108 protein-coding genes and 2 tRNA genes (1 of these 110 running past the window's edge) are annotated in these 115,343 nt (G+C 31.0%); 62 read left to right on the top strand and 48 right to left on the bottom strand.

Annotated elements, in window-relative coordinates:
- Positions 1 to 208 precede the first annotated feature (208 nt).
- The 6 genes from thrS to DIS18_RS00030 all read left to right on the top strand — a co-directional run bounded on the left by thrS (position 209) and on the right by DIS18_RS00030 (position 5,411).
- Complete coding sequence (thrS, locus tag DIS18_RS00005; protein WP_109351004.1) at positions 209 to 2,143, top strand: threonine--tRNA ligase; 1,935 nt, start codon at positions 209 to 211, stop codon at positions 2,141 to 2,143.
- 39 nt (positions 2,144 to 2,182) lie between these two features.
- Entirely contained in the window at positions 2,183 to 2,728 is a 546-nt protein-coding gene (gene infC, locus DIS18_RS00010) for a translation initiation factor IF-3 (RefSeq protein ID WP_219930756.1), read from the top strand.
- 47 nt (positions 2,729 to 2,775) lie between these two features.
- The gene (gene rpmI, locus DIS18_RS00015) at positions 2,776 to 2,973 is read left to right on the top strand and encodes a 50S ribosomal protein L35 (protein ID WP_045468309.1); all 198 of its coding nucleotides are present in this window, start codon (positions 2,776 to 2,778) and stop codon (positions 2,971 to 2,973) included.
- Positions 2,974 to 3,071: 98 nt separating this feature from the next.
- Positions 3,072 to 3,416, top strand: coding sequence for a 50S ribosomal protein L20 (rplT, locus tag DIS18_RS00020; protein WP_109351006.1), 345 nt, complete (start codon positions 3,072 to 3,074; stop codon positions 3,414 to 3,416).
- Positions 3,417 to 3,670: 254 nt separating this feature from the next.
- Positions 3,671 to 4,795, top strand: a complete 1,125-nt coding sequence (locus tag DIS18_RS00025) for a hypothetical protein (RefSeq protein WP_109351007.1) — start codon at positions 3,671 to 3,673, stop codon at positions 4,793 to 4,795.
- A 166-nt stretch (positions 4,796 to 4,961) separates the two neighbouring features.
- Complete coding sequence (locus DIS18_RS00030; protein ID WP_109351008.1) at positions 4,962 to 5,411, top strand: hypothetical protein; 450 nt, start codon at positions 4,962 to 4,964, stop codon at positions 5,409 to 5,411.
- 2 nt (positions 5,412 to 5,413) lie between these two features.
- On the opposite strand, the gene DIS18_RS00035 is transcribed toward DIS18_RS00030, so the two are convergent.
- The 7 genes from DIS18_RS00035 to tgt all read right to left on the bottom strand — a co-directional run bounded on the left by DIS18_RS00035 (position 5,414) and on the right by tgt (position 12,942).
- Entirely contained in the window at positions 5,414 to 5,692 is a 279-nt protein-coding gene (locus DIS18_RS00035) for an EF-hand domain-containing protein (protein ID WP_109351009.1), read from the bottom strand.
- Between the two features lie 2 nt (positions 5,693 to 5,694).
- A complete protein-coding gene (locus DIS18_RS00040) occupies positions 5,695 to 6,951 on the bottom strand; it encodes an asparagine synthetase B (RefSeq protein WP_181363960.1) in 1,257 nt (418 codons plus the stop codon).
- A gap of 70 nt (positions 6,952 to 7,021) precedes the next feature.
- Positions 7,022 to 8,563 carry a replicative DNA helicase gene (dnaB, locus tag DIS18_RS00045; protein WP_109351010.1) on the bottom strand — a complete coding sequence of 514 codons (1,542 nt, stop codon included), beginning with the start codon at positions 8,561 to 8,563 and terminating at the stop codon, positions 7,022 to 7,024.
- Between the two features lie 256 nt (positions 8,564 to 8,819).
- Positions 8,820 to 9,773: an acetyl-CoA carboxylase carboxyltransferase subunit alpha gene (locus DIS18_RS00050; RefSeq protein ID WP_109351011.1), complete on the bottom strand. Its 954-nt coding sequence runs from the start codon at positions 9,771 to 9,773 to the stop codon at positions 8,820 to 8,822.
- Between the two features lie 70 nt (positions 9,774 to 9,843).
- The gene (locus DIS18_RS00055) at positions 9,844 to 10,740 is read right to left on the bottom strand and encodes a DMT family transporter (RefSeq protein WP_109351012.1); all 897 of its coding nucleotides are present in this window, start codon (positions 10,738 to 10,740) and stop codon (positions 9,844 to 9,846) included.
- Positions 10,727 to 11,803, bottom strand: a complete 1,077-nt coding sequence (locus tag DIS18_RS00060) for an LptF/LptG family permease (protein ID WP_109351013.1) — start codon at positions 11,801 to 11,803, stop codon at positions 10,727 to 10,729. Before DIS18_RS00060 ends, DIS18_RS00055 begins: the two co-directional genes overlap by 14 nt.
- 8 nt (positions 11,804 to 11,811) lie before the next feature.
- A complete protein-coding gene (gene tgt, locus DIS18_RS00065; protein WP_109351014.1) occupies positions 11,812 to 12,942 on the bottom strand; it encodes a tRNA guanosine(34) transglycosylase Tgt in 1,131 nt (376 codons plus the stop codon).
- A gap of 200 nt (positions 12,943 to 13,142) precedes the next feature.
- Between tgt and DIS18_RS00070 the strand changes: the two genes are divergently transcribed.
- Positions 13,143 to 13,703 carry an outer membrane beta-barrel protein gene (locus DIS18_RS00070; RefSeq protein WP_245925632.1) on the top strand — a complete coding sequence of 187 codons (561 nt, stop codon included), beginning with the start codon at positions 13,143 to 13,145 and terminating at the stop codon, positions 13,701 to 13,703.
- Positions 13,704 to 13,767: 64 nt separating this feature from the next.
- Here the strand turns inward: DIS18_RS00070 and DIS18_RS00075 are convergent, their stop codons facing one another.
- Positions 13,768 to 14,751: an FKBP-type peptidyl-prolyl cis-trans isomerase gene (locus DIS18_RS00075; protein WP_109351016.1), complete on the bottom strand. Its 984-nt coding sequence runs from the start codon at positions 14,749 to 14,751 to the stop codon at positions 13,768 to 13,770.
- A gap of 83 nt (positions 14,752 to 14,834) precedes the next feature.
- On the opposite strand from DIS18_RS00075, the gene DIS18_RS00080 reads away from it, so the two are divergent.
- Positions 14,835 to 15,206, top strand: coding sequence for an RNA-binding S4 domain-containing protein (locus tag DIS18_RS00080; RefSeq protein WP_109351017.1), 372 nt, complete (start codon positions 14,835 to 14,837; stop codon positions 15,204 to 15,206).
- Between the two features lie 31 nt (positions 15,207 to 15,237).
- Positions 15,238 to 15,738, top strand: coding sequence for a phosphoribosyltransferase domain-containing protein (locus DIS18_RS00085; RefSeq protein ID WP_109351018.1), 501 nt, complete (start codon positions 15,238 to 15,240; stop codon positions 15,736 to 15,738).
- Here the strand turns inward: DIS18_RS00085 and DIS18_RS00090 are convergent.
- Positions 15,730 to 16,251 (bottom strand): shikimate kinase, encoded by a 522-nt coding sequence (locus DIS18_RS00090; protein ID WP_109351019.1) that lies wholly within the window; start codon positions 16,249 to 16,251, stop codon positions 15,730 to 15,732. The two genes, DIS18_RS00085 and DIS18_RS00090, sit on opposite strands and share 9 nt — an antisense overlap.
- Before the next feature lie 141 nt (positions 16,252 to 16,392).
- Between DIS18_RS00090 and DIS18_RS00095 the strand changes: the two genes are divergently transcribed.
- From DIS18_RS00095 to DIS18_RS00125, 7 genes are all read left to right on the top strand, one after another.
- Positions 16,393 to 16,465: transfer RNA gene (locus DIS18_RS00095), tRNA-Lys, on the top strand.
- Between the two features lie 58 nt (positions 16,466 to 16,523).
- Positions 16,524 to 16,609 (top strand) — tRNA-Leu (locus DIS18_RS00100).
- 96 nt (positions 16,610 to 16,705) lie between these two features.
- The gene (locus DIS18_RS00105) at positions 16,706 to 17,605 is read left to right on the top strand and encodes a MerR family transcriptional regulator (protein ID WP_109351020.1); all 900 of its coding nucleotides are present in this window, start codon (positions 16,706 to 16,708) and stop codon (positions 17,603 to 17,605) included.
- Positions 17,606 to 17,649: 44 nt separating this feature from the next.
- Positions 17,650 to 19,134 carry a phytoene desaturase family protein gene (locus tag DIS18_RS00110; protein ID WP_109351021.1) on the top strand — a complete coding sequence of 495 codons (1,485 nt, stop codon included), beginning with the start codon at positions 17,650 to 17,652 and terminating at the stop codon, positions 19,132 to 19,134.
- On the top strand, positions 19,118 to 19,957 hold the full coding sequence (locus DIS18_RS00115) for a phytoene/squalene synthase family protein (protein ID WP_109351022.1): 840 nt from the start codon (positions 19,118 to 19,120) through the stop codon (positions 19,955 to 19,957). Before DIS18_RS00110 ends, DIS18_RS00115 begins: the two co-directional genes overlap by 17 nt.
- Before the next feature lie 10 nt (positions 19,958 to 19,967).
- A complete protein-coding gene (locus DIS18_RS00120; protein ID WP_109351023.1) occupies positions 19,968 to 20,420 on the top strand; it encodes a sterol desaturase family protein in 453 nt (150 codons plus the stop codon).
- Positions 20,420 to 21,112, top strand: a complete 693-nt coding sequence (locus DIS18_RS00125) for a lycopene cyclase domain-containing protein (protein ID WP_109351024.1) — start codon at positions 20,420 to 20,422, stop codon at positions 21,110 to 21,112. The genes DIS18_RS00120 and DIS18_RS00125 overlap by 1 nt, the downstream gene beginning before the upstream one ends.
- On the opposite strand, the gene DIS18_RS00130 is transcribed toward DIS18_RS00125, so the two are convergent.
- The 7 genes from DIS18_RS00130 to DIS18_RS00160 all read right to left on the bottom strand — a co-directional run bounded on the left by DIS18_RS00130 (position 21,105) and on the right by DIS18_RS00160 (position 25,468).
- Positions 21,105 to 21,665, bottom strand: coding sequence for a TlpA family protein disulfide reductase (locus DIS18_RS00130; RefSeq protein ID WP_109351025.1), 561 nt, complete (start codon positions 21,663 to 21,665; stop codon positions 21,105 to 21,107). The two genes, DIS18_RS00125 and DIS18_RS00130, sit on opposite strands and share 8 nt — an antisense overlap.
- Positions 21,666 to 21,735: 70 nt before the next feature.
- The gene (locus tag DIS18_RS00135) at positions 21,736 to 22,620 is read right to left on the bottom strand and encodes an anti-sigma factor (protein WP_109351026.1); all 885 of its coding nucleotides are present in this window, start codon (positions 22,618 to 22,620) and stop codon (positions 21,736 to 21,738) included.
- Between the two features lie 75 nt (positions 22,621 to 22,695).
- Entirely contained in the window at positions 22,696 to 23,367 is a 672-nt protein-coding gene (locus tag DIS18_RS00140; protein WP_109351027.1) for a Crp/Fnr family transcriptional regulator, read from the bottom strand.
- Between the two features lie 114 nt (positions 23,368 to 23,481).
- On the bottom strand, positions 23,482 to 23,910 hold the full coding sequence (locus tag DIS18_RS00145) for a DUF5606 family protein (protein ID WP_109351028.1): 429 nt from the start codon (positions 23,908 to 23,910) through the stop codon (positions 23,482 to 23,484).
- 54 nt (positions 23,911 to 23,964) lie between these two features.
- Positions 23,965 to 24,555, bottom strand: a complete 591-nt coding sequence (def, locus tag DIS18_RS00150; protein ID WP_109351029.1) for a peptide deformylase — start codon at positions 24,553 to 24,555, stop codon at positions 23,965 to 23,967.
- A gap of 86 nt (positions 24,556 to 24,641) precedes the next feature.
- A complete protein-coding gene (gene ruvX, locus DIS18_RS00155) occupies positions 24,642 to 25,052 on the bottom strand; it encodes a Holliday junction resolvase RuvX (protein WP_109351030.1) in 411 nt (136 codons plus the stop codon).
- A gap of 104 nt (positions 25,053 to 25,156) precedes the next feature.
- Positions 25,157 to 25,468 carry a hypothetical protein gene (locus DIS18_RS00160; RefSeq protein ID WP_109351031.1) on the bottom strand — a complete coding sequence of 104 codons (312 nt, stop codon included), beginning with the start codon at positions 25,466 to 25,468 and terminating at the stop codon, positions 25,157 to 25,159.
- A gap of 328 nt (positions 25,469 to 25,796) precedes the next feature.
- Here DIS18_RS00160 and DIS18_RS00165 point away from each other — a divergent pair, with 328 nt between their 5' ends.
- The 5 genes from DIS18_RS00165 to DIS18_RS00185 all read left to right on the top strand — a co-directional run bounded on the left by DIS18_RS00165 (position 25,797) and on the right by DIS18_RS00185 (position 30,496).
- Positions 25,797 to 26,612: a 2,3,4,5-tetrahydropyridine-2,6-dicarboxylate N-succinyltransferase gene (locus DIS18_RS00165; RefSeq protein ID WP_109351032.1), complete on the top strand. Its 816-nt coding sequence runs from the start codon at positions 25,797 to 25,799 to the stop codon at positions 26,610 to 26,612.
- A gap of 180 nt (positions 26,613 to 26,792) precedes the next feature.
- A complete protein-coding gene (locus DIS18_RS00170; protein WP_245925548.1) occupies positions 26,793 to 27,662 on the top strand; it encodes an ATP-grasp fold amidoligase family protein in 870 nt (289 codons plus the stop codon).
- Positions 27,663 to 27,706: 44 nt separating this feature from the next.
- Positions 27,707 to 28,654: a Stealth CR1 domain-containing protein gene (locus tag DIS18_RS00175; protein ID WP_109351033.1), complete on the top strand. Its 948-nt coding sequence runs from the start codon at positions 27,707 to 27,709 to the stop codon at positions 28,652 to 28,654.
- 10 nt (positions 28,655 to 28,664) lie between these two features.
- Positions 28,665 to 29,741, top strand: a complete 1,077-nt coding sequence (locus DIS18_RS00180; protein ID WP_109351034.1) for a CDP-glycerol glycerophosphotransferase — start codon at positions 28,665 to 28,667, stop codon at positions 29,739 to 29,741.
- Entirely contained in the window at positions 29,741 to 30,496 is a 756-nt protein-coding gene (locus tag DIS18_RS00185; RefSeq protein ID WP_109351035.1) for a glycosyltransferase family 2 protein, read from the top strand. Before DIS18_RS00180 ends, DIS18_RS00185 begins: the two co-directional genes overlap by 1 nt.
- Here DIS18_RS00185 and DIS18_RS00190 read toward each other — a convergent pair whose 3' ends face one another.
- Complete coding sequence (locus DIS18_RS00190) at positions 30,497 to 31,252, bottom strand: lipopolysaccharide kinase InaA family protein (RefSeq protein ID WP_109351036.1); 756 nt, start codon at positions 31,250 to 31,252, stop codon at positions 30,497 to 30,499.
- Between the two features lie 72 nt (positions 31,253 to 31,324).
- Here DIS18_RS00190 and DIS18_RS00195 point away from each other — a divergent pair, with 72 nt between their 5' ends.
- The 5 genes from DIS18_RS00195 to DIS18_RS00215 are packed head-to-tail and all read left to right on the top strand — an operon-like array spanning position 31,325 to position 35,355.
- A complete protein-coding gene (locus DIS18_RS00195) occupies positions 31,325 to 31,894 on the top strand; it encodes an L-threonylcarbamoyladenylate synthase (protein WP_181363961.1) in 570 nt (189 codons plus the stop codon).
- A gap of 16 nt (positions 31,895 to 31,910) precedes the next feature.
- Positions 31,911 to 33,335, top strand: a complete 1,425-nt coding sequence (locus tag DIS18_RS00200) for a CCA tRNA nucleotidyltransferase (RefSeq protein WP_109351037.1) — start codon at positions 31,911 to 31,913, stop codon at positions 33,333 to 33,335.
- The gene (locus tag DIS18_RS00205; protein ID WP_109351038.1) at positions 33,332 to 33,784 is read left to right on the top strand and encodes a GNAT family N-acetyltransferase; all 453 of its coding nucleotides are present in this window, start codon (positions 33,332 to 33,334) and stop codon (positions 33,782 to 33,784) included. Before DIS18_RS00200 ends, DIS18_RS00205 begins: the two co-directional genes overlap by 4 nt.
- Before the next feature lie 2 nt (positions 33,785 to 33,786).
- Positions 33,787 to 34,803: a COX15/CtaA family protein gene (locus DIS18_RS00210; protein ID WP_109351039.1), complete on the top strand. Its 1,017-nt coding sequence runs from the start codon at positions 33,787 to 33,789 to the stop codon at positions 34,801 to 34,803.
- 39 nt (positions 34,804 to 34,842) lie between these two features.
- Positions 34,843 to 35,355: an IS1096 element passenger TnpR family protein gene (locus DIS18_RS00215; RefSeq protein ID WP_109351040.1), complete on the top strand. Its 513-nt coding sequence runs from the start codon at positions 34,843 to 34,845 to the stop codon at positions 35,353 to 35,355.
- Here the strand turns inward: DIS18_RS00215 and DIS18_RS00220 are convergent.
- Positions 35,352 to 36,413: a hypothetical protein gene (locus DIS18_RS00220; protein WP_109351041.1), complete on the bottom strand. Its 1,062-nt coding sequence runs from the start codon at positions 36,411 to 36,413 to the stop codon at positions 35,352 to 35,354. The genes DIS18_RS00215 and DIS18_RS00220 overlap by 4 nt on opposite strands.
- A 133-nt stretch (positions 36,414 to 36,546) precedes the next feature.
- Here DIS18_RS00220 and gap point away from each other — a divergent pair, with 133 nt between their 5' ends.
- The 8 genes from gap (at position 36,547) to uvrB (ending at position 57,053) form a co-directional block, all read left to right on the top strand.
- Entirely contained in the window at positions 36,547 to 37,536 is a 990-nt protein-coding gene (gene gap, locus DIS18_RS00225) for a type I glyceraldehyde-3-phosphate dehydrogenase (RefSeq protein WP_109351042.1), read from the top strand.
- A 169-nt stretch (positions 37,537 to 37,705) separates the two neighbouring features.
- Positions 37,706 to 38,608, top strand: coding sequence for an ABC transporter ATP-binding protein (locus DIS18_RS00230; protein ID WP_109351043.1), 903 nt, complete (start codon positions 37,706 to 37,708; stop codon positions 38,606 to 38,608).
- A 5-nt stretch (positions 38,609 to 38,613) separates the two neighbouring features.
- Complete coding sequence (locus DIS18_RS00235; protein ID WP_109351044.1) at positions 38,614 to 39,438, top strand: ABC transporter permease; 825 nt, start codon at positions 38,614 to 38,616, stop codon at positions 39,436 to 39,438.
- A 28-nt stretch (positions 39,439 to 39,466) separates the two neighbouring features.
- Complete coding sequence (locus tag DIS18_RS00240) at positions 39,467 to 42,217, top strand: T9SS type B sorting domain-containing protein (protein WP_109351045.1); 2,751 nt, start codon at positions 39,467 to 39,469, stop codon at positions 42,215 to 42,217.
- A gap of 4 nt (positions 42,218 to 42,221) precedes the next feature.
- Positions 42,222 to 44,675 carry a T9SS type B sorting domain-containing protein gene (locus DIS18_RS00245; protein ID WP_109351046.1) on the top strand — a complete coding sequence of 818 codons (2,454 nt, stop codon included), beginning with the start codon at positions 42,222 to 42,224 and terminating at the stop codon, positions 44,673 to 44,675.
- Between the two features lie 149 nt (positions 44,676 to 44,824).
- Positions 44,825 to 49,732, top strand: coding sequence for a T9SS type B sorting domain-containing protein (locus tag DIS18_RS00250; protein WP_245925549.1), 4,908 nt, complete (start codon positions 44,825 to 44,827; stop codon positions 49,730 to 49,732).
- A gap of 139 nt (positions 49,733 to 49,871) precedes the next feature.
- A complete protein-coding gene (locus DIS18_RS00255; RefSeq protein ID WP_109351047.1) occupies positions 49,872 to 55,022 on the top strand; it encodes a T9SS type B sorting domain-containing protein in 5,151 nt (1,716 codons plus the stop codon).
- Positions 55,023 to 55,049: 27 nt separating this feature from the next.
- On the top strand, positions 55,050 to 57,053 hold the full coding sequence (gene uvrB / locus DIS18_RS00260; RefSeq protein WP_109351048.1) for an excinuclease ABC subunit UvrB: 2,004 nt from the start codon (positions 55,050 to 55,052) through the stop codon (positions 57,051 to 57,053).
- Between the two features lie 86 nt (positions 57,054 to 57,139).
- Here the strand turns inward: uvrB and DIS18_RS00265 are convergent, their stop codons facing one another.
- Positions 57,140 to 57,553, bottom strand: a complete 414-nt coding sequence (locus DIS18_RS00265) for a hypothetical protein (protein ID WP_109351049.1) — start codon at positions 57,551 to 57,553, stop codon at positions 57,140 to 57,142.
- 378 nt (positions 57,554 to 57,931) lie between these two features.
- Here DIS18_RS00265 and DIS18_RS00270 point away from each other — a divergent pair, with 378 nt between their 5' ends.
- Positions 57,932 to 58,195 (top strand): DUF1456 family protein, encoded by a 264-nt coding sequence (locus DIS18_RS00270; protein WP_109351050.1) that lies wholly within the window; start codon positions 57,932 to 57,934, stop codon positions 58,193 to 58,195.
- A gap of 38 nt (positions 58,196 to 58,233) precedes the next feature.
- Here the strand turns inward: DIS18_RS00270 and sucC are convergent, their stop codons facing one another.
- Complete coding sequence (sucC, locus tag DIS18_RS00275) at positions 58,234 to 59,424, bottom strand: ADP-forming succinate--CoA ligase subunit beta (RefSeq protein ID WP_109351051.1); 1,191 nt, start codon at positions 59,422 to 59,424, stop codon at positions 58,234 to 58,236.
- 199 nt (positions 59,425 to 59,623) lie between these two features.
- Between sucC and lysA the strand changes: the two genes are divergently transcribed.
- Both lysA and DIS18_RS00285 read left to right on the top strand, forming a co-directional pair.
- Positions 59,624 to 60,859 carry a diaminopimelate decarboxylase gene (lysA, locus tag DIS18_RS00280; protein WP_109351052.1) on the top strand — a complete coding sequence of 412 codons (1,236 nt, stop codon included), beginning with the start codon at positions 59,624 to 59,626 and terminating at the stop codon, positions 60,857 to 60,859.
- Positions 60,860 to 60,988: 129 nt separating this feature from the next.
- Positions 60,989 to 61,924, top strand: a complete 936-nt coding sequence (locus DIS18_RS00285) for a sterol desaturase family protein (RefSeq protein ID WP_109351053.1) — start codon at positions 60,989 to 60,991, stop codon at positions 61,922 to 61,924.
- A gap of 82 nt (positions 61,925 to 62,006) precedes the next feature.
- Here the strand turns inward: DIS18_RS00285 and DIS18_RS00290 are convergent, their stop codons facing one another.
- Entirely contained in the window at positions 62,007 to 63,011 is a 1,005-nt protein-coding gene (locus DIS18_RS00290; RefSeq protein ID WP_109351054.1) for a T9SS type A sorting domain-containing protein, read from the bottom strand.
- Between the two features lie 225 nt (positions 63,012 to 63,236).
- Between DIS18_RS00290 and DIS18_RS00295 the strand changes: the two genes are divergently transcribed.
- Complete coding sequence (locus DIS18_RS00295) at positions 63,237 to 64,415, top strand: acetyltransferase domain-containing protein (RefSeq protein WP_109351055.1); 1,179 nt, start codon at positions 63,237 to 63,239, stop codon at positions 64,413 to 64,415.
- Positions 64,416 to 64,436: 21 nt separating this feature from the next.
- On the opposite strand, the gene DIS18_RS00300 is transcribed toward DIS18_RS00295, so the two are convergent.
- The 4 genes from DIS18_RS00300 to DIS18_RS00315 form a co-directional block, all read right to left on the bottom strand.
- Complete coding sequence (locus DIS18_RS00300; protein WP_109351056.1) at positions 64,437 to 64,991, bottom strand: hypothetical protein; 555 nt, start codon at positions 64,989 to 64,991, stop codon at positions 64,437 to 64,439.
- 1 nt (position 64,992) lies between these two features.
- Positions 64,993 to 65,313, bottom strand: a complete 321-nt coding sequence (locus DIS18_RS00305) for a hypothetical protein (protein WP_181363962.1) — start codon at positions 65,311 to 65,313, stop codon at positions 64,993 to 64,995.
- A 9-nt stretch (positions 65,314 to 65,322) separates the two neighbouring features.
- A complete protein-coding gene (locus DIS18_RS00310) occupies positions 65,323 to 66,726 on the bottom strand; it encodes a M20/M25/M40 family metallo-hydrolase (protein ID WP_109351057.1) in 1,404 nt (467 codons plus the stop codon).
- A gap of 209 nt (positions 66,727 to 66,935) precedes the next feature.
- Complete coding sequence (locus DIS18_RS00315; protein ID WP_109351058.1) at positions 66,936 to 67,787, bottom strand: PPK2 family polyphosphate kinase; 852 nt, start codon at positions 67,785 to 67,787, stop codon at positions 66,936 to 66,938.
- Between the two features lie 118 nt (positions 67,788 to 67,905).
- Here DIS18_RS00315 and DIS18_RS00320 point away from each other — a divergent pair, with 118 nt between their 5' ends.
- A complete protein-coding gene (locus tag DIS18_RS00320; protein ID WP_109351059.1) occupies positions 67,906 to 68,421 on the top strand; it encodes a flavodoxin family protein in 516 nt (171 codons plus the stop codon).
- A 20-nt stretch (positions 68,422 to 68,441) separates the two neighbouring features.
- On the opposite strand, the gene DIS18_RS00325 is transcribed toward DIS18_RS00320, so the two are convergent.
- The 7 genes from DIS18_RS00325 to DIS18_RS00355 all read right to left on the bottom strand — a co-directional run bounded on the left by DIS18_RS00325 (position 68,442) and on the right by DIS18_RS00355 (position 75,590).
- Positions 68,442 to 69,605 carry a sigma-54-dependent transcriptional regulator gene (locus DIS18_RS00325; protein WP_109351060.1) on the bottom strand — a complete coding sequence of 388 codons (1,164 nt, stop codon included), beginning with the start codon at positions 69,603 to 69,605 and terminating at the stop codon, positions 68,442 to 68,444.
- A gap of 2 nt (positions 69,606 to 69,607) precedes the next feature.
- On the bottom strand, positions 69,608 to 70,501 hold the full coding sequence (locus DIS18_RS00330; protein WP_109351061.1) for a DUF6268 family outer membrane beta-barrel protein: 894 nt from the start codon (positions 70,499 to 70,501) through the stop codon (positions 69,608 to 69,610).
- Between the two features lie 14 nt (positions 70,502 to 70,515).
- Positions 70,516 to 71,346 (bottom strand): mechanosensitive ion channel family protein, encoded by an 831-nt coding sequence (locus tag DIS18_RS00335; RefSeq protein WP_109351062.1) that lies wholly within the window; start codon positions 71,344 to 71,346, stop codon positions 70,516 to 70,518.
- Position 71,347: 1 nt separating this feature from the next.
- Positions 71,348 to 72,664, bottom strand: coding sequence for an ABC transporter permease (locus DIS18_RS00340; RefSeq protein WP_109351063.1), 1,317 nt, complete (start codon positions 72,662 to 72,664; stop codon positions 71,348 to 71,350).
- Positions 72,665 to 72,667: 3 nt separating this feature from the next.
- Positions 72,668 to 73,594 (bottom strand): ABC transporter ATP-binding protein, encoded by a 927-nt coding sequence (locus tag DIS18_RS00345; protein ID WP_109351064.1) that lies wholly within the window; start codon positions 73,592 to 73,594, stop codon positions 72,668 to 72,670.
- A gap of 316 nt (positions 73,595 to 73,910) precedes the next feature.
- On the bottom strand, positions 73,911 to 75,032 hold the full coding sequence (gene dnaJ / locus DIS18_RS00350) for a molecular chaperone DnaJ (RefSeq protein ID WP_109351065.1): 1,122 nt from the start codon (positions 75,030 to 75,032) through the stop codon (positions 73,911 to 73,913).
- A 9-nt stretch (positions 75,033 to 75,041) separates the two neighbouring features.
- On the bottom strand, positions 75,042 to 75,590 hold the full coding sequence (locus DIS18_RS00355; RefSeq protein WP_109351066.1) for a nucleotide exchange factor GrpE: 549 nt from the start codon (positions 75,588 to 75,590) through the stop codon (positions 75,042 to 75,044).
- Positions 75,591 to 75,761: 171 nt separating this feature from the next.
- Between DIS18_RS00355 and DIS18_RS00360 the strand changes: the two genes are divergently transcribed.
- The gene (locus DIS18_RS00360) at positions 75,762 to 76,415 is read left to right on the top strand and encodes a YceI family protein (RefSeq protein WP_109351067.1); all 654 of its coding nucleotides are present in this window, start codon (positions 75,762 to 75,764) and stop codon (positions 76,413 to 76,415) included.
- A gap of 167 nt (positions 76,416 to 76,582) precedes the next feature.
- Here the strand turns inward: DIS18_RS00360 and DIS18_RS00365 are convergent, their stop codons facing one another.
- From DIS18_RS00365 to DIS18_RS00375, 3 genes are all read right to left on the bottom strand, one after another.
- The gene (locus tag DIS18_RS00365) at positions 76,583 to 77,488 is read right to left on the bottom strand and encodes a TIGR01777 family oxidoreductase (protein WP_109351068.1); all 906 of its coding nucleotides are present in this window, start codon (positions 77,486 to 77,488) and stop codon (positions 76,583 to 76,585) included.
- Positions 77,489 to 77,725: 237 nt separating this feature from the next.
- Complete coding sequence (mnmC2, locus tag DIS18_RS00370; protein ID WP_109351069.1) at positions 77,726 to 78,415, bottom strand: tRNA (5-methylaminomethyl-2-thiouridine)(34)-methyltransferase MnmC2; 690 nt, start codon at positions 78,413 to 78,415, stop codon at positions 77,726 to 77,728.
- Positions 78,416 to 78,627: 212 nt separating this feature from the next.
- Positions 78,628 to 79,131: a DUF4920 domain-containing protein gene (locus DIS18_RS00375; protein WP_109351070.1), complete on the bottom strand. Its 504-nt coding sequence runs from the start codon at positions 79,129 to 79,131 to the stop codon at positions 78,628 to 78,630.
- Positions 79,132 to 79,225: 94 nt separating this feature from the next.
- Here DIS18_RS00375 and DIS18_RS00380 point away from each other — a divergent pair, with 94 nt between their 5' ends.
- Complete coding sequence (locus tag DIS18_RS00380; protein ID WP_181363963.1) at positions 79,226 to 80,293, top strand: branched-chain amino acid aminotransferase; 1,068 nt, start codon at positions 79,226 to 79,228, stop codon at positions 80,291 to 80,293.
- 34 nt (positions 80,294 to 80,327) lie between these two features.
- Here DIS18_RS00380 and DIS18_RS00385 read toward each other — a convergent pair whose 3' ends face one another.
- The gene (locus DIS18_RS00385; RefSeq protein WP_109351071.1) at positions 80,328 to 80,714 is read right to left on the bottom strand and encodes a pyrophosphohydrolase domain-containing protein; all 387 of its coding nucleotides are present in this window, start codon (positions 80,712 to 80,714) and stop codon (positions 80,328 to 80,330) included.
- Between the two features lie 460 nt (positions 80,715 to 81,174).
- On the opposite strand from DIS18_RS00385, the gene DIS18_RS00395 reads away from it, so the two are divergent.
- From DIS18_RS00395 to crcB, 12 genes are all read left to right on the top strand, one after another.
- Positions 81,175 to 81,525, top strand: coding sequence for a hypothetical protein (locus DIS18_RS00395; RefSeq protein ID WP_109351073.1), 351 nt, complete (start codon positions 81,175 to 81,177; stop codon positions 81,523 to 81,525).
- Between the two features lie 7 nt (positions 81,526 to 81,532).
- Positions 81,533 to 82,513 carry a trypsin-like serine protease gene (locus tag DIS18_RS00400; RefSeq protein WP_109351074.1) on the top strand — a complete coding sequence of 327 codons (981 nt, stop codon included), beginning with the start codon at positions 81,533 to 81,535 and terminating at the stop codon, positions 82,511 to 82,513.
- 16 nt (positions 82,514 to 82,529) lie between these two features.
- Entirely contained in the window at positions 82,530 to 82,925 is a 396-nt protein-coding gene (locus DIS18_RS00405) for a hypothetical protein (RefSeq protein ID WP_109351075.1), read from the top strand.
- Positions 82,926 to 84,692, top strand: a complete 1,767-nt coding sequence (locus DIS18_RS00410) for a tetratricopeptide repeat-containing sensor histidine kinase (RefSeq protein WP_109351076.1) — start codon at positions 82,926 to 82,928, stop codon at positions 84,690 to 84,692.
- Complete coding sequence (locus tag DIS18_RS00415; RefSeq protein ID WP_109351077.1) at positions 84,689 to 85,312, top strand: response regulator; 624 nt, start codon at positions 84,689 to 84,691, stop codon at positions 85,310 to 85,312. Before DIS18_RS00410 ends, DIS18_RS00415 begins: the two co-directional genes overlap by 4 nt.
- 80 nt (positions 85,313 to 85,392) lie before the next feature.
- Positions 85,393 to 86,106 carry a hypothetical protein gene (locus DIS18_RS00420; protein ID WP_109351078.1) on the top strand — a complete coding sequence of 238 codons (714 nt, stop codon included), beginning with the start codon at positions 85,393 to 85,395 and terminating at the stop codon, positions 86,104 to 86,106.
- Positions 86,107 to 86,220: 114 nt separating this feature from the next.
- The gene (locus DIS18_RS00425) at positions 86,221 to 87,786 is read left to right on the top strand and encodes a T9SS type A sorting domain-containing protein (protein ID WP_109351079.1); all 1,566 of its coding nucleotides are present in this window, start codon (positions 86,221 to 86,223) and stop codon (positions 87,784 to 87,786) included.
- Between the two features lie 128 nt (positions 87,787 to 87,914).
- Positions 87,915 to 91,073 (top strand): T9SS type A sorting domain-containing protein, encoded by a 3,159-nt coding sequence (locus DIS18_RS00430; protein ID WP_109351080.1) that lies wholly within the window; start codon positions 87,915 to 87,917, stop codon positions 91,071 to 91,073.
- A 127-nt stretch (positions 91,074 to 91,200) separates the two neighbouring features.
- The gene (locus DIS18_RS00435) at positions 91,201 to 92,526 is read left to right on the top strand and encodes a DUF5723 family protein (protein ID WP_109351081.1); all 1,326 of its coding nucleotides are present in this window, start codon (positions 91,201 to 91,203) and stop codon (positions 92,524 to 92,526) included.
- A gap of 92 nt (positions 92,527 to 92,618) precedes the next feature.
- Positions 92,619 to 92,999, top strand: coding sequence for a response regulator transcription factor (locus DIS18_RS00440; protein WP_109351082.1), 381 nt, complete (start codon positions 92,619 to 92,621; stop codon positions 92,997 to 92,999).
- Between the two features lie 503 nt (positions 93,000 to 93,502).
- Entirely contained in the window at positions 93,503 to 94,525 is a 1,023-nt protein-coding gene (locus DIS18_RS00445; protein WP_109351083.1) for an SRPBCC family protein, read from the top strand.
- A gap of 8 nt (positions 94,526 to 94,533) precedes the next feature.
- A complete protein-coding gene (gene crcB / locus DIS18_RS00450; RefSeq protein WP_109351084.1) occupies positions 94,534 to 94,899 on the top strand; it encodes a fluoride efflux transporter CrcB in 366 nt (121 codons plus the stop codon).
- 337 nt (positions 94,900 to 95,236) lie between these two features.
- Here crcB and DIS18_RS00455 read toward each other — a convergent pair whose 3' ends face one another.
- Both DIS18_RS00455 and DIS18_RS00460 read right to left on the bottom strand, forming a co-directional pair.
- Positions 95,237 to 95,818, bottom strand: coding sequence for a DUF1684 domain-containing protein (locus tag DIS18_RS00455; RefSeq protein ID WP_181364009.1), 582 nt, complete (start codon positions 95,816 to 95,818; stop codon positions 95,237 to 95,239).
- A 146-nt stretch (positions 95,819 to 95,964) separates the two neighbouring features.
- Positions 95,965 to 96,492: a DUF4252 domain-containing protein gene (locus DIS18_RS00460; RefSeq protein ID WP_109351085.1), complete on the bottom strand. Its 528-nt coding sequence runs from the start codon at positions 96,490 to 96,492 to the stop codon at positions 95,965 to 95,967.
- A gap of 269 nt (positions 96,493 to 96,761) precedes the next feature.
- On the opposite strand from DIS18_RS00460, the gene DIS18_RS00465 reads away from it, so the two are divergent.
- Genes DIS18_RS00465 through DIS18_RS00475 form a run of 3 tightly spaced genes read left to right on the top strand, consistent with a single transcriptional unit; the run spans position 96,762 to position 99,106 of the window.
- Positions 96,762 to 97,997: an MDR family MFS transporter gene (locus DIS18_RS00465; protein WP_109351086.1), complete on the top strand. Its 1,236-nt coding sequence runs from the start codon at positions 96,762 to 96,764 to the stop codon at positions 97,995 to 97,997.
- A gap of 2 nt (positions 97,998 to 97,999) precedes the next feature.
- Positions 98,000 to 98,377, top strand: a complete 378-nt coding sequence (locus DIS18_RS00470; protein ID WP_109351087.1) for a VOC family protein — start codon at positions 98,000 to 98,002, stop codon at positions 98,375 to 98,377.
- Positions 98,378 to 98,383: 6 nt separating this feature from the next.
- Complete coding sequence (locus tag DIS18_RS00475) at positions 98,384 to 99,106, top strand: DJ-1/PfpI family protein (protein ID WP_109351088.1); 723 nt, start codon at positions 98,384 to 98,386, stop codon at positions 99,104 to 99,106.
- Positions 99,107 to 99,109: 3 nt separating this feature from the next.
- On the opposite strand, the gene DIS18_RS00480 is transcribed toward DIS18_RS00475, so the two are convergent.
- A complete protein-coding gene (locus DIS18_RS00480) occupies positions 99,110 to 99,553 on the bottom strand; it encodes an Lrp/AsnC family transcriptional regulator (RefSeq protein ID WP_109351089.1) in 444 nt (147 codons plus the stop codon).
- A 123-nt stretch (positions 99,554 to 99,676) separates the two neighbouring features.
- On the opposite strand from DIS18_RS00480, the gene DIS18_RS00485 reads away from it, so the two are divergent.
- On the top strand, positions 99,677 to 100,072 hold the full coding sequence (locus tag DIS18_RS00485; RefSeq protein ID WP_109351090.1) for a hypothetical protein: 396 nt from the start codon (positions 99,677 to 99,679) through the stop codon (positions 100,070 to 100,072).
- 1 nt (position 100,073) lies between these two features.
- Here the strand turns inward: DIS18_RS00485 and DIS18_RS00490 are convergent, their stop codons facing one another.
- Complete coding sequence (locus DIS18_RS00490) at positions 100,074 to 100,502, bottom strand: hypothetical protein (protein ID WP_109351091.1); 429 nt, start codon at positions 100,500 to 100,502, stop codon at positions 100,074 to 100,076.
- Between the two features lie 139 nt (positions 100,503 to 100,641).
- Positions 100,642 to 104,079, bottom strand: a complete 3,438-nt coding sequence (locus DIS18_RS00495; protein WP_109351092.1) for a methylmalonyl-CoA mutase family protein — start codon at positions 104,077 to 104,079, stop codon at positions 100,642 to 100,644.
- A 143-nt stretch (positions 104,080 to 104,222) separates the two neighbouring features.
- Here DIS18_RS00495 and purU point away from each other — a divergent pair, with 143 nt between their 5' ends.
- Together purU and DIS18_RS00505 are read left to right on the top strand one after the other, a co-directional pair.
- Positions 104,223 to 105,077, top strand: coding sequence for a formyltetrahydrofolate deformylase (gene purU, locus DIS18_RS00500; RefSeq protein WP_109352539.1), 855 nt, complete (start codon positions 104,223 to 104,225; stop codon positions 105,075 to 105,077).
- Between the two features lie 137 nt (positions 105,078 to 105,214).
- Positions 105,215 to 106,312, top strand: a complete 1,098-nt coding sequence (locus DIS18_RS00505; protein WP_109351093.1) for an OmpA family protein — start codon at positions 105,215 to 105,217, stop codon at positions 106,310 to 106,312.
- Positions 106,313 to 106,393: 81 nt separating this feature from the next.
- On the opposite strand, the gene DIS18_RS00510 is transcribed toward DIS18_RS00505, so the two are convergent.
- Entirely contained in the window at positions 106,394 to 107,524 is a 1,131-nt protein-coding gene (locus DIS18_RS00510) for a TlpA family protein disulfide reductase (RefSeq protein WP_109351094.1), read from the bottom strand.
- 142 nt (positions 107,525 to 107,666) lie between these two features.
- On the opposite strand from DIS18_RS00510, the gene DIS18_RS00515 reads away from it, so the two are divergent.
- Positions 107,667 to 108,371, top strand: coding sequence for a DUF4197 domain-containing protein (locus DIS18_RS00515; RefSeq protein ID WP_109351095.1), 705 nt, complete (start codon positions 107,667 to 107,669; stop codon positions 108,369 to 108,371).
- 36 nt (positions 108,372 to 108,407) lie between these two features.
- Here the strand turns inward: DIS18_RS00515 and DIS18_RS00520 are convergent, their stop codons facing one another.
- Positions 108,408 to 108,914 carry a hypothetical protein gene (locus DIS18_RS00520; protein ID WP_109351096.1) on the bottom strand — a complete coding sequence of 169 codons (507 nt, stop codon included), beginning with the start codon at positions 108,912 to 108,914 and terminating at the stop codon, positions 108,408 to 108,410.
- A gap of 150 nt (positions 108,915 to 109,064) precedes the next feature.
- Here DIS18_RS00520 and DIS18_RS00525 point away from each other — a divergent pair, with 150 nt between their 5' ends.
- Positions 109,065 to 109,262 carry a Lacal_2735 family protein gene (locus DIS18_RS00525; protein WP_109351097.1) on the top strand — a complete coding sequence of 66 codons (198 nt, stop codon included), beginning with the start codon at positions 109,065 to 109,067 and terminating at the stop codon, positions 109,260 to 109,262.
- Between the two features lie 183 nt (positions 109,263 to 109,445).
- Here the strand turns inward: DIS18_RS00525 and DIS18_RS00530 are convergent, their stop codons facing one another.
- The 3 genes from DIS18_RS00530 to prfA are packed head-to-tail and all read right to left on the bottom strand — an operon-like array spanning position 109,446 to position 112,173.
- Positions 109,446 to 110,255 carry an ABC transporter substrate-binding protein gene (locus tag DIS18_RS00530; RefSeq protein ID WP_109351098.1) on the bottom strand — a complete coding sequence of 270 codons (810 nt, stop codon included), beginning with the start codon at positions 110,253 to 110,255 and terminating at the stop codon, positions 109,446 to 109,448.
- Positions 110,256 to 110,273: 18 nt separating this feature from the next.
- Positions 110,274 to 111,086 (bottom strand): orotidine-5'-phosphate decarboxylase, encoded by an 813-nt coding sequence (pyrF, locus tag DIS18_RS00535; protein WP_109351099.1) that lies wholly within the window; start codon positions 111,084 to 111,086, stop codon positions 110,274 to 110,276.
- Between the two features lie 10 nt (positions 111,087 to 111,096).
- A complete protein-coding gene (prfA, locus tag DIS18_RS00540; RefSeq protein WP_109351100.1) occupies positions 111,097 to 112,173 on the bottom strand; it encodes a peptide chain release factor 1 in 1,077 nt (358 codons plus the stop codon).
- Positions 112,174 to 112,575: 402 nt separating this feature from the next.
- Here prfA and DIS18_RS00550 point away from each other — a divergent pair, with 402 nt between their 5' ends.
- Positions 112,576 to 113,238, top strand: a complete 663-nt coding sequence (locus DIS18_RS00550) for an ATP-binding cassette domain-containing protein (RefSeq protein ID WP_109351102.1) — start codon at positions 112,576 to 112,578, stop codon at positions 113,236 to 113,238.
- On the opposite strand, the gene DIS18_RS00555 is transcribed toward DIS18_RS00550, so the two are convergent.
- On the bottom strand, positions 113,235 to 114,194 hold the full coding sequence (locus tag DIS18_RS00555) for a DUF3078 domain-containing protein (protein ID WP_109351103.1): 960 nt from the start codon (positions 114,192 to 114,194) through the stop codon (positions 113,235 to 113,237). The genes DIS18_RS00550 and DIS18_RS00555 overlap by 4 nt on opposite strands.
- 68 nt (positions 114,195 to 114,262) lie before the next feature.
- Positions 114,263 to 115,343, bottom strand: partial view of an AIR synthase related protein gene (locus tag DIS18_RS00560; protein ID WP_109351104.1) — the 3' portion only. 98 nt of this gene lie beyond the right edge of the window; 1,081 of the gene's 1,179 nt are visible here — the last part of the coding sequence; its start codon lies beyond the right edge, outside the window; its stop codon occupies positions 114,263 to 114,265.

The following is a 115,343-nucleotide window of genomic DNA, read 5'->3' on the forward strand; positions in this document are numbered from 1 at the left end:
ACTTTAGCGGATTTGCCCGCGTTAGGGATAGTAGTGGATAGCCCACAGCCTGATCCCGATAACTATCGGGAGAAGTGCGAGGACTTGGAACGGATAGCCAAACCGTAGCTTTTGCGAAGGGAACGCCCTGAAAATAAATTATACTTATATATATATTGTGTGGGTTTGTTTATACTATTATCTTTGCAGGCGAATTTCAATTTTATTTATGATACATATTACTTTACCTGATGGTAGTGTGAAGACGTTTGATGAGGGCGTTACACCGATGGATGTTGCGAAAAGCATTAGCGAGGGGTTTGCTAGAAATGTGATTTCGGCGAGTTTTAATGGTTCAACTGTGGAAACGGTAACACCATTAACCACGGACGGTTCGCTGGTTTTATTTACGTGGCGTGATGATGCTGGCAAGACTGCTTTTTGGCACTCTTCGGCTCACGTGCTGGCTCAGGCTATTGAGGAATTGTATGATGGTGCGAAGCTTACTATTGGGCCTGCGATTGAGAATGGGTTTTATTATGATGTAGATTTTGGTGACCATAGTGTTGCTGAAAAGGACTTTAAGGCTATTGAAACCAAGATGTTGGAGATTGCACGAGGGAAGCATGATTTTAATTTGAGAGCGGTTTCTAAGGCGGAAGCTCTATCCTTATATAAGGACAATGAATTTAAAACAGAATTGATTGAGAATTTAGAGGATGGCACGATTACGTTTTGTGACCACTCAACGTTTACGGATTTATGTCGTGGAGGCCACATCCCTAATACTGGGATTATTAAGGCTGTAAAAATACTTAGTGTTGCTGGTGCTTACTGGCGTGGTGATGAGAATAAACCACAGCTTACTCGTGTTTATGGAATTTCTTTCCCGAAACAAAAAGAGCTTACTGAATATTTACACATGCTTGAGGAGGCTAAAAAACGTGACCATAGAAAACTTGGTAAGGAGTTAGAGCTTTTTACGTTTTCGCAAAAGGTTGGACAGGGTTTACCTTTGTGGTTACCTAAAGGCGCTGCTTTACGTGAGCGCTTGGAGAATTTTTTGAAAGCTGCTCAAAAAAAAGCAGGTTATGAGATGGTGGTAACACCACATATAGGACACAAAGATTTATATGTAACATCTGGACATTATGCCAAGTATGGTGAGGATAGTTTTCAGCCTATTTTAACACCTAAGGACGATGAAGAGTTTTTATTGAAGCCCATGAATTGTCCACATCATTGTGAAATTTATAAATCATCGCAATGGAGCTATAAAGATTTACCAAAACGTTTTGCTGAATTTGGTACGGTTTATAGATATGAACAAAGTGGCGAATTACACGGTTTAACTCGTGTTAGAGGTTTTACGCAAGATGATGCCCATTTGTTTTGTACGCCAGATCAATTAGACAAAGAATTTAAAGATGTTATTGACTTAGTGTTATACGTTTTTGGTTCTTTAGGGTTTGAAAATTTTACAGCTCAAGTTTCTGTAAGAGATCCTGAAAATCCTGATAAATATATTGGTGATATAGAAAACTGGGAAAAAGCAGAGCAAGCTATTATAAATGCAGCTCAAGATAAGGGATTAGATTATGTTATTGAAACTGGCGAAGCTGCTTTTTACGGACCCAAGCTAGATTTCATGGTAAAAGATGCTTTAGGTAGACGCTGGCAACTAGGTACTATTCAGGTTGATTACACATTACCTGAGCGTTTTGATTTAACATATAAAGGTAGTGATAATGAGCTACACAGGCCTATTATGATACATCGCGCACCATTTGGTAGTATGGAGCGTTTTGTAGCATTATTGTTGGAACATACAGGAGGAAATTTCCCGCTTTGGTTGATGCCTGTTCAAACTATAATATTATCAATTAGTGAGAAATATGAAAAATACTCTGAAAAAGTTTTAAATTTGCTAGAAAATGACGAAATTCGCGCCCTTGTAGACCATAGAAATGAGACTATAGGGAAGAAAATTCGTGAAGCCGAAATGCAAAAACACCCCTATATGATTATTATTGGGGAGCAAGAAGAACAAGAAGGCAAGATTTCTGTAAGACAACATGGAGGTGCAGATTTAGGCATGATTTCTGTAGATGAATTTACTAAAATAATAAAAGAGGACATTAAGAAAACGTTAAAATCGTTTTAACATATAAAAATAATAAGTTTAATTTAAAACCATAACGCCATAGCAATTAGAAGAAGACAGCAACCTAGAAGGGTTTCACAAGAGGATAAACATAAGATTAACTCTAAAATTACAGCACAAAAACTACGTCTTGTAGGAGACAATGTAGAAATTGGTATTTACACCAAAGGTGATGCAATGCGAATTGCAAATGAACAAGAGTTAGATTTAGTAGAGATTTCTCCTAATGCTGACCCACCTGTTTGCAAGGTTATGGATTATAAAAAGTTTCTTTACGAGCAAAAGAAACGTGACAAAGCTTTAAAGTCTAAGGCTACTAAAGTTATAATAAAAGAGATTCGTTTTGGTCCGAATACTGACGACCATGATTACGAATTTAAAAAGAAACATGCTGAGAAGTTCTTAAAAGAAGGTGCAAAACTTAAAGCTTTTGTATTCTTCAAAGGACGTTCAATCATATTTAAAGAAAAAGGACATATATTATTATTACGTCTGGCTCAAGATTTAGAAGAGTTTGGTAAAGTTGAACAAATGCCTAGACTTGAAGGAAAAAGAATGACTATGTTTATTGCTCCAAAAAAGTAAAAACATTAAAGATAATTAAGCGAAATAATTAAAACTAGGAAAAGAAAATGCCTAAAATGAAAACAAAATCTAGTGCCAAAAAGCGTTTTAAGCTTACAGGTACTGGTAAAATTAAAAGAAAGCACGCTTTTAAGAGTCACATCTTAACAAAGAAGTCTAAAAAGCGTAAGCTTAAGTTAACTCATGATGGTTTAGTACATAAATCAGACGAGGATAACATTAAAACAATGTTACGTTTAAAGTAATATTATTTTAATCGGTTAAACAATTTATAAACCCTGGAGTTAGGCAAATAAAAAAGTGTCAATTAATTGACCGCCTACTACAAAAACACATTAAAATTATGCCAAGATCAGTAAATTCTGTAGCAAAAAGAGCCAGAAGAAAAAAAGTGCTTAAACAAGCAAAAGGTTACTTTGGAAGACGTAAAAACGTTTGGACAGTAGCAAAAAATGCGGTTGACAAAGCGATGCAATACTCGTATAGAGACCGTAGAAACAAAAAGAGAACATTCCGTGCATTATGGATCACGCGTATTAACGCTGGAGCCAGAGAACATGGATTATCTTATTCTCAATTTATGGGGAAATTAAAAGCTAATGACATTGAATTAAACCGTAAGGTTTTAGCAGATTTAGCTATGAATAACCCTGAGGCTTTTAAAGCTGTAGTTGATAAAGTAAAATAAGGCGCTTAGCCTATTGTAAAACATATTATTCGCTTAATAAAAATCCGATTCGAAAGAGTCGGATTTTTTTATTTTCAATTTTTAACTGGTTTATCGCCAAAAGATTAAATAGCAGATAATAAGAATGTTAAATTGATTTTATCGATTTATTATGCTATGTAACTTATTTTTTATGTGATAATTAAAATCATATCTACATTTACATAGATAGCATTATTCTCTCAAAATAAACCAATCTTTTAAAACAAGCTATTATGAAAAACAAATTTACTAATTACTTTGTTAGAATCTTTTTTATTACAGCATTACTATATGTAGTTAGCTGTGAGACTGAAACCTTAATTGAAGAAGAACAAGTTTCCGATTTAAATGCATCTATTTCTTTTGAAGCAAAAAAAGGAAAAAAATCAAATGGTGCTACTTTTGATTTATCTCAAGAGTGTGTTATTTCTAGTCAAACCGATTTGTATGCAGGACAAAACATCCTTGTTGGTAATGTTGCTGTTGAAGTTAATGATGGTAATTACATTATTACCTATAATATTACTGATAGTGGTTATTGTTTAACTACTACGCATTTATCAGTAGTTCAAGCACCAGAAGACTTCCCAATCAGTGGTGGAGGAAACCCGAAAAATGGTCATTTTGAATATAGTAATTCGCATGATTGTGTAGATTCATATTCATATGAAGTTCCAACATCTAAAGGTTCTTATATAGCTGCTCATGCAGTAGTTAATTGTGTTGCTGATTCAAATGAAGATGATATTTTATCAAATCTACCTGAAACAGTAAGTGTATGTGTTAATGATAAAGGAGTTGATGCAGAAGATAGTTATTTTAATATTACTATTGATCCTGAAAATAGTTTGACAGGAATGTATGACGCTTGGTGTATTGATGTAGATTTAAGTCTTAATGATGACCAATGCTTTGAAGCTGATGTTTATTCTTCTTTAAATGCAATGCCAGGGGGGCTTTTTGAAAACCCTGACACTTTTGACTCAATAAACTGGATAATGAACCAAGACTTTATAAGTCAAGGCTATAGTTTCGGTGATATTCAGTGGGCAATATGGGAGCTTATAGATGATGCAAATTGTAATGCATGTGTTTATCTAGGAGATGATTGGAGTGTAGCTAAAGGAACAGAAATTTACAACTTGGCAGTTGATAATGGAGATGGTTTTATTCCAGGATGTGACGAACTAGTTGCCATCGCCTTAGTTGATAAAAACAGGCAATTACAACCTATCTTTATTTCAGTACCAGTTACTTGTAATGAGCCAGGAGACTGTGAAGAAACTGCATGGGGTGATGGATGTGATTTTCCAGGAAACAATTGGGCAACTTATTTTAAAGTAAGTTCAGGACACTAACAAAATTATAAAAATTATTTACAAAAAAATCCGATTCGAAAGAGTCGGATTTTTTTGTTTTAATGTAAAATTTATTCTTAAATAAGCACATTTATTTAAAAAAATATTGAAATTTACGCAACCATTTAGATAATTTTTCATCTATTTATTACAAAACTACTTACTTATGAAAACTAAATTAGTAATACTATTTTTTAGCATATTTCTATTTACAAATTGTTTACCAGATGATAATAATGACATAACAAATCAAGAAACAACTGTTATTCAATGGCATTTAGTTAATGTTTCTGGAGGGATATCTGGGGATAACCATAGTTTTGAAATAGATGATGTTATTTGGATTTTTGATGAATTTAACAGTCGTTTAATTATACAAAATAATAATGATGATGATGTTTTAGAAGACGGTCTTAACTCAGGAAACTATGATTATTTTTTTATTAATGATAACGATGATAACTTATTTTTAGTTATTGATATTGATGAATATGGACTTATTACCTTCTCACAGGATGGAGAAATACTTACTATCGATCGCACTAATCAATCTACAGGGAATGTAGCTGATGAATATATTTATGAATTTGACAAACAGACAATTGTTATAAATTAAAACTATTTTGTTTTTTTAGATATTTCATTAACAGCAACTTTAAACTCTTTCCAGCTTATATAGCCATCGCCATCTTTATCATAACCCTCGATAAGCTTTGAGGTTACAATACCTCTAATAAAACCGTTTATTTCGGCTTCTTTCAAAAGGCGTGAAATTTCTTTTTTTGATAGCTTTCCATCTCCACTTTTATCAAAGAAATTAAATGCATCTTCAGGTGTATCAAAGTGTTTTGTAATAACTATTTGAATTTTTCTAAGGATTGATTTTTTTGATGCCATATTTAAGTTTTTTGTTTCTTTTTTCTTGCTGCTGGAAATAAAACGTTATTTAATATTAAACGATAACCTGGTGATGTTGGATGCAAATCTAATTCTGTTTTAGAATCTCCTACCCTATGTTGATAATCTTCGGGATCATGCCCTCCATAAAACGTAAAAAAACCTTTTCCTTTTATACCGTGAATATATTTAGCTTCTCCATTTATTTTTGTTTCACCCATAACTAATACATTAGATTTTATTTCATCTCTAGTAAAAGACGTAGTTTGCCCCATAAAACCTTTAACCAAAGCTGTATGGTTTTGACAAAGCATAGTAGGTATTGGATCCCATTTTGCTGAAAACTCCATCAATGAAAAATAATCTGTTGTTTTAGAAATCATCCTTTTCCTAGTCATATCAATTGAAGAGAATTCATAGACTTTAGGGCTTCTTTCTAATATGTAATTATTAAATGCAAAAGTTTTGGTGTAATCTATCTTATTTTGATATCCTGCATCACTACCATCTCCATCAAACATGGGTTCGCAAATATCAACACCTTCAGCAGATAACGCAATATCGAAACTATCAGTTGCGCTACACATAGCAAACATAAAACCACCACCAATAACATAGTCTCTGATTTTTAAAGCTACCGCTAATTTTTCTTCAGACACTTTATTATATCCTAGTTGTTGCGCTAATTCTTCAGCTTCTTTTTTTTCATTTATATACCAAGAAGCTGCTCTATACTGAGCATAAAATTTTCCGAACTGGCCAGTAAAATCTTCATGGTGTAAATGCAACCAATCGAAAACCAATAATCCATCATTCAAAACTTCTTCATCATAAATGGTTTCATAAGGTATTTCTGCATATTGTAATACCATAGTAACTGCATCATCCCATGGTTGCTTTCCTTTTGGAGTGTAGACTGCAATTTTTGGCGCCTTTTCTAAAACAACAGCTTCCATATTTTGACTTGGACTTGCTATATCCTCTAAAATACTTTCAGCTTTTGCATTAGAGATTATTTCAAAAGAAACACCTCTAATTTGACATTCTCGTTGAATAGCCTCTGTATCTGGCAGTAAGAATGAACCACCTTTAAAGTTTAATAACCATTTAACTTTTAATTCTTTATTGAGAGTCCAAAAGGTAATTCCATAAGCTTTTAAGTGGTTCTTTTGACTCTCTACATCCATTGGTATTAGGATGTAAGATGCATACGTTTGCGTAGATATTAAAAACACTAATATGAATAGGGCTTTCTTCATAGGTTGAAAGATACTCAAAAAATAATCTTGAATAAAAATTTTATAAAAATATTAGATAATTTCTAAGGAGTTAAAATGGTACTTCGTTATCATCTTCATCATTAAAAGAGCTTCCAAAAGCTTGGTCTGGACTTGCCTTAAAATTGTCTGATTTAAAAGTATCATCGTTTGCTGCCGCATTCATTTTAGAATGAAACTCAAACGGTGAATCAAAATCATCTAAGTTGTCAAACTTACCCAAATGACCAATAAATTTTAAACGAATATTTTCTAAACCTCCATTACGGTGTTTGGCAACAATAAACTCACCTTGCCCTTCTGTAGGTGACCGTTCTTCATCATCCCATTCGTCAATCTTGTAATATTCAGGTCTATAAATAAAACTCACAATATCAGCATCTTGCTCAATTGCCCCAGATTCACGTAAATCAGATAATAAAGGACGTTTACTTCCTCCACGCGTTTCAACAGCACGAGATAACTGTGATAAAGCAATAACTGGAACGTTTAGCTCTTTAGCAAGAGCTTTTAAGTTTCTTGAGATCATTGAAATTTCTTGCTCGCGATTACCACCATGATTACTTCCACCCGTCATTAACTGCAAATAATCAATCATAATAAGTTTAATACCATGTTGAGATGATAAACGACGCGCTTTGGCTCTTAAATCAAATATTGAAAGTGATGGTGTATCATCAATAAATAAAGGTGCTTTTTCTAAACCTTTTACTTTTACGTTTAGTTGCTCCCATTCGTGTTTTTCTAACTTACCTGTCCTCAATTTTTCTGAGGATAAGCCCGTTTCACTAGAAATGAGACGTGTTATTAGCTGAACTGAAGCCATCTCTAAAGAGAAAAAAGCAACCGGTATATTTTGATCTACCGCAATATTTCTAGCCATAGATAAGGTTAAAGCAGTTTTACCCATACCAGGTCGAGCAGCTATGATAATTAAATCTGATGGTTGCCAACCAGAGGTTAATTTATCTACTTTATTAAACCCTGTGGGAATTCCACTTAAACCCTCTTTATTTGAAATCTCTTCAATTTTCTTTTTAGCCTGAATTACTAATTCTTGAGCAGTTTCACTAGATTTTTTTATGTTTCCTTGTGTAACCTCATATAATTTAGATTCAGCTTTATCTAATAAATCAAAAACATCTTTAGTTTCATCGTAAGACTCTTCAATAATTTCACTAGAAATTTTGATAAGACTTCGTTGAATAAATTTTTGAAGAATAATACGGGCATGAAACTCAATATGCGCAGAAGATGATACTTTTTGAGTTAAAGAAATTAAATAAAAATCGCCTCCAGATAATTCTAATTTTGAATTTTTCTTTAATTGTGTTGAAACGGTTAATAAATCAATAGGCTCACTATTTTCGAATAACTGAAAAATAGCTTCAAATATATGTTGATGAGCTTCTTTGTAAAATGCTTCAGCACTTAGAATATCGATAACCTCATCTACACCCTTTTTATCAATCATCATTGCACCAAGAACAACTTCTTCTAAATCAAGTGCTTGAGGTGGTATTTTTCCTTTTTCAAGATTGATAATTGTACTTTTATCAACTTTATAGCCTTGTACTTGATTAGGTTGTTTCACGTGTATATATATTGTTTTTTAATGGTCAAATGTAGCTTCCATTTGATGATTATCTTTAATATTAGTAGTATGAGTATGGAAGTTTCATAACTACAAAAGTAAATAAAAAGAGAGCTTGTTTGTTGGTTTTGTTTAACTTCTATGTTCACTAGTCGTTAACAATTTAACTGTTAATAAGTTAAAAATATTGTCAATAAGCATGAAAAAGCCGAAGTTAAACACTTCAGCTTTTTTGTAAGTTGTTGTTTTAAAAGTCTTAACCTTTATAAACTCCCATTTGCGCATATTTTTCCATACGCTGGGATACTAAATCTTTTGGTGATAAGTTTTTAAGTTCCTCGTAATTTTTAACAATGGCATCACTAACTGACTTAAACGTTTTTTCTCTATCTCTATGAGCTCCACCAAGAGGTTCTTTAATAATAGAATCAACCAATTTAAGTTTTTTCATATCTGAAGCTGTTAGTTTTAAGGCTTCAGCAGCTTGTTCTTTATATTCCCAACTACGCCATAATATTGAGGAACAAGATTCTGGAGAAATAACTGAATACCAAGTATTTTCTAACATTAAAACGCGATCCCCAACACCTATTCCTAAAGCCCCACCAGATGCACCTTCTCCAATAACAATAGTAATTACGGGTACTTTTAGACGTGTCATTTCTAGAATATTCCTAGCAATAGCTTCTCCTTGCCCACGTTCTTCAGCTTCTAAACCTGGGTATGCTCCTGGAGTGTCTAAAAGTGTAACGACAGGAATTCCAAACTTTTCAGCAGATTTCATTAAGCGCAAAGCTTTTCTATAACCTTCAGGATTTGCCATCCCAAAATTTCTATATTGTCTTGTTTTTGTGTTGAACCCTTTTTGTTGTCCAATAAACATAAAACTTTGGTCTCCAATTTTACCTAGACCACCAATCATAGCTTTATCATCTTTGAAACTTCTATCACCATGTAATTCTAAAAAAGAATCACCACAAATTGCTTTTATATGATCTAATGTGTAAGGTCTATCTGGATGACGAGACAACTGAACGCGTTGCCATGGTGTCATATTTTTGTATATATCCTTTTGTGTTGCTGCTAACTTCTTTTCAATTTGCTTACAGGTTTCTGTAACATCTACTTCACTCTCATCACCAATCACTTTACACTTTTGCAATTGGTCTTCAAGTTCTTTTATTGGGAGTTCAAATTCTAAATATTCCATAAGAATTTCTGTTTTTGGCTATTAGCTTTAGTTAGTGTACAAATATAAAAACTTTAATTTTGTTTGTGGTCTAAGAATGTCTTCTTTTTAATTTTCTACTATTCTTTAAAATAGCATTTAAAAGCACGACTAATACAATTATAATAGCTCCATAGTAAAAAGATATACTCATTTTTTCTTTCTCTGGAAATAATATTAGAGCCATTACAATACCATAAATTGGCTCTAGATTATAAGATAAGACAACAGTATAAGGACTAATAGTTTTCATAATATGAACTGAAGCTATAAAAGCATATGCAGTACAAACTGAAGCTAATAAAAATAGATAGCCAAAATCGGATTGACTCAAGCTAAAAAACTCTTCAGAAAAACCTTCTGTAAAGCACAACATGTATAGGGATATAAAAAAAACTCCACTTAAGAACTCATAAAATGAAATAACCGTAGGTGAATGTTTTTTCAAAAAACTTCCATTTAGAACAGCAAATAAAGATGAGAAAAATGCTGAAGAAATCCCTAAAATTATTCCTGTTAGATATTTTATTTCACTTTGGGTTATTATAAAAACTCCAGCAATAACAATAATCCCAAAAAGAATCTCGTACCATATAATGGAACGTTTATAAATAACTGGCTCTATGAAAGAAGCAAAAAAAGCTCCTGTTGAAAACATTGCTAAAGCTATTGATATGTTAGCCTCTTTAATAGAAGCAAAAAATGTAATCCAATGCAGTGCTATAATAACCCCTGCCATAGAAAGCATTAAGAATGATTTAAAATTAATTTTCAATTTCACCTTAGCCACCTTAATATAAATAAATATTAAAATAGTAGCAATTGCCATTCTGAACCAAACTAACGGTATAGCTTCTATACTTATTAATTCTCCTAAAATGGCTGTAAAGCCAGCAATGAAAACTAGAAAATGTAAATGAAGATGATTTTTTACTTTATCGCTTAGCATTATACAGCATGTAAGCTGCTAAAATACCAAAAATGATATTAGGAAACCACACAGCAATTATGGGGTTAAAATCGGATTGTTCAGCCATAACACCAAATATTTTATCGAAGAATACAAATACCATAGCAATACATATACCTATTGCTAAATTAACTCCCATACCTCCTCGCCTCTTTTTTGAAGATACAGCCACGGCAATAATAGTTAAAATAAAAACAGAAACTGGCAAACTCCATTTTCTATATAAAACCAATTTAAAACGCCCAACATTAGAAGAACCTCTAGCTTCTTCCTTAGCGATAAAATCTTTTAACTCGCCATACATTTTAGTTTCAGCAGCATAAATTACTGGAATTAAATCATCTACATTAAACGCAAGAAGTGTATCTTTTCTTCTTAAAATCTCTAATGTATCTTCATGCTCTCCAATATCTCTTTTTACGTAGTTTGTTAGTCTATACAATGTATCTTTCTCAATATATCTAATATTGTTAGCTGTTATTTTATACTTAAGCTTATTATCTTCAAAATGCTCTAATGTAAAGTTATTACCAACATTATTTTTAACGTCAAAATTACTTACATAAATTATTTCATTGTCGTTAATTTGCCTAAATACATTGGTGTTTTCTACGGCACTCTTTCCTCTTTTAAAATATTTATAGCTAAAATCATTAAACCCTTCACTGGCTTTAGGCGCTAAAAACAAACCTAATACTATAGCAAGTATAGCAACTATTCCTGCTCCAATCATATATGGTCTTAAAAAACGTGTAAAAGAAACACCAGAACTTAAAAAAGCAATAACCTCAGTATTATTGGCTAATTTAGAGGTAAACCATATAACAGATAAAAATAAAAATAAAGGAAATAGTAAATGAGCGAAGTAAATTGTAAAATCTAAAAAATAAATTAAAACCTCATTTATTGGCACTTCATTTTCTAGAATTTTTCCGATTTTTTCAGCAAGATGAACTGTTATTCCAATAGGAATAAATAAAAGTAACATCATGAAAAATGTAAACAAATAACGTTTTAATATGTACCAATCTAAAATCTTCATTAATATATCTACAAGCGGTTATTCATTTGTTTGACCATTTTTTCTTTCCAAACTTTAAAATCCCCAGCTAATATATGTTTTCTAGCTTCGCGAACCAACCATAAATAAAATCCTAAATTATGAATTGTTGCAATTTGCTTTCCTAATAACTCATTTACAGTAAATAAATGTCTTAAATATGCTTTACTATATTCTGTATCTACAAACGTAATTCCCATTTCATCAATTGGTGAAAAATCATCAGCCCATTTTAAATTTTTAATATTTATAGAGCCATGAGCTGTAAATAGCATTCCATTTCTTGCATTACGGGTTGGCATAACACAATCAAACATGTCTACACCTAACGCAATATTTTCTAAAATATTGATTGGCGTGCCTACACCCATTAAATATCTTGGTTTATCTTCTGGAAGAATTGAGCAAACAACATCTGTCATGGCATACATTTCTTCAGCAGGTTCACCAACAGATAATCCACCAATAGCATTTCCAACAGCTCCAGCATTAGCTATATATTCTGCAGATTGCTTGCGTAAATCTTTATATGTACTTCCTTGCACTATTGGAAAAAATGTTTGATTATAATCATATTTTAATGGTGTTTTTTCTAAATGATTAATACATCTATCTAACCAACGATGTGTCATATGCATTGAGCGTTTTGCATAGTTATAATCACAAGGATAAGGAGTACACTCATCAAACGCCATAATAATATCAGCTCCGATGGAACGCTGAATTTCCATTACGTTTTCTGGAGTAAACGTATGATAACTACCATCAATGTGAGACTTAAACTTAACACCTTCTTCTTTAATTTTTCTATTTGCCGATAAAGAATATACTTGATAACCTCCAGAATCAGTTAAAATATTTCTATCCCAATTCATAAATTTATGGAGTCCTCCTGCTTTCTCAATGATGTGTGTTTGGGGACGTAAGTATAAATGATACGTGTTACCCAAAATAATATCTGGATTTATATCATCCTTTAATTCTCTTTGATGTACACCTTTTACAGTTGCAACAGTACCTACAGGCATAAATATTGGGGTTTCAATAACACCATGATCTGTTGTTATTTTACCAGCTCTAGCTTTGCTTTGTGTATCTTTAGAGTGTAATTCAAATTTCATTAGATTCCTTTATAAAGAGGCAAAGATAAATAACTGAATAATGATTATGATTGTATTAAAAAGAAAATAAATTACTTTTGGCAACGTTTTTGATATTGTTAATGAAATCTAAAAAAACGAACATTATGAAAAGTTTAAAAAACTTTCACGAGCACTTAAAAAATTTTAGTATCGTGAGTAAACATTTATTTTTTATTTTAATGATTGCCATTGCAATTCCTACTGCTACTATGGCACAAACAGCACAAGGTATTGGTTTAAAAGCTGGTTTAAACTACAATGCTAATGGTGATTATTTTGAATCAATTAGTAATAATGCACAAAATCCAGATAGAAATGTAGGTTACCACATTGGATTATTTGGAAAAATTGGAAACAAAGTGTATTTCAGACCTGAAGTAATTTACACCAGTACAAAAAGTGATTACAATGATGATAGTTTTGAAATGCAAAAACTAGATGCACCTCTTTTAGTTGGAATGAAAGTTTTAGGTCCGCTTAGTGTGTTTGGAGGTCCTTCATTACAATACATTTTGGATTCTGAATTTGATGGGATAGCCATAAATGATGTTGAAAGCGACTTTTCTGTTGGATTAAATTTTGGTATAGGTCTTAACTTTAAAAAATTAGGCATTGATTTAAGGTATGAACGTGGTTTTAGTGATAATGAAGCTACTTTCCTTGGTAATAATGGTATTAATACGAATAGGTTAGATACTAGACCAGATCAGTTAATTTTGAGTTTGTCTCTTTTACTTTAAACCTAGTTTTATAAAATAAAAAACCTCGCTAATGCGAGGTTTTTTATTTATATTAAATCTTAAATTAATCGTTTTTCGATGCTGTTTCTTCAATATCTAAATAATTAGGGATACCATTTGCGCCAATATCGTTTGTTGGGTCTCCATCATTATTTAAATCTTCATTAATAGTTAGTATACCATCTCCGTCATCGTCATTATCTAAATAATTTAGTATTCCATCTCCATCAGTATCGTCATCTGTTTCATCTGTCAAATCATCAAAGTTTACAATAAATTCACCATCACCATTTAAGTCTTCTTTATATGAAGGAATTCCATCCTCGTCATGATCGTTTTCAAAAGCTTGCAATAAATCAAATTTAAACATTATTGGTGAATAAGCTGCTATACCACTTGGAGCACTGGAAAAATATGCTAAACCAGAAGGAACAAACATAACACCTACTCCATGATTCATATAATTAACTATACCATCATTAAGCCCTCCATTTGTATCATCTATAGATTCAGAAACTTTAAATTCTGGTAAAACTTTTCTCCAGCCCGGAATCAATGATACTAAATCAAAATCAACAGGTGTTACCGCACTATCAAAAACAGAATTATCTAAATTAAATCCTTCATAAATAACACGGACATTATCAGAAAAACTAGGAGATATATTACCTCCACCTTCATTAAGTGTTAATATATATATTATATAATTAGTCTCCTCTAAAACAACAGATTTAGCTACTAGATTAGAATTAGGTATGTTTAATAAATCACCCAAAATCACATTACCATTTGGTGCTTCTGTCTCACCTACAGGAAGTTTTTTAATTACTAAGTCCTTAATACTCGGGTTATCATTATTTTCAAAAACTGCAGCATTGTAATAGTGATTATTCAAATACTCAACTAGAGAATCATTATCAGCAATTTGTTGTTCACCTCTATCTCTTAGTTCGGGAGCAGTAATTCCTAAACCATCATCATCGTTATTGCATGCAAAACAAACTAAAACAAAACTTAATAAATAAAAACCAATTTTTCTTAAACTCATTATTCCTTATTTTTGAGGCTGCAAGATACAATTTAAATATATTCTTGCGCAAAAATATTAACGCCCTTTAACACAATATTAGTATGCGTGTAGACAAGTATTTATGGTGTATTAGATATTACAAAACAAGAACAATTGCTACAACTGCATGCAAGAAAGGACATGTAAAAGTTAACGGCGATGTTGTAAAGCCCAGTAGAGAAGTATATCCGCAAGATATAATTGAACTTAGAAAAGATCAAATAAATTACAAATTGAAGGTTAATGATATTCCTGATAGTAGAATTGGGGCCAAATTAGTTGATATTTACCGTACTGATACTACACCAAAAGATCAATTTGAGGCTCAAGAACTATTAAAATACTCAAAAGATTATTATAGAAAAAAAGGAGTAGGTAGACCTACCAAAAAAGATAGACGAGATATTGACGATTTTACAAATGAAAATGAGTAATTTTATATTTTAATTTACAAGTAACAATCTTATGACAGTTAAGAATAATGTAATCCTTAATCATAACGAAATTAATCACAAAATAAGACGTATTGCTTTTCAGATATATGAGAGCAACGTTGATGAGAAAGAAGTAATTTTAGCTGGCATCGATAAAAATGGCTATGTTTTTGCAAAAAAATTAAAAACTGTTCTTCAAAAAATATCTGAAATAAAACCTGTTTTGTGTAAAGTAAGTATTGATAAAAAACATCCTTGGCAAGAAGTATCAACATCTATACCAGTAGAAGATTATAAAAACAAGTCAATTGTATTAGTTGATGATGTGTTAAATTCTGGAACTACTTTAATTTATGGAGTAAAACATTTTTTAAATGTCCCATTAAAACAATTTAAAACTGCTGTTTTGGTTAATAGAAATCATAAAAAATATCCTGTGAAAGCAGATTTTAAAGGAATTTCTTTATCTACCTCATTACTTGAACACGTTCAGGTAATTTTAGAAGGAAAATACGAGGTTGTTTTAGAATAATTCTAGAATAATATCTTCAACAACATCATCTTTAGCCTTATCATCAATAGATACTTTTATTTCTGCTTGATTATAAAACTGCACACGCTCAAATAAGTGCTTTCCAACAAATTCAGTCATTCTTTCAATAGTGTCAATATGAGCAATTAAAGGTCGCTTTGCTCTTTTTCGGAGTAATTTATTTGCCAATGTTTGTAAAGATGCTTTTAAATAAAGACTCTTGACATTCTCTGCTTTAAGAATTATATTCATATTTCCGCTATAACAAGGTGTGCCTCCTCCAACAGACAAAACTGTCTTTTTTTCAGATTTAAGAAGGCATCCTAAATAATATGCTTCTTGTTTTCTAAAATAAATTTCTCCTTTTTCTTTAAAAACATCAGATACAGATAAATTCTCCTTCTCTTCTATATAATCATCTAAATCAAGAAAATTATAATTCAATTTTTTTGCTAATTTCTTACCAATTGACGTCTTTCCAGATGCCATATATCCCATTAATACAATGATCATTTTCTTGCTATAAATTGATTATTAAAAACATACGTATTTGAACCGCAAAAAAACAAAAATTTCTTCAAAAAAAGTATTGTTTTATTAATTAAACATTTTATATTTGCACCCGCTAACAGCAATATGTTAGTTTGGAATAATGACCTGGTAGCTCAGTTGGTAGAGCATCTCCCTTTTAAGGAGAGGGTCCTGGGTTCGAGCCCCAGCCCGGTCACAAAAAAAGTTAAGCTTTATTGCTTAACTTTTTTTATTTTTACTTACATCATTTCAATGCGCACGTGGCGGAATTGGTAGACGCGCTGGCTTGAGGGGCCAGTATCCGTTTTAGGATGTGGAAGTTCGAATCTTCTCGTGCGCACTATCACTTAATTATCTTCAAAAACCATTTATCATTAATTTTTTATTGTTCTTATAATAAAAAACCTTATTTTTGTTTAATAAAAAATGAAATTTGATGAACAATATTAAAGTTAATTTTAGCATCAAAGACCTAGAAAACCTAACAGGTATAAAGGCTCATACCATTAGGATATGGGAAAAAAGATATAATTTGTTAAGTCCAAACAGATCTGAAACTAATATAAGAAATTACAGTTTAACCAGCTTTCAGAAACTCCTAAACATCTCATATTTAAATAATAACGGTCTAAAAATCTCTAAAATTGCTGATCTTGATGAGGAAGAAATTCCTATTAGAGTTAGAGAGATAGCCTCTAGAGCCAAAGTTGAAGATCATGCCATTAATGCTCTTAAAATGGCAATGATTAATTTTGATCAAGTTTTATTTTACAGTACTTACAACAACCTCTTAGAAAATAAAACATTTAGTGAGATATTTTATTCCGTATTTTTACCATTACTTAATGAAATAGGTTTATTATGGCAAACTAATACTATAACACCTGCCCATGAACATTTCTTATCTGTTCATATTAAACAAAAAATACTTTTAAATACTGAACGATTACAGCTTCTAGAACCAAAACCAGTTTCTAAAACTTTTGTTCTATTTTTGCCTGATAATGAAATTCATGATATCGGATTATTATTTATCAACTATCAATTGAGAAGTAAAGGATATCATACTATATTTCTAGGAGAAAGTGTTCCTATGGAAAGTCTTTCAGATCTTTTAGAATTTTTTAATGAAATAACCTTCATTTCATATTTCACAGTATATCCTGAAACCAAAGACATACCTGATTACTTAAAGAATTTTAGTGATTTACTTCTTGAAAAAGATAATACAGAACTTTTAATATTAGGTAAAAAACTTACCGATATAGACTTAAAAAACACTCCTGAAAAAATTTCTATCTTTAATTCTATTGAAAATTTAGTTAAAGATTTATAAATATTTTATTTTTGTTTAACTTTTAATTATATTTGTTAAACAATATGAAATCAACTGTAAATATAATAGGTTCTGGGTTTTCTTCTCTCGCAGCTTCATGCTATTTAGCAAAAGCTGGTTATGAAGTTACTATCTTTGAAAAAAATACTACTATAGGTGGTCGAGCAAGACAACTCATTAAAGATGGTTTCACATTTGACATAGGTCCAACTTGGTATTGGATGCCAGACGTTTTTGAGCGTTTCTTTTCTGATTTTAACAAAAAACCTTCAGATTATTACACTTTAGAAAAATTGAATCCTGCCTATAGTGTATATTTTGGTGAAGATGATTATATTACGATAGAAGATACTCTAGAAAAAATCACTAAAGCTTTTGAAAACGAAGAACCTGGAAGCTCTAAAAAACTAAAAACCTTCATAAGTAAAGCAAAAAGTAATTACGATATCGCAATTAAAGATTTAGTTTATAATCCTGGTGTTTCACCCTTAGAGCTAATTACACCTGCAACCATCAAAAAAATAAATCAATTTTTTAGCACCATCAAAAAGGATGTTAGAAAAGAATTTAAAAATGATAGGTTGATTAAAATACTTGAGTTTCCTGTGCTTTTTTTAGGTGCAAAACCAAGTGACACTCCGTCTTTCTACAGTTTCATGAATTATGCAGATTTTGGTCTTGGTACTTTTCACCCAAAAAAAGGGATGTATCAAGTTATACTAGCCATGGAGAATTTAGCAAAAGAACTAGGTGTTAAAATAAAAGTTAACTCACCTATTGATAAAATTATAGTTGAAAATGGAGAGGCCAAAGGTTTATTATCAAATGGTAAAAACCATTACTCAGATATTGTTGTTAGTGGCGCTGATTATCATCACACAGAAACACTTTTAGAACAATCAAAAAGACAATACTCTGAAAATTACTGGAAAAAAAAGACTTTTGCTCCTTCTTCACTACTTTTCTATGTAGGTTTTGATAAAAAATTAAAAAATGTAAATCATCATACATTATTTTTTGATGTTGACTTTGATATACACGCTGAAGCTATTTATGACAATCCTAAGTGGCCAGAGAATCCTCTTTTTTATGCTAGTTTTCCTAGTATTACAGATGGTAATGCTGCACCCGATGGAAAAGAAGCTGGAATCTTTTTAATTCCACTTGCTCCAGGTCTAAATGATACTGCAGAATTGAGAAATGAATACTTTGATAAAATCATTAATCGTTTTGAAAAACTTACATCACAAAACGTAAAAAGTGATATTATATTTAAAGAAAGCTTTTGCATCAATGATTTTATTAAAGATTATAACTCATACAAAGGAAATGCATATGGGATGGCAAACACATTATTACAAACCGCTTTTTTAAGACCAAAAATAAAAAGCAAAAAAGTTGAAAATTTATTTTTCACCGGCCAATTAACAGTTCCAGGTCCTGGCGTTCCGCCCTCATTAATTTCAGGAAAATTGGTAGCCGATTTAGTAACAAAACATCACAGCATTTTACATGAAAGCACTATTTGATACCGTTTCTTACAATAGCAGTAAGCTAGTAACAAAAACATATAGCACGTCTTTCTCGTTAGCTACCAAAATGCTTTACAACACAATTAGAGGAGACATTTATAATATCTATGGTTTTGTAAGATTTGCTGATGAAATTGTAGATTCTTTTCATGATTATAATAAAGAGGAGTTATTCAATAAGTTTTCAGATGATTTAGAACATGCTCTTGAAAATAGAATAAGTCTTAATCCTATTCTTAATTCATTTCAATATACATTTCATAAATATAATATAGATAAACCTCTTGTTGATGCGTTTATGAAAAGTATGCGTCTAGATTTACACAAAACAAAATATCTAACTGAAGAGGAATACAAAGATTACATATATGGCTCTGCAGATGTTGTTGGACTAATGTGCTTAAAGGTCTTTGTTAAAGGAGATAGACTTAAGTATAATGAGCTTAAAGATACCGCCATGGCTTTAGGTTCTGCTTTTCAAAAAGTAAATTTCCTTAGGGATTTAAAAGCAGATTTTGAAGGTTTGGATAGGACTTACTTCCCAAATACGGACTTAAAAAATCTCGATGAATCATCAAAAAAAGAAATTATTGATGACATTGAAAAAGATTTTGAAAAAGGGTTAAGTGGTATAAAAAAATTACCAATTGAAGCTAAGTTTGGAGTATTTATGGCTTATAGATACTACAGCCAACTTCTTAAAAAACTCAAAAAAACACCTGCATTAAAAATAAAAGATTCTAGAATACGGGTTTCTAACCCAAAAAAAATAGAACTTTTAGCAAGGAGTTATATAAAATATCAATTAAATTTAATGTAAATTTTACGTGATGCACACATTATATTGGATACTTACATTTTTAGGCACCTATTGTTTTATGGAATTTATGGCTTGGTTTACTCACAAGTACATCATGCATGGTATATTATGGAATTTACACAAAGATCATCATCACAAAGACCATGATAGTTGGTTTGAGAGAAACGATGCCTTCTTTATTTTTTACGCTGTTGTTAGTATAGGTTTCTTTTTACTCTGGAAATACACAAGTTTTTGGCCTGGTCTCCCTATCGGTTTAGGTATTTTTGCTTATGGTCTGTCTTATTTTTTAGTTCATGATATTTTTATTCATCAACGATTTAAGCTTTTTAGAAATGCAAATAATTGGTATGCAAAAGGTGTAAGACGTGCACACAAAATTCATCATAAACACTTAGGGAAAGAACATGGAGAATGCTTTGGGATGCTATTCGTTCCTTTTAAATACTTTAAAAACAAATAATGGATTATTTATATCTATTATTAAACCTAGGGTCTTTAAGTGTACCTTTTCTATTTAGTTTTCATCCAAAATTAAAATTCTATAAACTGTGGAAGCCTTTATTTATTGGAATAATCTTTAGCATGTTAATTTTTATTCCTTGGGATATTATTTTTACAAAACAAGGGATTTGGGGCTTTAATGAAACTTATTTTTTAGGCACAAAATTATTTTACTTACCTATTGAAGAATGGTTGTTTTTTATATGCATACCCTACGCTTGTGTTTTTACACATTATGCATTAGTTTATTATTTTCCTAATTTGAAATTATCAAAAGGAAAAACAAAAATCATAAGTTATTTATTTATTTTAATACTAATTACACTAGCTTTTACTAATTATGATAAATGGTATAGCCTAATTAATTTCTCATTAGCAGCCATATTAACCAGTTTTGTAATAAATATTAGAACCGAATTATTACGTAGTTTTTACTTAACATTTCTAGTGATGTTAATTCCTTTTTTTATCGTAAATGGTATTTTAACAGGTAGTTTTATCGAAAATGAAGTAGTTTGGTATAATAACTTAGAAAACTTAAATATTAGATTATTCTCTATTCCTATTGAAGATACTGTTTATGCTTTCTCACTTATTCTACTAAATTTATTTATAATGGATTTGATAGAAACTAAACATGAGACTACTTAAGCAAATCGTTAATAACTTCTTTAACTGATTCACTATTCCAATTAGCTGCACCAGTTTTATCAATAATAATTCTACCAGATTTATCAATTAAAAATGTTCTGGGTATACTAGATATATTAAATTTATTAGGATATTCACTTATTGGTTTATATACTTTAAATGTATATTCCTTTTCATTCATAAATTTACTAATAACAGAGAATTTTTCATCTGAAACAAAAACAAATTCAACTACATCTTTATAATCCTCATATAAAGCTTGCATACTAGACATTTCCGCTATACATGGTGGACACCAAGTAGCCCAAAAATTAATTAAAACTACTTTACCTTTTGTGCTTTTGAAATTAAAAGAGAGACCTGATTCATCTTTCAATATCCAATTATAATCTTCAACTATAATTTGATTAGACTCATCAATTATTGACGGACTAAAAAGCGCTAAACTTTTATGCAATAACACTTGTATTGGTTGTCTTGTTTGAGGAATAAGCAGCAAACCTATTAAGGTAAAAAATACAATGTTCTTTATTTTTCCTTTTGATAATTTCATAGTAAAAAACAATAAGGCATAGTATCTAGATAGAAACTATGCCTTAAATCTAACAAAATAAACTTTAACCTTATCTAGTAACTGTACCTGTTGGTAAAGACCCTAAGTTTTGACCAAAGTTATGCGTTGCAGGAGCAGTTTCTTGTCCTGCAGTTCCTACTAAGGGCTTCATTGCAAATGGAGCTGGAGAATTATCTGGAACAGGCTCAACTGAAATTACTACAGTTCTTCCTCTTACATCTAAAGGAAATGTTTCGCCTGCTGGGGCATTTAAAAAGAAATCTTCTCCTGGAATTGGAGGGCCCATTTTAAATTCATCACCACTAAACAGATTAAAATCATCTCTTCCATCAAAATCAGTAAATACACCTGTCGTTATAGGCCCTGATTCTCCTACTACCCAACCTTCGTATGCCCAACCTGCAGATAATGTAGGCAAAACAAAATTTGGAGTTGGAGGAGCTCCTGGTGTTCCAAACCATACACCATATTGGTCATTCATATTGTTAGGATTACCTGGATCAATTTCATCTGTTGGAGATCTTAAAAAGAAAGCTCCTGCCGCATTACTAAAATCTCCAACTATAGCTGAGTTTACATTAGCTGAGTTTCCAGTGAAATCACCTACCAAAAGCTTTGTATCTGCTGGAGCAGGGTCTGAGTCAATTGCAGGCTCTATAGATAATACAAATCTAGTTGCAGAATCAAGTGTTTCCTTTGATATCGAGAAACTTGTTTCTGATAAATCCCCATTATCATTTACCGTAAATACACCTGTAGAAACAGGGTTTCCATCTACAATTATCCATCCTTCGTAAACAAAATCATTTCCTAAATTTTCTAACCCGTCTAAAGATAAGTTTAATCTTGATGTTACGATTCCATCGTCATCATTACTACATGAAGTAGCAAAAATTCCTGCCGCTAATACTAATAAAAACATTTTTTTAATCATGATATTTTTTTTTTAAGTTGTTTAATACTTCAAAAATATATCTCCTATAGATTATAAAATGTTAGCTACCTAACATTAGGCGCTTTTTTGGTGAATTCTTATTTCTTTTCTTGTAAATTCTATGATATTTTCTTCTTTTAACTCATTTAAAAGAATATTTAATGTAGGCCTTGATGTGCCAATTAATGAAGCTATGTCTTTTTGTGTATAAGGGTGCTGAATCACTTTATCTCCAGTTTTTTCACAATCATAACCAAATTCCATACATAACTCATCAAGAAATTCTACTAACCTAGTTTTTGCGTCTTTGAAAAGTAAAAGTTGAAGACGTCTTTCCAATTTTTTCAACCTAAATCCAATGACTTTATATATTTTTAAACTAAACGTTTGATTATTGCGCATTAAATCATGCATGGTATTTACTCCAACTGGACAAATACTTGTAGTATTATCTATGGATTGAGCAAACTCTTCTCTTGTAGACTCTCCTAAAATAGCAGTTTCCCCAAAAATTTCTCCACGCGTTAAAATAGCTTTTACTACTTCTTCTCCATCTTCATTGTAATATCCAATTTTAACTTTCCCTTTTTCAATTAAGTAAACCTTATTTGCAGAATCATCTTCAAAATAGATATAGTCTTTTTTCTTATAGGCATCAAAATCATGATCTTTTTTGTAGGCTTTGAATTTGTGTGGACAAAGCACCTTGAAAAGATTAACATCGTCAAAAAACCAAAGTGATTTCATTATTATTTGAGATTTGTTAGATGCTTTTATGTCGAAAAAAGGAGCTTACACTTACAAAAAAGCATAAAAAAACCTCCAGATAGTGGAGGTTAATATTATGTGTGTGTATCGAGTTTATTCTTCTTCGTCTGAAGATTTTTCATCTTCATCACCTACCAAATCATCCAACATATTATGTTGTTGTAATAGATTATACCACTGGATTACTTTCTTTATATCACTGGCATAAACTCTATCTTCATCGTAATCTGGTAAAACACTAAAGAAATATTCTTCTAATTTATCTTTACCGTCTTTAGGCTTAACTGAAGCTTGCTGCCCATTTTCCTTATCTTTTATATTTTGAAAAACTTGACGTAAAGGAATTTCTTCTGATAATGTATAAATAGCAATTTCACTTAAAACACTTACATTATTTTGTATGCTTACAGAGATACGTTTTTTATCAATCATAGACTCTGCAACAAAACCACCACGTGTTTGTGTTATTAACTTGTATAACCCAGGCTTTCCTGATATTGAAATAACTTTTTCTAAACTCATAAATTACTTTTTAAAGGGCGCAAATATCAAATGTTTCTTGATGTCTTGCAAATATTATCGCTTCTTTTTTTGAGCTGGAAAGCGCATTCTATAGTCTATATTTATTTTTCCTTTTGAAATATTAGACAACTTTCCTTTTATCAAACGCTTTTTTAAACTTGATAGTTTATCAGTAAACAAAATACCTTCAATATGATCATATTCATGCTGAATAACTCTTGCTATAAGACCGTCAAATGATTCTTTATGCGCTTTAAAATTCTCATCTAAATATTCTACAGTAATATTTGGTTTTCTAAATACATCTTCCCTAACATCAGGGATGCTTAAACAGCCCTCATTAAACGCCCACTCATCACCTTTTTCTTCAACAATTTTAGCATTTATAAAAGTACGCTTAAAAGCTTTTAACTCTTTTTGCTCTTCTTCAGTAAAAACGTCATCTTCAGCAAAAGGAGAAGTATCAACCAAAAATAAACGAATAGGCAATCCAATTTGAGGTGCAGCAAGCCCTACACCATAAGCATTATACATGGTCTCATACATGTTTTCTAAAAGCGTATCAAACTTTGGATATTCTGGAGTAATATCCTTTGCTTTCTTTTTTAAAACAGGGTCTCCGTAAGCTACTATTGGTAAAATCATTCTACTTATTGTTAATGCTTGCAAAAATACAATACTTATAGTTGTTCTTTAGTATTTAACAAAAAATTATTCTTTATGAAATTTAACTATTTGGAATATAAATAACTTTGTAAAATAAGTGTTGCACTAATCTGGTCTATTAGTGCTTTATTTTTTCTTTGATTCTTTTTTAAACCACTATCAATCATCGTTTGGAAAGCCATTTTTGAAGTAAAACGCTCATCAACACGTATAATAGGAATACTTGGTATTACTTTTTCTAATTTATCAATAAAACTTGTAATGTGGACTTCACTTTCAGAAGCTGTATTATCCATTTGTTTAGGCTCGCCTACTAAAAATAATTCTACAGATTCTTTAGATATATAATCTTTTAAAAAAGATAGTAATTCTTTGGTATTAACTGTGGTTAAACCTGATGCTATAATCTGCAACTCATCAGTTACAGCTATACCTGTTCGCTTAGTTCCAAAATCAATTGCCAAAATTCTAGCCATAAGTTATTTTTTGCAAAAATAGTGCATTAAAATAAGAAAGGCTGTCCTTTCGAACAGCCTTTCTCAATAGTTAACCTTAATTATTAATACTTGAACATTATCTTTTAAGCTCTTACGGCTTTATTAATTCCTTGAAATACTAAACCGATGTTACTAACTTTTCTCTTACGGTTTAAATAAACTCTGATATCACTTGAGCTACGTGCTATAGTTTCGTTTACTTTAGTAGCATCAATTAATAATGAATCGTTTTCTTTAATAGTATTAACTTCTGCAATTACAGTAGCTATCTCATCTTCTAAAGAAACAGAAATAGTTTTATTAGTTTCTATCTCAACTACTGTAGAAGTACTTTGCGCATTTCCGAAAGAGAAAGTAAGTAATAAAATTAATAATATGTAAAAATTTGTTTTCATTATGTTTATCATTGTTTGATGGTTCAAATATATATCCAGATGATATGTTACCAGCAAAAAATTAGTTGTAGAACGCAGTATTTTCGATAACTAGAGAAGCTACAAATTTTTATCGACGAATAGTTTAAAAGCGTTTTTTATCGGTCAATTACCCTTTTTTATGCATTTTGTCCTATTGAGTATTGGTTAAAAAGATGAAAAGCACATTTCTATCTTTTAAAAACCTAAGTAAAAATTGAATATTTCTTATAGAATCCCACTTATTATTATGTCTAATTCAATGTCTTTTTAAATGATAGCCTTTATATTTGCCAAAAATTAAATATCAATGACTGAATTACAACAAATCATAGAGAAAGCTTGGGATAATAGAGATCTTTTAAAAGAAGAAAAGACTACCACAGCAATAAGAAGCGTAATAGATTTACTTGATAAAGGTGAATTAAGAGTTGCAGAGCCTATTACTGGAGGCTGGCAGGTTAACGAATGGGTAAAAAAAGCGGTTGTTCTATATTTCCCAATTCAAAAAATGGAAACCTTAGAAGCTGGTATTTTTGAATATCATGATAAAATTCCTTTAAAGAAAAACTTTGCTGAACGTGGTATTAGAGTTGTTCCTAATGCAGTTGCACGCCACGGGGCTTACATTTCTCCTGGAACTATATTAATGCCAAGTTATGTAAATATTGGTGCGTATGTAGATGAAGGCACCATGGTTGATACTTGGGCCACTGTAGGTAGTTGCGCTCAAATTGGTAAAAATGTTCATTTATCTGGCGGTGTTGGTATTGGTGGTGTATTAGAACCATTACAAGCTGCTCCAGTTATTATTGAAGATAATGCCTTTATTGGTAGTCGTTGTATAGTTGTTGAAGGTGTACGTGTTGAAACTGAAGCTGTTTTAGGGGCTGGAGTTGTTTTAACCATGAGTACTAAGATTATTGACGTAACTGGTAATGAACCTGTTGAATACAAAGGTATTGTTCCTGCACGTTCGGTAGTAATTCCTGGAAGTTATGCAAAAGAATTTCCTTCTGGTAGTTATAATGTGCCATGTGCGCTTATTATTGGAAAACGTAAAGAAAGCACAAACAAAAAAACATCTTTAAATGATGCATTACGTGAGCATAGTGTTGCTGTTTAATTAAAAATCGTTTAATAAAATGATAAGGACAACTCAAAAAGGTTGTCCTTATTTTTTTAAGTGAGTAGGCTATAAAACTTATCTTTAAAAAAGACGTGATAGTTTTATATTATATTTGCTAAAATTATTTATCTAATGCTAAAGATACTACGCAAGTTCAGCGTAAAAATGCTGCGAAAGTTGAAATTTTTACCTCCAGAAATTTACGCTCATTTTCTTTATGAACATCATACTGGTAAAAAATTAAATTTGAATAACCCCGTTGAGTTTAATGAAAAAATTCAATGGTATAAAGTTTTTTATCATCCTAAAATATTAACACAATTAGTTGATAAATATGGTGTAAGAGAATATGTTGAATCTAAAATTGGCGCACAATATCTAAACAAATTATACGGTGTTTATGATTCACCTGAAGAGATAAATTATGATGAACTACCTAATAAGTTTATTGTAAAAGCTACTCATGCCAGTAGTTACAATTTAATTGTTAGAGATAAAGAAAAGCTCAACAAAGTCAAAACAACCAAATTATTTAAAAAATGGCTTGCTAAAAGTCAATATTATCGAACAGGACAAGAATGGGCATATAAAAATGTTAAACCTAGATTGATAGCTGAAAAACTTCTTAAAGATGAAGGAGGCATTTCACTTATTGATTATAAATTTTATTGTTTTAGCGGAGAAGCTAAATTTTTAGAAGTACATTTAGATAGAGAACAAGATCACAAAAGAGGTTTTTATGATTTTAATTTTGAACCTTTACCATATAGATATGTTTCTCTTAAAAAAAGCATTTCGTCAAAAGTAGAAAAACCAAGTAATTTTGATGAAATGAGAAAATTATCTGAAGTTTTGGCAGCTAATTTCCCTTTTGTACGAGTTGACTTCTACTCTATTGAGGGTAAAACAATTTTTGGAGAAATGACTTTTTATCCATCAGATGGAAGAAAAGATTTTATTCCAGATGAATACAATAAAATTATTGGTGATTATATAAAATTACCAAAGCTCAAAAATGGACAAAAAGTTATTACAGAGATTGATTAACTAAATAAATTCTTTATAACATAAATTTTATTTGATACTAAATTATGACTAAACTACCCGAGATAGAACATCCAATTGATGCTGTAATACTATGGGTAGATGGTGATGACGAAAATCATAAGAAAAAAATTTCTCCTTATATAAAAGGTACTCAAAAATCTAAGTCTAAAAAATTCAGAACACGATTTGATCAAGTAAACGAGATTAAGTATACTGTAGATTCTATTATAAAATTTGCATCATATATTAGAAATATCTATATCATTACAGATGAACAAACACCCAATTTCTTAAAACAAGAAGAGACTCAAGAAAATTACAAAAATGTTTCTATTGTAGATCACAAAGATGTTTTTAAAGGTTTTGAAAACTACTTGCCAACTTTTAACTGTAGGCCTATTGAGACTTGCTTATATAGAATTCCTGATTTAGCAGAACATTTTATTTATCTTAATGATGACTTTTTTATAATAAATGAAACCAGATCTGATGATTTTTTTCAAAATGGATTTCCTGTTTTACGAGGTAAATGGTTGAAATTTGATGAGAATATTTTTTATAAGAAATTTAAGAAAGCAAAAAAAGGTCATAAAGCCATTCAGCAAAATGCAGCTAAAATTGTAGGTTTTAATAAATATTACAACTTTAAACACACACCACATCCTCTGAGAAAATCGACATTTGAAACTTTTTTTAAAGCCAATAAAGATATTTTTATAGAAAACGTAAAACATAAATTTAGAAACGAAAACCAATTTACACCTCAAGGTTTAGCCAACCATCTTGAAATAAAAAATGGCACATGTATATTAAAAGAAGATTTACAACTTATGTATTTCAGATCTTATAAAAAACCGCTGTTATGGTATAAATTAAAGCTGAATAATAAAGGTAAAAGCAAACTTTTTTTAGGTATGCAAAGTTTAGATTTGTGTCCTCCAGTTATTTTAGAATATTTATTAACTTGGTTAGGAAAAAGAACGCAATTATAAACACTAGTTTATGCACTATAAGTTTTTAATCTATATATCTTACAGCTACGCTATTCCTATTGGCGTTCCATTAGAGCAGGAAATCTTGAAAAGAGGTTATTCTGTAAAATGGTTTGCAGATCAACCTGATGGGGAAATTGGTGTTTCAAATAAATTAAATGTGCTTAAAAACATTGAAGATATTTATGCTTATGAACCACACATTATATTAACTGCTACTGATAGCGTTCCAGATTTTTTTAATGCTCTAAAAGTTCAAGTTTTTCATGGCTTTCATGCTGAAAAACGTCCTACTAAAAATAATTCGTTTGCGCATTTCAGATTAAGAGGTTTTTTTGATTTATACTGCACACAAGGTCCAAATACAACAGAGAAGTTTCAAGAACTTGCAAATAAACACAAGTATTTTGAAGTTATTGAAACCGGATGGAGTAAAGTAGATTCGTTATTTCCTATAGAAAAAAAAGAAATTAGTAATACAGTAATGATTGCTTCTACATTTACTGAGCGTTTAAGTTTAGCATATAATGATAATGTTTTTAATGAAGTTAAACGATTATCAGGCAATGGTAAATTTAATTTTATCATGGTATTACATCCTAAACTACCTGAGCATATTATAAAAAAATGGAATGCCCTGAATGGTGATAATTTCACATTTCACAATACTACCAACTTAATCCCTTTATTTAAAAAAGCTGATGTTATGTTTGCAGATACAACTTCAGCAATACAAGAATTTTTGGTTCAAAGAAAACCAGTAGTAACATTTAATCATACAATCAGTCATAATTACCTTATTGATATTCAAAATGCAAATCAAATAGAAAATGCTATAAATAAAGCATTGACTTATCCTGAAGCGTTAATAAATAACATAAAACATTACTTAAAAAACCTTCATCCCTATACTGATGGTAAATCCAGTAATCGTGTTATAGATGCTAGCATAACTTGTTTACATAAAGACAAAACACATTTAAAATCTAAACCATTAAATTTGATGCGTAAATATAAAATTCGAAAAAAATTGAATTATTTTACAATCAAAAGTTTTAATAAACCATTTACAATTTCTAAAAATTAATGCAAAAACTAACAGCAATAATCCCTACAGGAAACGAAATTCATAATATTGAAGACGTAATAGCTTCAGTAGATTTTGCTGATGAAATTATTGTTGTAGATAGTTTAAGCACTGATGGAACTTACGAAAAAGCTAAAGCTAGTGGGGTTAAAGTTATAAAACGTGAATATCAATATTCAGCTTCACAAAAAAACTGGGCCATTCCTCAAGCAAAGCATGAATGGATATTATTGGTAGATGCTGATGAACGAGTAACTAAAGAGTTAAAGGAAGAAATTATTGAAACGCTCAAAAACCCAAAAGATAATGTTGTTGCTTATTGGATAGGTAGAAATAATCATTTTATGGGTGAGCATGTAAAATATAGTGGCTGGAGAAATGATGCTGTTATTAGACTATTTAAAAGAGATTCCTGTAAATATCAAGACAAACATGTTCACGCAGAAATAATTGCAGATGGCGATATTGGTAATTTAAAACAAAAATTATATCATAATACTTACATTACTTTTGATAAGTATATTGAAAAGATGAATCGTTATGCTACATGGCAAGCCAAAGATTATGATAAAAAAACAGGGCGATTAACACCTTATCATTTTATAATAAAACCATTTTGGGGCTTTTTTAAGCATTATATTTTGCAAAGTGGTTTTAGAGATGGTGTTGTAGGCTTAACTATTGGATATATTCAAGGGTACGTAGTATTTATGAGATATGTAAAGTTATGGCTATTACGTAAAAACAGACAGTAATTACTTTTTCCAGAATTTTAATTTCTTTTTCAGTTCTTTCTTTCGGTTAAACTTGTATTGAAATGCTTCAGTAAGGCTCCACATTTTAGCAAAAACCACTTCAAAAGGTTTTCCAGAAATTTTCGCGTACTCATCGCTCATAATTTCCACAATATGCTTATGTGGTGTTAAGCGTTCAAAGTTTTTAATTCTTTCTTCAAAAGACAATGGTTTAAAAACCATTCTATTTAAATCTACCAATTTAAATTCTAAATCATTCTCTTTAATAGTTATTAAAGTATTTCCTGGAGAATGATCTAAAAATAAAATACCTTTCTCATGAAGTTGATGAGTAAATCTTGTAAATGCTCTCAAAAGATTATCGTGATTAGAGTAATCGAGATTATGAGATAACTCCCTAAAGGTTAAATCATAATTATCATGCTCACTAACATAATAACTTCTTTTAAAAAATAAAGTCGTTGGAAATTCATAATAAGCAATAGGTTGAGGCGATCCAATACCTAATTCCAACAATTTATTAGCATACTCAAAAGAACGTTGAGCTTTTCCTTTTCTGAAAAACTTATATACAACTTGATTTAGTAAACCAGGAACTTTAAAAGATTTTATATTAACTGTTTTTCCGTTTAATTCAAACAGTTTCAGCTTGTTTCTTTTATCCTTTATAGATTCACCTGAAGTCTCAAAAGATTCAATAAAACCATCTATCTCTCTTTGAAAATCTTTGTAGGTCGTATGAAATACTTTTTTCATATGGCAATATTACAAAGTTTTGAGTCATTCTTATAAACTAATATTAAATTTGTAAATAAAGTTGCAAAGTTTATGAGCACAATAGATTCTGAAATAAAAAAATCATTGCAAATTTTAAAACAAGGAGGTTTATTCCTTTATCCTACTGATACCGTTTGGGCAATTGGTTGTGATGCTTCAAATTTAGAAGCTGTAAAAAGAGTATATGCTCTAAAAAGGCGTAATCTAAATAAAGCATTAAGTTGCTTAGTGGCAGATGAGCGTATGCTAAAACGCTATGTAAAACAAATTCCTCCTGCCGCTTTAAATATTATTGATGTTACTGATAAACCAACTACAATTATATATGATAATGCTCAAAATTTAGCATCTAATTTAATTGCTAAAGATGGCTCTATAGCTATAAGAATTCCGGATGATGATTTTTGCTATGGAATTACTAGAAAATTTAATGGTGCTATAGTTTCTACTTCAGCAAATATTAGTGGAAATTTTACCCCAAAATCATTCAAAGAAATAACACCAGCTATTTTAAAAGGTGTAGACTATGTTGTAAATTTGCATCACGAAAAAATCTGTTCAAAACCATCGTCAATTATTAAACTATCTAATAATGGTATTGTAAAGATTATCCGAGAATAAACGGTAACTAGTATTGATGAATTATAAAGAAGCGTTAAAACACCCTATTTTTAAAATCATTTCAAAATCTGCAAAAGAATTACAATTTGAATCTTTTGTTATAGGTGGTTTTGTTCGTGATTTTCTTTTAAAACGTGGTGATGCCAAAGATATTGATGTGGTTGCTATTGGAGATGGTATAAAACTAGCTTTACAGGTTGCGAAAAACCTGCCTAACAAACCAAAAGTTCAAGTTTTTAAAACGTATGGCACTGCCATGTTAAGGCATGATGATATTGAGATAGAATTTGTTGGTGCTAGAAAAGAATCTTATACTGAAGATAGTAGAAACCCTGCGATTGAAAATGGGTCTTTAGAAGATGATCAAAATCGAAGAGATTTTACTATAAATGCTCTAGCTTTAAACCTAAGTGAAAGTCATTTTGGTGATTTACTTGATCCCTTTAACGGTGTTACAGATTTAGAAAATAAAACTATAAAAACACCTTTAAATCCAGATATAACATATAGCGATGACCCTTTACGGATGCTACGAGCTATTCGATTTGCTACACAATTAGGGTTTACTATTGAAGAGAAATCACTTAAAGCTATTTCCAAAAATAGTGATAGAATAAAAATTATCACAAACGAGCGTGTAGTTACTGAACTCAACAAAATTTTAGAAAGTAAAAAACCATCTGTAGGCTTTTTACTTTTAGAGAAAACAGGATTACTTAAGCATATTTTACCAGAGTTAACAGCTTTAAAAGGCATTGACGAGGTTGAAGGACAGCGTCATAAAGATAATTTTTATCATACCCTTGAAGTAGTTGATAACATTGCGGTAAACACAAATAACGTTTGGTTACGATGGGCAGCTTTACTCCATGATATTGGAAAAGCACCGACTAAAAAGTTTAGTAAGAAAGTTGGCTGGACTTTTCATGGGCATGAGTTTGAAGGTTCAAAAATGGTTTACCGACTATTTAAAAGATTAAAAATGCCATTGAATGACAAAATGAAATTTGTACAAAAAATGGTATTTATGAGCTCTAGACCTATAGTTTTAGCTCAAGAGATTGTTACAGATTCTGCTGTAAGAAGATTGGTTTTTGATGCAGGTGATTATGTTGATGATTTAATGACTTTGTGTGAAGCAGATATTACAACAAAAAACCCAAAGAAATTTAATAAGTATCATAACAATTTTAAAATTGTTAGAGAAAAAATTATTGAAGTTGAAGAACGCGATCATGTTAGAAACTTTCAACCACCAATTTCTGGTGAAGAAATAATGAAAGCTTTTAGCCTAAAACCATCACGCGAAATTGGTATAATTAAAGAAACAATAAAAGAAGCTATTCTTGAAGGCGATATTCCAAACGAATATGATGCAGCTTATAAATTAATGCTTGAAAAAGGAAAAAAACTTGGACTTAAATTAAATGTTGAGTCATGATTAAACTTGTAAGAACAAATTCTGAACATAAAGATTTTATAAATCTAGTTGATGAATTAAACGCTTATTTAAAAATTGTTGATGGTGATGAACATGCTTTTTATAATCAATACAATAATATTGATGTTTTAAAACATGTTGTAATAGCTTATAAAAATGACTATCCTGTTGGTTGTGGTGCATTTAAAACTTATGATGAAAACACCATTGAAGTAAAACGTATGTTTACTAAGGTTGATGCTCGTGGATATGGTGTCGCTACAAAAATTTTACTGGAATTAGAAAAATGGAGTGCTGAGTTATCCTATAAAATCTGTGTTTTGGAAACCGGAAAAAGACAAGAGGAAGCCGTTTCTTTTTACAAAAAAATGAATTATTCAATCATTCCAAATTACGGTCAATATAAAAACATAGCTAATAGTTTATGCTTTAAAAAGAATCTTATTTAAAAATGAAAAAGGATAACAAAAAAGTAATCTACTGGCTTTTAACTGGGTGTGCTCTAATTTTTATTATGGTAGTTGTTGGTGGTATTACAAGACTTACGCATTCAGGTTTATCAATTTCTAACTACAAGTTAATTTCTGGAACAATTCCTCCAATGAATAATGTTGAATGGGAAGCTGCATTTGATTTATACAAGCAATACCCAGAATATCAAAAACTAAACAACCAGTTTACCCTTCAAGATTTTAAAGATATATATTTCTGGGAATGGTTTCATCGTGTTATTGGCAGGTTTATTGGCTTGGTATTTTTTATTCCATTTTTATATTTTTTAATTACAAAACAACTTTCAAAATCTACAACAAAAAAAGCAATCGTTCTATTGTGTTTGGGTGCTTTTCAAGGGTTTTTAGGTTGGTATATGGTTAAAAGTGGTTTGGTTGATAATCCAGACGTAAGTCATTATAGACTTGCAGCACATTTAACAACAGCCTTTATAACTTTCGCCTACACCTTTTGGGTTGCTCTAGATTTAATATTTCCATCAAAAAAAGAAATACAAAAATCTTTCAGAAACTTAATACGATGGGGATTAGCCATTCTTTTACTTCAAATAATTTATGGTGCTTTTGTGGCTGGATTAGATGCCGGATGGGTTCATAACCATTGGCCTATGATGAGTGAAGGAAAATTTATTCACGAAACCGTTTACACTGAGCAAAACCCTGTTTATAAAAACTTTACAGAAGGTAGAAGTGGTGTGCAATTTGTTCATAGAATTTTAGCTTTTGTGGTGGTAGGCTTCATCATTTCAATTTATGTAAAGGCAAAAAAAATAAATCTATCTACCTACCAATCTAAAGGTATTAACTTCCTTTTAATTATGGTAGGTGTTCAATTCTTATTAGGCGTATTAACCATATTATTACAGGTTCCTGTTTGGCTTGGTGTAACACATCAAATTGGTGCTTTTTTCTTATTAAGTGCCATGACATTTACATTACATAGATTTTCAAAATAATTTAAAAAAAGCCTACCTTTGTAGCATAATTTCTCATTAATGATTTACAGATTTAGAGTTATTTTAGATAATGATACTGAAGAAGATATCTTTCGCGATTTAGAAATTCGTGAAACAGATACACTTGAAGATTTACATAATATTGTCACTCAATCTTTTGGATTTGATGGTACAGAAATGGCTTCTTTTTACATTAGTAATGATCTATGGGAACAAGGTGAAGAAATATCCCTTTTTGACTTAAGTGATGATGGTTCTGCACGTTTAATGAATGAAACATCTTTAGATGATGTTGTTCATGAGGCCCAAACTAAACTTATTTATGTTTATGATTTTATGAACATGTGGACCTTTTATGTAGAATTAGCAGAAATTGTTGATGAAACTGAAGGTCATGATTATCCTAACCTCATGTTTGTTCAAGGTCAAGTACCAGATACGGCTCCAGAAAAATTATTTGAAGCTGATATTGATGAAGATTTTAATGAGTTTGAAGATGGTATTGATGTTGATGATTATGAAGATTTAGATTTTAATGAAAATTGGAATTAATCCAGCCCTAAAGGATTTACATTTTCGTAATTACGAGTTAAAAACTCTAAAGAATACTTCAGAATTTCACCCATATTTTTACTCCTTTTAAAATTTACATCGTGTGTATAGTCATAAATAGTATTCTTTAAAAAATCTATATGAGATTTCTTAGAAATACTATCATCTTCCATACACGCAATAAGTTTATCCACTCTACTCTGAAAACTCTTTAAACGTTTTACAAGTATAGAACGTTCCTCAGTTTTATATTGATCTATAGATAGTTTCTGTATACTATTTGAAACCAGCTCAACAACTTTAAAATTCTCTTTAAAAAACTGAGGTCTATATATATTAAACTTGCCTTCATAAGATTGTTGATCAAAATCAATTGCTCTAATTTTATATACTACATGATCAAAATCATGAGTTGGCACAACTACATAGTTATAGGAACGCATGTCTCCTAAAAGCCTAATCATGCAGCGTTCATTAAACTTAACAAATTCTTTAGCTATTTGAGATTTTTCAGATTTATCACATTTTGGCAAAAATTTCTTAATAAATTCATCTCCAGGAATTCCAGCAATATGTTCTTCTATTAATGTATTCTTATAAACCAAAAAATTCAGATTATATGGAGACAACATATGTTCCAATTCTAAACCATAAACACGAGAAGCATCTGCTGTTTTAACATAGAAATACGTGTAATTATCATTCAATATATTTCTAATCTTTATTCTAAAAGGTTTAGAGTTACCAAAGGTGCAATAATCAACAGCATCTACACTTAAAAAAGGTAGCATATCTTCATTTCCATCAGAATGAAAAATAGTATACACCTTTTTTAATGCGGCATCAATTTCCTCTCTTTCATAATCATTATAATAAACCCTTATCCATAAAGTATCATTATCTTCCTTATCATAAACAATAACAGATCCTTGAAACCTTAACAGGTCATCATAAAAAATAGGAATTTTTATATTTCTGTTATATTCTGAAAGATAATCATGTAACTTAGTCGTTATTGGAAAAGATGGTTTCTTTTTTGATATTTTTAAATCTTGCATGAATACTATAAAATCTTAAATGAAAGATACACTTTTATTTATAGAATACACAAACAAAGTAACTCATAAAAGATAAAATTAAAGTAAGGAATTAAATAATTTAAGACTAAAACACGAATAAAATTTAAAACAAATGAAAAGAATTGCCATTAATGGAATGGGGCGTATTGGGCGTGCCGCTTTAAAAGTTATTTTAGATACACCAGGATTAGAAGTTGTTGCTGTGAATGATTTAGTAACAACGGATAACATTGCTTATTTACTTAAGTACGATACTGTATACGGTATCTATGAAAAAGAAGTATCACATGACGATAACCACCTAATAGTAGATGGAAAAAAGATAAAATACTTTTCTAATAGAAATCCTGAAGAACTTCCTTGGAAAGAAAATAATATAGACATCGTAATTGAAAGCACTGGTTTTTTTACAAAAAGTGAAGATGCTGCAAAACATATAACAGCTGGAGCAACTACAGTCGTAATTTCTGCTCCTACAAAAAGTGCAGATACACCTACAGTTGTGCATGGTGTAAATTCAAAAGACGGAAAAGCAAGCATATTTTCTTGTGCCAGTTGTACAACAAATAATATTAGTCCTGTAGTTGAAGTTTTAGGGCGCAGAATTGGAATAAAAAAAGCAATTATGACCACCGTGCATGCCTACACAGCATCACAAAACATGGTGGATTCTGTTTCAAAAAAGAATTACAGAATGGGTCGTGCAGGTGCAGCAAACATAGTTCCAACCTCAACGGGTGCAGCTATTGCTACAACCAAAGCACTACCACAATTCGCTAATAAATTTGATGGTGTTGCATTAAGAGTTCCAATTCCTGTTGGTTCAATTTCTGATATGACATTTGTTACAGAGAAAAATGTAACGGTAGAAGAAGTTAATGCTATTTTACAAGAGGAAGCCGATACTAATCGCTATGCGAAAGTGCTTTCTACAACTTATGAACCTATTGTTTCTTCTGATATTGTCAAAAGCCCGTTTGCATCAACAGTTGATTTAAGTATGACGCGAGTTGTTGATGGTGATTTACTAAAAGTAATGACTTGGTATGATAACGAATGGGGATTTACTAATCAAATGATTCGTCAAATATTAGAAATCTAAAAAGAAACAAAAGCATATTAATTTTAAAAGAGGCTATTTAAAATAACAGCCTCTTTTTTTTGTTATTAAAAATATTTACGCACCATTTGTAACAAAAATTAAAGACTCTCGTCATACTTGAATAACTAACCATTGTTGACTTCTTCAGTTGACAACAAAACTTTATAGCTTGGAATCTATACTTACAATTAACAATCTTACTAAGAAATTTGGGTACTTAACTGCCGTTAAAGATTTATCATTCACTATAAACAAAGGCAATGTATATGGTATTTTAGGACCTAACGGTAGTGGAAAATCTACCACTTTGGGTGTTGTGCTAAATGTTGTAAACAAAACCGAAGGTGATTTTCATTGGTTTGATGGTAATACCTCAACTCATGATGCTCTAAAAAAAGTAGGAGCAATTATTGAGCGCCCTAATTTTTATCCTTATATGACGGCTACTCAAAATTTAAAATTAGTTTGTAAAATTAAAGGGGTTGATTATAGCAAGATAGATGAAAAGTTAGAAATAGTTGGTCTTCTAGAACGAAAGGATAGTAAATTTAAAACATATTCTTTAGGGATGAAACAACGTTTAGCCATAGCTTCTGCCCTTTTAAATGACCCAGAAATACTAATACTAGATGAACCAACAAATGGTCTAGACCCACAAGGTATTCATCAAATTAGAGAAATTATAAAACAAATTGCAGCTAAAGGCACTACTATTTTATTAGCATCGCATTTATTAGATGAAGTTGAAAAAGTATGTTCACATGTTGTTGTTCTTCGAAAAGGTGTAAAACTTTATTCTGGAAGAGTAGATGAAATGATTTCTAGTCATGGTTTTTTTGAATTAAAAACAAATAAAGAATCAGAGTTAGTTAAATTACTTGAAAACCATAAATCATTTGGAAAAGTTAAAGTTCACGAGAATTTAGTAACAGCTTTTTTAAATGAGCCTATGAAATCTGATGATTTCAATAAACATCTTTTTGAAAAAGGTATTACACTAACACATCTAGTACAGCGTAAAGAAAGTTTAGAAGAACAATTTTTACAATTAACTGATAACAACCAAAACTAACCAGAATGTTACGACTTTTAAATTTAGAATTACAAAAACTATTACTTAACAGAACTAGTAAAATACTCATATTCGTTTCGTTTATTTTACCTTTTTTTGTGATATTATTATCATCACTAAAAATTAACGTATTTGGTTTTTTTACATTAGAGTTAGGTGAATTGGGTGTTTTTAACTTCCCAATAATATGGCACCTTACCACATTTTTTGCATCACAATTCAAATTCTTTTTTGCCATTGTTGTAGTTAGTATGATTGGAAATGAGTACAGTAATAAAACCATAAAACAAAACCTTATTGATGGTTTAAGTAAAAAGGAATTTATCTTATCAAAGTTTTACACCATTGTATTCTTCTCAATAGTTTCAACAGTGCTAATTGGGTTAATTTCATTATGTATAGGTTTATATTATTCTAGCTATACTGAAGCTTCAATAGTATTTAGAGGTGTTGAGTTTTTAGTAGCATACTTTGTAAAATTAATTGGTTTCTTTAGTTTATGTTTATTTTTTGGTATGCTTGTAAAGCGTTCTGCTTTTGCACTTGCTTTTCTATTTATATTATTTATTCTGGAATGGATTTTATTTGGTTTAATTGCATGGCAATCTGACGGTAATTTAGCTGAAAAGATTCAAAATTTTTTCCCTTTAAAGTCTATGTATAAGTTAATTGATCAACCCTTCCAAAGAATAGCTATGTCTAAATTCCCTGATAAAGCAGAGTTAGCATACGATTATGGAGCTCATGGTTATGAAATGCTTATCGTTTTATGTTGGACAGCCTTATTCATCTTTTTATCGTTTAAATTATTAAAAAAGCGAGATTTGTAATATATTTGTTAGCTTTTGCTATCGAAAAATGAAAAAGACTGTATTATTCGTAATTTTTAGTCTTATTGGACTATATATTTACTCCCAAAACGAAGCCTCAAATTGGTATTTTGGTGAAAACGCTGGTATAAAATTTAATGTTTTTACTGGAGGTGTTACTCCATTGAATAATGGAAAAATAAACACCAGAGAAGGTTGTGCTTCAATCTCAGATTCTAATGGACAACTTTTATTCTATACAGATGGAACAACTGTATATAATAACTCGCACAATATTATGGCCAATGGTGATGGCCTTTTAGGTGATGAGTCTAGTACACAATCAGCTATCGTTGTACCAAAACCTAATGATTCTGATATTTATTACATATTTACTGTTGGTTCTAATCAAACTGATACAGGTTTAAATTATTCCATTGTAGATGTATCAGCTAATGTTGGAGACGGAGAAGTTAGAAATAAAAACACAAATTTATTATCCCAATGCGCAGAAAAAATATCCGCTGTAGTTAAAGACTGTGACACAAAATCTATATGGGTAATAACTCTAGCAAATTCAAGCGGTATTGGTAGTACAAATTTTGATACTTTCTTTGCATATGAAATAAACGACCTTGGTGTAAATCCTATTCCTGTTAAATCAAGTTTTCCGTTTTCAATTGCTGACCCTAGAGGTTATTTAAAACTTTCTCCTGATGGTTCAAAATTAGCTTGCGCCAATGTACAATCTGGATTATATTTATTTGATTTTGATAGTGAAACAGGAATAGCTACAAATGCTCAAACAATTACAATAAATGACCAAAACAACAAATCTTATGGTATTGAGTTTTCACCTAATAGTGAGGTACTTTATGTTACAGCCACTAACGATTATTTCAATGTAACAGACCCTATTGCGAATAACGATCCAATAAACCATAATTCCCTTTTGTTACAATTTGATCTTACATCTACAAATATTAGTGCAAGTATGTTTGTATTAGATAGACAACAATTATACAGAGGTGGGTTACAGCTTGGTCCAAATGGTAAAATATATAGGGCGTTAAGTAGAACATATAACGCTGGTTTTGGAGGATTAGGCGTAATAAACTACCCAAATAGACTTGGAAGGGATGCAGATTATTTACACAGTGCTATTTCTCTACCTAATAATTCCACTCAAGGTTTACCGCCATTTATTGCTTCCTTTTTCAATCAGCAAATTGATATAATCAAAAATGGTGAAGAAACAACTTATTTACCATTATGTACTGGAGATAATTACACACTAGAAGCTGATCAAATACCAGGAGCAACGTATACTTGGTCAAGAGATGGGAACTTACTTTCTGAAAGTGATTTTGATTTAATTGTAACTCAAACAGGAACATACAAAGTAGTAATAGACCCTCCTGGAACTTCTGCCACAAAAGATTGTGGTTTACCTCAAGGCGAAGCTGTTGTAGAATTTTTTGAATACCCAATTGCAAATAACGCATCATTATTTCAATGTGATTTAGATTTGAGTTCTCCTGGAATTACTACTTTCAATCTAACTGAGGCTAATGAAATTATTACAAATAATATTACTGAACATACAGTTACTTACCATTTTAATCCAACTGATGCTCTTAATGGGGTTAATGCTATTACTAATTTTGAATCTTATAATAACTCAGTTCCGAATGAAATACTTTATACTCGAGTTACACATGATATTAGTGGGTGCTATGAAACTGCAAGTTTAACGCTAAACGTTAGTAATACTCAAGTAAGTACATATAGTGCAACCCCTGTTTGTGATGAAGAAGATTCTCCAGATGGAATAAATTTATTCCAACTTAAACCATATTCATCTGAAATAATACAAAACTTAGGTTTAGTACCATCAGATACCAGAGTACAATTTTATGCTACCTTAAATGATGCACTTTTAGAAACTAATGAAATTTTAGAGCATACCAATTCTAATCCTTATTCTGAAATTATTTATTACAGAGTTGAAACTATAAATAATAATGAATGTTATGGCATTAATGAAATTGAATTAAGAGTAAATAGACTACCCGGTATTGAAGAGGATGAAACCATTTATTACTGTCTTAATTTATTTCCTAACCAAATTATACTAGATGCTGGTATTTTAACGGGAACAGTTTATGACTATACTTATTTATGGTCTAATGGAGAGAGTACTCCAGAAATTTTAGTTAACACAATTGGTTCTTATAGCGTCACAGTAACAAATGCTAATGGTTGTTCTCAAAATAGAACAATTATTGTAGAACCTTCTAATATTGCAACTTTCACGCAAAACCCAGATATTATTGATGTTTCTGACAATAACACAGTAGTTGTATTTGCTTCTGGCGAAGGCACCTATCAATATAGTTTAGTTAACAGTGATGGAGTAACTACAGCTCCATATCAAGATAGTAATGTTTTCGAAAATGTTTATCCAGGTATATATACTGTTTTAGTAAGAGATACTAAAAATGATTGTGGTATAATACAAGACGTTGTATCTGTAGTTGGATTTCCTAGATTTTTTACACCAAATAATGATGGGGTAAATGATACTTGGCAAATTTTAGGAGTATCTGAAATGTTTCAACCCAATTCTAAAATTTTCATTTATGACAGATATGGAAAACTCTTAAAACAGTTAAACCCAAGAGGTAAAGCATGGAACGGAACTTTAAATGGTGAAATTTTACCCTCTGATGACTACTGGTTTTCTGTACAATTGCAAGATGGCAGAATTTTTAAAAGCCATTTCACTTTAAAATATTAATCTATTGAAATTTTATTTGAGACTTAGTATAGTCAGTTTTTTTTTACTGTTTACCTCTCATATTCTAAGTCAGTCTCCTAATGACTGTGGTAATGCTATAATCACATGTGGAAATTCTGATATTAATTTAAATGTAAATGGTGGTGGTGCATTAGAAGAAGTATTTGAAACAAGTGATTGTGGTAGTAGTGAAAACAATAGTGTATGGTTACAAGTAACTCTTGTAACAAGTGGTACTCTAGGGTTTACTTTAACCCCGAATAGTACTGCTATTACAGAAGATTATGATTTTTTTGTTTATGGTCCTAATGTTACATGTGGTAACATTGGAAGAGCAATTAGATGCTCAACTACCCACCCACCAAGTGCCGGTTTAAGTTATAATTCAACTGGAATGAGGGACACTGAAACAGACCCTTCAGAAGGTCCCGGTCCCGATGGTAATAGCTTTGTAAGATCGTTAAATGTAAATGCTGGTGAAACCTATTTTATAGTAATAGACAGACCTGAAGGTAATAGTTCTTTCAATTTAGAATGGACGGGTACAGCTACCTTTTCAGAGCCTCCAACTAATGAGGCTAGCACTAATGGAACTGCATTAGATTTTGAAAGGTGCGATGATATTACACCTTTTTCAGATGGTTTTACAGAATTTAATTTATCAGACAATAATGCTCCTATAATGGGTACACAAACTGACGTTACAATAACATATCATGCTTCTGCAAGTGATGCTAATATTGGTATTAATCCTTTATCTAGTCCTTACAGAAATATCACAAACCCCCAAACCATTTACACTAGAATAACAAATAACACAACCGAATGCTTTGAGTTAACAGATTTTCAATTGAACGTTAATCTTGGTCCAAGTTTTATAGCTCCTACAGACTTTATTTTGTGTGATAATTTAGATGATGGTAATGATAAAAATGGTCGTGTTATTTTTGATTTATCATCTAAAAACAGTGAAATATTAGTAGGGCAAAATCTTAGTGATTTTAATGTGTTTTATTACACATCAAGAGCTAATGCAGAAAGCCGTACTGGAGCACTTTCAAATTCGTATTATAACAACACCGTTTTTAATGAAACTATTTTTGTTAGAATTGAAGATGCAACAAATCAAAATTGTAGAAGTTTTACTGAACTAAATTTAAGAGTAAATGAAGCACCTAATTCATTTAATTCACTATTAATACAATGTGATGAAGATGGTTTAGCTGATGGATTAACTACTTTTAACCTTAATGAAGCTAATGATGAATTAACAGGTGGTATTACAGATAGGTCTACTAAATTCTATACTGATACAACTAGAACTAATGAAATTAACGGTGACTCATTTAATAATACTGTAAACCCTCAAATTATATATGTTGAAGTAATCAATGATTTAACAGGTTGTATAAGCAACTCCGAATTAACACTAGATGTTACAGCAACCGACTCCAACAATGCATTTTTATCCATATGTGATGATGATGGTAATGAAGATGGATTACACATTTTTGATTTAAACACTGCCAACAATACTATTCTTAATGGTTTACCATCTGGTTTAGACATTGTTTATTTTGAATCTTTTAATGATGCTATTTTAGAACAAAACCCATTAAATACGGTATACACTAATACAAACCCATATTCTCAAACAATTTATGCTCGGGTTGAAAATGCAAACGATTGTTATGGAATTAGTCAAGTTTTTTTAACTGTTTTCCCATTACCAGATATAAAAATTGATGATTTATTTTATTATTGTTTAAATGACTTCCCTGTGATAATAACCATTGATGCTGCTGTAAGTGGCAATCCTAATGATTATACATACAATTGGTCAAATGGAGATACCACATACGAAATCCAAATAAATACACCAGGAGTTTACACTGTTACTGTAACAGATATTAACAACTGCTCAAAAACAAGAACCGTAACTGTAGAACCTTCTAATATTGCTATTTTTGGTATGCCTCCTTTTGATGTTATTGATGCATCACAAAATAATTCTATCACAGTTTTCGTTACAGGAGAAGGAACTTATCAATATAGTCTAATTGATGAAAATGGAAATACAGTTTCTGATTATCAAGACAGTAATATTTTTGAAAACATTTTTCCAGGTATATATACAGTTTCAGTTAGAGATATTAAAAATGATTGTGGTGTCATTAATAATGATGTGTCTGTTATAGGTTTTCCTAAGTTTTTTACACCAAATAATGATGGGGTTAATGATGTCTGGAAAATATATGGTGTATCCAGTATGTTTCAATCCAATACTAAAGTTCAAATTTTTAATAGATTTGGTAAACTTATTAAACAGTTGGACCCAACAGGAGAAGGATGGAATGGACTTTTAAATGGTAGAAAATTGCCTAGTGACGATTATTGGTTTGCAGTAACATTACAAGATGGTAGAGTGTTCAAAAATCATTTCACCCTTAAAAATTAAGTATTTATATCAAAAAAACCAATTAAAATGCATTTTATCCGATTTTTTTTGCGTTTCATCTGAAAAAAGTCTATTTTTCGCCCTTAATTAGCCCCAACTAATTGTAATACTTAACCAAACAAAAACGAACTAGAAAACACCTACAGGTTATGAGATTTATTTGTTTCATCTTACTTATACTATTTTTTAATAGTCATTTTGCATTTTCTCAGCAAATATCGGTAGATGATTCTGTTGGTTTACAATCACTAATACAAAATAATTTAGTAAATGGTTGTGTTGACATAACTAATATAAGCTCATCTGTAAATGGAACTGCTAGTGGACTTTCAAGTTATGCTTACTTCGAAAGATCAGGCTCAAACTTTCCTTTTGAAAATGGTATAATGCTTTCTACAGGAGCTGCTACATCTGGTGGGAATTCTGCTGTAACACCTACACTTAGTGAAGGCTCTACAACTTGGGGAACAGATCCTGATTTAGAAGCAGCTTTAGGAATTACCAATACAGTAAACGCCACATCTATTGAATTTGATTTTGTATCCATTTCAAATCAATTTCAATTTAATTACTTACTAGCTTCTGAAGAATATTTTGGAATAAATCCGTGTCAGTTCTCAGATGGTTTTGTATTTCTAATTAGAGAAGCAGGTACAGCAAACCCATATCAAAACATAGCGATAATTCCTGGTACAGCTACTCCAGTAAACACAAACACAATACATGATGAAATTTTTGGTGTTTGTCCTGCACAGAATGATCAATACTTTGATGGATACAATATTGGAGATACAAATTATAATGGTAGAACAACTGTTTTAACAGCATCTGGTAGTATTTTACCAAATGTAACTTATCATATTAAATTAATAATTGCTGACCAGACAGATGGTACATTTGACTCTGCCGTTTTTATAGAAGGTGATAGTTTTAGAATTTTAGATTTAGGAGATGATATATCAACATGTTCAAGTTCTGCTACTTTGGATGCAGATTTACAAAATCCGCTTGCTTCATATGCTTGGTATAGAAATGGTAACATAATTACTGGTGCAACAAGTCCAACTTATGTTGCAGTTCAAGATGGTACTTATCGTGTTGAAGTTGGTGTCCCTGTTAATGGATCTACTTGTGTAGAAACTGATGAGGTTATTGTGGTTCTAAATACTGAAGAGCCTATGGATCCCGTTACTGATTACCAATTATGTGATGATTCAAGTGGTAACGGTATAGAAATTTTTGATCTTTCAAGTAAAGATGCTGAAGTTATTGCTAATGTTCCATTTACAAACTACAACTTTAGCTATCACTTATCAGATAATGATGCTAGATTAAATATTAACCCAATACTAGCTCCCATACCAAATAGCATGAATCCGCAACCTATTTTTGTTAGGGTTCAAGATTTAGATAGTAACTGTTTTTCTTATACTACATTTAATTTAATAGTAAACCCGCTTCCAAATATTGTAACTCCAACAACTTTAGAAGTTTGTGATGGAGATGACACACCAGATGGTTTTGCTATTATCGATTTAACACAAAAAGATGATGAAATAACATCTGGACAAATCAATTTATTTGTTACATATCACTATAATCCATTAGATGCGAGTACTGGTAACAATCCTATACCTTCTCCATACATTAATACGAACACACCTAACGAGCAAGTATATGTTAGAATTGTGGATACAACAACAGGTTGTGAAACTACTACTACTCTAGATGTAGAGGTAACTGTTAGTCCTGTTGTGAATAGAGACACACAATATCTTGATGCTTGTGATAGAGATTTAGATGGAGATGCTGCCTTTGATTTAACTCAAGTAATTGCAGATATCTTAAATGGTTTAACCGGTGTAACTACCACATTTCATAGTACCTTTGACGATGCTGAAATGAATATTAATGTTATAGCTGATGAAACTAATTATCAATATACAAATGCCGTTATAGAACCCGGATCTGCTACATTATATCTAAGAATCGAAGACAGTACTACTGGATGTGCAACTATAGTTCCCTTTGAAATTCATACCAATTTACTATTAACAGGAACAGATACTGGAGATTTTGCGCTCTGTGATACTAACGACGATACTACAGATACTTTAAACTTTGATTTAAATACTGTTGAAACATTTATTGCAAATGATTTACCTAATTCTATAACCGTTACTTTTTATGAAACTGAAAATGACAGAGATAATGGTACCAATGCATTAGACAAAACTACACCTTACGCAGCTTTAAGTCCACAAGTTCTTTATGTTAGAATTGAAGATGGTGGCTGTGTTGAAAATACACAAATAACATTATTAGTAAATCCAATATTACTTTTTGCTAACGTTACAATACCATATTGTGATGATGATGATGATGGAATTGCAAGTATAGATTTACAGTCATTAGATAATACAATCACTGGAGGAAATACTAATTTCACGGTTACCTATTTTTCCAATAATACGGATGCCCAAAGTAATAATACAGCAAACCAATTACCACCTTTTTATAATAATACAAATTCTACTGAGACTTTATATGCACGTATAGAAAATATAGATTCTGGTTGCTCAACAGTTAATCCTTTTCAAATAGAAGTTTTGACAGCGCCAACTACAAATCAACCATCTAATGAAATTGTTTGTGATAATGATCAGGATGGTTTTTCAATAATTAATCTTGAGAATAAGATTGATGAAGCTGTTGCTAGTAGAACTGGTTTAAATATTGATGTTTTTACATCTTTTGATGATGCTGATAATAATGTAAACCCTATTCCTGTTGCAGATAGAAGTACTTATAATACTAATACGCAAACCATCTTTATTAGAGTTGAAGATGGTGTAAGCGGTACAGGGTGTTATGCAATTACTTCATTTGAAGCCATAATAAACACGCTTCCTGTATTTCCTACAATAAGTAATTTTCAAATCTGTGAGGATGATGGTGATAGTTTTGCTGATTTCTTATTAGTTGATAAAGATACTGAAATTCTTGATGGACAAGCTGGTAAAGAAGTATTTTATTTTGAAGATGCAGCCTTTACAATGCCTATTGATAAAAATAACATCTATCAAAATACAACTAGTCCGCAAACTATTTATGTGAGGGTAGAAAACATTTCAGACCCAACATGTTATGGGACAGATTCATTTATATTACAAGTATCTCCAGATCCAATTTATAACCCAGTAATAGATTATTTAATTTGTGATGATGCAAGTAACGATGGACTTAATGAATTTAATCTTGATGAAAAAGCTGATGAAATAAGAGCAGGATCGCCCGATATGTTAAATATTTCATTTCATTTATCTCCTACTGAAGCAGATACAAATTCTAACCCATTACCTTCTAATTATACCAATGTAACTAATCCACAAAGTATATATATAAGAATTGAAAGTGATGATTCGTTATGTCATATAGTTGAAGAATTAGGTATAAATATTATTGCACCACCTCAAGTTACAGTTGGTACACCAAATATCATAAATTGTGATGAAGACTATGATGGTGTTACAAGTTTTGATTTAACCTTATATAATATTGATACAGTAAATAGTGATTTTGAAGTTTTAGATAGAGTAAAAAGCAACCTAGAACTAAACTATTTTGAAAATTTATCAGATATAAATCCAAATGATGGATTAGATAATTCAAATGAAATTACAACACCTACAAGTTTTAATTCTAATGCAAAAACAGTATATATAAAAATAGCTAATACACTAACTGGTTGTTTTACAGTGATTCCTTTAGAACTTATAATTAATTTACCTCCTGCAACAAATGCTATCGGTACTATTCAAGTTTGTGAGAATGACACTAATAGTTATGACTTATCACAAGTAAACAGTATGATTGTGGATGATCCTTCATTGGTTAATATCTCTTACCACAATACACAAAGTGATGCTGACGATAACCTATCCCCTCTAAACACAACTTTTAACTATACAGCAAATAGTCACACTTTATTCGTTAGAGTATCGGATATAACTACTGGCTGCCACATAGCCCCATCTTTTGTTTTACAAATAAACCAAAACCCTGTAGCCAACACACCACCAGATTTGGTAGATTGTGATAATGATTATGATGGTATTCAAAATTTTGATTTAACAGCAAATAATAGTATTATTTTAGGAGGCTTAAACCCTTCTAACTATACAATAACATTCTATGAAGATTTAGCAAATGCTGAAAATGAAATAAACGCTATTCCAAACACTTTTTCTGCTGTTGATGGTGATACCATATTTGTTAGACTAGAAAATAATAGTACTGGATGTTTTAACACAACACAATTTAGTATTCGTATTAACCCTTTACCAATTATTCCTATAAACGATATAGTACCTCTTTGTAACAATGATCCTGTTTTAATTAGTGCTGATACAGGTATAGCTGGCGATACTTATCTATGGTCTACTGGTGAGACTACTAATGAAATTATAGTTTCTCCTGCAAATGCTGGTAGTTATTCTGTAACTGTAACTAGACCAAATATCATAGGAAATGATTGTTCTTATACGCATACCTTTGATGTTATACCATCTGATGAAGCTGAAATTATAATTACACCAACTGTTGATTTTGCTGACCCTAATAGAATAACTGTAGAGATAAACAATTCTAGAATTGGAGATTATGTTTTTATCCTTGATGGTGGAGAACCACAAACATCAAATATATTTGAAGACGTCTCTTTTGGTGCTCATATTGTTACCGTTAGAGATTTAAATGGTTGTATGGATGTTTCTCAAGACGTTTTTGTTTTTGATATTCCAAAATTTGTAACACCTAATAATGATAATGCTTATGATACATGGCATATAGTAGGCGCAAATCAATTACCAGGAACCATCGTTTACATTTACAATAGACATGGGAAATTAATAAAAACACTTCCACATTTTTCTCAAGGATGGGATGGTACTTATAACGGTGAGAATATGCCATCTGATGACTACTGGTTTTCTGCTGATATTGTTCAAAATGGCGAATCATTCAATATTAGAGGCCATTTTGCTTTAAAAAGATAAACTTTCATTACAAAAACAAAAAAACTCTTCGCATTTTAACCTATGAAATTAAACCTTCAAAGGTTTTATAAGTCCAATAATATTAAATGTTATATTTTAGTTTTCTAAACATTTTTAAATTATTACTTATTTAAAAAAAATGCCTAAGAATCGACTTTTACAAAGTTTTATATTTATAATAATTATCCTTTTAAGCTTTAAAGGCTTTTCTCAATTAAGCAAAAAGCACTACATCCCACCTTTAACTTATGCAGATGAAATCAGCTCAACCCCTCAAGATCAATATATTTACTTATCTACACCTAGGAATGTAGACGTACCCTATACTATAAAGCCGATGGGGCAACCCGCAAGTAATTATATTACTGGTGTAGTTAGTAATAATAATCCTCAAGAAATTTTTATAGATTCTGGTGCTTCACAATTATTCATGCCTCCAGATATAACTAGTCGAGTTACTACCGACAGAGGTTATATAATTGAAGCGGATGATGTTATATATGTTTCTGTAAGGGTTAATGCAGGATTCCAAGCTGGTGCTATTGTTAGTAAAGGTGTTTCAGCCTTAGATACTAGTTTTAGAATTGGAACATATCCTAATGAAAACCCTCAAAACAATTACCTGAACTTTGTATCGGTAATGGCTACAGAGAATAATACACAAGTAGAATTTAGTGACTTACCTAATGGTTTAATAATACAAGGCTATACTGGTACTACCCCAGTAAATACAGTTTTAGACGAAGGGGAAAGCTATACTTTAGCGATAAATAGTTTAGATACCAGTATCAATAGAGATGGGCTAATTGGCTGCTTGGTTACCTCTGATAAGCCTGTAGTTGTAAATTGTGGGTCGGCCAATGGAAGTTTTGGTAATGGAGGCGCTAGAGATTATGGTATAGATCAAATTGTTGGTGCCAGTAAAATAGGAACAGAGTATATTTTTGTTCGAGGTGATGGAACAGATGCATGGGAAAACATCCTCCTAGTTGCCAACAGTGATAATACTTCTATATTCGTAAACGGAAATAATACCCCAATAGCTACAATTAATACAGGAGATTACTATATAATTGAAGGTGACAGTTTTTCCAACATGGGCAATATGTTTGTGCAAACTTCGCAACCTGTTTTTGCATACCAAGGCGTTGGAGGATTAAGCAATAATGGAAGCCCTTCTGAAGCTAATCAAGGCATGTTTTTTGTACCTCCCCTTAGTTGTGAAACTCGAGGGAATCTTGATAATATTGCAAATATTAATCAAATAGGCGGTCAGCCATATGAAGGTGGAATTACCATAGTTACTACAATCACAGCTAATATTACAATAAGATCTTCTATAGATGGAAATATAAATCCAGGGACTGCAAATGTTGTAACTGGAAACACCAATTATATAACTTATAAAATAAAAGGTATTCGAGGTAATATTACTGTAGAAAGTGATGATGAACTTTATTGTGCTTACTTTAATTATAGTGGTGCAGCAACCTCAGGTAGTTTTTACTCTGGTTTTCCATCCCCACCAGAAATAAATTTTGATGCACAATTTGCCACTCTTGGAAACTGCATTCCAAACATAACTTTGGAAGCAGCTAATACTGAAAATTTCGATAGCTTTAAATGGTTATTTGATGATGGTTCTGGTTTTGTGGATTTAATGATTCCAACTCCTCAAATCATGCCCTCTCAACCAGGAAAATACAAGTTAATTGGTATTATTACTTGTACAGGAGAAGAACTTGAATCTATCGAAATCCCTATTAGTATATGTCCAGATGATAGAGATAATGATGGTATTATTGACAATATAGATGTTGATAATGATAATGACGGAATATTAAATTGTGAAGAATCTAGAGGAAATGCTGTATTAAACACCAGTAACCTTAATATACCTGAATTAATTTTTCAAGATAATACTAGAGATAATTCTATTGCTATTGGTAACTATACACAAGCAAATGATTCTGGAAACACAAATGCATTTAGCGGAAATAGTTCTGGCGGGTTTACAAGCATTTTAGGAAATGCTTCAAACGCTGAAAACAACTATAGTATATCATTTACAGAACCTGTCAATATTAAATTTGAAGAAACTATTTCATTACCCAATACTAATATACAAGATGAATATTTTATAGCTAGAATTCTACCTATTAATAAAAATATTACTTTAGTAGATCCAGATGATCATTTATTAGTTGACAGTAATTTTGATGGTATTTTTGAAACTGGTGTTACACAAATTTCAGGGTCTGAAATTCGCTTTAAAATTAACCCTACACCCAACGGAACAACACCATATCAGTTTTTAGGAAATCAAATAGATGGATTTACATTTATTCATAAACTTGAAAATGGTTCAGTGTCCTCAATTTTCACTGGAGGTCTTTCACTTACCTGCTTTAAAAAAGATAGCGACTTAGATGGTATTAAAGATGCTTTCGATTTAGACAGTGATAACGATGGTATTCCTGATATCATAGAAAATCAAGGAACATTAATTACACTTTCTGGAGTTGATGCAGATTTAAATGGTTTAGATGATGTTTTTGATATTACTCTATTACCAATTGATACTGATAACGATACAGTTTTAGATTTTTATGATCTAGATAGTGATAATGATGGAATTTATGATTTAATTGAAACTGGACAACTTGGGACTTTATCTGATACCGATTTAAACGGTATAGAAGATGGACCAACTTATGGTATTAATGGGTGGGCAGATGCTGCTGAGACCTCACCAGATAGTGATGTAATTGGATATACGTTAAATGACTTAGATAACGACACTATTTTTACCTATTTAGATTCTGATAGTGATGGCGATGGATGTAATGATGTTATTGAGGCTGGCTTTTCTGATGGGAATTCTGATAATTATTTAGGAGATAATGTCCCAACAACTAGTGTATCTGGTTTGGTAAACAATGCTTCAGACGGTTATACTCTACCAAGTAATAATTACTTAAATTTCTCGCCACTCTCAATAACAACACAACCTATAGATACTGAAATATGTGAAGCAGCTAATAGTTCAATGTCTGTTGTTTCTGCAGAAGCAGAAAGTTATCAATGGGAAGTTAGTACAGATGGCATTAATTGGAATCCAATAATCGACAATGCTATATATAGTAATTCTCAAACTGCAAATCTAGATTTTACAAATACACCATTAACATTTAACAGTAATAGCTATAGAGTAAAAATTGATAGAATTGGAAATAGCTGTGGTTTATATTCTGACGAAGTAAATCTTACAGTGAACCCCTTGCCTATTGTAACTTCACCTGTAGTCTTAATTCAATGTGATGATGATGATCTTACAACTTTAGGGTTTAGTCCTTTTAACTTGACTGAAGCTAATAATGAAATTTCTATTAATGCAGTAAACGAAATTTTTACTTACTTTGTGACACAGTCTGCAGCTATTTCAGGAGATATAACAAGTCCTGATTATATAAACAACCCAACAACCTTTATAAACAGAACAATAAGCTCTGATGTGGTTTGGGCTAGAGTTGAATCATCTTTTGGATGTGCTTCAGTTTCTCAATTACAGCTTAATGTTTCAACAACAGTAGTACCTCCAACTTTTGTAGTAACATTTAATCAATGTGATGATTTTCTTGATATTGATGGCAATAATAATGCAAATAATGATGACAGAGATGGTATAGCATCTTTTGATTTTAGTAGTGTTACGGCTACTATCATAGGTTTTATTCCTCCGGGGCAAAATATACTTCCTCCTAGATACTATAGAAATGAAGCTGATGCATTAGCTGAAATTAATGAAATAACTGACCCTTCAAATTATAGAAATATAGGATATCCAGGTTCTCAACTTATATATGTCAGAGTTGATAGTGCTATCTCAAACGATTGTCTAGGTTTAGGTGCTCATATTTTATTAAATGTTGAAGCCTTACCTGTTGCCAATCCTGTTAGTATAGCTAGTGAGTGTGATGATGATAACGATGGGGAGTTTGCTTTTGACACCTCACAAATAGAGAGTACTATTTTAGGAACTCAAAACCCTTCTGATGTTACGGTCGAATATTTTGATGAAATAGGAACTCCTTTACCAAGTCCGTTACCTAATCCATTTATTACTGAAACTCAAACCGTAACTATTCGAGTTACAAACAACACTACTTCTGCTCCTGACGGTCCTTGTTATGATGAAACCACTATAACATTCACTGTAGATGTACAACCAATTGCAAACCCTATATCAGATCAAATAGTATGTGATGGAGATTCAGGAGATATTGATGATGATGGCATATATCCTTTTAATACTTCAAACTTTACAAATACTATTTTAGGTTCTCAAACCGGAATGGAAGTATATTATGACTATACTGATGAAAATGGTGTTTTTCAATTAAATAAATCAAGTTTACCAAACCCTCTTATTTCAGGAAATCAAACAATTACTGTAGAAGTTGTAAATCCAATTAACAGGTTTTGTGTTGCAAATACTGATATTAATCTGGTTGTAAATCCTTTACCTGAATTTACTGTTGATACGCCTAGAATAGTTTGCTCATCTGACCCTACATTTACAATTGAGCTAGAACCATTTGAAGTTAATACTTCTGAAGTTTTTGATTATGAATGGCTATGGAGTAGTTTGGATGGAGTAACAAATAATCAATTTGTTTCTAATGATAGATTAATTACAGTTTCTACACCTGGAACATATACCATTACACTAACTAAAACTGATGGTACTGGATGCGCTAGGTCTAGAGAGGTTTATGTAGATGCATCAGAATTGGCTACAATAACAACTGACGATGTAACCATTGTTGATCTTACTGAAAACAATTCAGTTACAATAGATACTACAAGTCTAGGCCAAGGAAATTACCAATTTGCTTTACAAGAAGAAGGTTCAACGTTTATAGTTTATCAAGATGAACCAGTGTTTAACAATGTAAAAGCTGGATTTTATACCATACATGTAAAAGATGATATTTGCGGCGTTTCTACTTTGGATATTTCTGTAATTGGCTATCCAAAATATTTTACGCCTAACGGAGATGGAATAAATGAATTTTGGAGAATTCAAGGTGTGAATGAAAATTTTCAACCCAATAGCACCGTTTTAATTTATGACCGTTATGGTAAATTGTTAAAACAGTTATTAGTTCAATATGATGGTTGGGATGGTTCATATAATGGAGCTATTTTACCTACTGACGATTATTGGTTTCAAGTTTATTTAGAAGATGGTAGACAATTTTCTGGTCATTTTACTCTTAAGCGATAGCACATATATTTTGCGTAATTTTGCAAAATGAAGTTTAAAATTGAATCAGAATTTAATCCCACTGGAGATCAACCTCAAGCTATAAAACAATTAGCTTCAGGAATAACTTCAAAAGAAAAATATCAAACTTTACTTGGTGTTACGGGTTCAGGAAAAACTTTTACTGTAGCCAATGTTATTCAAGAAGTTCAGAGGCCAACACTAGTTTTAGCTCACAATAAAACTTTAGCAGCTCAATTATATTCTGAATTTAAGCAATTCTTTCCTAATAACGCCGTAGAGTATTTTGTCTCTTATTACGATTATTATCAACCTGAAGCTTATATACCTGTTTCTGGAGTGTATATTGAAAAAGATTTATCAATAAATGAAGAGATTGAAAAAATGCGATTAAGCACAACCTCTTCCCTTCTTTCTGGAAGGCGAGATGTTTTAGTTGTAGCTTCAGTTTCTTGTTTATATGGTATCGGAAACCCAATTGAATTTCAAAAAAATGTTATTACTTTAAAAAGAGATCAAGTCATTTCTAGAACACAATTATTGCATCAGCTTGTTCAAAGTTTATATTCTAGAACTGAAGCCGATTTTAAACATGGTAATTTTAGAATAAAAGGAGATACTGTAGATATTTTTCCGAGTTATGCTGACGATGCTTTTAGAATTCACTTTTTTGGCGACGAAATTGAAGAGATTGAATCTTTCAACATTCAAACTAATGAAGTGGTTGAAAAATATGATAGGTTAAATATTTATCCTGCCAATATGTTTGTTACATCACCAGAGATCTTACAAGGTGCTATCAAAGATATTCAAGATGATTTGGTGAAACAGCATGACTATTTTAAAGAAATAGGTAAACATTTAGAAGCTAAACGATTAAAAGAGCGCACTGAATTTGACTTGGAAATGATTCGTGAGTTAGGGTATTGCTCAGGTATAGAAAATTATTCACGATATTTAGATGGTAGAGCTCCGGGAACAAGACCTTTTTGTTTACTTGATTATTTTCCAGATGATTTCTTAATGGTTGTAGATGAAAGTCACGTTACTATTTCTCAAGTTCATGCCATGTATGGAGGAGATAGAAGTAGAAAAGAAAACCTTGTAGAATATGGTTTTAGGTTGCCCGCTGCAATGGATAACAGACCTTTAAAATTTGAAGAGTTTGAAGCCTTACAAAATCAGGTTATTTATGTTAGTGCTACTCCTGCAGATTACGAATTACAGAAAACGGATGGTGTATATGTAGAGCAAGTTATAAGGCCAACAGGTTTATTAGATCCCATTATTGAAGTACGCCCAAGTTTAAATCAAATCGATGATTTAATAGAAGAAATTCAACTACGAATTGAAAAAGATGAACGTACTTTAGTTACAACACTAACTAAACGTATGGCTGAAGAATTAACTAAATATCTTGATAGAATTCAGATACGATGCAGATATATTCATAGTGATGTAGATACCTTAGAACGTGTAGAAATTATGCAGGATTTACGTAAAGGCTTATTTGATGTATTAGTTGGAGTTAACTTACTTCGTGAAGGTTTAGATTTACCTGAAGTTTCTCTAGTTGCAATCCTCGACGCTGATAAAGAAGGGTTTTTACGTTCTGCCCGTTCTCTAACACAAACTGTTGGTAGAGCAGCCAGAAATTTAAATGGTAAGGCTATAATGTATGCAGATAAAATTACTAAAAGCATGCAAAAAACTATAGACGAAACTGAATACAGGCGCGAAAAACAAATAGCATATAATACTGAAAACAATATTACCCCAAAAGCATTAAATAAAAGCTTAGATAATGCCTTATCTAAAAACTCAGTAAGTACGTATAGTTATGAGTTAGAAGCTCTAAAAGCTGCTGAACCTGAAAGCGAGTATTTAAGCAAGCCTGAGTTAGAAAAGAAAATAAGAGAAAAACGAAAACTTATGGAGGAAGCAGCAAAAGCATTAGACTTTATAATAGCTGCTAAACTTCGTGATGAAATAAAAAATTACCAGAATAAACTAGAAAAGCTAAAAGTATAAACTTTTAGCTTTTCGATAATTTACACAACGTAAATTATAATCAACACTTGCTTTTTATATTTGTGTAAAATCTAGAGGGATTAATTTTAATTGTATTGTGTCTTAAATATATCAATCAATACATCTGGTGGTACAATCTTATTTGGAAAGCTTTCCATTAAGTATAGCACCTTAGTTATAGACTCATGACTAAGTCCCATTCTTAAACCAAAATTATATAGCTTAATAACTCCTGCAGAATTATTATCCTCATTATGTTCTTGTTCAATATTCATTAATAAGACTAGTCTATGAAATTGAACAATACGCTCACTGTGAGATTTTAAATGAGTATATGTAACTGGGTGTTCTATTAAATATTCAAAATCTTCTCGAGAAATATCTAATTGCTTAGCAACTCCTAATAAGAAGTTATACTCAATACGCTTAATATCCTTATCGTATTTAGCGAAAGCTATCATTTCTGACAAAAGACTTAATTTTTCTACTCTGTTAATCATCTTATAGGGTTTTCGATGGGGTGAATTATTAATAGTATAAATTTACGCAGAAGAGGTATTTAATAATCGTAGATATAATGTAACTTATCGAAAAACCGCCTGTATTTAGTCGTGGATTTCATCTACTTTGTCAATTATTCTATTTTATTCAACTAAAAAATTTGCGCTTTATCATTTAACAGAACAAAATTTAATGACATGAATTCATTTTTAATTAATTGATTATCAATTGATTAAATTATTTTTTTTTGCTAAAAAAATTAATAATTAAAACAAACATTTAAGGTATCTTTACCCAAGATGATAAAACGGCTATTCTGATGAAGTTGAAAATGAAAATCGATGAAATGCACCCGTTTAACTCAATAAACTAGTACTATGACAAATAATGATATTTTAAAAAAACTAAGAGTTGCTCTAAAACTACGTGATGATGATATAGTAAAGATTCTAGAGCTAGTAGATTTCAGAATTTCTAAAAGTGAATTAGGAGCATTCTTTAGAAGAGAAGACCATCCAAAGTATATGGAATGCGGAGATCAAATTTTACGTAACTTTTTAAATGGACTTGTAATTCATCTAAGAGGCCCAATGCCTAAGAAAGATGAAATAAATAACGTAAAAAAAAAGAGCAACAAATAATTGTTGCTCTTTTTTTATTATATAGTAGTTCTTTATATTTACGATAATACTTGTTGTACTTTATCCGCAGCTTCTTGAAACTCAGTAGCACTCATCACGTCCAACCCTGAATTATCAATTAATTCTTTAGCTATATCTGCATTAGTACCTTGTAAACGAACAATAATTGGCACATTAATATTACCCATATTTTTATAAGCATCTATAACACCTTGTGCAACTCGATCACAACGAACAATTCCGCCAAAAATATTAATAAGTATAGCTTTAACTGCTGGGTCTTTCAATATAATTTTAAACGCAGCTTCAACACGTGCTGCATCTGCTGTACCTCCAACATCTAAAAAGTTAGCTGGCTCTCCTCCTGCTTGTTTAATTAAATCCATTGTTGCCATAGCCAAACCTGCTCCATTAACCATACAACCAACGTTTCCATCAAGATCAACATAATTTAAACCTAGCTCTCCCGCTTCAACCTCGATAGCGCTCTCTTCACGAACATCACGTAAATCAACATAGTTTTTATGTCTGTATAATGCATTATCATCAATAGTAACTTTAGCATCAACAGCCATAATTTTATCATCACTAGTTTTTAAAACAGGATTAATTTCAAATAATGATGAATCAGATTTCACATAAGCAGTATAAAGATTAGCAACAAATTTTGTCATTTCTTTAAAAGCCAATCCTGATAATCCTAAATTAAAAGCTACACGTCTTGCTTGAAATGGCATTAAGCCAACAGCAGGATCAATTTCTTCAGTAAAAATTAAATGCGGTGTTTCTTCGGCAACAGTTTCAATATCCATTCCTCCTTCGGTAGAATACATAATCATATTACGACCAGTACCTCTATTTAATAAAACAGACATATAAAACTCATTTGTTTCACTATCTCCTGGATAGTACACATCCTCTGCAACTAAAACTTGATGTACACGCTTACCTTCAGCAGAAGTTTGAGGTGTAATCAAATCCATGCCTATAATTTGTCCAGCAATCTCTTCAACTTCTTTTAAGTTTTTAGCAAGTTTAACACCTCCGCCTTTTCCACGTCCACCTGCATGAACTTGTGCTTTAATAACGTGCCAACTTGTTCCAGTTTCGCTTGTTAATTGCTTTGCAGCTGCTACTGCTTCTTGAGCATTTTGAGCAACTATCCCACGTTGGATACGTACTCCAAAACTGCTTAATATCTCTTTACCTTGGTATTCGTGTAAATTCATAATATAGCTTCTATTTTAAGATTCACAAATGTAAATAATAGCGCTTACTTACCCTAATATTTAATTGTGAAAACTTTGATAAATTATCTATTCAAAATACTGTGTTAAATAATTAACAAAATGTTTAATTTGTAATATTTTTTATTTATTTATTTTTTTTATTCAACAAAGAAATATCTTTGACCAAAATTGAATAAGTATGTTAGATAATCAGTTGCTTAAAATTGCACAAGATTTTGGAAGTCCAGTTTATGTATATGATGCTGGTAAAATAGAAAGTCAGTATAAAAGACTTACTAATGCCTTTAAAGGAGTTAAAAAGTTAAAACTTAACTATGCCGTTAAAGCCTTATCTAATATATCTATATTAAAGCTTTTTAAGTCTCTAGGATCTGGAATTGATACGGTTTCAATACAAGAAGTTAAATTAGGATTAGCAGCAGGATTTTCACCAGAACAAATTATTTATACACCTAATGGTGTATCGTTAAATGAAATAGAAGAAGCTGCAAAATTGGGTGTAAAAATTAATATTGATAATTTATCCATTTTAGAACAGTTTGGTACAAAACATCCTAAAATTCCTGTTTGTATTCGTATTAATCCGCATGTTATGGCTGGTGGAAATGCTAATATTTCTGTTGGGCATATTGATTCTAAATTTGGAATTTCTATACATCAAATACCACATATATTAAGGATTGTTGAAAATACTAAAATGAGAATCAATGGTATACATATGCATACTGGTAGCGATATTTTAGATATTGAAGTGTTTTTATATGCCAGTGAAATATTATTTGATACCGCTAAACAATTCAAAAATCTAGATTTTATTGATTTTGGTTCAGGATTTAAAGTACCTTACAAACAAGGTGATATTGAAACTAATATTGAAGAATTAGGAAAAAAATTATCTTCAAGGTTCAATGAATTCTGCAAAGAATATGGAAAAGAATTAACATTAGCCTTTGAACCTGGTAAGTTTTTAGTAAGTGAATCTGGTTACTTTTTAACCAAAGTAAATGCAGTAAAACAAACCACCTCAACCGTTTTTGCTCAAGTTGATTCAGGATTTAATCATTTGATACGTCCGATGCTTTATGGTTCTCATCACGATATTGTTAATATATCAAACCCAAAAGGTAGAGAACGTTTTTATACAGTTGTAGGTTATATATGTGAAACTGATACTTTCGGAAACAACAGACGAATAAATGAAATTACAGAAGAAGATATTCTGTGTTTTAAAAACGCTGGTGCATATTGTTTCTCAATGGCTAGTAATTACAACTCTAGATACAGACCTGCAGAAGTTTTATGGCATAACAATAAAGCCCATTTAATAAGAAAAAGAGAAACCTTTGAAGATATTTTAAGCAATCAAATAGAGGTTGATTTTAATTTAAAAAAAGAAGCTGCTCTAGTTAAATAATAACCGTTATCCAACTCTAAAATCTCTTTAAAGCTAATTTGTTATAAAGAGATTTTTTTTGAAATAAATTGAAGTCTATAGAAGTTTACAAATAAAATCGCTCTATTTTTGAAAAAACTACAATTATAAATGGATTTTACGAACCCTCTCGTTTATGGTGTTCCTTGTTTTCTAGGTTTCATCTTACTTGAATTAACATATAGCAAACATCATAAAGACAAAAAAGATTTATACAATTGGAAAGATTTAGCAGCAAGCCTAACTATGGGTATTGGCTCTACTATACTTGCTCCGCTTACTAAAACAATTGCAGCTATTGTACTTTTTAATTTTGTTTATGATGTTTTCAACCCAATAATTGATGGTGTTAGAACAAACATAATGGGATGGGAATCATTTGGTTACGCATGGTATATTTGGCTACTGTGTCAATTAGCAGACGATTTTAGTTACTATTGGTTTCATAGGCAAAATCATAATGTTCGTTTGTTATGGGCTGCACATATAGTACACCATTCTTCAGATAATTTTAATTTAGGTACAGCTGTTAGAAACGGATGGTTTACAATTTTTTACAAACCGTTTTTTTATATGTGGATTCCAGCAATAGGTTTTCCTCCAGAAATGTTAGTTGTTTGTTTAGGTATTGAAGCGCTGTGGCAGTTCCAACTACATTCTGTTTTTATTCCTAAAATGGGTATCATAGAAAAAGTTTTTAACACGCATACTATGCATCAAGTTCATCACGCCCAGAATATTGAATATATGGACAAAAACCATGGCGGTTTTTTAAATATTTTTGATAAAATGTTTGGTACTTGGAAAGAATTGGATGAAAACATTGATATTAAATACGGTGTGACTCATCCTCCTAACTCATACAACCCTATAGTTATACTTACACATGAGTATAAAGATATTTGGAATGATATGAAGAAATCCAAAAATTGGTATCATAAATTTATGTATGCTTTTGCGCCTCCAGGTTGGAGTCATGATGGGAGCACACTTACTATTAAACAACAACAAAAACTTTTTTTAGAAACAAAAAAACCAGAGAAGTAAATATCTCTGGTTTAATATAACTTTGATTTATTTTCGAAAAGGCATCTCTTTCTTTACGATACCAATTTTCTAAAAAGTAGTATTATTCTTTGATGAATTTACGTGATACTCTACCATTATTAGTTAAAACAGTCATTATATAAATCCCTGTATTTAATTCACTTACATTGAGGTAATTAGTATCAGCATCCTTATTAACAATTTGTCTTCCAGTAATATCATAAACTTCAATACCAATAGTTTTGATATTTTCAGACAAACTAAAGTTTAAATCATTTTTAACAGGGTTTGGGTAAATATTTAAACTAGATTTAGAAATACTCCTTTGATCAACTCCTAAAGTAACTTCAGTTAAACTTTCAGTAACTACTGTAGTATCGTTAATTAAGGACGATGTAATTGCTAGAGTTGATGTTCTAAATACCAGATCTCCAGTACTATCATCATAATAATTATAAGTTTCTTGATTTATGTTTCCATTTGCTACAGACATCGTTAAATCTTGAACTACTTTAAGACGAGTTACTGCACCACTAAAAGAAGTAACATCTGTTCCATTAACTGTTAATGTACCATAGGCATCTACTTCGCTTGTTATTGTTCCAAAAAAAGTACCATCAATAGTAAAAGGAACATAAGTAAATGTACCTGCAACATTATCGACTGTAGCTGCTGTACCATAACTTAATGGGAAAGTACCTATTAAGGCATTACCTCCTTGTGTATTATCATTGTATCTTAGAATTAAGCCTTCTCCTTCAACTCCAGTAAGAGAAATTGCTCCACTATTGTTTTCAGCAAAAACTTTTCCTGTAGTCCCATCTTTTACTGAAGTAAATACATAAGTTGTATTAGGATAATCTATTAACTCTTGAGCAGTAGGGCTAGCATAAGCATCAGTTGCATCTCCAGTTTTAGTAAGGCCAGTAAAATTCCATATTGCATTAGTACCAGAAGTACTATTATCAACAACAGTACTGATTATAGCATACTCAGAACCATTAGCGCTATCGTAGTTTGCTATGGGTGTTTGAGAAAAAGCTAAAAAATTAAATAAAGTGAATAAATAGAGTAGTTTTAGTTTCATAATATTTTTTTTATAACTTATAAAATTAAAAAAACATTAGCTAATGAACATTCTATTATAGACATAAATACTCATTTTATAGTTATGATGCTTTTTTTTCATTAAACTTATACATTACATCTCATATGCAAGGTATTTATTAGACATATTATTTGCTAAAACTTAATTCTTTATCTACTTTTAAAAAATCCCAAGTCTTTTATTTTAAAATATTCAAAAAGGCTTATGCAAGTAAAAACAAACCGCATTGAATCCATAGACATTTTAAGAGGTGTTGTTATGGTAATTATGGCATTAGACCATGTTAGAGATTATTTCCATTATGGCTCTTTTTTTTCAGATCCAACAAATTTAGAAACCACTACTCCTTTTTTATTCTTTACAAGATTTATAACACATTATTGCGCACCTGTTTTTATTTTTTTAGCAGGTACTTCTGCTTTTTTATATGGTAGTAAAAAAACAAAGCCAGAGCTGTTTAAATTTTTAATTACTAGAGGCTTTTGGTTAATTCTTCTTGCTTTTATTTTGAATAACTTTCTTTGGAAATTTGATGTTACATATGGATTTATAATACTCCAAGTTATATGGGCAATAGGGCTTTGTATGGTATTATTGTCTTTTGTAATTTACTTACCAATAAAGGCGCTTTTTACAATTGGTGTAATTTTAGTGGCAGGACACAATTTATTAGATGGCATTGTACTACAAGGAACAAGCTTTAAGTCAATAGTATGGTACATTCTTCATCAATCTCAGTTTATCAAAATTGGTGATACTATGTTTGCTTTTGTTTACCCAATTATACCTTGGTTTGGGTTAATTTGTTTTGGCTATTGTTTAGGAACACTTTACAAAAAAGGATACAACGTTGAACAAAGAAAGAAATATTTACTCAGAATTGGTATTATATTAATAGTCTTGTTTTTTTTAATAAGAGGGATAAATGTATATGGTGATTTGGTACCTTGGTCAGTTCAAGATACAACTACAAAGACAATATTATCATTTTTCAATGTTACTAAATACCCTCCTTCTTTATCTTATTTACTAATAACAATTGGTCCCGCATTACTATTCTTATATGCTATTGAAAAGGTAAAAAACAAAATAACCGATTTCTTTTTAGTGTTTGGGCGTGTTCCATTATTCTATTACTTTCTTCATATTTTAGTTATTCATATTTTAGCTATCATTGGAATATTAATTTTTGGTGGAGATTGGAAAAATATGATTCTTACAAATGAAGTATTTAGAGATGCTAAACTTATAAATTATGGATATTCGTTATTTGTTGTTTATATGGTATGGATTGGTGTTATAGCGTTGCTATATATTCCATCTAAAAAATACATGATTTACAAAGCAAATAATAAAGATAAATGGTGGTTAAGCTACCTATAATTAAAGCATTAAAAAGATTCCTTAGTCTCTTAATTTTCCTCTAAAAACTGAAACTTTTGAATTAAATGGATTTCCTGAAGCACGTCTTAGCATAACCACTTGACCGCAATGCCATAACGCATCTGATATTGGCCCATTAATAACGTTCCAAAAAGGATATTTATCATTATCAAATTTCGATAAATCTTCAGTAGCTGTTAAAATATCAGAAGCTGTTTTAAAATTTAAAAGTGTTTGTTTTCTTTTTTCCTCAAATGTCATTTTAGGGTTTTTAATAGCTTCAAAATCCTTAGAGATCGAACTCAAAATAAAGTTCGACAATCCAAATAAATGATCTACTGTTTCAGAAGATGTGCGTCCAGATTCACTTGGTTTATAATTTAAATCTTCAGGTCTTAAACCTTCTGTTGCCCAATAATATCTAAATCCTAAACCATCAACCATTCTCGCTGCAACAGTACCCTGCGTGTACGTTTCAGAATAATCAGGAATTTGATAATAAGGTAATTTTTCTTCACTTTGTGCCATAGCTAATGCTGTTAAAATTAAAGCTAATAATAAAATTGATTTTTTCATTCTATTTTGGTTCTAGTGTTATGACATAATCATAACTTTCGTTTAATAGTTTTGCTACATTATCCAAATCTTCTAGCATGCTATCTGGAATTAAAACGTAGCCTTTCATAACCGCTCCATATGATTTATATATTGAAGATTTGAATTGTTTTATATATTGTTCTTGAACATCTTTTGAAAAACGTATTCCTATTTCACCAGCTTTATTCAGTAAACCAAACATATAGCCATTAGCAGAGGTATATATCATGGATTTTCCTTTACGCTCAAACCTTGGGCACTTTTCTACTATAGCATCAAATATCTTAAGTTTTCTTCCCAATCCATTTCCTTAATTCTTAATAGTCTCTTTATTTGAAATAGGATTTACACCATATTTATCAAACAAATAAACGAGAGCCGTCATAGTAGCTGCTCCAAGTTCCAACTCACGTCTATTAACAGCATCAAAGGTATCATTACTTGCATGATGATGATCAAAATAACGCTGAGAATCTGGACGCAATCCTGCCAAAACATTTGAATCTGTTTTTAATGGACCTACATCTGCTCCACTTCCACCCTTTTCAAAATAATGAATCAAGTATGGTTTGAATAGCGGTTGCCAACTAATTACTTGATTAAAAGCAGCATCATTACAATCAAAACTAAAACCACGAGGTGTAAAGCCACCCGAATCACTTTCTAAAGCAAACACATGGTTTTCTCCTTTTCGTTTTGCTTCAGCAGCATATTTTTTCCCACCACGTAAACCATTTTCTTCATTCATAAATAATACAACTCTAATACTACGTTTTGGTGTAATACCTGATTCTTTTAATAACCTTAAAACATCCATAGACTGTACAACACCTGCACCATCATCATGAGAGCCATCGCCTAAATCCCAAGAGTCTAAATGCCCTCCAATTATCATGTATTCATTAGGAAATTCGCTTCCAGTTATTTCACCAACAACATTATAAGATTGCACATCTTTTAATTGTTTGCAACTCTGTTTAAAGTAGAATTGTATGTCACTATTCAACTTTAACATGGTACTTAATAATTCAGCATCATTAGTACTTATTGCTGCTGATGGAATACGTCTATCAACAGGTAAATTATCATAAGTCATACTTCCTGTATGAGGTAAATCATCCATTCTCAAATTCATAGAACGCACTATAACGCCAACTGCTCCATATTTTGTTGCCTCAAGCGCTCCATTATATCGTTGGTTAACACATCCTCCATAAGCTTCAAAAGTGTGAATTAAATCGGCCTGCATAGGGCGATTATAAAATACAATTTTACCTTCAACTTTTTCTGGCCCTAAGGCCTCTAATTCTTCAAAATTTTTAACCTCAATTACTTTTGCTTTTAAACCTAAAGCTGGTGTTGCAACAGAACCTCCCAAAGCGCAAATATTAACATTTGTTGTTTTTCCAGGTTCGCTTTCAATATATGCATACTCTCTTGATCCTCTAACCCACTTAGGCACCATAACTGGTTGTAACCAAACTTTATCTAAACCTAATTTTTCTAGTTCTTCTTTGGTGTAAGCCACAGCTCTTTCTGCCCCTAATGAACCTGATAGCCTACTACCAATTTGGTTGGATAAATGATTTAACCAATCATAGCTTTTTCCGTTAGTCAATGATTGTTTGTAAATGGTTTTAAGAACGTCTTTATCTGTTTGAGAAAAACTAAAAGAGAAACTTAATGCTAAAAGAATTAAAAGGGCCTTTTTCATAATTAATTACATGGTTTTACTGCCTGTGCAGGTATAATAAATAATGATTTAAAGATACTATTTCTAGTTAGTAGATAGCAAACACAACTTATAAATTTGTGTTAATACCATATAAGTAAGTGCGTTAACGATTGAACGGCATGTTTGAAATCCTTTTTGTTTTTTTACAAAAAAATTGAGTAGTGAAAGCGTGTTAAAACGCCCAAAAACTATTCTTTATTTAGTTGTTGTTTATACTGCTCTAAATTTGCTTTTATATCATCATCCAATTCTGGTTCTTTGATGTCTTTATAAGCCCTCAAAGTATCCAATATGATTTTAGCTACAATATATCTTGCTGATGGCTTATCATCGGCAGGAATGGTATACCAAGGTGCATGAGGTTTAGATGTTCTATTTATAGCATCTTCGTAACATTCTTGATATTTATCCCAAAGTTTGCGTTCTTTTAAATCGCCTGGGGAGAATTTCCAATTTTTTTCTTGTTTGTTTAAACGCCTTAAGAGTCGGTATTTTTGCTCACCTTTTGATAGGTTTAAAAAGAACTTAAAAATGAGCGTTCCATTTTCTGCTATATGCTTTTCAAAACTATTTATTTGATCAAAACGTTTGTTCCAAAAGTCTTCATTTACATCATCTACAGTGTTTACATCTGGAATATTTTCACCCATTATATAACCTGGATGTACACGCGTTACTAAAACATTTTCGTAGTGTGTTCTATTAAAAACTCCAAATTTACCTCGAGCGGGAAGCACAATATAATGACGCCACAAATAATCGTGTTTCAATTCCAATTCTGTTGGTACTTTAAAGCTATGAACTTCTACACCTCGAGCATTAAAATCTTTAAAAACTTCGCGTATTAAACTATCCTTACCTGCTGTATCCATACCTTGCAAACATACCAAAACGGCATATTTTCCATGAGCGTATAATGTGTCTTGTAACGCTCCTAATTGTCTTCTAGTGTCTTTTAGTTTCTGCTTAGCATCTTCAATAACAACTTTTGTTTGCGTGTCTTTTAAGGCAATTTTTGAGGTTACTTTGTAGTTATTCATAGTTTAAATTTTATCTGGATTAAATATATAAAAATGCTATCAATTTTATCATGCTTAACATTAATTGTTTCTATTTGAAACCATCATTTCTAATGCTTTAAAGTTGTTATTTTGTGTTATGAATAAAACGGTTATTATACAAGGAAGCTCTAGAAGCACTGGTGATACTAGTAAAGTTGTAAATTATATAGCGTCGAGAAATGCTGTTGATGTAATTGATTTATACACTAAAAATATAGGACATTATGACTATGCTTATAAAAATCAAGATGACGATTTTATTGAATTAATCACCAGTATTATTAATGCATACGATACTATAATTTTTGCTACGCCTGTATATTGGTATACCATGAGCGGTGTTATGAAAGTGTTTTTTGATAGAATTTCTGATTTAATTAGAATACATAAAGATACTGGCAGAAAATTACGTGATAAGAATATGGCTATGATAAGCACAAGCAATCATGATGATTTAATTAATGGCTTTAACATGCCTTTTGTGGAGTCTGCTAATTATTTAGGCATGACATACTTAGGTGATATACATACTAGTGTTGAAGATGATACACTAACTGAAACTATGAAATCAAGAATAGATGGTTTTATTAAACATATAAAAGAGGCTATATAAAGCATAGCCTCTTTAGTTTATTATTTTGAAGCAAATAGCTTAACATCTTGCTCGCTTACCTCTGGGCCTCCTAAAATAATTAAGCGCTCTATAACATTTCGAAGCTCTCTAATATTTCCTGTCCAATCGTATTCTTGTAAAAGTTTTATCGCCTTAGCTGAAAATGCTTTTTTAGCAGTTCCCTGTTCGTTTGCTATCTTTCCTGAGAAATGCTCAACCAATAACGGAATATCATCTCGCCTATCATTTAAAGCAGGCACTTTAACTAAAATCACTGCTAACCTATGATATAAATCTTCTCTAAAATTCCCTTCTTCAATTTCCTTTTTTAAATTCTTATTTGTTGCAGCAATTACACGAACATCTACTTTTATATCTTTATCACTTCCAACACGTTGGATTCTACTTTCTTGTAATGCACGTAATACTTTTGCTTGAGCAGAAAGACTCATATCTCCAATTTCGTCTAGAAAAATTGTACCGCCATTTGCAGCTTCAAATTTCCCAGCTCTGTCTTTATTTGCACTTGTAAAAGCACCTTTTACATGACCGAATAATTCACTTTCTATTAACTCGCTAGGTATTGCTGCACAATTAACTTCAATTAAATTACCCTTTGCACGGTCACTTTTTTCATGTAACCAATGAGCTACTAATTCTTTTCCTGTTCCGTTAGGTCCTGTAATTAAAACTCTGGCATCAGTTGGCGCAACTTTATCAATAATATCTTTAATTTGAGAAATAGCATCACTTTCTCCAATCATTTCATACTTCTTACTAACCTTCTTCTTCAGAATTTTGTTTTCTACTACAAGCTCTTTTCTATCCAAAGCATTTCTAACCGTATTTAATAACCTGTTTAAATCTGGTGGTTTTGAAATATAATCAAAAGCCCCTAAACGCATAGTGTTTACAGCGGTATCTAAGTCTCCATGACCAGAAATCATAACTATTGGTGTTTCTGGTTTTATCTTTTTAACAGCTTCTAAAACCTCTACACCATCCATCTTCGGCATTTTAATATCACAAAGAATCAAATCAAAATCATCATTCTTTATTTTTTCAATACCAGATAAACCATCTTCAGCTTCATCAACTTTATAGGCTTCATTTTCTTCTGAAAGAATTTTTACTAGCACACGTCTAATCGCTGCTTCATCTTCTATTACTAATATTTTCGACATACTTAAATTTTAAATTTTATTCCTGTTCTTAAATAGAATGCATTCACATCGTCTAATTTAAAAACTTCATCTCTATTTTTATTACGTAATACATTATTTAATCTAAATGTATAACCTGAGTACATATAGGCTACTAAATGTTTAGTAAAGCAATATTCATACCCAAGTCCTCCAATGGCAACAGATAATGAAATATGATCTACACTTTTTCCGTCTATAACTACTGATTCTTGTAGGTGAGCTAAGTAACCATCTAACCCAACAAAGGCTTGCAGATTATTTCGCTCATTAAATATATACTTTAAATTCGACTTAGGTATGCCTGCATTAAAACTCCAAGATTCATTTATTTCTCTATAATAACTAACAAATGGTAAAGGGAATGGTAATCCTGTTGTAGCATTATACGTTAAGCCTAAAATTAAACGGTAAGGCTTTTTTAAAGTTTCGTCTTTTCTTCTATCATTAATATAGAAAACCCCTCCATTCATAAAATAATCATCAGAGCTTAAAGCACTTGTTAATGTTGATGCTATTCTAGGATTAAATTTAAAACCTAAACGTTTTTTATCATTTAATTTAAAAGTATAACCTAAATTTAAATCAATAACATGAATATTGTCCAAACTAGATGTATCAAACGGATAATTATCTTCAAGATTAAGAATGATTCGGTTATACTCTCCGCCTACAATAAAATAATTTCCTTCTTTAATTTCAATAGGATAATTAAGAATTGCTCTAAGCCTTGTGTATTGATCTTCCGAATTGCTTTTAGGGATAAAAGAATACTCCAAACGAACTATATCAGTGAGTTGAGCTTTTGAAAATTGATAAACAAGACATAGACATACAACCAATATAAATCTAAAGTTTTTGCTTACCCTTTCATTCATAAACCTATTATTAATTACTCTGGTTTTTGAATAATATGAATATCTCTCTGAGGAAAAGGTATACTAATATTATGTTCTCTAAATAACTTATCTATTTCAAATCGTAAATCACTTTTTGGTATGGCGCCTTGAAAACTATCATTTAAAGTAAATACTAATTTAAACTCTAAAGCGCTATCTCCAAAGTTGGTAAAAAACACATATGGAGCTGGGTGCTTTAAAATAATATCATGTGAATCAGCAGCTTTTAAAAGTAGACTTTTTACTAATTGTACATCACTACCGTAAGCAACTCCAACAGTTACTGATTCGCGAGTTGTTGCACCATTTTGAGTCCAATTATACAACGTATTTGTTAAATACAAATGATGAGGAATAACAAGTACTTTATTATCAATAGTAACGGCTCTTGTTGTTCGGAGTTTTACCTCATCTACTCTACCTACTTTTCCATCTATCTCGATAATATCACCAACATGAATAGTTTGGTCTATTAAAATTAATACGCCAGCAATAATATCTTGAAATAAGGTTTGTAATGCTAAACCAACACCTATTAACAATGCCGCAGATGCAGCAAAAACAGCAGTAACATTAATACCAATACCATGAAAAGTAATAAGTAGGATAATTAAATAAACAATCCATTTACCATAACCAAATAAGATTTTAAACTTCGCTTTATCCTCGTTTGGCAATCGTCTTGTTAATATTCTCCTAAATATATTTAGCAAAAAAGAAGTGAGTATAATAACTGCAATAACTAATAATATTCCTTTCACAGAAATACTAATATCATTAGTAATACTAAAAGTATAATTTAGAATATTATTTAACTTTTCCATATTAATATTTTATCCATTTCATCAATTCTTTATAACTTGGTTTTTTACCATACATTAAAATACCTACACGATATATTTTTGAAGCAAACCAAACTGTAGACATAAAAGAACCAACCAATATTAGTAAAGATAACACTTGTTGCCAAATTGGAACACCAAAAGGAATTCGCATTAGCATAACAACAGGCGAAGTTAAAGGTATAAAAGAAAAAACAGTTGAAACCGTTCCATGCGGATCTTCAATAACCGTAAATATACCAATATAAACCGCCAGAATAAGTGGTAGAATTATAGGCAACATAAATTGCTGTGTATCCGTTTCATTATCAACAGCAGCACCAATGGCTGCGTATAATGAGCTATATAACAAATAGCCACTAATGAAGAATAAAATAAAGGCAATAATTAAGTTAAATAAGGGCAGGTTTAAAAACGCAGTAAATGCATTTTGAATTTGCAAATTCACCTCAGAATTTTCCATGGCTTGCTCCATAATTTGCTGCTGAGGCGTTTGCATCTCACTAATGTCTATTCCTAGAATTATTGAAGTAATCGTCATTAAAACACCTCCTAAAATAATCCAAATAACTAATTGAGTAATTCCTGCTAATGATGTTCCAATAATTTTACCAAGCATCAATTGTACAGGTTTTACAGAAGAAATAATAACCTCAATAATTCTACTAGTTTTTTCTTCAATAACACTACGCATAATCATATTACCATATATAATTATAAACATAAATAATAAATACCCAGCTGCACATCCAAAAATGAGCTTAACTACACTATCTACTTTAGACGTTTTTTCACCATCAAAACTCTCTTGACCAATATTGATACTTACTCGGGTAGCTTTTAGTTTTTCCTCATCAATATTTTCTTTAATTCTATTTTGTAATGTAAGTTCTGATTGAATTTCACTTTCTAAATCTGACATTAAAGTTAAAGAAGGTGAATCCTCTGAATAAAACGTAAAATTACTAGATGATATTTTTTCTTGAGGTATATTTTTAACATGAAGTAAACCATACCCTTCAGTTTCTTGTACTAAAGCTATAGCATCTTCAAGCGCCATGTTATTATCAAGAATATTATAAGATGTATGGTCTGTATTTTTAAAAACGTTTTTTACAATTCCAGATTCATCTAAAATAGATATAACTCTAATTTTATCATTATTTAATTGTGATAAGTAAGCAACTACAGCTATTAATGTTATAAATATTATAGGGCTTAAAAAAGTCATAATAATAAACGACTTGTTTTTTACCTTAGTTAAATATTCACGCTTTATAATAAGTGGTAAATGGTTCATAAATTAATTATTCTTAACGGCTTGAATAAAAATATCGTTTACACTAGGTATAAGTTCTACAAAATGAGACACCTCTCCCTTACTTGTTAAATAACTTAAAAGTTCATTTGGTTTTTCACCTTGTTTAAGTTTAATATTAAGTTTCAATTCGTCTTCTAAAGTTTTAAAATTGGCTTTTGAAATACTAAATCTTTCTGACAAATCTTTTTCTAATATAGATTGATTTTTGGCTCTTATACCAACTTCATAAGTATTAATTTTATATTGTCTTTTAACATCAACAAGCTTTCCGTCTAGTATCTTATTAGACTTGTTAATTAGTGCTATATCATCACATAACTCCTCAACAGATTCCATTCTATGTGTAGAAAATATAACGGTAGCTCCGTTTTCTCGTAATCGCAAAATTTCATCTTTAATTAAATTTGCATTTATTGGGTCGAAGCCCGAAAAAGGTTCATCAAAAATCAATAATTTAGGCTCGTGAAGCACAGTAACTACAAATTGGATTTTCTGAGCCATTCCTTTTGAAAGCTCTTGGATTTTTTTATTCCACCAATCTCCTATTTCCAGACGCTCAAACCAATATTTTAAACGTTTTTTTGCTTCTGTTTTACTTAAACCCTTTAATTGCGCTAAGTATATAGCCTGCTCTCCTACTTTCATAGATTTATACAAACCTCGTTCTTCAGGCAAGTAACCAATATCCATAACATGATTTTGGTGTAACGGTTCTCCATCCAAACTTACTGAGCCCGAATCTGGCATAGTTATTTGATTAATAACACGTATAAGCGTTGTTTTTCCTGCACCATTAGGCCCTAGCAAACCAAATATACTCCCTCTTGGTATAGTTATAGATACATCATTCAAAGCTTTAAAATCCCCGAAATACTTGGAAACATTATTAACTTCTAGTAAGTTATTCATACTTGACTTTTAATTGAATATGATTGGTAAATATATTAAATGTTTAGGCTAGATTATTATTGCGCTCAGTAATAATTTTAATCCCAAAAAGTAAGGTTATTGCTTAAAAATTTGACTTTAAAAACAAAACCCACCCTTAATAAATTAAGGATGGGAAAAAAATTGCTATGAAAAAGAAAAATTATCACTAAAATAAATTAGTGATATTCAAATATAGTTTTTTTTTCAATACTAATAGCAAAACTATTAATTATCTTCACTTTTATGGCAAAAAAAATCTGCTTAAAAAGCAGATTTTTATATACTATATCTATGTTTACGAAAACATATCTTTCACTTTTTCAAAAAAAGATTTATCTGAACTTTCAGGTTTGGGTGAGAAATGCTCATCTTCCTGCATAGATTCAAAAAACTCTTTTTGTTGTTTATTAAGCGTTTTAGGCGTCCAAACATTAACATGTACCAATAAATCGCCTTTACCATAACCATTTATACTAGGAATCCCTTTTCCGCGTAATCGCAAAATTTTACCAGACTGCACGCCAGCTTCTACTTTAATACGCACCTTTCCAGTAACGGTATCAATTTCTTTAGAGGTTCCTAAAACTGCCTCTGGAAAACTTACATACAAATCATAATGCAAATTATCGCCTTCACGTTGTAAGTTCTCATGTGTTTCTTCTTCAATAACAACTATTAAATCTCCTGAAATTCCATTACCAGGAGCTTCATTTCCTTTAGCAGAAACTTTAAGTTGCATACCATCAACAACACCTGCAGGTATTTTTATGGAAACTGTTTCTTCAGCAACTTTTAAACCTTGCGCATCTGCATCATTTGGTTTTTTATCTATAGTTTGTCCTACACCACCGCATACGTTACACGGAGCCGATGTTTGCATTCTTCCTAGGATAGTATTAGCAATTCGTGTAACTTGCCCAGAACCATTACATGTAGAACATGTTTTATAAGTAGTTCCTGGTGCTTGAACTTTACGTTTTACTTTTACTTTTTTCTCAATGCCTGTGGCTATTTCTTCCAGAGTAAGCTTAACACGAATACGAAGGTTACTTCCCTTTACTCGACGTTGGCCTCCGCCACCACCAAAACCAGAGAAACCACCACCAAAACCGCCGCCGCCAAAGATATCACCAAACTGACTGAATATATCATCCATATTCATGCCACCACCGCCAAAACCGCCACCGCCGTTTTCAAAGGCTTGATGTCCATATTGGTCATAACGTGCTTTTTTATTGTCGTCGCTTAATATTTCATAAGCTTCAGCAGCTTCTTTAAATTTAGCTTCTGCTTCTTTATCATCAGGGTTTTTATCAGGATGAAACTCAATAGCTTTCTTTCTGTAAGCCTTTTTTATTTCAGCTGCACTTGCTCCTTTACTGATGCCTAATATCTCGTAATAATCTCTTTTAGCCATATCTTAGATTTATTGACCTATAACTACTTTTGGGAAACGAATTATTTTTTCGCCCAAAACATATCCTTTTTCAACAATATCGATGATTTTTCCTTTCATATCATCACTTGGAGCAGGAATTTGAGTAATAGCTTCATGATTATCCGCATTAAAAACATCACCTTTATCTACTTCCATAGGCTTTAGTCCTTTTTGCTCTAAAGTTTTTATTAATTTCTGATAAATCAATAAAACGCCTTTACGTAACTCTTCAGCTTCTTTATCTTCTTCAATATGCAATAAGGCACGCTCAAAATCATCTAAAACTGGCAATAATGTTTTCATAACATCTTCACTAGCTGTTGAGAATAATTCTATACGTTCTTTAGCTGTACGTCTTTTATAATTTTCAAACTCTGCAAACAAGCGCAAAAACTTATCTTTTTCTTGCTTTAACTCCCCTTCAAGTTTTTCCTCTTTAGTTTGCTCTTCTTCAACTTGCTCCTCAACCTCAACAGTTTCTGCTTGAGTTGATTCTACTTGTTCGTTTTCTATATCGTTCTTATCTTTTTTACTCATGGTAAATCCAATTTATTTCAATCTTAAATTTAGTTGGCAAAAGTACTGCCAATATTATAAAAATGTCATAATGTCATTAAAATAATTTTAATTTTTTTTTTGATAGCTAATGCCTAATTTTACGACACAAGTATTTAAATAATTTTAATTACAAACACTAAAACATTTAAAATGAAAAAGAATTTTTTGAAAATTTTATTTATTACAGCATTAACGGTTTCTTTTACAAGTTGCAAAGACAAAGCAAAAGAGGCTGAAACTACTGCTGCTGAAGCTGTTGAAGAAACAGTAAACTCTGAAAGTTTTGTTGTAAAAACTGATGCATCAACTATAGAATGGAAAGGTTTTAAGCCAACAGGATCTCATAACGGAACCATTGCTATTGACAGCGGTGTTTTAGATATTGCTAATGGAAACGTTGTTGGGGGTTCTTTCATTATTGATATGAAGTCTATTACTGTTACTGATATTCCTGCTGAAGAAAAAGGAAATGCAAAACTTAAAGGGCATTTATCTAGTCCAGACTTTTTTGATGTTGAAAAATACCCGAATGCAGGTTTTACAATTACAGGTTTAGAAAACGTTGAAGGTAAAATGATGCTTTCAGGAAACTTATCGCTTAAAGACGCTAAGAATAACGTTACATTTCCTGTAACTGTTAGCAACGAAAATGGTGTTGTTACGCTTACTAGCGAAACCTTTACTATTGATAGAACAAAGTGGAATGTACAATATGGTTCTAAATCTATATTTGATAATTTAGGTGATAAATTCATTAATGATGATATGGAATTAAAAGTTATGGTTAAGGCAGCTAAGTCTTAACTTATAAAACTATTATATTTTAAAAGCCATCTTGTGAAAACAAGGTAGCTTTTTTGTTTTTTGTGAAGTTTGATTTTGTAAAAATTTTCAGCCACCTTCGTTTAACGTCGGATATAAGTCATTAAAACGACGCATATCCGTAAAAACATTAAACGAACCTCCCAAAATCACTCCAACAAATCCTCTAAAGCAGGTTCCAAATAATTATACTCAAAATGGAATCCTTTGTTTTCAATTTTTTTGGAACTTACACGCTGGCTTTCAAATAACAAAATATGCATTTCTCCTAAAACAAGTTTCATGAAAAACTTAGGAATATTTGGCATAAATAATGGTTTTTTTAATTTGCTAGCAGCCACTTTTGTTAGCTCTTGATTGCTAACTGGATTTGGTGCTACACCATTATAAACTCCTTCTATATTTTTTTCTAAAACGTAAAGAAACATATTTGCCAAATCTTGAATATGTATCCATGATTGCCATTGCTTACCGCTACCAAAAGCGGCTCCAAACCCGAACTTAATAGGTTTTACAATTTCTGCTAACGCGCCGCCTTTATTTGATAATACCAGACCAATTCTGATTTTTGAAACAGTGATATTTAATTTTGAAAACTCATCTACAGCTTGTTCCCAAACGGAAACCACTTGCCCTAAAAAAGATGAACTAACTTCGTTATGAGTTTGATCGTAATAATTGGTTAATGAATCTGGATAAATACCAATAGCACTTGCTGAAACAACCTGCTTTACTTGATGTTTTATTTCTTTAAGACTATTAATTAATAAAGTTGTAGTTAAAGTTCTGCTAGAAATAATTTCTTTTTTATAGCTAGCCGTCCAACGTTTTGAAACTGTTGCGCCTGCTAAATGTATAATGGCATCAACACCTTTAAAACAATCTGTATCAATTTTGTTTGCTCTTGGGTTCCAATAAAACCCTTTATAATTTTCGGCTTGAGATATTTTAGATTTACTTGTTGTTAAGTAACTTACCTGAATATCTTTTTCATGACAGCGCTTTACAATCTCCTGTCCTATTAATCCGGTTGCTCCTGTTATTAAAACACGCATTTTCTTTTTTTTATAAAGTTACAAAATGGGTATTGGGTTTACTAAGTATTTATATTAGGTTTAACATGTTCTAGGAAAAGAGGGATAAGGCAAAAGTTAAAAGAGACTTCAAAAATTAAATTGTGCTAAGGAACTCAGATATAAAAAAAATCCCTTTTAGTGTAAACCGAGACTAAAGACTTATTTAGTTGCTCGTAGCATTTAACTCCAATAATTATTTAATTGAGTCGTTGAATGTTACGCTTCTTTGCAAGCGCGTAACATTTCTCGTTTTCCTGGAGGCCCAGGAAGCCTTTCTACTGTAAACCCAACAGATTGCATTGCTCTACGTACGCTTCCTTTTGCTGAATAGGTTACTAATACACCTTTAGGCTTTAATGCTTTATACATGATTTTAAAGATGGTTTCTGTCCATAATTCGGGTTGTACTCTGGCTCCAAAAGCATCAAAATAAATAATATTGTGGGCTACAGAATCGTTAATTTCTGAAAAAAATTGTTTTAGTTTCTTTAATTTGAAATGGCTTGTTATTTTGTGTTCTACTTCCCATGTTGTATCATGAAGTTGTTTGAAAATTGAATGTCTGTTTTCTTCTTTCAATGCTTCCACATAATTAAGTGCATTAATTTCTTCTTTTGAAACTGGGTAGGCTTCAACGCCATTATAATTAATATTAAGTTTTAGTTTTTCTGATTCCAGAAATGTGATAAAGGCATTTAATCCTGTACCAAAGCCTATTTCTAAGATGGAAATATTATTTTGAGATTCTTCACTTTGTTCGGAATGGCAAAAATAATGCAAACCGTGTTTTATAAATACATGATAGGCTTCTTGTATGGCACCGTGTTTGGAATGGTATTGCTCGTTCCATTCTGGTATTTGAATAGTTGTTGAGCCATCTGCAGTTACGATTATTTCGCGTTTCATGTTTTATTGATTAGAGTTAAAACTTTGTTAGCCTTTGCGTTAGGGATTGAAACGGCATCCTTTTTTTAAAATATAAGTTTGAATTTGATTATAAACGAATAGTTTACAAATTGTTACGGTCGTTTCTTCCTCACAATGACGTAAAAAAAAGATATAGTGGAAAGCCCGACCCTTGTGGTAACGCCCAAATTATTTAAAAAAATGTGATTGTATTATTGTACCACCAGTACACCATCTGCCTCGAAAGAATAGGTGCGTTTTGGCTCGATAATTTTTGCAATTTCCTCAGCTGATTTACCTGCATCCTCAGCATAATGACGCTGCTCATCAACAGATACTTCCTTTACAAAAGCTTTACCATTTATAATAACCTCTTTACCTGTGATGTCTTTTGGTACAAAGAATCCGTAGTCTTTAAATTTAACCATAACCTCGTTACCATCATCAAGATCTAAACGCATCCAACAGCCTTTAGCTTGACAAACATTGTTAACTTTAGCAACCATTTTTGAATCTATACTATCTCCAGTTTTCATGGTTTTATAATGCGATGCCATAGATTTGGCCGCAATAGCATCTGAAGCAACAATTTCTTTACCGAAAGACGCATATTCTATTTTTTCAACTTTAACTTGATTTTGTGGTTCTTCTTGACTTTTGTTTTTGCAAGAATTTAACATTAAAACGCATATTATTGCTAAGGTTACTAACTTCATAATGTAAATATTTCAATTTTAATCGATTTATGTAAATATACCGCTTTTTTAAAAACGTTTTTAACTAAATTTGTATCATTAAATAACAAGACTTATGAATGCTATAATCAACGATATAGAGATTGTAAAGGCTAAAACCTCGAAAATCAACGACGTAGATTTTGATAATTTGAAATTCGGACATGTGTTCTCTGATCACATGTTAGAATGTAACTTTAAAGATGGTAAATGGCAAGCACCAAAAGTGATTCCTTACCAACCTATAGTTTTGGAACCTTCTGCAAAAATTTTCCACTACGGGCAATCTATTTTTGAAGGTATGAAGGCATATAAGGATGTTGATGAAAATGTCTGGTTATTTCGTCCGTTAGATAATTTTAAGCGTTTGAATATTTCAGCTAAACGTTTGGCAATTCCTGAGCTTCCTGAAAATTATTTTATGGATGGCTTAAAGGCTCTATTAGAAATTGATAAAGATTGGATTCCTAATAATGATGGTAGTTCTTTATACATAAGACCATTTGTATTTGCATCTGGACAAGGGTTTCATGCATCTCCTGCAGATGAGTATAAATTTATTATTTGTACTGCCCCTTCTGGAGCTTATTTTGCTGGAGAAGTAAGAGTTTTAATAGAGGAAAAGTATTCGCGTTCTGCTAATGGAGGTGTTGGTTTTGCAAAAGCTGGTGGTAATTATGCTGGTCAGTTTTACCCAACGCAATTAGCTATTGAAAAAGGATACCAACAGGTAATTTGGACTGACGATAATACACACGAGTATATTGAAGAAGCTGGTGCGATGAATATTTTTGTCCGTATTAATGATACATTAATTACAGGACCAACAAGTGATAGAATCCTTGATGGGATAACGCGTAAAAGTATTATAGAACTTGCAAAAGCTGAAGGTATTAATGTTGAAGTTAGAAAGATAACTGTTAGCGAGGTTGTTGAGGCTGCCAAAAATGGCTCTTTAAAAGAAATGTTTGGAGCAGGAACTGCTGCTGTAATTTCTCCTATTGCAGGGTTTGGTTTTAAAGATGCTGATTATGAATTACCAAAACTTAATGATACTTACGCTAGCTTTTTGAAAAAGCGTATTACTGATATACAAACTAATAAAGCTGAAGACCCATTTGGATGGCGTTATGCAGTTAAATAATTTGATAAAAAAAGCAGCCAAATGGCTGCTTTTTTTATTTCTCTAATATAGATTGAATGTTTGGCTTAAAATAGTTTGGCCCTTTTAAAACTTTACCATCTTCTCTGTATATAGGTTGACCGTCTTCTCCAAGTTTACTCATGTTGCTTCGTTGTATTTCTTCAAACACTTCTTCAATTTTATGTTGCATACCATGTTCAATTATAGTACCACATAAAATGTAAAGCATATCTCCTAAAGCATCTGCAACCTCAACTAAATCATTATTATTTGCTGCTTCAAAATATTCTTCATTTTCCTCTTTCATTAAATTAAAACGCAATGTGTTCTTATCTTCTCCAAGATTTGCTTTAGGCGTTTCTCTATGTCCTATTTTAAAAGCGGTGTGAAATGCTTTTACTGCTTCAATTTTATTTTTCATTTAGTATATAATTTTTTCATTTCCTTGAAGTAGGAAACCTCTTTTCATTAAATTTGCATAAAAGTAACTATATGTTTAGTAAAGGTCAAATCATTTTCGGAATTATATTCTTCATCGTTTTTGCTATAATAATTACCTTTACTTATAGAAAAGATTTAAAACTACACAAACGCTTTTATGCTGGTAGTGTATGGATACTTATAGCTTTTATTTCCTTTATATTATTTATTGCTGCTATTAAGTTTTTCTTTAAATAGAAAACTAATTTTAAAACATTCGACTGTTATATTCTTTAACGTGTAAAAACCTTATTTCGGTTTTATTTGCTTTTTATCTAGGTTTTAGTTTTTAGAAAATTGATTTTTCTAAATTAATAGATGAATATACCTAGTAATGGGTATTTTTTTGATGTTATAAACCAACCATCTTTGTATTATTAATTAACTAATCCAACTTAATTATGAGTAAAACTGTATCTCCAATAACGATGTTTATAGTAGCAGCTATATCGTTAGCAGTATCTGCAATCGTTTTAAATAATATAACTAAAGCCATAGTTTCTAATCCAAAAATTGGTAAAGAAGATTATGAGTTTGTCTTTTGGTTTTTTAGAGTTGTTACAGCTTTAGCGGCAAGTGCCATAAGTATATCTATACCTGGAATGCTTAAAGTAGAGTATAATAATGGAACTTTTCAAACCAGGGCAGCTGGACAGCCTCCGCAGACGTTAACAGACAAAGCACCAAAAGTAATTGCTGGTGGAGCAATGGCGGTTTTTGTTTTGGTTTATTTGTTTAGTCCTTTAAGTTAATTTAATTATGACTGAGAAAGAAGCAAATGAAAAACTAAATTCGAAAGAAAAGGAAACAGAATACTTTAATTTATCTGCATTGCATGAAACCCAATACGCAGCTGTAATTAAAAAGTCTAATGATTTCTCTATAATTGATGATTACGCTATTGAAATTGGTCTTTCTAATTTCACTTATGAATATGATTCACTAAAAGGGCTTTTCGGTTACTTCTCAAAGAAAGAAGGCATGAGTTTAGAAACTCAAAAAGATTTTCAAAATGGTGACATTTTTCCTGTCAAATCTAATCCAATAAGTCTTCATTCTAATTCTAGTTATTACCAAAAATTAGAAAAACTAACAGGGGGTTGTAGTATTAGCTATGAAAATGGAGATATCTATAGCGGGACAGCTGGAGCGTTTTTTAAATTATCTGATTCTCAAAATATATACATGATATCTAATAGACATGTAATTGTTGATAATGATTATGGATTAGAAACCAAGATAATACATCCAAGTAAAACAGATGCAGAGAAAAAAGAGGATATAAGTCTCATAGGTAAAGTTTTTTGGACAAGTAAAGAAAAAGACGATTTATTAGATGCAGCAATTGCTATTATATATGATGAAAAAACTACTGTAGATATAGGTAAATATTCTATATCAAATCAATTAAATTTTAATTCAATAGCTGCACCAAAAATTGGCCAAAATATTAAAAAAATTGGTAAAACATCTGGAGTAACTTTTGGAGAAATTAAATCCATAAATTGTACTGTAAACATTACTGAAAACATAAAAAAACCTAAAATATATAGGAAACAAATATTAACAACATGTATATCTAAGCCTGGAGATTCAGGTTCAGTATTACTGAATAATAATAATGAAGTTGTTGGTTTACTATTTGGAGGAAATAAACTTACAGCAAGTTTTTCTAACAACATAATGAATATTTTTAATCCGATACACCCTGAAATAAATAATTTCTCAAAATTTGTTTAACTTAAATACATCAAAAATGACTGGAATAAATGTAACACCTCACGATCTCGCAACAACACACACACTAATAAAAGATGGAACAATAAGTATAAAAGGAAAATTTACTAAGTGGAAAAACAAACATTTTATTGATGAAATAACAATAACCGATTTTTCTGAAAGTAAAAAAATTGAACTTGTAAATTATTGTAAAAAGACAGATGCAATTGAAATCCATTATTTTAAATCTGCACCTAATAATTCCTTTAAACAAATTAGTTTTCCTTTAAAAAACTGTAAACTTGATTGTGTTCGAATATTAGTTTTGGCTTACGATGAAAATGAAACTATAACTGAGTGCATCTCTGAAAACACAACAGGAATGGGGCAACCAGACACTTCTAAAGGAAACATTATTGTAGGCAACCCATAAATGATAGATTACATAAAAAAAAGCTTTTTAATTCCAGTAATAATATCTATTACTGGTTTTTGCTTTGGTCAAAAAGTAGATTTTTCACAAGTTTTAGAATCTTATAATTCAAATAAAAAAACTAAAATCCTTTTAGAACTGAAAAAAATAGATACAATCAATATAACAAAATATGATAAAGCTGCTTGGTTATACTATTACGCTGATTACAATTCGGTTATTGACAACCATCATATTGCTTATGAGAATATAGTTATATCAAAAAAAATATTTGAAGTATTAAACAAAGAAAAAGATATTTTAGATTGTAACCTACTCATATTAAAAATATTAAGTAATCAAAATGAGTTAGATTCAAGAAAAAAAGAAATTATTGATGAAATCGAATTTTATTCAAAAAAAAATAAAGACACAACTGCGCTTATAGCAGCATACCATCATATTGCTACTGGTTTTCTAAACACAAATAATGGAGAGAAAGCAATAGAGTATTTCATTAAAATAAATACTATCTATAAAAAGCAAGGAAATAAACTAAAAGAAGCCCACAATAACATGAACATTGGTACAGTTTATTCATCAGTATACCAAAACCCAGATTCATCGTTATACTTCACAAAAAAAGCCACACCTATTTTAAAAAAGTTTAATGACTATAAAAATTTAGCTTACAATTATAACAATCAAGCTCTACAATATAAATTACTTGGTAAATATAAAAACGCTATTAAACTATACCTCAAGGCAGATTCGATTCAGTTAAATGAAAACAAATCAAAAACTAAAGTTATTTTTTACAAAAATCTGGCTGATGCTTACTTATTAAATAAGGATTATAAAGAAGCGTCTTTATATCTAGATAAACTAAATAAATTAAAAGATAGTATTAACGATACTCAACAAAACATAGCTATATCAGAAATAAAAGAACAATACGACAACGAAAAACTAAGAGCAGATAACCTTGAAATAGAATCTAAAAGAAAGCAAAGTAAAAACTTATTAATGGGTGCGTTAGCTTTTATTCTATTTGGAGGAATAACTGCTTTCTTAATTCAAAAAAACACTAGAAAAAAACAAAAACTAGCTGAACAAGAAAAAGCTTTGGAAACCCAAAAACTCGCAACCGTTTTAAAAGAACAAGAATTAGTGAGTATTGACGCCATGATTGAAGGGCAAGAGAAAGAGCGCCAACGCATTGCAAATGATTTGCATGATGATTTGGGAGGGCTTATGGCTACTGTAAAACTTCATTTTAATGTGTTAAAAGACAAACAAACACCAGAATTATTTGATAAAACCACCAACCTTCTTGATGAGGCTTATAATAAAATACGTGGTATAGCACATGCTAAAAACTCTGGAGTTATTGCTAAACAAGGCTTACTAAAAGCTGTACAAAATATGGCTGATAAAATATCTGTTTCAAATAAAATTACTGTTGAGGTAATTGATTATGGTTTAGAAAACAGATTAGAAAACAGCTTAGAATTAACCATTTTTAGAATTATTCAAGAATTGATAACTAACGTTATAAAACATGCTGATGCAAGTGAAGCAACTATCCACCTAACAAATCATGATGACACATTAAATATTATGATAGAAGATAATGGCAAAGGTTTTAAAACAAATCAAATTACTACCAAAAGTAAAGGTATGGGCATTAGCAGTATTGATAAAAGAATAGAACATTTAAATGGAAAAATGACCATAGAATCTGAACACAATAAAGGGACAACTATAATAATTGACTTACCAATATGATACGATTAGCCATAGCCGAAGATCATCAGTCACTAATTGATGGAATTAAACTTTTATTAGAATATGAAGATAATATTTCTATTATTGGAACTGCAAATGATGGAAAAGAGCTTCTGGAAATTGTAGACAAAAAGCAACCCAATGTTGTACTAACAGATATACGAATGCCAAAAATGGATGGTATTCAAGCTACTAAACAAATCAAAAAAAAATATCCAAAAATTAATATTCTAGCGTTTACCATGTTTGAGCAAGTTGAAGCTATTGAACAAATGATTGACGCTGGCGCTTCCGGATATATTTTAAAGAACTCATCACTTAAAGAGGTACACAAAGCGATATTAACTGTTGCTAAAGGTGAAACATACTTTGATGCCAATATAAATACAAACGTGTTAAACTCGAAATCTAAAAATAAAACTAAAGGCATTTTAACAAAAAGACAAATAGAAATTTTAGAACTCATTGGCCAAGGAAAAACATCAAGAGAAATTGCCGATTTGTTATTTATAGGAATCCATACAGTTGATACACACCGAAAAAACATGGTACGCATCCTAGGATTAAAAGGTAAAGGGGAATTAATGCGGTATGCTTTGGAGAAGAAGTATAAGTTTTAAAATTTACCTAGTAATGGGTATTAAATAACTTGTAATTTTAAACGAATTTTGAAACACTAATCAATAAAATATATTTCATTATGAAAAAAATTATCTTTTCAATTATAATAATTACATCATTCTATTCATTTTCTCAACAAAAAACTTTTCTAAAATTTGAAGATGCTGAGTCTAAAGTGTCTCTTTATAGTCAAGAGACTCAAAGTAACCAACAAAGTACCTTAACTGAGGCTGAAGATGAATATGGAAGTATCAGTGAAAATATATCATTCGGTTTAAGTTTAGGGTTTAATAATGCTCTTGAAAGTTTAAAATTAGCACAAATTTCACCTATAGATAATACTGTTATAATAACTGATGCACAAAAAACAAATTTTGTATTATCTACAGCTATTTCTGTACCTATATCTTTTCAAAAAAAGAAAGCATATAGGTACTTAGATAATAACGGTAAGCAAATGGGACAAGTACATAGAATCTCAGAATGGAGCATAATTGGTGTTGTAAATTTAGTAACACTAAAAGGTGCTGAGTCTGGTAGTACTTTTAATCAAAAACTAAGTGGAGGATTAGGTTTATCATATAGCTTTAGCTCAGACTTTGCAATTGGTTTAAGTTATGAATTGATTTCATATCGAAAGCCTAAAGACTTTTTAATTAATCAAGAAGGTCAAGAAATTCAAGTAAATGGTGAAGCATTAAAATCTATTGAAATATCTAATGACGCCTATTATTTTGATAGATATGCAGGTACTTTAGCACTTAAAATTATATACAAATTAACTAAATCTTAAAATTGGAGTTATTATATAAAATTGCTAAAAAATCCCCAGTACTGGGGATTTTTTAGCTTCAAGATGTTTCATAAGTTTGATTAGCTATTAATTAATCTTTTAAAAACTCTCATTATGAAACAGCTATTACTTTTTTTCTTATTAATCTATACTTCTTTTTATGCTAATGCTCAAATAATATGGCAAAATACCATTGGAGGCAATAGCTTTGATGATGTTGAAGATGTTATTTACACATCAGATGGTGGCTTTCTACTTGTTGGCGTATCAGAATCAGGAATCTCAGGTGATAAATCTGAAGCTAATCAAGGTGCTACAGATTATTGGTTGGTAAAAACCAATAATCTAGGAGTTGTACAATGGGATAAAACTTTTGGTGGAAGCGGCAATGATTATCCCGTAACTGCAATAGAAGCTTTAAATGGAGATTTCATTATTGTAGGTGAGTCTGACTCTAATGTATCTGGCGATAAATCTGAAAACTCAAAAGGGGGTTACGATTTTTGGATAGTACGAATAAATAGTTCTGGAACAAAAATTTGGGATAAAACTTTTGGTGGATCTGACGATGAATATGCTATTTCAGTAAAAGAAACAGGCACTAACGATTTAATCATTACTGGAGACTCAGCTTCAAATATCTCTGGTGATAAATCTGAAAATTCAAGAGGTTTTACTGATGTATGGACTATAAAAGTAACTGACACTGGTACTTTTATATGGGATAAAACATTTGGAGGTGATGCTGATGAAGAAGTTATAAATGTACTTCTAACTTCTGATGGTGGTTATCTTTTAGGAGTTATAGCAGAATCTGGAATTTCTGGAGACAAAACTGTAAACTCAAGTAATAATGAAGATTATTGGATACTTAAAGTAAGTAATACAAATACTATCGATTGGCAAAAATCATATGGAGGCACATCCAATTCAGTTAGTATTCTATCATCCCTAATAACTACTTCTGATGGCGGCTATCTTTTAGCTGGAGATTCAGATTCTAACATAGGAAGTGAAAAAACAGAAAACACAAATGGTGGATCTGATTTATGGTTTATTAAAACTGATAACATAGGTAATATACAATGGCAAAATACAATTGGTGGATCTGATGATGAATATGTTCCATATGGTTTTGAAAAACCTGGAGGTGGCTATATTTTTGCAGCTGAAACACTTTCTAATATTTCTGGCGATAAAACAGAAAATAGTTCAAGTAATGATATTTGGCTAGTAGAACTTGATGCAAACGGAAATATAATAGCTGACAAAACATTTGGTACTAATTCCACTGAAAATCCTGAGCAAATACTACAAACAAATGATGGTAATTATGTAGTAGTCTCCTCTATTGACGAATTATCAGGCGATAATACTGAAGCTCCAAATGGTGATACAGATTATTGGTTATTTAAAGTTAATAAAAGTACATTATCAACTTCAAAATTAAATAATGATTTAGAATTAAACATTTACCCAAATCCGACTATAAATCATCTAAACATAGCATCAAAAAATAAGATCAATACTATCGAAATTATTGATTTAACTGGAAAGCTAATCTCAAAAATAAAATCACCCAATAAAGTTATAGATATTTCTAAACTTCCAATTGGAGTATATATTATAAAAAGTTATTCAAAAAATGGAGTAACCAATAAAAGAGTAATTAAAATATGACAAAAAAACCATTAATCGATAAAATTTTCGTTCAATAACCTAAAAATCCCCAGTATTGGGGATTTCTTTATTTTACTCAGATTCATAAGTTTGAGTAGCTATTAATTAATCTTAAAAAATCTCTCATTATGAAACACTTATTACTATTGCTCGTATTTAGCACCAATTTAATATATGCTCAAGATTGGATAACAACTGTAACACAACAATCAGATTTAATTAATGAAATTTCTGTAGTTGACGATAATGTTATTTGGGTCATGGATCAAGGAGACAACCCTAATGGCTTTTCAATTTCAACTGATGGTGGACTCAATTGGATAAAAAAAAGCTTTCCTCAATATTTTACTGATAATAATTTTTACGCGCTAGGGGTTTTAAGTGCTGTAAGTGAAACAACAGCTTATATTATAGTTTCAGGTGCAGACAATGCCAGTTTAGTTGGTTTATATAAAACAACGGATTCTGGAGACACATGGCAAAGAGAAAATGCCATATTCAATACAGGTTTCTCTTTTCCTAATCAAGTCCATTTTTGGAATGCTAACCGAGGTTTTGCCATGGGAGATGGACTTGAACTTTATGTCTACCTTGATGGCTCATGGTATAACCAATCTTCTACAATTACATCAGTTGGAACATGGTCATTAAATAGCAGTAACTTTTTAAAAATAGTAGGGAACTCAGCATATTTTTTAACTGGATCTGGCACAATAGTGAAAACAAATGACCAAGGCCTTAACTGGAGTGAAATAATCACACCTTTTAACTCTCAAGCTAATGTTAACTTTGATTTTAAAGACGATCTAAACGGAATTATAGTATATAATGATTTTACAACAAATCAATTGTACAGAACTACTGATGGAGGACAAAATTGGTTTTTACAAGGCAGTAATATTAATAATTTACAAAGCATAATCAAATATGCACCATCGCATGGAAAGTATTATAGTTTAGGTAGAGATAATGTTAATGGCTTTAAGAATTCATATTCAGAAGACAATGGAGTAACTTGGACTACCATCCAAGAATTTGATGGATTATTATTAGGAGATATTGCGTATTCAACCACTGGAAAAGTTTTTATTGGTGGAAGTCCTAATATTTACTATCAAAATCCTCCTGATTACTCTTCGCACCCAGATTACAATGCTCTAGTTGATTTTTATAATGCAACTCAAGGAGATAACTGGACAGATAACACCAATTGGCTAGATACAACTGCCCCCATATCAACTTGGTATGGCATAACTGAAACAAATGGACGAGTAACAGGCATAAACCTAAATAGTAATAATTTATCAGGAACTATCCCTGAAAGTTTTGGAAACCTTACTAACCTTGAAACCTTTAGTATAAGAATTAATAATATTTATGGCTCTTTGCCTGAATCAATAGTCAATCTTACAAAAATTCAATATTTTGATATTAATTCTAATAGTATTGTTGGTATAATAGCTCCTTGGATTGGAATTTATACTGATTTATGGTATTATGATATTGGCTGGAATTTTATATCTGGTAATATACCAGAAGATTTAACAACTTTGGATAATTTACAATACATATATCTTCAAAATAATAGCCTTACAGGTGACCTTACCTCTAATAATATACCTCAAAGCCTAAATGTTTTTGATGCTTCAAACAATAATCTTTCTGGGGCTGTTCCTAATTTTAGTTTTATCACCACCCTAACTTTCTTAAATATTTCTGGAAATCGATTTGAATTCGCAGATTTAGAACCTAATTATTCTGATATTAATAACTCATTAGGTGCCAATTTTATTTATAGCCCACAACAATTAGTAGACACGCCATTAAACGAAGTGCTTCTAATAGGCGAATCAAGTACATTAATAACAAATGTATCTGGCACTCAAAATAGTTATGCTTGGTCTAGAATTAATGCTGATGGTAGTGAAGGAGGTCCTATAGGCAATAATTCAACTATAAATATTACTATTAATACAGTAGATGACTATAAATGGTATTACTTTTATGAAGCTACAAGCGCTATAGTACCCGGATTAATTCTAAAGAGTAATTTTTTCAAATTTTCAGAATCACCAACTACTCATCCAGATTATGATGCTTTAATAGCTATATACAGCGCTTTAAATGGTATAGATTGGGATATTACAAAACCTATACATAATTGGTCTTCAAATTTTGATATTGGCTTTGACCCAGTCACAGACCGCGTTACATCATTAGGTATTACTGGGAATGCCCCAATCACTGGAACAATACCACCCGAAATAGGCGATTTAACAGAATTAACTTATTTAGACTTATTACAAGAAGATCTATCTGGAGAAATTCCAATTGAAATTTGGAGTTTGACAAAACTAAAAACATTGTTCTTAGGCGCTCAAGCTTCCAAACAATTATTGTTAACTAATGGAATACCTCCAGAAATTGCTAACCTACAAGATTTAGAATGGTTAAACCTAACGCAAATCCCCTTAACTCAACCATTACAACCAGAGCTTTTTAATTTGCCTAATTTAATACGCTTACGTATTGTTGAATGTGGCCTTACAGGCAGTTTACCTAAAGAACTAGCACAAATTAGTGATTTATTAGCTAGCGGTAATGAATTTGAAGGGGCTATTCCTCAGGAGTTTTTGGATGCTGTTGGTAATACAAATCTAAATATCACAAACAACTATTTTAATTTTGCAAATCTAGAACCTCTTGCTCAAGCTAATAACTACCAAAACTTATATTATTCACCTCAACGTACAAAAGATATTGTGCAAAACTTAGACTTTGTACCAGGTTCAAACATAGTATTAAATATTGATGACACCAGCCTTGGTAAAACGACTTCATCCAAAGGTATAGGTGACGAATATCAGTGGTATAAAGATGGTATATCTATAAATGGAGCAAATGCTATCAGTCATACCATTAACAATGCACAAGAATCGGATAGTGGTGTGTATTATTGTATTATTACGAACCCTTTACTAGCGGATTTAATTATTCAAAGAGCTAATATTATTCTTAATATCGATTCAGCATTATCAATAGATGATTATATTTCTAAAAACATAAAGATTTATCCAAACCCAACAACAAATGTTTTAAATATAAAACTAAACAATACTGAAATAAAAAAAGCACAATTATTTGATGTTAATGGAAAACAAATTTTAGACATGAAATTACAATCTGAATTAACAGTGGTTGATATTAGTAATTTAAATTCTGGAATATATTTACTTAAAATAGAATCAGTAAAAAACACCTTTATTAAACGTATAGTTAAAGAATAACATACTATATATATTTCATCGATAAGCATTTCGACCAAAAACCTATAAAATCCCCATTACTGGGGATTTTTTTATGCATCATCACTTAGTATGTTTGATAAGCTATTATTAATCAATTCAAATTAAAATGAAAAAACTCAATTACTTAGTATTCGTCTTTATTATTTTCATAATATCTAACCATATAGAAGCTCAAAACTATGTTGGTGTAACAGTAGATAATTATGCCGGAATCCATAGTTTAACTTCAAACCCATCGAATGTTGTAGATTCCAGATTTAAAGCAGACATAAACTTAATCTCAATAAGTGCCTTTGGTGGTAGCGATTATTTTGGTATCAATGTAAATGATATTATAAAATCTGATGGAGGCTTCGATTTCGAAACTGATGCAAAAAAATTTCCATCTGACGCAAATAATTTTTTCGCAAATGCGGATATACTAGGGCCTTCTTTTATGTTCAACCTATCTCCAAAAAGCAGTATAGCCATTGTAAGTAGAGTTAGAGCTTTTTTTAACATCAATAATATTAGTGGCGAATTATATGAAAATATATCAGATAATTTTGATACTGGAAATGATTTCGATTTTAACTCAGAAGATTTATCTGGAACTGCTCATGTTTGGGCAGAAGCTGGTTTAGTTTATGGCCGTATTCTAGTTGACAAAAAACAAAACTTTCTAAAGGGTGGAATAACTCTAAAATACTTACAAGGCGCAGGTGGTGTATTTATAAATAGTCCAAACTTTACGGGACAATATGATGCCACAAATGAAACATTAACTACCACAGGAGAATTAAAATATGGCATCAGTCAAGATTTTGATAATAATGATATCGATTTCAAAAACCTAACTGCTGGTTTTGGTGCAGATATAGGTTTTACTTATGAATATAGACCAAACATAGATCGAGATTCAGTTACAAGAAAGCATAATAAATATAAACTAAAAATAGGAGCATCAATAACAGATATTGGTTCTATAAATTACAAAGAAAGTACTGTAACAACCTACGATTTAAATGCTACTGCTGATGCCTCAAATTTTGATGATGATACTGAAGATTTTTTAGATAATAATTACACCAACACTGAAGAAACTTTAGCACAAGAAATTATGCTACCAACAGCTTTCCATTTTTTAGCAGATTATAGAATAAAAAACAAACTATATGTTAGTTTGCAAACCCACTTATCATTAATTAAAAAAAATGCCCCAAACAGTAATAGTATAACAAACTCTGTAACTTTAGCGCCACGTCTAGAAACTAGAAGCTTTAGTTTATATTCACCTGTAAGTTTTAGACAACATGGTGATTTTGCCTGGGGAGCTGGATTAAGGTTTTCTGGGTTAATGATTGGTTCTGGTTCAATTTTATCAAACCTATTATCTAATACTACCAAAACCACCGATATTTACATTGGTTTAAAAATTCCTCTATACCAATAGTTTTAAAATAATTTCTTTAAAAATCCCCAACATTGGGGATTTTAAGGTTTATGTGTAAACCTTAAATTACTTATAAACTTTTTTAGCATCAAATGACTCCATTAGCAGAAATTCTAAACACCATTAAAAGCATTAAAAAAAAAGGAGAACTTATCTCTGAAGATGATATATTAGAAATCCTAAAGGCTACTAAAACTATTTCAAAAAACAAAGATGCATTACATACTTATATTTCATTTTTCAAAAGATTGGATAGAAATAAACTAAACAAAATTAGTGCTCTAACTACAAGAGAATTGCAAGTTCTAAGACATATTGGAAACGGAGAAAACTCTGCTCTAATTGCTAAAAATTTAAATTTAAGTATATCCACTATTGAAACTCACAGAAAAAATATTCGAAAAAAATTAGGTTTAGTAGGTAAAGGAAAGCTTATTGAGTATGCTATTATCAACCACTTAAACTCTTTATAAACTTATAATGTTTTAAAAATCAAAACTTTATAATTTTATTCAAACAAATTTTGCTTTTTGACGCAACCTTTTTAAAAACGCTGCATCTATTAAGTAACTAATCCATACTAAAATGAATTTTATATTAATCGTAAGTACTCTCATTGTTATTAATTTAATCCTTTTAGCCTTTAGTGTCAATAAAAAAACCGACCCCTGAAATAATTTTATGATGATGTTTTGATGTTTTTTAGATGTATTAGAAAACCACTCTAAAACATCATGGATATTCTAATCATTATTTTTTTTCTAATTGTCATTAATGCGCTTCTTCTTTTTTTCAGTGTAAACAAAAAAATGGAGCCTTAAATTAAAATCAGATTTAATTCTTCCCGCTTCTACCTCTTAAACTTAGTCCTAACCCTGCTCTATTACATTTACCAAATTCTAATATTTATTGGCCATCAATAAATGAAATGTAAATTGATTATCTTTGATTTCAAGAAATTATCAAACTATATTTCATGAAAGCCTTTAAGTATATTTTATTCTTATTACTAATTCTCATAATTGGATTAGCAATATATATAGCAGTACAACCAAATGAATTTGAAGTTACTAGAACTAAAACAATAAATGCACCTGCAGCTGTTGTTTACGATAATATTATCGATTTTAAAAATTGGGAATCTTGGTCGTCTTGGGCTGAGGCTGATCCAGATATGACTATCACACTTTCAGATAAAACAAAAGGTGTAGATGGGTCATATTCTTGGGAAGACAAAGATGGTGTTGGCACTATGAAGACCATTGAAGCTGTAGCGAATAAATCTATAACACAAGAGATGCAATTTGCAGATTTCCCCCCTTCTGATATTTCATGGGATTTTAAACCCAATGAAGATGGCACAACTGATGCAACGTGGACCATTTCTGGAAAAGATTTACCTTTTGGCTTTAAAGCATTTGCCACTTTTATGGGTGGAATGGAAAAACAAATTGGACCACATTATGAGCGTAGTCTAGAAAAACTGGATAGTATTGTTGTTGCAAATATGAAAAAATATAGTATAAACGTAAACGGAATCACTCAACACGGTGGTGGCTATTATATTTACAACACAACGTCTTGCAAAATATCTGATTTGGCTAATAAAATGCAAGAAATGATGCCTAAAGTTGGTATGTATGCCATGAATAATAATATTAAAATGGCTGGTACAGCTTTTACAAGTTATCATAAATGGGATATAGAAAATAATGCCGTTATGTTTTCTTGCTGTGTGCCAACTACTGAAAAAGTTATTTCTTCTGAACCTGATATTTTAACTGGACAATTAAAACCCTTTAAAGCAGTTAAAACAACCTTAAAAGGTGATTATACCAATTTGAAAGAAGCTTGGGAAACTGCAGCTAAATATATACAAGATAATAACCTTGAAGAATTACACAATGCTTCTGCTCTAGAGGTTTATCAAACGGATCCTATGAGCGAACCAAACCCTGCAAATTGGATTACAGAAATATACATTCCTATAAAAGAATAGAAACATAAATGAAGCAACTTTTATTAGTTTTTGTTGGTGGTGGTTTTGGTAGTGTGTTACGTTATGTTATTGGAAAATATTTAAACAGCGCTGAAAACGGCATTCCTTATGGCACTTTAGCTGCAAATATTCTGGGAAGTTTATTAATTGGTATTATTTTAGGATTAGCTGCTAAAAATGATGCGCTTTCGCAAAACCAAACGCTATTATTAGCTACTGGTTTTTGTGGTGGCTTTACCACCTTTTCAACCTTTGCTTACGAGAATCATGTGTTTTTAAAATCTGGTGATTTTACAAGTTTTGCGTTTTATACTATAGCGAGTTTTGTTATTGGTTTTCTAGCTGTTTTTGCTGGGATATATTTGGTGAAGTGACATTTGACTTTGTAAAAAATTTCCGCTACCTTCGTTTAACGTCGGATATAAGTCATTAAAACGACGCATATCCGTAAAAACATTGACATGTAATTGCCTGCGGCACGTAGAATCGCGTTTTGCAAACGCTGCCTTTATACTAATTACATATCAACGTCCACTGTTTGTCGCACCTCGCCAATTTTGTGTATATTTAGTCGAGTCTACGAGAACTCCTCACGAAACTACACACAACATAGTGTATAGCTAATGAGGCGCAACAATGGCTTCCCGTGAGGCGCGCCTCACTACGCCATACACAGTGGACGTTAAACGAACATCCCAAATTCATTTAAATTCAATGCTTATCAAAAGCCTTAACTCCTGCTTCTATTCTGGTTTTTAAATAGTTTTTTCTGGGTACTATTGGGCACGAATATCTATCATTGTAAGCACAATATGGGTTATACGCTTTATTAAAATCAATAACCATAGTATCGCCTTCTGGAATTCTAGTATCTACATAACGTCCGCCACCATAGCTTTCTAATCCGTTGGTTTCATCTAGAAAAGGTAAAAACAGATAATCTTCGTAACCTTCTTTTTCAATTAAACCTTGATTTTGATAGATATTTAATTTGAAAGGTTCGCCTTTTAAATTGAAGGTTAACTCGCCATATTTTACATAAATTGGTCGGCGGCTTGTTGTTGTTTTCATTTTAAAAGATTTTTCGTTTGGTGTTCTTTTAAAATTTGCTGTTACCACATAAGTAGAATCGAATTTAAAAAAATCTAAACCTTCGAAGTTTTTTCTATCTTTTTCTTTTAAAGGGGATTTACTGGCATCTTTATAATTGGCATTAATTTCTTTTTGAAATTCGGTTTCGCCTTGTATTGGACGCTTTTTTTGTGCGCAACTTGTAGAGACCATAATCAACATAAATAATACTGAGAATAGTCCTTTGCTTATTGTTGGATGAGTTGCCCGCGTTAGGGATTGAACGGCATGTTTGAAATCCCCGACGTAGGAGGGATTGAGTAGTGAAAGCCCGACCCCTTGTGGGTAACGCCCAAATAATTTATTCATTAGTTTTCTGGATTAAAGGATGGATTTATATTGGTTTGATAGGATTGCATTAAATCGGTTGAAAAGGCATTAAATGTATCTTCGTCTGCAAATGATTTAATTTTTTCTGGATCAAAATTACCTTGTAAATAATAGGCTGTGGTTTCGGTTTCTGTGCTGTTAAAAATAATGACATCTGTAACCACTACTCCAATTTCACCAACTGAGATTATTCGAGTATTAGCCAAATCGTTTTTTCTAAAAACATCAGTAAAACCAGTATTAGTTATAGCATTCATTTCAGAAATAAGACTTTGACGTTTTAGTGCGCTTACATTTTGAAACTTAATATATTTAAAATCCGAAATGTTTCCAATAGCATGTTTAACTCCTGGGGAAATATTACTTAAAACGGCTTTCATAAAATTAGGCACTTGAAAGGATGTTGTTCCTATATCTGCTTTATGTTTGTTATAAAAACTCTGGAAACTACTTCCACAAGAAACTAGCAAAAAACATAAGGCAAATGCAACTATTATTTTCTTCATCTTAAAAAAATTTCATTTCAAAAATACAACTTACGATTATTTTATATAGCTTTGAGGAATCAAAATAAACAAAAATGCGTAATAACGTCACTATTTATAGAAAGCAATGGACCTCTTGTTTAAAGACAAGACGTTGGGCTCGTTATATATTGTGGTGATATAAATATAAGATATTACAATATTAAAAAGTCCGACTTCGCAGTCGGACTTTTTATTTTTAGTCAAATCCCAATTAATATTAATATGTAGAAAAAGAACAACTAGAACTCATGAACACATTATTTAACAATTACCTAAACACCTTTAAAGGGTTATCGAAAGAAGTATGGTGGCTTGCTTTAATTACACTTATAAATAGAGCTGGCACCATGGTTATTCCTTTTTTATCATTATACCTTACCGAAGATTTACAATTTACTTTAGGTAATGTTGGTACTATTATGATGTGTTTTGGGTTGGGTTCTGTTGCTGGTTCTTGGCTTGGTGGAAAACTTACAGATACTATTGGTTATTACAAAGTTATGGTTAGAAGTCTTGTAAGTACAGGTATTCTGTTTATTGCGTTGCAATTTCTTAATACGTTTTATGCGCTTTGCTTAGGGATATTTTTAGTGATGCTTGTAGCAGATATGTTTCGTCCTGCTATGTTTGTGGCACTGAGTGCATACAGCAAACCAGAAAATAAAACACGAAGTGTAACGCTTATTCGTTTAGCAATAAATCTTGGGTTTTCTGCTGGACCAGCTGTTGGTGGGCTTATTATTACTACATTAGGTTATAGCGGTTTATTTTGGATAGATGGCATTACATGCATATTAGCAACTGTAGTTTTATTTATGGTATTAAATCCAAAGAAATCAACTGTTTTAGATAACATTATTGTGGCTAATCCAGATTCGGCTTATAAAGATAAAGCGTTTACTATATTTCTAATAGCTATGTTTTTGTTTGGGGTTATATTTTTACAATATTTCTCTACAATGCCAATCTATTACAGAGAAGTACACATCCTTTCAGAACTTGAAATAGGATTGCTTTTAGGCGCTAATGGTTTTATTATTTTCTTATTAGAAATGCCACTTATTAAATGGTTGGAAAATAGTAGGTTTTCTAAAACAGAACTGATGTTGTTTGGTGCTATATTAACTGCTGCAAGTTTTATTATTTTAAATATTACAACGTGGTCTGGTATTTTAATTGTTGGTATGTTTTTAATGACTATTGGCGAAATGATTGCTTTCCCCTTTTCAAATGCCTTTGCTATGGAACGTGCTAAAAAAGGAAATCAAGGGGAATATATGGCACTATACTCTATTGCCTTTTCAATGGCTCATATTTTTGGACATAAAGCTGGTATGCAAATGGTAGACGGTTGGGGCTTTGATAATACTTGGTACATGATTACAATTATAGGTGGTTTTTGTGTGCTTTTATTAATGATCTTAAAAAGTCATTTAAGCACTAAAAAAAACTTAAAAGCTGAAATTAAAAACATAAAATCTTAGTTATGAATTTAAATCAAATTACAATTCCATCTATAAATATTGAAGAGTCTGTGGCTTTTTACAAAACTTTGGGGTTGCATCTTATTGTAGATGTAATCCCAAATTATGCACGCTTTGAGTGTCCTGATGGAGAGTCAACCTTCTCAATCCATAAAGTAGATAGTGTTACTAAAAATTCTGGCGTTACCATTTATTTTGAAGATGATAATTTAGATGCTTTAGTAGAAAAATTAAAGAAAAAAGGAGTTAAATTTGATAGCTTACCAGAAGATAAGTTTTGGTTATGGCGTGAAGCACATTTACAAGATCCAGACGGTAATAACATTATTTTATACCATGCAGGAGAGAACAGAAAAAATCCGCCTTGGCGTATTAATTGAATACCTATGAAATATTATATAATAGCTTTTATTAGCATAATGCTTTTTGGATGTCATAATTCCGAAAAAATCGAGAATAAAAAAACGTATCCAAAATTAGAACCAAATCGATACAATGTTGGTTTTCTAATTATGAATGGCGTTTATAATACTGAGCTTACAGCACCTTTTGATATATTTCAACATACTATATTTAGAGACAGTATTAAAGCTATGAATGTGTTTACATTAGCAAATACTGATGATGCCATAACCTCTTTTGAAGGGATAAGAATTCTTCCAGATTTCAACTATTTGAAAGATAAACTGCCTAAAATTGATATTCTTGTTGTGCCTAGTGCAGAACACCATTTAGATTCTGATTTAGAAGATAAAGCCATGATTAGTTTTGTAAAAGAAGTAGACAAAGAAGCACTTTATTTAACTTCTCATTGCGATGGTGCATTTGTTTTAGCGAAAGCTGGATTATTGGATAATTCTATTTCTACAACTTTTCCAAGTGATATTGACAAAATGAGACAAATGTTTCCAGAATTAGATGTTAGAAAAGATGTTTTGTTTGTTCATGATGGAAAATATATTACTTCGGCAGGAGGTGCTAAAAGCTTTGAAGCTGCATTATATTTATCTGAGCATATCTATGGAAAGAAAGTAGCTGATGCTTTAGCAGGAGGTTTGGTTATAGATTGGAATTTAAATGTTGTTCCGCATCTAATTGTAAAAAAGTAACTATTATTTTATTGGAATAACTTCCTTCTGTTTAACTACTCTTGACAATACAATTTGTGTTTTTGATTCGCCATAACTTATAAGTTGGTCTATAAAAGTTTCAAGGTGTTTTTGGTTTTTTAAAACAACCTCCATAACAATGTTTTCATCTCCTGTGATGCGATAACAATTAATTACCTCATCATACGTTTTCACCTTTTCTAAAAAAGGTTTTAATTTCCCCATAAATGCTCTTAAAGTAATTATGGCTTTGAGTTGATAACCAATTTCAAAAGAAGACACAATAGTTTTATAACCTTCAATAATACCAAGGTCTTCCATTTTTTTAATGCGCTCTGATACAGCAGGCGAACTTATGCCCACTCGCCTACCGATTTCGGCATTAGAAAGTCTTGCGTTTTCTTGCAAACACTTTAAAATCTTGCTGTTAATCGAATCTAGACTCATTTTAAGGAATATTAATATAAAATAATTAAAATTTAAAGCAAATATACATTTTTACTTTAAAATCTAAAGTTAAATCTCGTTTCTTGTGAGTAATTTTGATAAAATTGCTTACAGAATTAGATTATGTTACATAATACCCCACCAAATCTATCGGATTTACCGGTTTATCAAAAAGCGTTAGAGATTTTTGCTCTATCGCAAAACATATCTACATACCTAAATCACGATCTATCTAATTTAAAACCAGATGGTTCTGAAGATTCTAATATTTATTTTTCTGGAGATATAGTGCAGCAATCTGTCTCTTTAGTTCCAGAAATTATGAATGCTGAATTAGAAAGATACTCTGATAGAAAACATAAACATCTAGATTCTTTACGACGACTTACCAATAAGCTTTACAAAAATTCTTATAGATTAGAACGTTCAAATAGCAACGGGAAAGATTTTTTACCTATTCTAAGAAGTGAATTAAAGAAATTTAAGAAGCTTCAAAGTTCTTGGATGCTTACGCTATAACTTAGATTTTTTCAAATTTCTGTCCGCAACCTTCAATGCATTGATACCAAAGTATTAAGTTTCCGCTTAAGGGCAAATCAAAATAAACTTTTGCTGAACGCGAACTACAAGTATTTGGAATAATTTCACCATCAAAAGTTGTATCAGCTTCATTGGAACCTGTTATCATATATGTTCCTGTTTCTTTATCTCCAACTTCTGAAGACATAAAACAAAGAATGCCATTAACTTCAATTGTTCCATCTTTAAAAAACTCAACTGTGCGGTTACTATTTATAGATTGAAAATCGCCACTACCATCTCCTAGGTCAAGGTATTGCTCAATTAATTTCCATTTTCCAACAAGTTCAGTTTCGTCCTTTGGCTTATTGTCATCTGAGGAACAACCCGTGAGAATTAGCAAAGTAAAAATCAATAAATAAGCTCTCATAATTTGAAGATTTCTTTTAATTAAGATGTACAAATTGTAAAATGGTTGCGTATTAAAACTAGTTTATATAGATTCCGAGACTGTGCTCGGGATAAGCGATTCACTCACTTTTTCTGAAATAGAAAAAGTGGTTCTCTGCTTACATATTTCTGCGATACTGCCCTCCTACCTCAAACAGTGCTTTTGTGATTTGACCTAGTGAACATACTTTACAAACATCCATTAAGGCTTCAAAAATATTTTCGTTATTTATGGCCTTATTTTGAAGTTCTTTTAAGAGTACTTCAGTTTCATTAGACTTATGGAGGTTTTCTAAAGTTTTAATTTGGAATTCTTTTTCTTCTTCAGTTGCTCTAATAACTTCAGCGGGTAAAACTGTTGGAGACCCTTTACTACTCAAAAACGTATTCACACCTATTATTGGAAATTTGCCATTATGCTTCAAGGTTTCATAATACAAGCTTTCTTCTTGAATTTTAGAACGCTGATACATGGTTTCCATAGCTCCTAAAACACCTCCTCTTTCTGTAATTCTATCAAATTCTAATAAAACAGCTTCCTCAACTAAATCAGTTAACTCTTCAATAATAAACGACCCTTGTATTGGATTTTCATTTTTAGCCAATCCTAATTCTTTATTTATAATCAGTTGAATAGCCATAGCTCTTCGCACAGATTCTTCAGTCGGTGTAGTTATCGCTTCATCATAAGCATTGGTGTGTAGAGAATTACAATTATCGTAAATGGCATATAATGCTTGTAACGTTGTTCTTATATCATTAAAATCAATTTCTTGTGCATGTAAGCTTCTACCTGAGGTTTGAATATGATACTTCAGCATTTGCGCTCTGGCATTGGCGCCATATTTCTCTTTCATGGCTTTTGCCCAAATTTTACGTGCAACACGACCTATTACGGCATATTCAGGATCAATTCCGTTAGAAAAGAAAAATGATAAATTTGGTCCGAATTTATTAATATCCATTCCACGACTTAAATAATATTCCACGTAAGTGAAACCATTTGATAAAGTCAACGCTAATTGTGTGATTGGGTTTGCTCCAGCCTCAGCAATATGATAGCCTGAAATGGAAACAGAGTAAAAATTACGAACATTATTTTCAATAAAATACTCTTGAACGTCTCCCATTAAACGTAATGCGAACTCCGTTGAAAAAATACAGGTGTTTTGTGCTTGATCTTCCTTTAAAATATCTGCCTGAACCGTTCCTCTAACTTGAGCAATGGTTTTTGTTTTAATATCATTATAAATAGCTTCAGGTAATACTTGATTTCCTGTAACCCCTAAAAGCATTAATCCTAAACCATTATTCCCTTCTGGTAATAGTCCATTATATTTAGGGCGCTCTTTGCCATTATAAATCTTAGCAATCTTAGTTTCTACTTCTTTTTCTAATTCGTTTTCTTTAATATAAATTTCACATTGTTGGTCAATGGCAGCATTCATAAAAAAACCAAGCAACATAGGTGCTGGCCCATTAATAGTCATACTTACCGAAGTCATAACATCAGCAAGATTGAAGCCCGAATACAGTTTCTTTGCATCGTCTAAACAACAAATAGACACACCTGCATTACCAATTTTACCATAAATATCTGGACGATAGTCTGGATCATTCCCATAAAGTGTTACACTATCAAAAGCTGTTGATAAACGTTTTGCTGGCAACCCAGCACTTACATAATGAAAACGTTTATTGGTACGCTCTGGACCACCTTCACCAGCAAACATTCGCGCCGGATCTTCTCCAGTTCTTTTAAAAGGATATAATCCCGAAGTATATGGAAACTCTCCAGGTACATTTTCTTGTAAACACCATTTTAAAAGATCTCCCCAAGCTTGATATTTTGGGAGTGATACTTTAGGAATTTGAGTATGAGATAAAGATTCAGTATGTGTATCAATTTTGATTTCTTTATCTCTTACTTTAAATGAATATATAGGGTTTTTGTATTTATTTACTTTTTCATCCCAACCTGTAATAACTTCCCAATTGTAGGGGTCTAAGTCTAACTTTATTCTATCAAATTCTGAAATTAGGAGTTTTATAAAATCCTTATTTTTGTCCTGAACTTGTTTTAAAATTTCTTCATCATTTAAACCTAGTTTTCCAATAAAAGACCTTTCGACTGTGCTCAAGGTGACATTCAATACCGAACAAATAGTCTTGTAGATACCATAAAGCTTTTGAGCAACATCAACTTGTTTTAACCCTTTAGTATCATAAGCTCTGTTACTTTCTGCAATCTCAGATAAATATCGTGTTCTTGAAGGCGGAATTACAAAAATCTTTTCGCTCATTTCATTTGAAATGGTGAATGTCGATTTTAAATCTGAATCGGCTTTTTCAACCAACTTATCCATCACCGCTTTATAGAGTGTATTCATTCCTGGGTCATTAAACTGAGAAGCTATAGTTCCAAAAACGGGTAAGTCTTCTTGAGGAATATCCCACAGGTTGTTATTACGCATATATTGTTTTTTTACATCGCGTAATGCATCCAATGAACCTCGTTTATCAAACTTATTTATAGCAACTAAATCAGCAAAATCTAGCATATCTATTTTTTCGAGTTGTGTTGCTGCTCCAAACTCTGGAGTCATAACATATAACGAAATATCTGAGTGTTCTATAATTTCAGTATCACTTTGTCCAATTCCAGAAGTTTCCAGAATAATTAAATCATATTCAGCAGCTTTTAAAACTTCAACGGCTTCGTTTACATGTTTAGATAATGCTAAATTAGATTGACGTGTTGCTAAACTTCGCATATAAACTCTAGAGTTATTAATAGAATTCATTCTAATTCTATCTCCTAATAAAGCGCCGCCCGTTTTTCTTTTGGAAGGGTCAACTGAAATAATACCAATTGTTTTATTTGGAAAATCAATTAAAAAACGTCTAACTAATTCATCTACTAAACTAGATTTACCTGCCCCTCCTGTTCCAGTAATTCCTAAAACTGGTGTCTTTGAATTTTCATTTTTAGAATGAATTTCATCTAAAGTATCTTTTGCAATTTCAGGAAAATTCTCAGCAGAAGATATAACTCTTGCAATAGATTCTGGTTTTTTATCTTTTAGAGTATCTATTTGAATATTCAACTTATCTCCAATAGCAAAATCAGATTGTTTAACCAAATCGTTAATCATACCCTGCAATCCCATTTCACGACCATCATCTGGTGAATAAATTCGTGAAATTCCATAATCCATTAGTTCTTTAATTTCTGAAGGTAGAATTACACCTCCACCACCTCCAAAAATCTTAATATGCTCTGAACCTCTCTCTTTCAAAAGATCATACATATATTTAAAATACTCATTGTGTCCGCCTTGATAAGAGGTTAAACAGATAGCGTTTACATCTTCTTGGATTGCAGTATTTACTACTTCTTCAACACTTCTATCATGCCCCAAATGAATCACCTCAACACCAGTAGCTTGAATAATACGACGCATAATATTTATAGATGCATCATGGCCATCAAAAAGGGATGCAGCTGTAACTATTCTTACTTTATATTTTGGCTTATATGGCACTTGTTGGTTCATTCGTAAAGATTATTGAATTTCAGTGCTGCAATTTACGAAATATTCAAAAAAATAAGCCATTTACAGAAGATTATATAAAATTTAAATCTTAGTTCTTGCCTGTATATTTTTTAAACTAAATTTAACGCCGAAGAATGATTAGTATGAATAAGATAACAATTTTAATACACTGTCAAGATAGACCAAATATTATTGCATCTGTCACCAATTTTATTGCTAAAAATGGAGGTAACATAGTTTATATAGACCAACATGTAGATAGAGAGCAAGATATTTTTTTTATGAGACTAGAAAGTGAGTTCCTATCTGAATCTTTTTCAACTGAATCTTTTAAAGCTATTTTTAAAAATGATTTAGCTGATCAATTTGAAATGAAATGGCGTATTTATTCATCTGAGAAGAAGCCAAAAATGGCACTATTCATATCTAAATACGATCATTGTTTGTATGATCTATTAGGGCGTTATAATTCTGGTGAACTTAATTTAGAAATCCCATTCATTGTGAGTAATCATAATGATTTAAAACCTATTGCTGATAATTTTAAAATTCCTTTTTATCATATTCCTGTTACTAAAGAGACTAAACAAGAAGCTGAGGATAAGCAATTAGAGTTATTGCAAGAACACAATATAGACTTTATAGTTCTAGCACGCTATATGCAAATTGTATCTAGTAAGCTCATTAGTCAATACCCAAATAAAATTATTAATATTCATCATTCCTTTTTACCTGCCTTTGTTGGTGCGAAACCTTACCATTCAGCTTACAAAAGAGGTGTAAAAATTATTGGAGCTACAAGCCATTATGTTACAGAAGAGCTTGACGCAGGACCAATAATAGAACAAGACGTAACTAGAGTTACTCATGCACATGCAATTATTGACTTAATATCAAAAGGAAGAGACTTAGAAAAAATTGTACTTGCAAACGCTGTTAAACTTCACGCAGACAGAAAAGTTATGGTTTTTAATAACAAAACAGTCATTTTCTCTTAATACCATAAAATTATTTAGGCATAAAAGTTAAGATTTTTCCTTAACAAATGTTAATATTCATTATTTTTGTGACCTATCCATTTTTTGTGTGTCTCACAGATGTGGAAATATTAACCATTAACTAAATTTTAATTTTTATGAAAACAAATTTATTTTTATGCCTAACTTTTTTATTAGGCTTAGGTTTTGCTCAAGCTCAAAACTTACCCTCAAGCCCAGAACCTGGGAAGTGTTATGTGAAATGTATCACTAAAGATGAATTCAAAGAAGTAACAGAAACTATTGAAGTATACCCTGCTTACTCTAGATTAGAGGTTGTTCCTGCAACTTACAAAACTGTTGAAGACAGAGTTTTAGTGAAAGAAGCTTCAAAAAAATTCGTTTATGTACCTGCAGTATACGAAACTGTTGAAGTACCTTATGTAAAGAAAGAAGGAAGAAATGATTTAAACATCAGTCCTGCTACTTTTGGTTCTAACTCAAGAACTTTTGAAACTTATCCTGCAACTTCAGGATGGGAATATAAAGAAACAGCATGTGATTCTCCTAACAAAGAAGATTGTATGGTAGCATGTTATGTTGGATACCCAGCACAATTTAGAGATGTTAGCTTTACAACTTTAGCTAAAGATGCAACAGTTAGTAACGTACCTGTACCAGAAGTTGGAACAACTTACAAAAAACGTGTTGTAAAAACTCCAGCAAGAATGGATGAAATTGAAATTCCTGCTGAGTACAAAACTATCAAACGTCAAGTTGTAGCTACTCCAGCTTCTACAAGAAGTATTACAGTACCTTCAAAATCGCAAACAGTTACAAGAACTGTATTAGCTAAAAAAGGTGGAATTACTACTTGGGAAGAAGTTGATTGTGGTTTATTTGATGCTAACGTATTACCAATTTTTTATGAGTTAGGTAGCGCACGTATTACTCCAGCTTCAAAGAAAATTATTGATGAAACATTATTACCATTATTAAACAGTAAGCCTGTTAATATCGAATTAATGTCTCACACAGATTCTAGAGGTAATGATGATTTTAACATGTCTTTATCGCAACAACGTGCTAATTCTGTTGTAAACTATTTAGTTTCTAAAGGAGTTAACAGAAGCCGTTTATCTGCAAGAGGATATGGTGAATCTAGATTAGTAAACCGTTGTTCTAATGGTGTAGAGTGTTCTGAAGCACAACACCAAAAGAATAGAAGAACTGAGTTTAGAGTATTAAATAACTAAGATATATCTATTTTAATATATCCATGTAAAAAGGCATCCAATTGGATGCCTTTTTTATTTTTTATATACTAAATAAATTCTTTAGCGTCTTCTTTTAGTAATTATATATTCAGGATATTCAACTACTTTTTTATGAATATCAATTCCATAACTATCTTTCATTACAGAAACCATCAAATCGAAATACTTGTAGTGTATATCCCAATCATGAATAGTATTATCAACACCATTCTGCGCTATAAGTATTGGTGTTTCTAATACATTTGATAGTTGATATTTAACTTGACTTAAAGTTACATTATCGCCTTTTATTTCAGAATCTCCAATTAAAAAGTGCTGTGTATCACTTCCCCAATCAATTTGATTTGTATCCCAAAAAGTAGGCGTATTTATATCAAAAACTAAAGCCTCTCCTTGTTTATCATTACTTGTTTTCTTTAACTTTAAAGCTTTAAAAACATACTTAGCCATATCATAATACGCATCACTATTATGCTTTATACGTATTTGATATGATTCATTTATATCGGTAGAAATATTAATTTGACTTTTATAACAATCCAGTGAATATGCTAATATATCTTGTAGCCTTCCTTTTAATTCAATGTAACTTTCCTTATGAACTATTTGTAAACTAACATCCCAATCTTCATTTAACTTATAAATTTGAAAATCTTTTTTTGGCTGTTCATCTTTATCACTTTTTAAAATTTCCTTTTGATAGGATTGCGTAACAATCATTTTTTCTATTGAAACTTTACTTTTATTTTCTTTTAAATATTTTTCTAAATGATATGATTTAAAATCAGCTGGATGACCTTCCCATATTTTAACTCCTTGAGCATTTAATAAAATGCTATAAGGCAAACTATATATCTTGTTTTTTTTAAATGTCTCGCCTTCAAAATCAATAGCTGTTGCTAATCCATTTTTATGTTTAAGCATAAAACGTTTAACAACTTCTGGGTTTTCTTGTGATAAAGAGAGTACATAAAAATTATCAGGATATTGTTTCTGTAGAGATTCTACATATTTAGAAGCATGAATACATGGTCCGCACCAAGTCGCCCAAAAATCAACAAAATATAATTGATTATCAGATGAATTTGAAATTGATGAAGGTTGAATATATTCAGAAACTTTTATTTGTCCGAAAATAAAAGATGAACAAAAAAAACATAATAAATAGAGAGCGGTCTTATTAAATTTCATATCCTAAAGTATACTTATAAACTAATGTTATTAAATACATAACAAACATTGTGCTAAAATAGTATTTTATAAATATACTTTCAATCTGAAGCCTATTTAAGAAGTAAAAATTATCTTTGTTTTAAATATTAAACCCAAAATCATGATACGTAAATTTTTAGCCGTTTTATTAATTTTCAGCATGAGTTCTTGTGCCGAATTACAACAAGTAGTAAATCAATTACCACAAGGTGGTGTGCTTGGTAATACTGAAATAGCCTCAGGATTAAGACAAGCTTTAGACTTTGGAATAGATAAGCAAGTTACCAAACTGACACAAAAAGATGGTTTCTTTAAAAATGAGCTGGTAAAAATTTTATTACCAGAAGAACTTAGAAAAGTTGATAAGGCCTTACGAGATATTGGACTAGATAATTTAGCAGATGAAGGCTTAAAAGTTCTTAATAGAGCTGCTGAAGATGCTGTTAAAGAAGCAACACCTATATTCGTTGATGCTGTTAAAGGTATTACTTTTGATGATGCTAAAAATATTTTATTAGGTAACAATGATGCAGCAACACAATATTTAACTTCTAAAACACAGACTGCTCTTTACGCTAAATTTAACCCAGTTATAAAAAACTCTTTTAGTAAAGTTGGAGCAGATGAAATTTGGAATAACCTTATTAATAAGTATAATACCATACCATTCACAAAAGATGTAAACCCTGATTTAACAGATTATGTAACTGGAGAAGCCTTAAAAGGTGTTTATACCATGATAGCTGTTGAAGAAAAAGATATAAGAACTAAAATATCTTCAAGAACAACTGATTTATTGAAGAAGGTTTTTGCTTTACAAGATTAAATTAAAAAACTAAGTATTAAATAAGCCGAATATATATTATTCGGTTTTTTTATACAATCCATCGAAAGCAATAGTAATATCTTTATCATTGGTAATTGTCTCCCAATATTGGCGTACAGAACCATCATCATTCACCGTCCAAGTTACTTTATGATAAAAAGGCTGTCCATCTTTGTTTTTAGCAACATCTGTTTTTAAAATCATTTGATTACCAAAACGATTCCCTTTTAAATGTAAGCTTCCGCCTTTGTTATCAATCCATATTTGTTCCCATTGCTTTTTAGTATAATTATAAAAATTACTACTGGTACCTGTATAATTCCCTTTTGCACTGGTCCAATTTTCTCTAAGAATACATTTATCTTGAATTTTATCTATAATATTATTACCTGCTAATTCTCCATCAGGATTAGTAACGGTCCAAGATCCAATCCAGAAATCAAATTCACTGTGCTTTTCTGTACAACATTCACAAGAATCATTTTGAGAATAACTAAACATCGAGAATAAAACAAACACTGAAAGTATAAATGCATTTTTCATATGAGACTATTTTTGATCAAAATTAAATTTACAAAAAGATACCACCTATTATTTATAATTAACATAACATTATCATTCAAAAAAAGTTTCAGATTATTTAAAATGTATTAATAAATAATGTATATTTAAGTACTTGTTTATCAAACCTTCATGAATAGAATTGACGATATAAAAACTAAACAATCTAAACTAAATACTAAGTATAAGCTTTTAGTTGAGCAAGCTTATAATTTTAGACAAACAGATTCCGCTTTAAGTGATATATCAGAATTTAAAGCAATCAAACTTCTAAATAAGTTAAATAGATTAAAATATCTTCAAAGAGAACTCTTTCAATCCGCTAATTAAATTTAGCAATTCTTTAACCTTTACATCACATCTAAAACACTCACTTACACGTACTTTCTATATAAAAAGAACGTAAAATGAACAAACAATTCTGTAGAGTTGGTAAAATAAAACCCAACCTAAGCAAGACAATCAGTTTAAAAGAATTGGAAAAAAGAATAGCGAATTTTGTAGATGATACTACTAAAGTGCATTATTCTGAAGATTTAAACGGAGCGTTTTAAAATATGCAAACGCTTTTGTTAATCTAGAGCCATACCAAGAAAACATTTCTCCATCAACAAGTATAATAGTTGCATTGGGGTAAAGTTCTTGTAGCTCTTTTTTATGAGTTTCTTTAAATGGAAAAGGTTCTGAAGAAAGCATAACCACATCTACATTGTTGTGTACTGCAGAATCTGTTAGCTCAATTTCCGGATAACGCTCCTTGTTTGAATATACGTTTTGAAGTTTATTCAAATCTAGTAAATAGTCTATAAATGTATGGTTTCCAACAACCATCCATGGATTTTTCCAAATAAAATACGCCACCTTTAAAGAAGGTTTGTTTTTAATAAAAAGATTAAAGCTTCTTAATTCTGTTTCTATTTTTTTAATTATTGAAAAAGCGTTCTGCATGCAATTAAATATTTCTCCATATTGGCTAATTAGCTCTAAGCTATCATCAATATTATAAATATCAGATACATGAACAGAACATACATGTTCACAAGACTCAACTATATCTTTGGTGTTTTCTTCTTTATTACAAAGAATAATATCTGGATTTAACGCTTTTATTTTATCCAGATGTATTTGTTTTGTACCGCCTATTACAGTAGTCTTTGTTTTTACATGATGCGGATGAACACAAAATTTTGTTACACCAACCAAGTATGGTTCTAAACCCAAATCACAAAGTAATTCAGTTTGACTCGGCACTAATGAAATGATTCGCTTAGGCGTTTCTTTTAAATGAATAATTCTGTTGAGTTGATCTTTAAAATCCTGCATAGTTATCAGAATTTAGAATTAACTCAAAATGGCTTCCATCTGTTTTTGAAGTTCTTCAGATTTTTTGGCAGCAGCCTCTACAAAATCAGTATCATTTGAAGCATAAATAATACCTCTTGATGAATTAATTAATAATCCAATAGTATCACTCATTCCGTATTTACAAACATCTTGTAAGTTTCCGCCTTGAGCGCCAACACCTGGAACAAGTAAAAAACTGTTTGGAATTATTTTTCTAATATCTGCTAAAAATTCTGCTTTTGTAGCACCAACAACATACATTAAGTTTTCAGAATTCTTCCAAGATTTTGAAGTTTCAAGCACATGTTTATAGACCTCTTTACCTTCAATGTTTTTAGTTTGGAAATCAAACGCCCCTTGATTTGATGTTAACGCTAAAAGAATAGTATGCTTATTTTCAAACGCTAAAAAAGGCTCAACTGAATCTTTCCCCATGTACGGTGCAACAGTAACTGAATCAAACGCTAAATCTTCAAAAAAAGCTTTTGCATACATCGTACTTGTATTACCAATATCACCACGTTTTGCATCTGCAATAGTAAAAATCTCTGGATGCTTTTCGTTTAAGTAATTAATCGTTTTTTCTAAAGCTTGCCAGCCTTTTATACCATAAGCTTCATAAAATGCTGTATTGGGTTTGTACGCAACACATAAATGATTTGTGGCATCAATAATAGCTTTATTAAAAGCAAAAATAGGATCGTCTTCTTTTAATAGATGCTTTGGTATTTTATTTAAATCAACATCCAATCCTATACACAGGAAGGATTTCTTTTTTTTGATTTGCTGAACGAGTTGAGTTGTTGTCACGTAGTTTGTTTTAAATCACATCCGTATTAGCCTTTAATTTTTCAGTATTTTCAGCCAGTTGCAATTCGTCTATAATTTTTTGAATATCACCATTAACGATGTTTGACAAATCGTAAAGTGTTAATCCAATTCTATGATCTGTAACGCGTCCTTGTGGGTAATTATACGTTCTAATTTTTGCACTTCTATCACCACTAGTAACCATGGTACCACGTAAAGCGGCATCTTCTTCCATCTTTTTTGCTAACTCCAAATCATATAAACGAGAACGTAATACTTTAAAAGCCTTCTCTTTGTTTTTATGTTGTGATTTTTGATCTTGACATTGTGCAACCAACCCTGTAGGCTCATGTGTTAATCGAACCGCAGAATATGTTGTATTTACAGATTGTCCTCCTGGACCCGAAGAACAGAAAAAGTCTATTCTTACATCTTTTGGATTAATTTCTACATCAAACTCTTCAGCTTCAGGAAATACCATTACGGTTGCGGCACTTGTATGTACACGCCCTTGAGTTTCTGTTTGTGGTACTCGTTGCACACGATGCACACCAGCTTCAAACTTTAAAGTACCATAAACATCTTCTCCAGAAACTTCAAATTGAATTTCTTTAAAACCACCGTTTGTACCTTCACTAAAATCTACTGTATCAACTCTCCAACCTCTTCCCTCACAGTATTTAGTATACATTCTAAATAAATCACCTGCAAAAATACTCGCTTCATCACCACCTGTTCCAGCACGTAATTCCACTACAGCATTTTTAGAATCTTCAGGATCCTTAGGTATTAGCATTACTTTTATTTCTTCTTCCAAAGCAGGAATACCAGTTTTAGCTTCATCGTATTGCATTTTGGCCATTTCCACCATTTCTGCATCACTCCCGTCTGAAATAATTTCTTCAGCTTCAGCTAAATTATTGGTAAGTTCTATATACAACTCGCGCTTTTCCATAAGCAATCGCAAGTCTTTATATTCTCTATTTAGTGCCACATATCGTTTCTGATCTGTTATAATATCAGGTTGGATAATTAAATCGCTAACCTCATCAAAACGTTGTTTTACTATTTGTAATTTCTCTAACATCTGCCTTTTTTATTGGAATCCAAAAATACGATAATTTATGAATTTTCAAGTGTTTGAAGTTAACGGAATGAGTTGATAATAAAAATATTCTTCAATAATTAACGTTATTAATCACAACATGCAGCAATTATTCTCCATATTCATTTTTTACAGACCATTAATCTTATGGTCTTTCGGAATAAATATGTTTTTTTCATTTATAAAATTTAAAATAATTCCAATTTTAATAATTAAACTATTGCTTGTTATTTTTTTATTATATATATCCAACGAAACAAAAGCAAAACGGAAATTAATTTTTTATAAGAATCTAGGGATTTCAAGCTTAAAATTATTTTCATATTTATATCTAATTGACATACTAATTTCATTACCTTTCCTTATTCTTTTGAAAGAATTTATATGACATTAGAAATTGATAATGTAGAGCTTTACTTTAAAGAAAAACGGATTCTTAATGGCATTTATTTAAAAGCTGAAAAAGGAAAAATAACTGGTGTTCTTGGAAGTAATGGCTGTGGTAAAACATCTTTATTAAAAATAATTTTTGGCAATTTAAAGCCAAAATATAAACTTATTAGGATTGACAACAAGCCTATATTAAAACCATTATATCAAACAAAATTAATTGCATATTTGCCTCAATATAATTTTATTCCTGGGTCTTTAAAATTAAAAACAATCTTTAATCTTTTTGAAGTAGACTGGAATCATTTCATCTCTTTATTTGAAAAATTCTCTAATTACAAAAACTCAAAATTCAGCAAATTTTCAGGAGGAGAACGAAGGCTTATAGAAACCTACATTATATTAAGAAGTAATCGAGAAATTATTCTTTTAGACGAACCATTTTCTCATATAGCTCCATTAGAAATCGAAAAAATAAAAATTTTAATCGCTGAAGAAAAACAAAATAAAGTTATAATAGTTACTGACCATATGTACAGACATATTATTGACATGTCAGATAATTTATATCTGATAAAAAGTGGTCATTCTAAATTAATTAAAGACTTAAAAACACTTGAAGATTATAACTATTTAAGTATTGGTTCTTTAAACTAAAAGTCAACAGCAAACCCTACACCCAAAAATTGTTTCCACTGTACTTTAGCACCAGCTTCATCAAACTCACCTTCAATATCTGATGGAATTTGTGTTTTAACATCATCATCATATCTTAAATGAGAACCTAATGTAGCTCTAACAAAACTGTTTACTTTAAAATCAAAATCTATTCTCCAATCTAAATCTACGTTACCAAAATTATTAACATAGTCTGAATACAAACTCACTTGATTTTTTACGTTAATATTTTCAGCTAATTCCATTTCATAACCATTAGTAATCAAAACACCAACTTCTGTTCTGATTTGTTCTCCTGGAACAATAACATTTCCATCAAGGTCTAAAACTGCAGGTTTAACACCAAAAGAGCCAGCGTTAGCTAAATCTTCATCTAAAACAAAGGTTGCTTTTAATGTAATTGGTGAAAAGTAAAAAGATAACTTTTCTATATTCTTTCCATATTCCATACCACCACCAAAAAACAAATAACCAGGTGCGAGTAGCCTAGAAATTGGCTCGTCTTTATTAGGGTAATTATAGCCATTAGTTAATTGTGTTCTGAAGTTTAATCTTGCTGAATAGAACCAATTAGATAAACTATCTGGCTTGTATCCCATATTGGAATTTATCTCAAATAAATCATCCGTTTTTCTTAATTCTCTAGCCTCTTGCTTGTTTACGCCATAGCGAACTTCAGCATTATTCTTCCAAACAAAAAACTTGTCTTTGTAATCCAGATGTGATTTTAAACCGAATAATCCAGAAATTGAGTTACTACCACCGGCGTTCCAGTTAACAAAAGCAACTTCACTTAAATCAAAAGAGGCTTTGTTTTTTTGAGTCCATTGCGGGCCAGTATACTTTTGTTTTTCCTCTTTTATATATAGAGAATCAGGTTGAGCAAAACTTAAATTGTAGAAAAGGCAAATTAGAATAATTTGAAAATACTTCATGGTTATGTTAGGTTATTTTAAAATTTTATTATTCATCAAAAACTATTCCATTTGAAGAAAAAAAACAATTAATAACTAAACTCTCCGTACTCAGATTTTATTGTAAGCTTTTTTGTTTCTGAAGGTTCAACTCTACCAATAATTTTAGCATCTACATTGAAAGATTTTGAAATTTCTATAATACTATCTGCTATTTCTTGTGTTACATATAATTCCATTCTATGCCCACAATTAAATACCTGATACATTTCTTTCCAATCGGTTTTAGATTGTTCTTGTATCAATTTGAAAAGTGGTGGAATTGGGAACATGTTATCTTTTACAATATGAAATTCATCCACAAAATGAAGAATTTTTGTTTGTGCACCACCAGAACAATGTACCATACCATGAACCGTATCACTATTATATTTTGATAGAATTGTTTTAATTATAGGCGCGTAAGTTCGTGTTGGCGATAATACTAATTGACCAGCATCAATTGGTGAATTATCAACAGCATCTGTTAACTTGACACCTCCAGAATATACTAAATCTTCAGGCACTGAAGCATCAAAACTTTCAGGGTATTTTTTAGCTAAATATTTACTAAACACATCGTGTCTTGCAGAAGTTAGTCCGTTACTTCCCATGCCGCCATTATATTGTTTCTCGTAAGTAGCTTGCCCGAAACTTTCTAAACCAACAATAACATCTCCTGCTTTAATATTTGCATTATCTATAACATCACTACGTTTCATTCTTGCAGTAACCGTAGAATCTACAATTATGGTACGTACTAAATCTCCAACATCGGCTGTTTCTCCTCCTGTTGAATGGATGGTTACACCGAAAGATTTTAAATCTTTTAGAAGTTCTTCAGTGCCGTTAATAATGGCCGAAAGTACTTCTCCTGGAATTAAATTTTTATTTCTTCCAATGGTAGAAGATAGCATGATATTATCAGTAGCCCCAACACACAATAAATCATCAATATTCATGATTAAAGCATCTTGTGCAATACCTTTCCAAACAGAAACATCACCAGTTTCTTTCCAATACATATACGCTAAAGACGATTTTGTTCCTGCACCATCAGCATGCATAATCAAGCAATAATCATTATCATTGGTTAAATAATCTGGAACTATTTTACAGAATGCCTTTGGA

The organism is Algibacter marinivivus (assembly GCF_003143755.1).
Lineage (GTDB): Bacteria > Bacteroidota > Bacteroidia > Flavobacteriales > Flavobacteriaceae > Algibacter_B > Algibacter_B marinivivus.

Bases quoted from the DNA above. Each gene is read 5' to 3' on its own strand.
- thrS (WP_109351004.1), top strand. From the start codon at position 209: ATGATACATATTACTTTACCTGATGGTAGTGTGAAGACGTTTGATGAG.
- rpmI (WP_045468309.1), top strand. From the start codon at position 2,776: ATGCCTAAAATGAAAACAAAATCTAGTGCCAAAAAGCGTTTTAAGCTT.
- rplT (WP_109351006.1), top strand. From the start codon at position 3,072: ATGCCAAGATCAGTAAATTCTGTAGCAAAAAGAGCCAGAAGAAAAAAA.
- DIS18_RS00025 (WP_109351007.1), top strand. From the start codon at position 3,671: ATGAAAAACAAATTTACTAATTACTTTGTTAGAATCTTTTTTATTACA.
- DIS18_RS00030 (WP_109351008.1), top strand. From the start codon at position 4,962: ATGAAAACTAAATTAGTAATACTATTTTTTAGCATATTTCTATTTACA.
- DIS18_RS00035 (WP_109351009.1), bottom strand. From the start codon at position 5,692: ATGGCATCAAAAAAATCAATCCTTAGAAAAATTCAAATAGTTATTACA.
- DIS18_RS00040 (WP_181363960.1), bottom strand. From the start codon at position 6,951: ATGAAGAAAGCCCTATTCATATTAGTGTTTTTAATATCTACGCAAACG.
- DIS18_RS00050 (WP_109351011.1), bottom strand. From the start codon at position 9,773: ATGGAATATTTAGAATTTGAACTCCCAATAAAAGAACTTGAAGACCAA.
- DIS18_RS00055 (WP_109351012.1), bottom strand. From the start codon at position 10,740: ATGCTAAGCGATAAAGTAAAAAATCATCTTCATTTACATTTTCTAGTT.
- DIS18_RS00060 (WP_109351013.1), bottom strand. From the start codon at position 11,803: ATGAAGATTTTAGATTGGTACATATTAAAACGTTATTTGTTTACATTT.
- tgt (WP_109351014.1), bottom strand. From the start codon at position 12,942: ATGAAATTTGAATTACACTCTAAAGATACACAAAGCAAAGCTAGAGCT.
- DIS18_RS00070 (WP_245925632.1), top strand. From the start codon at position 13,143: ATGATTGCCATTGCAATTCCTACTGCTACTATGGCACAAACAGCACAA.
- DIS18_RS00075 (WP_109351016.1), bottom strand. From the start codon at position 14,751: ATGAGTTTAAGAAAAATTGGTTTTTATTTATTAAGTTTTGTTTTAGTT.
- DIS18_RS00080 (WP_109351017.1), top strand. From the start codon at position 14,835: ATGCGTGTAGACAAGTATTTATGGTGTATTAGATATTACAAAACAAGA.
- DIS18_RS00085 (WP_109351018.1), top strand. From the start codon at position 15,238: ATGACAGTTAAGAATAATGTAATCCTTAATCATAACGAAATTAATCAC.
- DIS18_RS00090 (WP_109351019.1), bottom strand. From the start codon at position 16,251: ATGATCATTGTATTAATGGGATATATGGCATCTGGAAAGACGTCAATT.
- DIS18_RS00105 (WP_109351020.1), top strand. From the start codon at position 16,706: ATGAACAATATTAAAGTTAATTTTAGCATCAAAGACCTAGAAAACCTA.
- DIS18_RS00110 (WP_109351021.1), top strand. From the start codon at position 17,650: ATGAAATCAACTGTAAATATAATAGGTTCTGGGTTTTCTTCTCTCGCA.
- DIS18_RS00115 (WP_109351022.1), top strand. From the start codon at position 19,118: ATGAAAGCACTATTTGATACCGTTTCTTACAATAGCAGTAAGCTAGTA.
- DIS18_RS00120 (WP_109351023.1), top strand. From the start codon at position 19,968: ATGCACACATTATATTGGATACTTACATTTTTAGGCACCTATTGTTTT.
- DIS18_RS00125 (WP_109351024.1), top strand. From the start codon at position 20,420: ATGGATTATTTATATCTATTATTAAACCTAGGGTCTTTAAGTGTACCT.
- DIS18_RS00130 (WP_109351025.1), bottom strand. From the start codon at position 21,665: ATGAAATTATCAAAAGGAAAAATAAAGAACATTGTATTTTTTACCTTA.
- DIS18_RS00135 (WP_109351026.1), bottom strand. From the start codon at position 22,620: ATGATTAAAAAAATGTTTTTATTAGTATTAGCGGCAGGAATTTTTGCT.
- DIS18_RS00140 (WP_109351027.1), bottom strand. From the start codon at position 23,367: ATGAAATCACTTTGGTTTTTTGACGATGTTAATCTTTTCAAGGTGCTT.
- DIS18_RS00145 (WP_109351028.1), bottom strand. From the start codon at position 23,910: ATGAGTTTAGAAAAAGTTATTTCAATATCAGGAAAGCCTGGGTTATAC.
- def (WP_109351029.1), bottom strand. From the start codon at position 24,555: ATGATTTTACCAATAGTAGCTTACGGAGACCCTGTTTTAAAAAAGAAA.
- ruvX (WP_109351030.1), bottom strand. From the start codon at position 25,052: ATGGCTAGAATTTTGGCAATTGATTTTGGAACTAAGCGAACAGGTATA.
- DIS18_RS00160 (WP_109351031.1), bottom strand. From the start codon at position 25,468: ATGAAAACAAATTTTTACATATTATTAATTTTATTACTTACTTTCTCT.
- DIS18_RS00165 (WP_109351032.1), top strand. From the start codon at position 25,797: ATGACTGAATTACAACAAATCATAGAGAAAGCTTGGGATAATAGAGAT.
- DIS18_RS00175 (WP_109351033.1), top strand. From the start codon at position 27,707: ATGACTAAACTACCCGAGATAGAACATCCAATTGATGCTGTAATACTA.
- DIS18_RS00180 (WP_109351034.1), top strand. From the start codon at position 28,665: ATGCACTATAAGTTTTTAATCTATATATCTTACAGCTACGCTATTCCT.
- DIS18_RS00185 (WP_109351035.1), top strand. From the start codon at position 29,741: ATGCAAAAACTAACAGCAATAATCCCTACAGGAAACGAAATTCATAAT.
- DIS18_RS00190 (WP_109351036.1), bottom strand. From the start codon at position 31,252: ATGAAAAAAGTATTTCATACGACCTACAAAGATTTTCAAAGAGAGATA.
- DIS18_RS00195 (WP_181363961.1), top strand. From the start codon at position 31,325: ATGAGCACAATAGATTCTGAAATAAAAAAATCATTGCAAATTTTAAAA.
- DIS18_RS00200 (WP_109351037.1), top strand. From the start codon at position 31,911: ATGAATTATAAAGAAGCGTTAAAACACCCTATTTTTAAAATCATTTCA.
- DIS18_RS00205 (WP_109351038.1), top strand. From the start codon at position 33,332: ATGATTAAACTTGTAAGAACAAATTCTGAACATAAAGATTTTATAAAT.
- DIS18_RS00210 (WP_109351039.1), top strand. From the start codon at position 33,787: ATGAAAAAGGATAACAAAAAAGTAATCTACTGGCTTTTAACTGGGTGT.
- DIS18_RS00215 (WP_109351040.1), top strand. From the start codon at position 34,843: ATGATTTACAGATTTAGAGTTATTTTAGATAATGATACTGAAGAAGAT.
- DIS18_RS00220 (WP_109351041.1), bottom strand. From the start codon at position 36,413: ATGCAAGATTTAAAAATATCAAAAAAGAAACCATCTTTTCCAATAACG.
- gap (WP_109351042.1), top strand. From the start codon at position 36,547: ATGAAAAGAATTGCCATTAATGGAATGGGGCGTATTGGGCGTGCCGCT.
- DIS18_RS00235 (WP_109351044.1), top strand. From the start codon at position 38,614: ATGTTACGACTTTTAAATTTAGAATTACAAAAACTATTACTTAACAGA.
- DIS18_RS00240 (WP_109351045.1), top strand. From the start codon at position 39,467: ATGAAAAAGACTGTATTATTCGTAATTTTTAGTCTTATTGGACTATAT.
- DIS18_RS00250 (WP_245925549.1), top strand. From the start codon at position 44,825: ATGAGATTTATTTGTTTCATCTTACTTATACTATTTTTTAATAGTCAT.
- DIS18_RS00255 (WP_109351047.1), top strand. From the start codon at position 49,872: ATGCCTAAGAATCGACTTTTACAAAGTTTTATATTTATAATAATTATC.
- uvrB (WP_109351048.1), top strand. From the start codon at position 55,050: ATGAAGTTTAAAATTGAATCAGAATTTAATCCCACTGGAGATCAACCT.
- DIS18_RS00265 (WP_109351049.1), bottom strand. From the start codon at position 57,553: ATGATTAACAGAGTAGAAAAATTAAGTCTTTTGTCAGAAATGATAGCT.
- DIS18_RS00270 (WP_109351050.1), top strand. From the start codon at position 57,932: ATGACAAATAATGATATTTTAAAAAAACTAAGAGTTGCTCTAAAACTA.
- sucC (WP_109351051.1), bottom strand. From the start codon at position 59,424: ATGAATTTACACGAATACCAAGGTAAAGAGATATTAAGCAGTTTTGGA.
- lysA (WP_109351052.1), top strand. From the start codon at position 59,624: ATGTTAGATAATCAGTTGCTTAAAATTGCACAAGATTTTGGAAGTCCA.
- DIS18_RS00285 (WP_109351053.1), top strand. From the start codon at position 60,989: ATGGATTTTACGAACCCTCTCGTTTATGGTGTTCCTTGTTTTCTAGGT.
- DIS18_RS00290 (WP_109351054.1), bottom strand. From the start codon at position 63,011: ATGAAACTAAAACTACTCTATTTATTCACTTTATTTAATTTTTTAGCT.
- DIS18_RS00295 (WP_109351055.1), top strand. From the start codon at position 63,237: ATGCAAGTAAAAACAAACCGCATTGAATCCATAGACATTTTAAGAGGT.
- DIS18_RS00300 (WP_109351056.1), bottom strand. From the start codon at position 64,991: ATGAAAAAATCAATTTTATTATTAGCTTTAATTTTAACAGCATTAGCT.
- DIS18_RS00310 (WP_109351057.1), bottom strand. From the start codon at position 66,726: ATGAAAAAGGCCCTTTTAATTCTTTTAGCATTAAGTTTCTCTTTTAGT.
- DIS18_RS00315 (WP_109351058.1), bottom strand. From the start codon at position 67,787: ATGAATAACTACAAAGTAACCTCAAAAATTGCCTTAAAAGACACGCAA.
- DIS18_RS00320 (WP_109351059.1), top strand. From the start codon at position 67,906: ATGAATAAAACGGTTATTATACAAGGAAGCTCTAGAAGCACTGGTGAT.
- DIS18_RS00325 (WP_109351060.1), bottom strand. From the start codon at position 69,605: ATGTCGAAAATATTAGTAATAGAAGATGAAGCAGCGATTAGACGTGTG.
- DIS18_RS00330 (WP_109351061.1), bottom strand. From the start codon at position 70,501: ATGAATGAAAGGGTAAGCAAAAACTTTAGATTTATATTGGTTGTATGT.
- DIS18_RS00335 (WP_109351062.1), bottom strand. From the start codon at position 71,346: ATGGAAAAGTTAAATAATATTCTAAATTATACTTTTAGTATTACTAAT.
- DIS18_RS00340 (WP_109351063.1), bottom strand. From the start codon at position 72,664: ATGAACCATTTACCACTTATTATAAAGCGTGAATATTTAACTAAGGTA.
- DIS18_RS00345 (WP_109351064.1), bottom strand. From the start codon at position 73,594: ATGAATAACTTACTAGAAGTTAATAATGTTTCCAAGTATTTCGGGGAT.
- dnaJ (WP_109351065.1), bottom strand. From the start codon at position 75,032: ATGGCTAAAAGAGATTATTACGAGATATTAGGCATCAGTAAAGGAGCA.
- DIS18_RS00355 (WP_109351066.1), bottom strand. From the start codon at position 75,590: ATGAGTAAAAAAGATAAGAACGATATAGAAAACGAACAAGTAGAATCA.
- DIS18_RS00360 (WP_109351067.1), top strand. From the start codon at position 75,762: ATGAAAAAGAATTTTTTGAAAATTTTATTTATTACAGCATTAACGGTT.
- DIS18_RS00365 (WP_109351068.1), bottom strand. From the start codon at position 77,488: ATGCGTGTTTTAATAACAGGAGCAACCGGATTAATAGGACAGGAGATT.
- mnmC2 (WP_109351069.1), bottom strand. From the start codon at position 78,415: ATGAAACGCGAAATAATCGTAACTGCAGATGGCTCAACAACTATTCAA.
- DIS18_RS00375 (WP_109351070.1), bottom strand. From the start codon at position 79,131: ATGAAGTTAGTAACCTTAGCAATAATATGCGTTTTAATGTTAAATTCT.
- DIS18_RS00380 (WP_181363963.1), top strand. From the start codon at position 79,226: ATGAATGCTATAATCAACGATATAGAGATTGTAAAGGCTAAAACCTCG.
- DIS18_RS00385 (WP_109351071.1), bottom strand. From the start codon at position 80,714: ATGAAAAATAAAATTGAAGCAGTAAAAGCATTTCACACCGCTTTTAAA.
- DIS18_RS00395 (WP_109351073.1), top strand. From the start codon at position 81,175: ATGAGTAAAACTGTATCTCCAATAACGATGTTTATAGTAGCAGCTATA.
- DIS18_RS00400 (WP_109351074.1), top strand. From the start codon at position 81,533: ATGACTGAGAAAGAAGCAAATGAAAAACTAAATTCGAAAGAAAAGGAA.
- DIS18_RS00405 (WP_109351075.1), top strand. From the start codon at position 82,530: ATGACTGGAATAAATGTAACACCTCACGATCTCGCAACAACACACACA.
- DIS18_RS00410 (WP_109351076.1), top strand. From the start codon at position 82,926: ATGATAGATTACATAAAAAAAAGCTTTTTAATTCCAGTAATAATATCT.
- DIS18_RS00415 (WP_109351077.1), top strand. From the start codon at position 84,689: ATGATACGATTAGCCATAGCCGAAGATCATCAGTCACTAATTGATGGA.
- DIS18_RS00420 (WP_109351078.1), top strand. From the start codon at position 85,393: ATGAAAAAAATTATCTTTTCAATTATAATAATTACATCATTCTATTCA.
- DIS18_RS00425 (WP_109351079.1), top strand. From the start codon at position 86,221: ATGAAACAGCTATTACTTTTTTTCTTATTAATCTATACTTCTTTTTAT.
- DIS18_RS00430 (WP_109351080.1), top strand. From the start codon at position 87,915: ATGAAACACTTATTACTATTGCTCGTATTTAGCACCAATTTAATATAT.
- DIS18_RS00435 (WP_109351081.1), top strand. From the start codon at position 91,201: ATGAAAAAACTCAATTACTTAGTATTCGTCTTTATTATTTTCATAATA.
- DIS18_RS00440 (WP_109351082.1), top strand. From the start codon at position 92,619: ATGACTCCATTAGCAGAAATTCTAAACACCATTAAAAGCATTAAAAAA.
- DIS18_RS00445 (WP_109351083.1), top strand. From the start codon at position 93,503: ATGAAAGCCTTTAAGTATATTTTATTCTTATTACTAATTCTCATAATT.
- crcB (WP_109351084.1), top strand. From the start codon at position 94,534: ATGAAGCAACTTTTATTAGTTTTTGTTGGTGGTGGTTTTGGTAGTGTG.
- DIS18_RS00455 (WP_181364009.1), bottom strand. From the start codon at position 95,818: ATGTTGATTATGGTCTCTACAAGTTGCGCACAAAAAAAGCGTCCAATA.
- DIS18_RS00460 (WP_109351085.1), bottom strand. From the start codon at position 96,492: ATGAAGAAAATAATAGTTGCATTTGCCTTATGTTTTTTGCTAGTTTCT.
- DIS18_RS00465 (WP_109351086.1), top strand. From the start codon at position 96,762: ATGAACACATTATTTAACAATTACCTAAACACCTTTAAAGGGTTATCG.
- DIS18_RS00470 (WP_109351087.1), top strand. From the start codon at position 98,000: ATGAATTTAAATCAAATTACAATTCCATCTATAAATATTGAAGAGTCT.
- DIS18_RS00475 (WP_109351088.1), top strand. From the start codon at position 98,384: ATGAAATATTATATAATAGCTTTTATTAGCATAATGCTTTTTGGATGT.
- DIS18_RS00480 (WP_109351089.1), bottom strand. From the start codon at position 99,553: ATGAGTCTAGATTCGATTAACAGCAAGATTTTAAAGTGTTTGCAAGAA.
- DIS18_RS00485 (WP_109351090.1), top strand. From the start codon at position 99,677: ATGTTACATAATACCCCACCAAATCTATCGGATTTACCGGTTTATCAA.
- DIS18_RS00490 (WP_109351091.1), bottom strand. From the start codon at position 100,502: ATGAGAGCTTATTTATTGATTTTTACTTTGCTAATTCTCACGGGTTGT.
- DIS18_RS00495 (WP_109351092.1), bottom strand. From the start codon at position 104,079: ATGAACCAACAAGTGCCATATAAGCCAAAATATAAAGTAAGAATAGTT.
- purU (WP_109352539.1), top strand. From the start codon at position 104,223: ATGAATAAGATAACAATTTTAATACACTGTCAAGATAGACCAAATATT.
- DIS18_RS00505 (WP_109351093.1), top strand. From the start codon at position 105,215: ATGAAAACAAATTTATTTTTATGCCTAACTTTTTTATTAGGCTTAGGT.
- DIS18_RS00510 (WP_109351094.1), bottom strand. From the start codon at position 107,524: ATGAAATTTAATAAGACCGCTCTCTATTTATTATGTTTTTTTTGTTCA.
- DIS18_RS00515 (WP_109351095.1), top strand. From the start codon at position 107,667: ATGATACGTAAATTTTTAGCCGTTTTATTAATTTTCAGCATGAGTTCT.
- DIS18_RS00520 (WP_109351096.1), bottom strand. From the start codon at position 108,914: ATGAAAAATGCATTTATACTTTCAGTGTTTGTTTTATTCTCGATGTTT.
- DIS18_RS00525 (WP_109351097.1), top strand. From the start codon at position 109,065: ATGAATAGAATTGACGATATAAAAACTAAACAATCTAAACTAAATACT.
- DIS18_RS00530 (WP_109351098.1), bottom strand. From the start codon at position 110,255: ATGCAGGATTTTAAAGATCAACTCAACAGAATTATTCATTTAAAAGAA.
- prfA (WP_109351100.1), bottom strand. From the start codon at position 112,173: ATGTTAGAGAAATTACAAATAGTAAAACAACGTTTTGATGAGGTTAGC.
- DIS18_RS00550 (WP_109351102.1), top strand. From the start codon at position 112,576: ATGACATTAGAAATTGATAATGTAGAGCTTTACTTTAAAGAAAAACGG.
- DIS18_RS00555 (WP_109351103.1), bottom strand. From the start codon at position 114,194: ATGAAGTATTTTCAAATTATTCTAATTTGCCTTTTCTACAATTTAAGT.